The organism is Anoxybacillus tepidamans PS2 (assembly GCF_000620165.1).
GTDB classification, from domain to species: Bacteria; Bacillota; Bacilli; order Bacillales; family Anoxybacillaceae; genus Anoxybacteroides; species Anoxybacteroides tepidamans_A.
The window spans coordinates 286,433-401,775 of the sequence record NZ_JHVN01000001.1; the positions used below are offsets into that span (position 1 = coordinate 286,433).

The window sequence follows — 115,343 nt, forward strand, 5'->3', positions numbered from 1 at the left end:
AGTTGTTTGCTACTGCATACAATGTCGTCATGCGCAAGCGCGCACGCGTATTGGCATCGCCAAGGCGCGCCGTTTCTTCATTCCATTCGCCTTTTTCTTTGAGCTGTTTTTCGATTTCGCTAAACAGCGTTTGATGTGTTTCTGTTAAATCAATGATTAAATGTTTGATTCCGCAGCTTTCTACTACTTTTAAGGCGTCTTCTTTATCTTTCGGATTGCTTTTGCACGGCATAATTAATCCTAGCGATTGGTCTGGAAACGCCCGCTTAATTAAATGAGCAACAACAGCTGAATCAATTCCCCCGCTAATCCCGACAATCGCTCCATTTAATCCGGCTTTGTGCACCTGTTCACGAAGCCACTCAATCAATTTGGAAATTTTTTCTTCCATCCTAATCTGACTCCTTTTACACGAAAAATGACATATACGCTATCTTATCATACTCATGATTTTTTGCACAAACTGTTTGCGATATTCCAAATCAGAAATGGAAAAACGTTTGGCCGAACGCATGAAAAACCGACATTCCCGCATTACATCAGCCGGAAACACAAGAGATATTAAAAACCACCGTTGCTCAAGCAGCGGTTGAAACAACTCCCTCTCCTCTAAATAGGCCAACGTCCAGTCTACATGTGGCAACACGCGGCTAGCATATTGCAAATAATCAATGCTCGAAGAAGCAACTGCCATTAAATCATAATCGATTAAATATATATCTCCTCGCTCTGTGCGCAAAAAATTATGAGAAGCAACATCTCCATGAATAATCGTCGCTCTTTCCCGAGAAAAGGAGTAGGAACATTTCGGGTACTGCTCGAAAAAATAGTTAGCGCATTGCAATATAAATGAAAGTTCCTCACGCTTCATCATTCGTTCCCACAGCGGCAAGTGATAAAGGAAAAAAGCGTACCGCTGCCGCCATTTTTCGTAAAGATTATAATGGGGCAGCATTGTTCGAAAAAAGGGGTTGTCCAACAACTGCCGTGAAAAGAAGTGGTACTCGCTAAGCAGCTCGAGGCCGCTATTTCGATCTGCTTCATCCTTGAATGTTAACGGTTTCGCTTTAGAAATGTATGTTTGCACCGTCCAGTAGCTACTATCAAACGAAATGATGCCATCAATGGAAGGTGCCGCTTGAAACCCCGCTTTCTTTAATAGACGCATAAACATCATCTGCCGAGAAGCTTCGAAAAAGGAGTTGTATTTTTTGAATACCCACTTGCCTTGATTCGTATCAATGATCCATACGTGCGGCTTTACGGCTATAAAATCTTTCACGCACAACCCATATCCCGCTTTCAGAAAAAGAAAGAGACGATGTTGCTCGTCTCTCCATTCTTTATTCTTCACGTTCGCTGCTCTCCCCGTATTCCGGCATCATAAAGAATTGTTGCGGTCTTGGCGGAAAAGAGGATGGCTGTGCGGCTGGGCCATACATCGGCTGCATTTGTGCCGGCGAATAGGTTGGCGCACCTGCCTGATAACCTGGATACCCCAACGGCTGTTGCTGGTACATTGGCGAGTACGGAGCAGCTGTCGTGTAAGGCTGTGGATACGTCTGCGGTTGCCATCCGTAACTTGGCGTCATCGGCGCCGCATAATACGATCCCGGCCCTTGCATCGGTGCAGTCGGCATAGTTTGCGGCTGTGGCGAGGCAGGTATCGTTTGCGACATCGGCGGTTGCGGCGGCGTCCACTCATGAGATTCGCCACTTTCATGAATTCCTGGGAATTGGTGTGAGCTGCTTTCCCCGTGAAGCGGTGGCGGCGACATCATTGGGGAAGCCATCGGCGCAATCGGTGCCATCGGAACTGGCGGATAGTAAAACCCGTACCCAGGCATAAGGGGCGTAACAGGGATGCATTGCTGCTCTTGCAGAGGCGGTTGTGCTGGTGCTGTGTACATAGGCATTTGTTGCTGCGGCGCAACTGGAACGTACGGAATCGTCGGGAGTTCCGGCGGCAAATCCGCTTGCACATTGTTTTCCGGGCTTTCATGATGCTCGACATCCGCGTTCATAATGTTTGGCAAAATATTCGCCGGCTTTGGCGGAATCGGTGGCATGGTTGGCATTTGATTCGGGAAATTCGCTTTTGTCTGCGGTGAAACAGGCGGAATGTTATGTCCCCAATCCTTTTCTGGTGATTTATTCATTTCTGCTGGATTAGGCTTCGGTCCTTCATATGCTGGAGTTTTCGGCGCTTCTTTTGGAATTTCTTTTGGAACATTCGCTATTGGAGCTTTCGGCATTTCTTTTGGAACTTCAACTGTTGGCGCTTTTGGCAGTTCTTTCGGTGTTTCTTGAATCGGCGCTTTCGGCAGCTCTTGTTTAGGCGGATTGACATTCACGTTTGGAGTGATTTCCGCTTCCATGTTGAATGAAACGAACGGTTTTTCGTTCGCAAATGGATGCTGTTGAATAGGCTGTTCTTTTTTGGGAGCGAAATTGATTTTTGCTTCCTTTTTCGGCGCCTCTTTTTTCACTGGGACACCGGCTGTCGGAATTTTAATTTTCATTCCCGGCATAATGTCATCTGGATTACTTAATTGACCGTTTATCTTTTTTAATTGCTCAAAATCGACCCCGTATTTTTGCGCAATTTTCCAAAGCGTATCTCCCTTTTGGACAATATGGATTTTCACTCCGTTCCCCTCCTAACACTCAAACAATTAACATTCTATTTCATCCCATCGTTGTCGCCATCATCCTTCAACATAAATTATGAGAAGAATGGCAAATTTATGATAAAAAAATATGAAATGCTCCTTCGAATTCAAAGATCAACAACACGATGTATGCGAAAAATAAACACATTGCAAATAGGCCACTGCTTGTACAAATCAAGCTTTTGCGAAGGGGGAAAATCCCTTGGTCAATGAGGCCGATTTTTCGTTTATGAAAAAATAAGGAAAGAGACCATTTAGAAAAACAAAAGGCTGGCCCAAAAGGTCGATTGAATCACCTTTTGAGACAGCCTCGTTTTACGCAAGCGCCAGCATTCGCTCGAGCGCCTGCACCGCATCCTTCGCAATCGAAGCAGGAACAGTAATTTGGTTAATAATTTTTCCTTGCTCTAATGATTCTAGCGCCCATAAGAAGTGCGGCAAATCGATGCGGTTCATTGTTAAACATGGGCACATGTATGGATTGAGCGAAACAATTTCTTTATCTTGGTGTTTTTGGATTAAACGGTTCACCAGGTTCATTTCCGTTCCAATGGCCCATTTGCTTCCCGCTGGAGCGTTTTCGATTGTTTCAATAATGTATTTCGTTGAGCCAGCGTCATCCGATTTTTGCACCACTTCCCAACTGCACTCCGGATGAACAATAATTTTCATATCCGGCTTTGTTTGGCGGATATATTCGATATGTTTCACCGTAAAATTCTCATGCACCGAGCAATGCCCTTTCCAAAGAATCACTTTCACGCGGCTCACATCGCCTTCATATTCAAGCGAATCGGTGAGCGGATTCCAGACCGCCATTTCATCAAGGGCGATTCCAAGTTTATAAGCCGTATTTCTTCCTAAATGTTGATCTGGCAAGAAAAAGATTCGCTCTTTTTGCTTGAGCGCCCAAGCGACCATTTTCTCAGCATTGGAAGATGTCACAGTCGCCCCGCCGTTTCGGCCAACAAACGCTTTGATCGCCGCTGTCGAGTTAACATATGTCAACGGCAAAATCGTATCGCCGAACAGTTCCTGCAAGATCGGCCATGCCCGTTCGACTTGAGCCAAATCCGCCATATCAGCCATCGAACAGCCTGCGCGCATATCCGGCAAAATCACTTTTTGCTGTTCTGACGTTAAAATATCAGCTGTTTCCGCCATGAAATGAACGCCGCAAAAAACGATATATTCCGCCTGCTTATTCTTTGCCGCCACCTGCGCGAGCTGCAGCGAATCACCCGTCGCATCGGCAAACTGAATCACTTCGTCTTTTTGATAATGATGACCAGGAACAAACAACCGATCGCCCAGTTTTTCTTTAATTGCCCGTACGCGCGCTTCCATCTCTTCGACGCTCATCGTTTTGTATATTTCCGGCATATTGTCTTGCTTTTGCATCATTTCCAACACGTTCATTGTTTTTCCCCCTATTTCCATCCTTCGATATTAAAACTAATATCTAACGCTTTTGCGGAATGAGTTAGAAAACCTAATGAAATATAATCGACGCCCGTATCGCCGTACTGTGCGAGGTTATCGAGCGTAATGCCGCCTGATGCCTCCGTAATAATGGATGACGGCACAAGTTGGACAAACTCTGTCACTTCAGCCGGCGTGCGATTGTCAAACATAATGACATCCGCGCCTGCTTCTACCGCTTCCATGACTTGTTCTTTCGTTTCCGTCTCCACTTCGATTTTCACCATATGGCCTAGCTTGCTGCGCACCGCCTCGATCGCTTTTGTAATGGAACCGCAAAACGCAATGTGATTATCTTTAATCATCACCGCATCATAAAGCCCGAAGCGATGGTTGTACCCGCCGCCGCACGTTACCGCATACTTTTCAAGCATTCTGAGCCCCGGCGTTGTTTTGCGTGTATCGCAAATGCGCGTATGTTCGCTGTTTAAAATCGTCACCGCCCGATGGGTCAATGTGGCAATGCCGCTCATGCGCTGAAGCAAGTTCAAAATGACTCGTTCGCCTGTCAATAAAGGAGCGATAGGACCAGAGACGGACGCGATAATGTCCCCTTTTTTTACTTGTTCGCCGTCTTGTTTGTAAACGGTTACTTCAATCAAAGGATTAAGTAAGCGATAAGCGGTCGTAATGATATCCGCACCTGAAAAAACGCCGTCTTCCTTTACGAGAAATGACCCAGATGCGATGTTGTTGTTCGGAAAAATCGTTTCACTTGTCACGTCGCGCTCACCAATGTCTTCTAAAAAAAACTGCTGCAGCATTTGTTCCAGCTTAATCTTATTCATCGTCTTCCTCCTATCTTCGCCACAAGTTCATCCTTTCTCCGCTCAAGCCGCCGCTTTCTCCACTGCTCAACTTCATGCGGATGGTCGAGGCGGTAATGCCCCCCACGGCTTTCAGTTCGTTCGAGCGCAGAAGTCGTAATTAACCAACCGGTAATGAGCATGCAGACGATCGTCATTTCTTCTTCATCTAAGGAACCTAAATCCGCGTTTACGAGTTCCGCGATAGAAAATTGCTCAAACCATTCTTTAGCCGTTGTTAAACTTTGCTCATCACGCACAATCCCGACGTGTTGCATCATCATTGTTTGAATTTCTTCTTTAGTCGGCAGCGGTTTTTCAAATGGATTCGTGTTCAATTCTTTCGCTCCATCCGCCGCGAAAGCAGTTTGCCCTTCATTGCGCAGCGCTTCGGCTACCCGCGCGCCGAATACAATTCCTTCAAGCAAGGAATTGCTCGCTAAACGATTAGCACCGTGAACGCCTGTACAAGCCGCTTCACCGACCGCATACAAACCTGGCACCGTCGTTTCTCCCCACAAATCGACGACAATGCCGCCCATAAGAAAATGCGCACCCGGCACGACTGGAAGCTTTCCGTTTTCAATGCACACACCGTAAGACTCGCACATTCCCGCAATCGTCGGGAAACGCTCCGCAAAGTTGGGGATCATTGAAATGTCCAAATAAATGCGATGGCCTTTGACGATTTCGCCATGAATCGCCCGCGCTACGACATCACGCGGCGCTAAGTCTTGCTGCGGATGCACATGCTCCATCAATCTTTTTCCGTCTTCCGTTATCAGTACCGCCCCTTCTCCACGCACCGCTTCGGAAATGAGTCCTACCGCTTTGCCATTAACATAAAGCATCGTCGGATGGAATTGAATAAACTCCATATCGGTAACCGCTGCCCCCGCCCGATAAGCTAAGGCGATGCCGTCGCCGGTCACCGTCGGCGCATTCGATGAAAAAGAATACAATGTTCCGCAGCCCCCTGTCGACAAAACGACAGCATTAGCATAGTAAGCGCTCTTTTTAGTTCGAACCCCTACACATCGTCCGTGATGAACAATTAAATCCGTGATTCTTTCATTTTCAATAATCGTCACTCGCCCGCGCAGTTTCTCCAGCAAAAAGGAAACGATCGCCTTTCCAGTTTGATCGCCCCCCGCATGTAAAATTCGTCTTTGGCCATGCGCCCCTTCCTTTCCGAGATGAAATCGACCGGACTCATCCGCGTCGAAGCGCAATCCAGCTTCAATCAATTGTAAAAGCCGTTTCGGTCCTTCCTGAACGAGAACTTCTACTGCCAATTCATCGTTATGATATGCTCCTGCGACAAGTGTATCTTCGTAATGATAGCTCCAATGATCTTGCTCGGATAAAGCTGCTGCTACTCCTCCTTGAGCAAGCCACGAATTACTTTCCTCAGGTTTTGTTTTTGTGAAAATTATCACATTTTTATGCTCGTGTAAACAATAGGCTGTCATAAGCGATGCAAGACCGCCACCAACAATGATGACATCCGCTTGTGGCATGAATAAGCCCCCTGTTATTATTTACTGTCTTGACACCTATATTGACATATAATTAAACTGATGACAAGACTTTTATTTTTCCAAATGTGAGGGAATGAGCAAGATGATTTATCTCGACTACGCAGCAACAACTCCGATGAGCGAAGAAGCGTTAGCCGCTTATATAGAAGCGGCCAAATTATATTTTGGCAACTCCAGCAGCCTGCATGACATCGGAAGCGACGCGGCCCGCCTGCTTTCCATTTGCCGCAAACAGCTTGCCGAGTTGATTGGTGGCGATGAACGCGGCATTTATTTCACAAGCGGCGGCACCGAATCGAACGTCCTTGCTGTTCGCTCGATCATTGCAGCGCATCGGCATAAAGGAAATCACCTTATCACGACAGCGACCGAACATGCTTCTTTGCACCATTTGTTTCAACAGCTTGAAACAGAAGGATACGAAGTCACCTATATACCGGTGGACCGCTTCGGGCTTATCGATGTGGAGGCAGTTGAACAAGCGGTAACAGAGCGCACGATTTTCGCCTCGATTCACCACGCCAATTCGGAAATTGGCACCGTGCAGCCGATCGCAGAAATCAGCAACCGTTTGCACAAATATGGCGTCATTGTTCATAGCGATTGCGTGCAAACATTTGGTAAAATACAAGTGGATCTGCAAACGCTTGGAGTGGACAGCCTTTCCATCTCCGCCCATAAAATTTACGGCCCAAAAGGCGTCGGAGCCGTCTATATCGACCCTCGCATCAAATGGACGCCTTGCTTCCTCAATGCGACGCACGAATCCGGCTTCCGCCCGGGAACAGTCAACGTGCCGGGCATCGCCTCCTTTGTCACCGCTGCGCAGCACGCTTGCAAACATCGGGCGGACGAGCATGCGCGGCTTGAGCAGCTGCGGCACTATGCAATTTCGCAAATTCATGAGAAAAAGCTGCCGATTGCTGTTGAAGGACATCCCGACGCGCACTTGCCAAACATTCTCGGCCTTTCGGTGCACGGCATTGAGGGGCAATATACGATGTTAGAGTGCAACCGTTACGGCATTGCCATTTCCACAGGCAGCGCGTGCCAAGTGGGAAAACAGGCTCCGTCGCGGACGATGATTGCGATTGGCAAAGAGGATGATGAAGCGAAACAATTTGTTCGCGTATCATTTGGCAAAACGACGACGAAAGCAGATATTGACCGCCTCGTATCCGTATTCGAAACGATTTGTCAGCATAGAAAGGAGTAGAAGCGGATGAAAGAAGAGAAGAAAATTTTAGGAGAACAGCGGCGAACGCTCATTTTAGAGTGGCTGAAGGAAAGCAAGCGGCCGCTAACCGGCGCGGAACTCGCGGCCAAAGCGAACGTCAGCCGCCAAGTGATCGTGCAAGATATTTCGCTGTTAAAAGCGCGCAATGAACCGATTATTGCTACAAGCCAAGGCTATTTATATTTGCAAGCACCAACGCAAAACGAAACGTACACGCGCATCGTCGCATGCTTTCACACTCCGGAACAAACAAAGGAAGAACTGTACTTGATCGTCGACCACGGCGTCACCGTCAAAGATGTCAAAATTGAACACCCTGTCTACGGCGACTTAACCGCTTCGGTCATGGTCAGCAACCGCCAGGAAGTCGACCAGTTCATTCAAAAAATTGAGGACACCAAATCTTCATACTTGCTTCAGCTGACAGACGGCACGCATCTTCACACGCTCGAAGCCGATTCGCTGGCGAAGCTTGACGCCGCTTGCTGCGCACTGCAAAAAGCGGGGTTTTTAATTGAATGATAAAGAAAAAAGCTGGCTCTAAAAATGCTAAATGAATGTTTTTGGAGCCAGCTTCGTTCATATATGATTTTCTTTTTAGTGTGCCAATGAACCTCTCCCACCTACACTTCGTTTAGAGGTGGGAGACTTCTCGGTGGATATGTTAAAAATAGATAATATATATCAAACACGCTAATGCGATTCGGTAGACTGCAAAAGGAATCAACCGAATCCGATTAATTAATTTAAGAAAAAACTTGATGGAAATTAACGCGAAAATAAAAGCGCTAATAAAACCTACTATAAAAAATGGAATCACATCTACGGTAAAATACTTCCATTTGCTTACAAGCGACAAAAAGCTAGCCCCTGCCATAATAGGAACCGCCATAATAAACGTAAAATCCGCCGCTGCCCGGTGGCTCATTCCAAGCAGCACACCGCCCGATATCGTCGAGCCGGAACGAGAAAATCCAGGCCACAACGATAAACATTGAATAAGCCCAATGGAAAAGGCCTGCTTATATGTGATCTGATCCACTGTCTCAACGGTTTGTTTGCGTCCACCGAATAAATCAGCCGCAATCATTAATAGTGCGCCAATGACAAGTCCAATTAAAACAGTCTTTGTTGAAAATAAATGTTCATCGATATAGTCTTCAAATAAAATCCCCAAAATTCCCGCAGGCAATAATCCAACAATCACGTGGGTTAAACGCAGTCTGCGGCCGCTTGTCCCTTTTTTCAACCCTAATAACTCAATAAATCGATTTCGGAAAACAACGACCACTGCAAGAATGGAACCGAGCTGAATAACAACTTTGAATGTATTCGCTACTTTTTCGTTTAAAAAATCTTGAGAGCGAAGCCACATATCATCCACAATAATCATATGGCCAGTAGAAGAAACGGGCGCAAATTCTGTTAATCCTTCTACAGCACCTAAAATAAGTCCGACAAGTAATTCCCATATGTTCATGAATCTAATCCCCTTACATTTATTTTGCTCGTTTATTAGCCTTTGATTTTTTTATAAAGAGCGCTATCCACCAATTTGTAAATAAAGAACAAGCCTATAAATCCAACGCCGTATGCTAAAAATGTATAGGCCCCTACAAGCCAAGGTAGGCTAAAAAAGCTCGCATGAAGCAAAAGCAACACCACACTCCCTAAAATCGCCAGAAACGCATAGCCCCCCAAATAGTAATGAGCATGCAAATTAAAAACAAGCGTATTTTTCGATAAAGAAGAAAACTCCTTTACTTTAAACTGGTTGATCGCTTCTCTTGCTGCTTCCTCTTTGCTTTTTCCTTGGTTTACTTGGCCCGTTACGTAGTCTTCTAAATAAGCTTGAAGCTCCAATTTTTCTTCATGACTTAATGCCAATTGTTCCAAAAATGCTGGAATACCATTATTTTTTTGATACATTACATTAATGCGAAGATGGCCAATATAATTAAAGGCAGCCCAAAGGGTTGCTATAAGGAAAGCCAGTCCATATCCCGCCAAAGCAGCTTTCTGAACGAATGATGGATTATAATAAAGATCTAAATAGAACGTTGCTGCAAAACTAATAAAAGATACGAGCAGAATCCAAGCATACTTAATATCATTTAAACTAAAGGCTTTTTTTATTAGATGATGCATGTTTCTTCCCCCTAAATGAATCGCTCCACAATGCTAGACATGTGCCTCCAATCTTCGATAAACTTCCGCAATAATGTTTTCCCCTCCTCTGTGATAGCATAATACTTTCTTCTTCCGCCGTGGCTCTCTTCACCCCAATAGGCAGATATCGCTTTTTGCTTTTCCAACCTTTTGAGGGACAAATAAAGGGTCGCTTCCTGTATCTCAAAAGCTCCTTCTGTTCTTGCCTTTATGGCTTTTGAGATCTCATATCCGTAACTATCCATTTCGTTCAGAATCGAGAGAATTAAAAGGTCAATGGTCCCTTTCAGCATTTCTTTGTTCACATTTTTGACCTCCAAAATTACCTTAAATAATTAAGTACTCAACAATTAAAAATAGTAAACTATTTTACTTAATAATGCAAGGTAATATTTAAAATTTCCTTTCAAAATCCCAAAGAAAAAACCCACCAGCGGGGTGGTGAGGTTTTACACTGCTAAATATCGACCTAATGCAAGGGTTAAAGAGCATATTTACTATTTCCTTATTTTCAAAATCGAATTTTTGTAAACCTTTAGAAAATTATTTGAATTTTATTGATTTTTTTGTAAAATCTAGAAAAGGAGTGTGAACATATATGAAAAAAATGATTCTTCTTGTTCTTTTGCTCGTTCATTTGGCATTTATAGCATATTACTTAACATACATTGCATTCCCATTTAATATGTTATCGCTAATATCGCCTATTTTTTTCATCTTTAGCATCATACTATCTATCGCATTTTTGCTTCGTTATCGAACAGAAGCAAATACCGTTCTCTTTTTATCGATCGCTGTTCTATTAAGCAGCCTTAGTTCTCTAGGTGTTTGGGGATTCCATTATTATTTGGCACGCGTTATGGGGGGATAAGCATGTAAAAAAGAAAGAGTTCTTAAACGTGCAGATTTTTAACAGATTATATTATACAGAAATAGAACGATTATTCGATATCGTACCAAAACCGAAGAAAGAGCAATCGCGTGTATCCAGTTACCACTTGCGGAATAGCAATAAATACATCCCCCCGATTATAAAACTGAATCCCAATAAAAATAGGAATGCTCTTCTTAAAATCGTCGGCAAAAGTCTGTAAATAATCATAAATAAAAACTCTAACAAATCCGTTGGGATTCCGGGACCAAATTCTCTTATTTCTCTCTTATTACCGAAAATAGCTATCCACATTATAAATAATCCAAGCAAAATAAGAATAATGAAACATACGGTTAACCACATCTTTCCGACTCCCTTGTTCATCTCTCAAACAGATATGCCAACTAGATTTTAACATATCTACCGATAAGTCTCCCACCTCTTAACGAAGTGTAAATCATTAAACAACATAGGAACTTGTAATGAGCCACTGGATAGTATAATCCATTTTCTTTACCGTAATAACCCTCTGCATAATGATAATTGGACGCTACTATCTTGCAGTTTTTGGATAGAATGCTATCCTGGACATCGTACTGATCTTCTGCTGCGACGTTTCTGCCTGTACTAGGTTAATGCGGTAACATTCACTTGCCCATTGAACAACGTTTTCTGTAAAATCATCTAAATGACACGTAAAGCCCGTGCCTGCGACTGCTTCTTTATTTAAATTTTCTAAAGGAGGCAAACCACTTTCCATGTCCCACTCGTATTGCTATTCGCATCTTATCGAAGGTTTCTCGCCTCGTCATAAGTAAATCCTTCGAACTCAATGGTTGCATCAAAGATAAAGAAGTAGAATCAAAAAGAAATAATTGAAAATAATCCCCCAGATGACAAATTCTGTACCTTTATATTACAATATGCTTATGTCTATATTGATACATATTGGGGGATTTACTGATGGTATATAAAAGCAATCCGCTTAAAGAAATTTTTCAGCCCAAAATTGCGTTTGCCCAGCTTAGAGAAGCGGAACGGTTAAAAAATGTAGCAGTTGTCGCCTTAATCCTCTTATTTTTTAACGTTGTTCTTTCGTTGCTGCGGGGGTATTTTGGCATTGATGCGGAGGATTTGACAAAACATCTTGACCGATACACAGATGAGCAATTTGCTTTTTTACAACTTTTATTCGTTTTAGGCCATGTTTTCGGAGGCATATGTATCCCGCTATTATTTTTGTTTGTTTCCTCTATCATTTTTTATTTGCTTTTTGATATCTGTTTTGTGAAACTATTAACAATTCAACTAGCAATCTTATTTATTTTCTTACTTGAAGATATAATTCTCTTTCCATTTCAACTATTTCTCGGGGTAAAGAATCTCTTTTCCCCATTTTCCCTTGGCGTGTGGGGACCTTACATAACGAAACACACCTTTATATGGGCATTGTTGCGCACCGTTTCCGTCTTTTCGATCTGGGCCATAGCAGTACAAATCATCGCTCTTCGCTCCTTGACGGAAAAACCGGTCCAACGTGTTGCGATGATTGTGATCGCCGTCTACCTCTTTTTTGGCGTTATTATTAGTAGCTTATACAAACTTTCTATTTAGTGAACTGTAATGAAAGGCAGGGGGAACGGATGAAACGATGGCGACGATATATACTTATCGTCCTCGCGCTATGTATAAGTGCAAACTTTTATCTTTTGTTTCATAGTCATAGTAAAATTCCAAAATCCAGCTATGTGAACGAGCGCATCAAACCAACCAAAACAAATATAAAAGAAACTGTTCATACTATCGGCATCACCGCACCAGCCGAACGAAAATTCATTTACAATAATCCGCAGCTTGGTGCAATTGATGAAATCCTTGTCACAAAAGGGCAAGAAGTACAAGCAGGTACACCGCTGATCCGCTACGCCAATGAAGAAATCGACTGGAAGTTGCAGCGCATCGCAGGCCAAAAAGAGCAACTTAGCACACAAATCGAGCAGCTTTCGGAAGATGTTGATTATTATACAACTATGTCTTCTTCGGCTAAGGAAGAGAGCCCTGAGAAAGCACAATGGGAGGAAAAAGCGCGGGAAGCGGAGCAGGAAAAAGCATTGCTCGAATCGCAAATGCGGGAATACGAGGCAGAGGAGAATGAACTAACAGAGAAAAAAGATGAACTCATTGTCAAAAGCGAAACAGCCGGTGTCGTTGAAGAAATCAGCTATGATCATTCCAAGCCGCTGATCACCATCGCTTCCCCTTCTGCGGTCATCCGCGGAAAAATGAAAGAGGAGACAATCGGAAAGCTCGCCGTTGGACAGACAGTGATGGTCCGTGTTCCAAACGCAAAAAAATCATTCACTGGCGCGATTGCCGATATCGGCAAATTTCCAGTCAAGGAAACAAGCTTTCAAGAAAAAAGCGAATACCCGTTTACCGTGCAACTGAACGAACAGCCAAAACAGCTTCCTTTCGGATATCACGTCAACATTACAGTCGTGACAAAGGAAAAAAACGGAGCGATCACTGTTCCTGCCGAGGCGGTGTGGCACGAAAAAACGAAATCGTTTGTCTATGTCATTCATCGCGGCAAACTCGAAAAACGAAATGTCACGCTAGGAATCTCGCATGGTAAGAAACAAGAAATCGAGCACGGTCTTCGCCAAAACGAATATATTGTGTCCCATCCAACGAAACAGATGAAAGACGGAATGAGCGTCATCGTGCCGCTTGAAGTGAAACGGCCAAAAAAAGAAACGATCAAGCAATTATCTAAATGGGACATGGCGAAGCACTTCCTCGATGGATTTTTTCGTACCTTTTATTGATATGGATTTCTAAAAAACAACTGGCCTTTCCCCAAATCAACAATAGGAAAGGCCCATTTTTCTTCCTTCGCAATAAAAATCATCCTATCGGGAAACCTTCTCCCTAATATACTGTCATTGTAAAAAATGCCTTATTGCCGTTGGTGATGGAACTGCCATCAACACCATAACGGTAGAGAAAGGAATGCGAAACTTCCCTACATCCTATTTAGAAATGAACGACTTATCATAAATATAAAAACCCCCAGCCGCGTTTCACACAGCTAGAGGGATTCCACATGATATTTGACAAGTGACAGGTACACGTTCCAAATCCAATATACTCGCTACTGTTATATCAAAAATCTGCCTGTGTAAGAGTTTTGATTACCCGCAATTTCTTCCGGTGTTCCTTCGGCAATCACCGTCCCCCCATCGTTTCCTCCTTCTGGTCCTAAATCAATCACCCAATCGGAGGCACGAATAATTTCACTATTATGTTCCACAACGATGACGGTGTTTCCCGCATCAACGAGCTTATTGAGCAAAACAAGCAACTTTTGTACATCGGTTGGGTGCAATCCGACGGACGGCTCGTCCAATAAAAAAAGCGTCCTGTTATTTGTTTGATTTTTTAGTTCTTTTGCTAGTTTCAAACGCTGCCCTTCTCCCCCGGACAACGTTGTGAGCGATTGCCCCCATTTTAAATAACCGAGACCAATTTCACATAATAATTCAATAACCGGTGAGATTTTTTCATGATCTTCGAATATAGGCAAGCTCTCTTCAATCGATAAGTCGAGAATGTCAGAAATCGAATATCCTTTATACTTTACTTTTAACACGTTTTCCTCAAACCTTTTACCGCGACAAACCGGACACTCCACTTCTTGTTCTGGAAGAAAATGCATGAATAAAGAAACCGTCCCCATTCCCTGGCAATTCTCACAACGGCCCCCTGGAGTATTAAAGGAGAAGTCCTTTGCGCTTAGGTGATTGTTTTTGGCTTCCGGCAAATTCGCATAAAGGTTGCGAATATGTGTAAATACTTCTGTGTATGTGGCAATATTTGAACGTTTCATTCTACTTAACGGCGATTGGCCGACAGTAATAACTTTATCAATTGCCTCAACACCGGTAATTTTTTCACACCCTTGATGAACACCGCTTTCCCCTTCCGCCAGAACATCAAAAACGAGCGTCGACTTGCCTGACCCGGAAACCCCGGTTACACTAACAAGGCAGCCTAACGGAAAAGACACAGTAATATTTTTTAAATTATGTTTATGGGCCTGATAGACGGTCAAACACTTTCCAATCCCTTTCCTTCGTTGAAGCTGATGTTCTGGTCGATTTCGTAAAAAGGCACCGGTAACCGATGGTTCCTGCTCCATTAATTCAAGTAAAGTCCCCTCTCCGACTACCATTCCTCCAAGATGCCCCGCACCAGGCCCCATATCAATAATGTAATCCGCTTCCTTCATGACATCCACATCGTGCTCGATGACAAGAAGCGTATTCCCTAAGTCTCTCAGCTGTTTCATAACTTGAACGAGGCCTTTTGTATCTCTTGGATGAAGTCCTGCAGTCGGTTCATCTAAAATGTAAAGTACACCGGTTAGGGCTGAGCCAATAATGGTCGCCAGTCTTAGGCGCTGCGCTTCCCCTCCGGAAAGGGTGATGGTTTGCCTATCGAGTGAGAGATACCCTAAGCCGACATTGATGATCCTCTCAAGTTTTACAATTAAACTGTGTAGAAACGATTCAACAATTTCCAGCTTATTACTAGATAACGATGTCTGTAATGATTGGACCCACGATAACAACTCCTCCAGCGAAATATTAGCAAGATCCGTAATCGGAACGCCCGCTACTACTACTTCCCTACTCTCTTTTTTCAAACGCTTTCCCTCGCAATCGGGACATTGTTGTGAATAAAAAAAGTGTGCTTCCCCCGAGTTGCCTTCTTTCTCATTGTATCTCCTTCTCATCCCGGTAAGCACCCCCTCAAATTTTCCTCCTGCCACTGTCTTAGGAGGCTTTTTATCAGGAAAATAAGCTGTAAATTCCTTGCTTTCGACGCCATAAAACAATAGAGCTCTCTGTTCATCGCTGAAATGCTTTAGCGGCAGATCTTCATCGATCTGGATCCCGTAATAGTCGCAAGCGGCTTTAAATACTTGCTTCTGATATTCACCGTAAGTGCTATTCCATATTCGCACGCATTGTTCCTTTAAGCTTGCCCCCTCATCAAACACTAAATCGACCCGAATGTCATTTACTTTTCCTAATCCATCACAAGTCGGACAAGCACCTTGGGGAGTGTTGAAAGAGAAATGGGAAATGGTGAATTTATCCAATTGTCTGTGGCAGCTAGGACAAGTGACATGTTGTAATGCTTCGTCTACATTGGCTTCATTTTCTATAATCGGTAATATGATTGTTTCGCAATTGGGGCATTTGCGTTCTCCTAGTTTTTCATAGATCAACCGCAAATAAGTGTACATGCCGGTCACTGTTCCTACTGTTGAGCGGGGGTTCCGATTCGTTACTTGCTGACTGATACTTATGGATGGGGATAATCCAACCATAAAGTCCACTTTAGGCTTTTTAATAAAATCAACGGTCATGCCTAAAGATTCCATATATTGTCTTTGGCATTCCTGATTCAGCGTTTCCATCGCCAGCGACGACTTCCCTGAACCCGACGGCCCCGTCAAAACTACTAATTTGTTCTTGGGGATGTTTACAGAGATGTTTTTTAAATTATTTTCTTTCGCACCTTTAATAATAATATGGTCGTTCACATCAATACCTCCCTTAATTTAGGCGATTCACCCCCATTATATAACATTGATGCAAGTCCTAAAGTTTGATAAATTAACCATTGAAATAATAAGGTTTATTTCACAAAAAGCCGTCATCCATAGTTTAATGTTTTTTTATAAACTTTCTATCGATGTGCATAAAAGAAGGAGAGATCCAAATGATTCGCCCAATTGACATTGCCCGCAAATTAAATATTAGTACGAGCGCTCTTCGACATTATGAATCATGGGGGCTTGTCCCTCCCCCTGAGAGGAAAGCAAATGGTTATAGAATCTACACGGAAACACATGTCGCCTATTTCGAATGCATTCGCGCGATGTATCCAGGATTTGGCATGGAACTAATAAGAAAAATCATGCCCCTTTTACATGAAAACAAAATTACCGAAGCTCTATGGCTTGTCAACGAAGCACAAGCGAATTTATACCATGAAAAACAACGGGCTGAACAAGTTTTGAAAGCATTAAAAATGGGTGACAGCGATGAATTTTTACCAAAGAAAAAACAAGCTTGGTTTACCATCGGGGAGGTGGCTAAGGTGGTTGGAGTGCCTAGCTCCACACTAAGGCATTGGGAAAAGGAAGGAATGGTCATCCCGAAGCGGGACAAGGAGAACGGATACAGAAAATATAGCCGTGCCGATATCCGCAAATTATTGATTATTCGCACGCTACGCGCAGCCGTTTACTCACTCGATACGGTCAAAGAAATGATCGCTGAATTTGACAATAACAATATTGCTCAGGCTGAAAAAATTGCGAAAGACTCCCTTTTATATATGGATCACTTAATTACGGAACAGCTGCGCGGAATTTATTATTTGTACAAACTGTGTGCGAAAATTGATTATGATAAAAGGCGGCCATTTCTAAACAATACACCGTCAAATAGAGAACAGATAACATCATTGTTCAACCTTTTCAATGAATAACTAATCGTAATTTTTATCACTCCGTTTTTGACAGTTCTACTGTTCATGTCGACAAATCTTATTTCGATACAAATGCTATACGGGAGGCGACTGTTTTTGCTCTGCCTATCTTCTTGTTTTCAGATAACATTTCTAAAAAAACAACCTAAGCCCTTACGAATGTAGAACCTAGGTTGTTGTGTCGCTTAATGAGAGAGGGGATTGATTTACTCTAGTTGCCTGCTGATTACTTTTCGTCTTCCTCAATCATACTCCACTTTTCTGCTTCAATCGGCTGGAGCTATCGTTCGTTTCCGTTCTCATTCAACAAGTGACAGGCACACGTTCTAAGAGCGCGATGCACCGGTACTTGTCCCTAATTCGCTTACAATAGTTTTTCTAATACTGCTAAAAATATAAACATTAGGAAAAAAGAAAGTAAAAAAGACAATATAGATGCTATTATTCTTCTTTTAAATGAAATAGTATTATATCGCTTATACACATACACTAAAAACAAGAGCGCTAGCGCATCAATGAAATACGACATGAAAAATGACCATATTGAATTTAAATGAAATAATGATCCATTGTAAATTCTTAATATTGCTTCAACTATTAGTAGAACGCTAAACAAAATCGTTTGATAAAAAATTAATAATGGTGGCATTAAAGGAACTCTCCTTAATTAGATATTACTGGCCGCACACTTTTTATAAATGACTAAAAGGAAAGCAAGCAAAAAGATTGTATATTTCGTCATCGTAACGAGGCAGCCCGATGCGTCCAATGTATAATCTGCTACAATGTTGGCATTTGTTTCATCCAATAAACCAAGTGATAGATAATCATCCTATAAACCCCCCCAACCACATTTCAAGCTGCTGAAGGGATTCTGCATAACATTCAATAAGTGACAGGTACTCGTCCCACAAATAGTATTCCGCATATCCTAGTGACTGTCCAGCAACAGCTGTATCTTCGGAGACAGACAAGACTTTCCCCCCACGGGTCATAGCTGTAATTGGCGACTGTCGCTCCATTTTCATCGACAATCCGCACGACATCACCGCGATAGTTGGTAACGTAGTAGAACGTATCGCTATTCGCATTCGTGACCGTATTCGGTTTCCCGTTTGTCCATGTGAATGTCCATACGGTTTGGCTGTTGTCGTTGATAATGCGGATTAAGTCCGAGCCGTCATAGTGATAATGATACGTAACGCCATTGACCGTTTTCGTTTCTCTGAGTCCATCTGGGCGATACGTGAAGCTGGCGATTGTGTTGCCTTTTAAGTCTTTGACTGAAAGAAGACACCCTTCTCCGTCCCACGTATATTGGTAACGGTCGTCTTGCAGAAGGTTGCCGACGTCATCATACGTAAACACTTCGATTTTTTCAACACGTGCCTGGCACCTAATCTAGTCTATTCGCTAGTTGTACTTGGGATAGTTGAGTTCTAAGTCTCAACTATCATCATGGTGCTAAATAAAAGATAACATTGGATAGGAATACGCCCCATATAGTCATTGTAAAAAGAAACCTTGAAAGGCATATAGCCAATCAAGGTTTTATTCTTACTCGCTATGAACTTCAAAGCAAAAATATCCAAAAGCTAAATCCTCGTCTTTTAATTGCATTGTTCTTTTAGCAATATCAAATAACTTCGGTAAAAGCGTATCCAAATAATCAAGATATGTTGCTAATACTTGCTTAAAACGCTCCACATCATTGTGTTGGCATAATGGATAAAGGATTTTTCCCATCTCAAATTGCTCAGCAGTCACAATTTGATCGTCTGTATCCAGACAGTCTAAAATATGTTCTTCTTGTTCTTTTTCATCGAACTGTTCCCTGCATTCTAAATAAAACATATATTCATCAAATTCGATTTGCATATCAACCTTTCCATTTCTATAGAACGGATTAATTCTTAAATATTCTGTCGTTGTATTGGATTCAATAATTTTTTCTAACATAATTTTCAAATGTGTAATTGTTGGATAAAGTCTATATTTTCCGCTGTGATATGTGGTATATTCATAGACTATCTCGTTAATTTTGCCATTTTTTTTTACAGTCACTGTATCACCACCTATTTCGAAAATTTAGGATCAAATACCCAGTATGGGTCATTCAAATCGGAAACCTGTATTACCTTTCCTGTACCATCATCTACTGCTACATAATGTCTCTTATCTTTATAGTAAACAGTTACTGAGTTTCCTGTATATTTGTTTACCGCTTTAGTTATTTTGTACGGATTGTTTATTGTTTTGGCTATGCTTTCTTTAGTCCATCCACGTTTAGCAACTTGATTTTTATATTTTGACTTTTTAAATTTATCGCTAAAAACAATATCTTTCGCACTTACTTTCCGTGTCCCCTTAACCAAAAGTTTCCCTACAAATTTTCCCGCCTTCCCTACCGTTTTCTGAACAAAGGTTTTTACTACTATACCTGATTCAATAATTGCTACTGTAACAAATGTGACAGCAGTAAAGAGGGCTTGATACATCCTTTTTAATGGATTATTTCCGTCTGGATCAACTAACATCACAGGATTGTCTAAAGCGTAAATATAGGCATTTTGAGTTAATGGTAAATTTTCACTTCCTGGATCTGCATCCCTCGAAACAAATCTCGCCGTCTCTGGATCATAGTACCGTGCCTGTAGGTAGTACAGTTTTGTTTCTCTATCGTAATAGTATCCCGCATATCCTAACGGTTGTCCAGCTACTGCCGCATTTTCCGAAACCGAAAGCACTTTGCCCCACAGGTCGTAGCTGTAATTCGCAACCGTCGCACCGTTCTCATCAACAATGCGGACGATATCACCGCGGTAGTTCGTGACGTAGTAGAACGTATCGCCATTCGCATTCGTCACCGTATTCGGTTTGCCATTCGCCCATGTGAATGCCCATACGGTTTGGCCGCTGTCATCTGTGATGCGGATTAAGTTCGTGCCGTCATAGTGATAATGGTACGTAACGCCATGGACCGTTTTCGTTTCTCTGAGTCCGTCTGGACGATACGTGAAGCTGGCGATCGTGTTGCCGTTTAAGTCTTTGACCGAAAGCAGCCGTCCTTCTCCGTCCCACGTATATTGGTAACGGTCGTCTTGTAGAAGGTTGCCAGCGTCATCGTACGTAAACCCTTCGACTTCGTTGGCCGCGTTAAACGTCAGCGTCTTGCCGTGCGGATTTTTTAAGTTTCCCGCCGCGTCGTAGTCGTATTGAACCGTATTACCTTGATACGTCCATGACTTCAAACGGTTGGCAAAATCGTACGTAAACGTATGCGTGTTCACGCCGTCAAAGTACGTCACGATATTGCCATCCGCATCGTATCCGTACGTCAAATCCAACGCGTCGCCGATGACACGCTAACCAGTTAATCTTCCCTTATGTTGTGATCAATCGACACGTGCTTATCTAATAAAAATAACACTTGCAAATATTAACTTTAAAAACGTTGTGGCAAATTATTCTCAAAGACGTATCCGCACTCCCAAGTACCAACTAGCAAATATTGATCATCGTTGCTAAATTCAGCAAAACTCGCATATGGGACACTCTCAATCCATATCGTTTTTAAATCTTCATATCTTAGAATCACAACACTTTCACTATAAGTCAGTACAATAAACCTTCCATCTTGGGATTGATGAAGGTGTCGGAAAAAACCAATTTGTCTCTCGGTGAAACGATTACCAACAATGTGTACTTTCTTTAAAACTGATTTACAGTCAGAATCCATTAATATGACTTCATAGTCGTTTACTAAAATATAAACATCGTGAACAGGGTCGAAAACGACAGAATCCCAGATAGGAACTTCCGAATGACTTTTTAACTCAATGGGCTGTTTATTAATAGGTTCCTTTAATTTAACAATTCTATTCTCTCTATAATCCATTTCATTTACATAACTTAATGTAAACAAATGTTCATTCCGATCTCTTACAAATTGATGATAGTAAATAAGTGTATCGTCATTCTTAAATTTTGTAAGAACCATATACTCCCCTGTATGAATATGAATCGCTCCAATTTGTCGCCCATTATTGGTTTCTACAGCTGAAAGAATCAAGGGATGGTCTTTAGTGAAATTCACATCTCCTTCCACTAACTTAAAAGATTTTTTGGATTGTACTTTTCTAACTAATTGAAAATCTGCCGTACGATAAACACATATAGTACCTGTCGTACTTTTAATTAACAAATAGTTATTGTCTAAGGAAAATCTTATATCTTGTGGATAATTCGGTTTGTTCAGTTCGGCAACCTTTTCCCAAGTTGTTATATCGTAAACGATTGTCTTATTATTCATGTTATGACATAAAAATCGTTTGTCTCCCGATAGTCTTATGCTATAGGAGGTTTTTAGCTTTTTTATTAATTTCATTTGAAACATATTTTGTTTACTCCTTCAATGAGAAATTTAAGTGGATGTTTATGTAAATTTTCAAATTCGTTATAATGTTTATCTAAACAATAAAGGACATAGAGATTAACATAGAGCAATGGTTTCGTTTTACTGACACTTTTCCCCTGTTTATAGTCATACTCACTCTCTATGTTAATCCCCATTTACACATCCATGCTTAAGAATCCGTGGTTAACGATGTCCTAAAAAGTTATTTTAAATTTATAATTTAGAATGGTGAGAGGAAACTCTGCACTTCTAACCATGTTCTAATTGCTTCAAGAGCAGCGACAACTCTCTTTCGGTTCACTTTTCGGCCATATTTTGTATTATAAACAGAACCTATAATGGTATTAACTGCTTGGTAATATTTTGTTGTATGCAGCCTTCTATGCAGCCCGGTTTTGATCCTAACTAAGTTTTCTTTATCATTTACGCCGATTCCAACTTTCTCCAATATCCGTCGAGCTGGTTCTGCTTTTCCAGCCTTTTGTGCAACTATATGGTGTAATTCAGTTTTAGATTTATACTTCGGCCTTTTCTTTACTCTAGCAAAACTTTGTTCAATTAGTTTCGATACAGCATCAAGTGTCTGAACCGCATAATAAACTAATCCAACACCTAGAACCGCTAATGCGGCAGCATAAATTACAGGAATGGCAACAGCAAAATATCCATTAGGATCCATCATCATTACTGGATTATCATTCGCATACGTATACGCATTTTGAGTGATCGGATCGTCTTGGTCCCCCGGATCTGGATCTCTTGAGATAAACCGCGCCGTCTCTGGATCGTAATAACGTGCCTGTAGGTAGTACAATTTTGTTTCTCTATCGTAATAGTATCCCGCATATCCTAACGGTTGTCCAGCTACTGATGCATTTTCCGAAACCGAAAGCACTTTGCCCCACGGGTCGTAGCTGTAATTCGCAACCGTCGCACCGTTCTCATCAACAATGCGGACGATATCACCGCGGTAGTTCGTGACGTAGTAGAACGTATCGCTGTTCTGATTCGTGACCGTATTTGGCTTGCCATTCGCCCATGTGAATGCCCATACGGTTTGGCCGCTGTCATCTGTGATGCGGATTAAGTTTGACCCGTCATAGTGATAATGGTACGTGACGCCATGGACTGTTTTCGTTTCTCTGAGTCCATCTGGGCGATACGTGAAGCTGGCGATCGTGTTGCCGTTTACGTCTTTGACTGAAAGAAGACGTCCTTCTCCGTCCCACGTATATTGGTAACGGTCGTCTTGCAGAAGGTTGCCGGCGTCATCATACGTAAACCCTTCGACTTCATTGGCCGCGTTAAATGTCAACGTCTTGCCATGCGGATTTTTCAAGTTCCCCGCCGCATCGTAGTCATATTGAACGGTGTTGCCTTGGTACGTCCATGACTTCAAGCGGTTGGCGAAATCGTACGTAAATATATGTGTATTGGTGCTGTCAATGCGGCGGACTTTACTTGTCACTATTCAAATGTGTAAGAGATCAAAACAAATATCCAAACATCCATTGAATGAATTAACCAATAACACGAACAAACAATCCCCAATTGTAAATCTTTAATTCAGCTTGTATAGATATCAAAACCCTAACCAACTTTTTGATAGCTGATTAGGGTTTTGATTATTTTCCTATTGCCACTTAGCTTTTAATTGCTCAACATTTCTTTTTTTTCCAGAAGTAAACGACAATTTATAATTTACTATTACCTCAGGCCATTTCTCATCACCGTACGTATGTCCCTCGAGCAAATCAATAATACCATCTTTCACAAAAAGCACGAACCCAACCCCATCGTTTATCCCTTCTATTTCTCCGCTTAAATCTCCGATGTAAAAAGATTTTTTGCCTTGTATTCTAGGAGCATGTTCAGGGATTAAATAGGATATATAGAAGCCTACACCTGTCAGTTCTATGTCTTTAATTGTCGCACAATTATATTGTAGGCGAAGGGTTTCTAAAACTGGATCATCCCCCTCTAGTATCTTTCCCATTACCTCTTCAACAAACTTATCAAAAAAACTATATCTCTCCATATATTCCCTCCTAAGGAATAAATGCTGTCCCTATTTTTACATCACCGTTTACTACATTCCCTCTTACTGTTATTCTTGTGCCGTACACATTGACAACTTCTTCAAATTTACCTTTGATCCCCTTAGATTTTACATGCCTCACTGTTGCCGAATAAATTGCACTATACGCCTTCTTTTCGTTCCCTCCATACTTTTTTAAAAATTTATCAAGCTTATGCTGAGGTTTTCCAAAAATATGTTTAAGTTTGTTGTTATCAATTTTAACTGTCTTAATGCCCTTTTTTACTCGCTTTTTCACATACTTCAAAGCTTGTTTCCTAATCTGCTTCTTAATCTGCTTCTTCGCATAGTAGATAATCACTTGACGACCGCCTATCATAAGAACCGCGACTAATAATGGGTGCTTACCATCCGGGTCTGTCAGTGTCACAGGATTGTCTAGCGTATAAGTGTAGGCGTTCTGGGTTAGTGGAAGGTCGTCTACGCCAGTCACCGGATCTCTTGACAGGAATCTCGCTGTTTCTGGATCATAATAGCGGGCTTGCAAGTAGTACAGCTTCATTTCCCTATCATAATAATATCCTGCATACCCCAACGGCTGTCCAGCTACTTCAACATTTTCGGAAACGGATAACACCTTCCCCCATGGGTCATAACTGTAATTCGCCACAGTCGTCCCGTTTTCATCCACGATTCGGACAACGTCTCCCCGATGATTGGTAATGTAAAAGAATGTTTCACCATTTTGGTTGGTGACACTAATCGGTTCCCCGTCATACCACGTAAACGCCCATACGGTTTGGCCACTATCATTCGTAATGCGGATTAAGTCCGAGCCGTCATAGTGATAGTGGTACGTAACGCCATGGACTGTTTTCGTTTCTCTGAGTCCGTCTGGACGATACGTGAAGCTGGCGATCGTGTTGCCGTTTAAGTCTTTGACCGAAAGCAGCCGTCCTTCTCCGTCCCACGTATATTGGTAACGGTCGTCTTGTAGAAGGTTGCCAGCGTCATCATACGTAAACCCTTCGACTTCATTGGCCGCGTTAAATGTCAGCGTCTTGCCATGCGGATTTTTCAAGTTTCCAGACGCGTCATAGTCGTATTGAACGGTGTTGCCTTGGTACGTCCATGATTTCAAGCGGTTGGCAAAATCGTACGTAAACGTATGCGTGTTCGCGCCGTCAAAGTACGTCACGATATTGCCATCCGCATCGTATCCGTATGTCAAATCCAATGCGTCGCCGCCGATAACACGCTGGGCGGCTAATCTCCCCCCATCATCATAGGATGAATAAACATTGAAGGAAGACATATTAGCACTATTTTTCAAACTTGTACGGATTGGCAGGCCTTTTTCATTGTAATAAAACTCGGTCGTTTGGCCCGTCGGCACTTGAATGGACGATAGGCGCTGTAAGACGTCGTATCCAAATGTCGTGGTATATGAATGGCCGCCAGTCGTTTCCACATAGGAACTGCGCAGCCCGTTCGATGAGCTGTTCTCATCTGTCACATAGTTGTTTTGCAGTTGATACCCGCTCGGTTCTTGAGACGTCTTCAAGCGGCTGTACGTGTCATACGTGAACGAATACGTTTGGCCGTTCGCGTCAATGCTCGTCACGTTTCCTGCATAATCGTACGTATACGAAGTGACTTTCTGGCCGTTGACCCATTTTTCAGTTAATTGGTTGTTGCTGTCGTATTTGAATTCTTGCTTGGCAAGAACCGTTGTATCTTTTCCTTGTTCGACCGACTTTAAGTTCCCGGCATTATCATAATCGTAGCGAATGAATTTGCCTAAGGGGTCTTGTTCCTGTGTCAATAGGTTGATCGCGTTATAATTAAACGTCGTGACGTTGTTTCTCGGATCGATCCGTGTTTTTAAGTTCCCTTGTGTATCGTACGTATACTGGGTCGTAATATTTTGCTGTCCTGATGGATCGACCATTGTCACAGATTTTAGTTGATCCAAATAAGTGTAAGTGTATGTCGTGTTTCGTCCAGCTGGTGTTGTACCCGATGTCTGGTTTCCATTCGCATCGTAACTGTACGATGTCGTTTGGTTTAGTACATTGGTCTCCGCTGTGACAAAATTGCCATCTGCACTATACGTCATGGTCGAAGTCGAAGCCCGTTCTTCAAGCTTCATATTGTCAAAATAGACCGTACCGGATTGGTTGTTATAAATTCCATAAATTTTTGCTTGATTAAAATCTTTGGCCGCCCGGAACGTTTTTTTCACAAACTGCCATTGGTCCGTCAATGTTTTATCGAACGGAATCGTAAACGTTCCCGTTGTTCCATCCGTATACGTGAACGTCAACTGCAATGCAAAAGTGCCTGTCGTATTTGGATTTTTCACATACGCCCAGCCGGACAATGTCAATGGATCGCCTTTTTTCCCACTGACGGAAACCTGTTGTCCGACATAACGGCTCGCACTGCTGACGCCATTAATTTTGACGGAATATTGTCCCGCTTTCTCTTGTTCAGTCGTCCGACCGTCTCCTGTGCCGAATGAGTTTAACGTCCAGTTGTCAAGCACAGCGCCGCTTCCTGCTTCCATACCGGCATTTTCGTTCGAAGCATATTCAGTGACAATCGATCCTTGATCCAACTGAATGCCATCGAAATACGCCGTTCCTGCTCCTGTAAAGATACATTCGATATGAATGTATGCCGTATTGCTTGGGGCCGTAAACGTATATGAAACCGGCAGCCAATCTCTTGTTCCTGTAACATAAGGGCTTCCATATACAATGGTATTTCCTGAATTGTCTTTAATATATTGGTTGTTACTGTCTTTAAAATAAATTTGGATTCGTGCTCCTGATCCCGTAACATTCGTTGTTTTAATATATCCAGAGATTGTATACGTCTTGTCTGCTAGCGTCGTGCTAATCGGTACATCTTGATAGTAATAACGCGACCCTTCGGTTCCCGTCAGGGTAATTTTCGCTGATTGAGTGCCAAATACATGGTCGGAGCTGATCGAATATTCACTGCCGGTGCGAATCGTCCAGCCTGTCGGCAAGTTATTCGTTCCAACAGATTCAAAGCTACTATTGACCACTGGATTGACCGCAAGCGACGATGAAGTCACCGACGACACAGTATTTCCATAACGATCATAGGTAAAGTAATCGGTTAAGCCTACATGGTTCGTCGAGAATAATAGATTGCTGACACTGTCGTATACGTTTTGCTCGGACAAACCAGAGCTTGTAGTTGAATCCGTTAAATTAGATTTGCTGTCATAATGATTGGTTACAGCCTCACCATCTGGTGCGACACTATTCGTTAAATTTCCTTTGTCATCATAGTCGGATGAGGTTGTTGGACCATTCGCTACTCCCGTGTCTTTGTTAGGTTCGATAATTTTTGTAATTTCATTATTTTTCCATTCGTATTGTGTCTCAGATGGATGCTGTCCTTGGTAATCTCCAATGATTTTTACAACATTGACAGTGGCCAAATCCTGATCAATGTTACTTTGGTAATACGTTTTACTGTTATTAGCATCGGTAAACACCGTTTCATTGACTGAAGGGTAGTCGAGCTGCGCAAAGATGGTATCGGAACGTGGATCAATAACTTTGCTCACTCGATTCTGATCATCATACTCAAATTTCCCTTTATTTCCGTTTCCGTCCGTAATCGCGATTAACTGATTGTTATTGTAATCAAACGTGACTGTTTTTCGCTCTGGCCTGTTTGCCGCGTACGTAATCGTTCGCAAACGGTTATGTCCATTCATGCTATCATACGTAAACGTTGTTTCCGTTCCTCGGAAATCCGTGATTTTTTGTAACAACCCTGTTGTTGGGTCGTACGCTAGAGAAAGGTCGCGCCCCGTCGTTTCCGAGCCGTACCGCTCACTAATTTTCGTGATTTGATTGGTCGTTCCATTAAATGTGTACAAAATCGTATTGCCTTTTTCGTCAACGACTTTCGTATTCCGGCCTTTCGAGTCAAAATAATAGAGCGTTTCGTCTGGTTCTTTGAGCGTGTATCCTCCATCCGCCGTGCTGTTAAATTCAAAGAATGTTCCTTCCGGCGCGGAGTACGCCGTGCCTGTATCGTACTGTTGTTTATTAAAATGATAATGTGTGCCGTTTTCATCAATATACTCCACAATCGTCTTGTCGCTGTTTGGAATCAGTTTCCGTTGCGCGCTGAACGTCCAGCGGTATCCATATACATCTTCAAAGTCCGAACGGCTGTTGTACACCATTTTTAAGTTGAAGGCATCCGTTCTTCCAGGAAGCGATAAAATCGGGATGTCATATACCATATTCCCGTTAATCACGTTCACAACGGCGGTTCCTTCACCGTTAAACAAGTCCGGTGTATACGTCCAGTAATCGGTAATCCCCAATAACTTCTTTGAACGATAAGCGATCACAAGTTTTGGTTTTCCGTATGGTGTTCCATCTGAACTATTCCATTCGGTGGAACGGAACAATTTTTGAGTGGCTGTCGCCTCCTGTGCATCATCCGTTTTTAAGACAACCCCATAGTTTGCATAGGTTCCGTCATACCAGCCTTTGACTAAGTCCGAAACGGTAAAATAGTTATACGCATTTTTCGTTTCCGATTTCGTATAGATCGGCGTTGGATCAAAGCTTGGTTGTGTGCCCCAAGTGAGGGTAGAGGTATTAAATGCACTTGTCACCCGATATATAGAAATAGCGGGACCGGATGGTGGTGAGCTGGAATCAGGACTATACTGATATACTCCGATACTAGCCGTTGTTACTTTGGCGTTTGGAATATTCGGCAACGTCGGCCATTTTAAATAGGTGCGCGTTTTTCTGAATACTGGATCGTTTCCCACCGACAAATAGTTTAGATTGCTGTAATTACTGGAAATAGTGGCGCTTGCCACAAAGGTATCTTGCGCTTGAAACACGTCAACCCAAGGATCAATAACAACTGGGTATACGCGCTTTGGATCTTTTAAATACGACTCATCTGCTGTGACAGTGAGAATAAATCCATCGTCGACAGGTGTCACCTCTTGCGTGACTTGTTCTGATACATTTCCGTCCTTTGACGAATCATACATATATGGACGTTGGATATAAAATAAAAATTTTCCTGTTTTCGCATCCGTAAATTCGATCATGCCAGAGGACTTTTTCTCTGCCTTCAACCCTTGGGCTTTAATATGGAAGGCAAAGCGATGATTCCCCTGATAAGAATCGAGAATAATATTTTCCTTGACTTTCGTTCCGTCTAAAGCATAATCAAATGTCACACCAGGATAGAGCTGCTTATATTGAACACGCTCCTTTTGAAAGGTTCCTGCTATATCCTTGATTCCCTTAAATTGTTTGGCTGCTGGAGCATCGTCATCCGATAGCTCTACCGCCACTTTATGTCCTGCGATTTCATACGTAAACAATCTCGCTTCACGATTTTGTTTCGGTTTTTTTGGAAATTTAACTTTAAATTGGTTCGCTTTGTTTTCGAATTCTTGTTGCGAGTTTTCAACCAATGTGTTGTCAATGTCTACCCATTGGCCGTTTTTCTTAAAATGGATAGGTTCAGTATACACTTCTGCGGTATACGTTCCATCAGAATTTTCATAGACCTTCGCTGTTTCCGTCCGAAGAGAGGGGATTTCCTTTTCTTTCGGATAAGGATCCTTAGAAGGGACGAGTTTTTCTTGGTCTGCCGCAGCGTTTGAAGGCGCTGATCCCGAAGTTTCTTTAGACTCTTCTGAAACAGAAGACGAATCCTTTTGTTCAACATCCGGGGATGAAGACGAATCGCCCTGTTTCTGTTCCATATTCGCGGAAGAAGACGAAGAGTTCTCATCATTAGCAGTCGATGCTGCACTGTCTCCTGTTGTTTCTGTTGAAGAAGCGTTCATCGCTGAAGGTGTGTTCTCCTCAGCCTTTGCCAAAGGAGTCAGTGTCGAAAATGTCATTGTAAAAGCGAGTAAATAAGAAATGAATGAATACCATTTAGCTTTTCTTTTCCTCATATGATGTCACCTCGCTAGTTACTAGAATCAAGTAGATTTATAGTTTGAATGAAATTCATATTCATACATATAATAACTTTCGCTCACCTTCCCTTCCTATTATGGTTAAACAGAGATTTTTTTCATATATCTGTATAATATATATAAATTATTTTCTTAATAGTCAATAACTTTTTGGTTTTAGAATTATATACATCATTTACTAATGATTAACACAAATGTAATTATTAATGGCATATTTTTATCTAGATAAAGCAGCTTAATAATTACTTTTCTGGAATAATTAAATAAAACAAGATTCTATCTCTTGAAAAGGTTGAAAAACTCCCGAAGGTCATCGGATAAAAAACTTCTCACAAATGACTGAGCGAACAACAACTTACCCATACTAACTAATGACTACAACATCAAAGGAGAGACTGCCCATGGGTGCGATTGAGAGAAATGGCTATCGGTTTGAGCCGGAGTTTAGCGTGATTAATCAAAATGGAGCGATCCACGTCTACCATAACGGTGAATTTATCGAAGAAATTCCATTTTCGTTTACTGGGGAATTCCCTTCTCCCAAGCAAATTGAAGAGATTGTTGAACAATACTGCGAGGAGCATCACATCTAGAGGCATAAAAAAGGTTCACCCCTTTGCGAGGAGTGAACCTTTTCCATTACGCGCTTTCTTTCATTTTTCGATGCTGGTCTGACAGTTTAATTTTGTGCATCACTAACGTCAACGCCGCTCCGCATAGAACAAACACAAGGCCGAATGTAAAGACGGAATGAAGCGAATCAACAAGAGATTGTTTTAAAATCGGCACAAGCGCGTCCTTTATTTGCGGCGGCATGCTTGCCATCGCCTTTGGACTCAACAATGCAGAATATAGTGATTGCGGGTTATCATGAATCATATGCGAGAACTGATCGACCATTCCTTTTGCCTGCGGCGGAAGCGATTTTAACATCGGCATCAAGCGGTCTTCCAACAGTTCCGTTGAGCGATGGTTCATAATCGCTCCTAAAATTGTCATCCCGAACGTTCCGCCAATCGAACGGAAAAACTGGCTCGAAGATGTCACAACCCCCATCTCCGATTTCGGGAAGGTTTCTTGTAAAGCCAATGTTAAGATCGGCATAACAAGCCCGACGCCAAGCCCTAATACAATCATATAAAGCGTCGCTGTCCATTTTGTCGTATGGATATCCATCGTACCAAGCAAGCCAAATCCGGACGCCATAATTAACATCCCGATGATTAATTGCGATTTTACACCAATTTTATAGACGACGCGTCCGCCAATAATACTTCCGATAATCATCGTAATCATCATCGGCGTCATGATCGTACCTGATTGCGTCGCACTTACGCCAACGACTCCTTGCATAAATAGCGGAACGAACATAATCGCCCCGAACATTCCGATGCTCATTAAAAAGCCAAGTCCGTTTAAAATGGTAAACGTGCGGTTTTTGAAGAAGCGCATCGGCAAAATAGGTTCTTCCGCTTTAATTTCCACAAATACAAAGAGCGTTAAAAAGATGATTGCCACAGCGAACAAACTAATAATTTGCCAAGATGTCCATTCATACTTGTCGCCGCCGAACGTCAATGCCAACAACAAGCTGACAACGCCGACCACCATTGTGAACATGCCGGCCATATCGAATTTCACAGGCCCTTTCGCCTGATGCTTATTCAATCCCATCGCGATAAAGATAGTTGCCAAAATACCGACAGGAAGGTTAATGTAAAACACCCATTCCCAGCTTAAATGGTCGACAATCCATCCGCCGACTTGCGGACCTAAGATCGAGGCAAGTCCGTATAATCCCCCGAACACCCCTTGCCATTTGGCACGTTCTTTTCCGGTAAACAAATCCCCGATGATAATCATCGCCATCGGCATCATAATTCCGCCGCCGATTCCTTGCATACCGCGGTAGATGATAAGCTGTGTCATATCATTTGCCATGCCGCAAAGAGCGGAACCGGCCATAAAAATGACCAAGCCGGATACGTAAACTACTCTTCGTCCTAATAAGTCAGCTAATTTTCCGGCAATAGGCACAACGGTTGTCGATGTAAGCATGTAGGCCGTCGTCAACCATGTCATCAAGTTGAGCCCGCCGAGTTCACCGACGATACGCGGCATCGCCGTTCCGACAATCGTTCCGTCAAGCGCACCGAATAACATCGCAATAATTAATCCCGTAATGAGCAAGTTACGGTGCCTAATGCTTGATGGCACTTGTAATGCAGCTGTTTCTGACATGTTATCGTCTCCTATCTATTATGGTTATTATGATGCGTCATATATTCATGCACCAGTTTGGTTAGCGAAGCAAGCGCTTCGGTTAGCCTTTGAATATGCAGGCTTTCAACGTATAATAAAATTCCTTTCACGACATATTCTCGCGGCGCGGATTGCTCATTCATAAACTCCGCTTCTAACGTATCCAGTGCGGAATGCAGCTGGTGATGTGTTTTTTTATCAAGTGAAAGCGCGGATACCGCTTCTTTTAGATTTGCGATCTGACCAATGATTTGCTGTTTCCGCTGGTGACGTTCCCGTTCTTCTATTTCCTTAAAATAGCGAATCGCCTCTTCTTTCAATAGCGGTTCTTCGTGCTCCTTGAAATGAGCAACAATCGCGTCGATCCGCCGGATAATAAACGGAGCAATATCCTCCGGCCGAAGCATTTCTTGATAAAACATCATATAAAAGACGTATTCTCGCAAAATACCGCTTAAAATAGCCGCTATGTCAAATACATGCTTTTTCACCTTGTCTCCGTATACATCAATGAGGCGCTGACAATACCAATTAAATATGCGCGATCTCTGCGCGAACATATAGCAGCGAAGATCCTCACTAATTTTCGGGAGCTGTTCAGCCATGATCATATGAAAAAAATCTCTTTGTGAACGGATGCCTTCTAGCTGAATTTGCAGTTGTTTAATAAACAGCTCCTTTTGCGATTCTCCTTGCTGTTTGGCATCAATAAACCGCGAAAACAATTTGTCCAAATGATGCTTCACAACAGAAAGTATCAACTCTTCTTTCGATGAAAAATGGTGATAAAACGCTCCTTTAGAAATGCCCCAAGCTTCCACAATATCTTGAATTGATGTGGCATGGTATCCTTTTTCGGCAAATAATTTCATTGCTGTTTCGATTAATTCCACTCTGCTCCGGTGCTTCGCCATTTCTTTTTTCATCTCCTAGATCAAGGACGTTTTATGAACAAATGGATACACTCTTGGCAAGGCTTGTTGATAAACGGACAATTTTGCGCGCGGTTTGACGAGCTCTGCGTGAACTCCGTGCTTTTCAAGCTTTTCGACGATTCGTTTAAACGACATGTTTTCTTTACATTTTTCCATTGGAAAGGCACCCCTATTCACATATTTCGAACTGACTGGACGGTCAAACATATTATAAACAATCATTTAATCATTATCAATAATTAAATTCAAATAAAAAATGACTAAATAGTCATATTTTATCGACAAAATTTGACCACCTAGTCAAAATTCCTTCCTTATGCATTTTTTGTTGAAAACTACCTCCGAACAAAAATGACCGCTTTGCTGCAAATTTAGCAACGTACGGTCATCTCTCTATTCTATTCGCCTAACGCTTGCTTCGCTAACGCCAGCGCTCCACAAATACCCGCGTTGTCTCCAAGACCAGGCAAAACAATATAATCATCGATATGGTGCAAAATCGCCTCATGCTGGACATACCCGTTCAAAAATTGGCGAACATGATGCCGCACATCCGGCAGCAATTGCGGCTGTTTCATCACTCCGCCGCCTGCGACCACTTTTTCGGGGGAGAGAATTAAAATATAATGCGCTATCGCTTGTCCTAAATAAAACGCTTCCAATGACCACACTTCTTTTTGCGCCGCTAATTCGGCTCCTTTTTTCCCCCAGCGCTTTTCAATCGCAGGACCCGATGCCATTCCTTCTAAGCAATCGCCATGGAACGGACAACTTCCCGCAAACGCATCATCCGGATGACGGCGCACGAGAATATGTCCCATTTCCGGGTGAAGCAATCCATGCAAGAGCCGCCCTTCGACAATCGCTCCGACGCCAATTCCCGTTCCGACAGTCATATATATGCAGTTATCGGTCCCTCGCGCCGCCCCCCATAATCGCTCGCCCAAAGCTGCGGCGTTCACATCTGTATCGAATCCGATCGGAACATGAAAATGTTTGCTGATTTCGCCGACAAAGTCAAAGTTGGCCCAATGCGGCTTCGGCGTGCTCGTAATATGACCATATGTCGCGCTGTTTTTGTTTAAGTCAATGGGGCCAAACGATCCGATGCCGATCGCTTTCAGTTCATACCGGCTGAAGAAATCGACTACATGACGCATCGTCTCTTGCGGCGTCGTCGTTGGGAATGTCGTTCTTTCATGTACCGTCCCATCGCCGCTGCCAACGGCACAAACAAATTTGGTCCCACCTGCTTCAATCGCTCCAAGATACATGATTTCCTCTCCCCTTCTTTGTATTTCTATATGTTTTATTTTACCATAATGCACCAATATACGGGGCGAAATAGGAGATTCATGGAGACTATTTCATGGAAAAAGATAGGGAGTCAATGTATAATAAGCATTATCGCCTATTTCTTCCATGGGACATCGATCAAACACCGACCCACGGCACCACCACAGATGAATCGCCTTTCTCATCAAATGCTGACCGAACGAGTCTTCAGCTAAACAATACAATATGGAGGGAGCCTGTTGCGGTTCGAACGAATCCATCATGTCGCTATTATTTGCGCCAATTATGAGCGATCTAAGCACTTTTACACTAACATCTTAGGATTTCGCATCATCCACGAACAATACCGGACGGAACGAAATTCGTACAAATTAGATTTGCAAGCAGGAGATATACAAATCGAACTGTTTTCGTTTGCAAATCCGCCAAAGCGGCCGAGCGAACCGGAAGCGTGCGGGCTTAGACATCTCGCCTTTGCTGTTAGAAACATCGATGATGCAGTTCGGTATTTACAGAAACATGGCATTGATGTCGAGCCGATTCGCGTTGATCCGGTCACGGGGAAACGGTTCACGTTTTTCCGCGACCCGGATGATTTGCCTTTAGAGCTATATGAAACATCCACAAGGGAGGAATAAAAATGATCCGATTAGCAACAATTGGAACAAATTGGATTACACAAGAATTTCTTCAAGCTGCTCAACCCATCTCCAATCTTGTGTTAACAGCCGTCTACTCACGGACAGAAGAGAAAGCAAAGGAATTTGCCGAAAAAACAGGGGCCAAGCGAATTTTTACAGACCTAGAAGAAATGGCAAAAAGCGATGAGATTGATGCGGTCTATATCGCCAGCCCGAACTCGCTTCATGCCGAGCAAGCCATTCTTCTTATGAATCACGGCAAACATGTGCTATGCGAAAAACCGCTCGCTTCTAACGTAAGAGAAGTGAACGCGATAATTGAAGCGGCGCAAAAAAATGGTGTCGTATTTATGGAAGCGATGAAAACAACATTGTTGCCAAATTTTCAAGCGATCCGTAAACATCTTCATAAAATCGGCAAGGTGCGCCGCTATTTCGCCGCTTATTGCCAATACTCATCGCGCTATGATGCATACAAACAAGGAACAATTTTAAATGCCTTTAATCCAGCCTTTTCGAACGGGGCGTTAATGGATCTCGGAATCTACTGTTTATACCCAATGGTCGTATTATTTGGGAAGCCGCAGTCGCTTAAAGCAAACAGCGTCATGTTGGAATCCGGCGTCGACGGTGAGGGAAGCATCGTTCTTAATTACGGCGATATGGATGCGGTCGTGATGTACTCGAAAATTACCAATTCCTATATTCCAGCAGAAATTCAAGGCGAAGAAGGAAGCATCGTGATCGATGCGATTCATACACCGACCAAAGTCGAAATTCGCTACCGCGATGGCCGCGTCGAAGACATCACAGAACCGCAGCCGCAGCATCCAATGTACTACGAGGCGCTCGAATGGGTCGAGCTCATTCTTAACGGAAAGCGCCAATCGGAAACAAATTCGCATACACACTCGCTCATCACCGCAGAAGTGATGGAAGAAGCGCGCAAACAGACAGGCCTCCGCTTTCCGGCTGACGATCAAACAACCCTCTGCCGATAATCGGCAGAGGGTTGTCCTATGAAGAAGCGTATAGACGCTTTCGCCATCTCAAGAGCGCCACGCAGCATAACGCAACCAATGCACCGCATGCATCAATGACAACATCAGAAAACAGCGCCGTCCGCCCCGGTTCAAACGACTGATGCCACTCATCCGTTGCCGCATAAAGCACCGCAAAACTCCAAGCACCTATATAAGCCCATCGATGGGGCCAAAGCGCCCGAAACACAAGCACTGCTAAAATCGCAAACGCCGATAAATGGGCGCACTTGCGAATGATAAAATTGAGCGGCGATACCGACTCGTCGGAATCGTCTTGCGCAAACGGCCAAAAATCAAACAAGCGGCTCAAAATGTGCGCCGTATTTTCTCCTGTAAAAAACGAAGATTCGCTAAAACTATAAATGACCGCACACCATACGGCGACCAAGCTCCACCAAAACCACTTCTTGTTGTTCATCGCTTTCTCCTATATTTTTATAATAAATCTAAATTTATATTGATTATAAAAATGAAGCTACTATAATAAAACTATACACAATCCGACTTGCCCCCAACACTTCAAAAAGGAGGAATAAAAGATATGAACAAGCTCATTTGCCCGCAATGCCAAAAGCCGGCCCGCCGCCTAAAGCATTCGATTTTGTGCGGCTGCGGTTTCAAAATTCGTACTAAACGATAGCTACTACTTGCTGCGGCGAATGCTTACCGTCGTAAACACGAATTTATCGTAGCGGTGTCTAGAAAAGGAATATTCAAACGGAACACCATTATTCAAAAATCCAACTTGCTCGACTTCTAAAATCGGGTCATCGGGAGCGCATTGCAAATACTTTTGATCTAGCTCCGTCGGCTTCGATGCCCGAATTTTCCGATGACACCCCGCAATCGTTAATCCAAGCGTATGCGTAATATGATTATAAATCGATGAATGAAGCACATCTTCATTCAACTGACGAATAAGTGAAGTTGGCATATATGTCCGCTCGATTACATAGGGCTCATTTTCCACGATCCGAAGACGAATGAGATGGTAAACGGGCGTCGTCAAATCAATGGATAATTGGGCGGCCACCTCTTCCGAAGGAAACGACACTTCGAACTTAATAATTTTACTCGTAATTTTTTTTCCTTTCAGCAAGTTCGTCAAGCCTAGATTCTCTTCGCTTGTAACATTGACCAAATCATTATGAGCCGCCGGCTTGACAATGAACGTGCCGTGTCCCCGCTTTCGATAAAGAAGCCCTTCTGTCACTAAAATATCGAGCGCTTTTTTCATGGTCATTCGGCTGCAAGAAAATTCGTCAGATAGCGACAATTCATCCGGAATCGGTTCATCAAGTGAATAGTATCCTTCCTTGATCCTCTTCCGTATCTCATTCGAAATTTGTTCATATTTAAACATCTCATCACCTAATTCTGTCATCGTTCGTGTTCATTGTAAAACGTTCTTTTATATGATTGCAATGATTTTCTTCCTTATTATTATTGGCCCGCAAAACAAAAAAGGCGGCCATAGACCACCTTTTTAGAACCCATTGTTTTCGGATACCGCCTTGAACCAGTATCCGCTTTTTTTGATCGTCCGCTCCCGATTTTTATTTAAGTTGACCGACACAAGGCCGTAGCGATTTTTATAAGCGTTCGTCCACGACCAGTTATCCATAAAGGTCCATAGATGATACCCTTTGACGTTGACTCCTTCTTGAATCGCCCGATGCACCCATTTTAAGTGCTCGCGGATAAATTCGATCCGATAATCGTCGTGGATCATGCCGGTTTCATCGCGAAAGCGTTCTTCACCCTCAACACCCATGCCGTTTTCCGAAATAAAGCATTCAATATTGCCGTAATTCTCTTTAATATTAATTAAAATATCGTAAATTCCTTTTTCATAAATTTCCCAGCCGCGGTACGGATTCATTTTCCGTCCCGGCATGACATAGTAATCAAAAAACCATTCCGGCATGAACGGTGCATGCGGGTTCGGCAAATGCTCTTTCGCTTTCACCCTCCTTGGCTGATAATAGTTAATTCCTAAAATATCAATGGTATTCTCTTTAATCAGTTCAACATCTCCTGCTTCCATCGTCGGCAAATATCCGTATTCCTTCAGCAAATCGACTAAATCTTGCGGGTATTCGCCTTTAATGGCCGGGTCTAAAAAGCTGCGGTTGAAAAATAAATCAGCGATATGCGCGGCTTTCACATCAGCCGGGTGCTGGCTTCTTGGGTAAGATGGGGTTAAATTTAAAATAATGCCGATTTTCCCGTCTTTAATCTTGCATTTTCGAAATTCCCGGATCGCTTTCGCATGGGCAATAATTGTATGATATGCCACCTGTACCGCCCGGCGGAAATCGACGATATTCGGATAATGAAAATCGTATAAGTAGCCGCCTTCAACAGGAACGATCGGTTCGTTATGGGTAAACCATTTCTTGATGCGATCGCCAAACCGTTCAAAACAAATTTTCGCATATCTCGCGTAAGCATCAACGACTTCGCGATTCTCCCAACCGCCGATGTGCTGCATCGAAAGCGGCATATCAAAATGGTATAAGTTCACAAACGGTTCGATCTCATTCGCTAGCAATTCATCGATCACATCGTTATAAAATCGAACCGCTTCCTCGTTCACCTCGCCTTTCCCGTCTGGAATGAGCCTTGACCACGAGATCGAGAATCGGAACGAGTTATGCCCAGTCTCTTTCATCAGCTGGATGTCTTCTTTATAACGATGGTAAAAATCCGATGTCACATCCGGCCCCACTCCATCAAAAAAGCGATTCGGCTCTTTTTCATACCAGTAATCCCATATATTCAGCCCTTTTCCGCCTTCCCGGCTGGCGCCTTCAATTTGCGTCGCTGACACCGCGCTTCCCCACCAAAAGCCTTGCGGAAAGCGGCATTGCAAATGCATTGTTGTTTCCTGCGCCGTTTTCATGTTATAAATCACCTTTCTTTTTTCATGATGCGGTTCTCGTCGATTCCCCGCTTCCTTCTTCCTTTTCTTTTTGCAAGTTCATCCGATCAATAAACTTTAAGAACGGAAACCAGATCACTAATACGATGGCAAAATTCACAAGCTGCAAAAATCCTCCGGCGAGCGAATTTGTCGCCATAATGCCGTTAATAAAGATCGGCACTGTCCAAGGAACAGCAACCCCTGTCGGCGGCGGCACCAGACCTGTGGACATAGCTACATAGGTTACTAACGTAACAGCCATCGGAGCGATAATCCAAGGGAATAAAATTAACGGATTCATTACAATCGGCAGCCCGAAAATCACTGGCTCGTTCACGTTGAAAATTCCCGGGCCGATCGCGAGCTTGCCGACTTGTTTCATTTGTTTGCTTTTCATAAAAAACATCATGGCCATCACAACAGCAAGAGTCATTCCGGTTCCGCCCATGCCGACCGTATAAATTTCCATAAACTGCTTGCTGATGATGTGCGGCACTTTTCCCGTGTCCATATATGAATTTAAGTTTTCAAGAGAGAGAGTATTCCAAATCGGGTCCATCACCGAGTTAATAATAATCTGGCCATGCAGCCCGAAAAACCATAAAATTTGCGTGACAAAAATCGCTATTAATGTCGGAATGATGCCGCTTCCTAAGCCGACGAGCGGGGCTTGAATCGCCTGGTAAATGACATCGTGCATGTTCGTCCTAAACACTTGAGTCACAACGATGTTAATAATAAGAAATACAGATAATGTAAAAAAGGCCGGAATTAATGCCGAGAACGACCGTGAAACAGCAGGCGGCACGCCGGCAGGCATTTTAATCGTAATATCCTTTTGCACGATGAATCGATAAATCTCTCCGGCCACAAACGCGACAATCATGCCTAAAAACATGCCTTTCGCGCCGAGACGGTCGAGCGGAATGACATTTTGCACCGCTTCTTTTCCTTCCGGCTGCAACACAAACGGCGTCAACATTAAAAATGATGCTAAAGCAATGGCTCCGCCGAAGATGGCCTCGACATCATAGTTTTTCGATAAATAATAACCGATGCCGAACACAACAAACACAGACATAATTCCCATTGTTGCTTGTGGAGCGACACCGAGCGCCGAACGAAACGCATTGAGCGCTCCCTCGCTCATTACTTTGTCGAGGAACGGCAGGTTGGCAAGAACAACGGCCACCGAACCGAAAATGGTTAGCGGAAACGCCAACATAAACGCATCGCGCAACACTTTTAAATAACGGTTATTATTGAGTTTGCCGGCGATTGGCACTAAAACGCGGCTCAACGTATCAAACCATGATTGCCCCATCGTCTCTCCCCCTCAACGTTTAAAAATTTCTCGTTTTAAACAACTCGAGCAATTCTTTCACGAGCTCTTTCATTGATAATGTGGACATGAGATGATCTTCCGCGTGCATCATCAGCAACGAAAATGCAGGCTGCTTGCCGTTCGCTTCCTCTTGCACGAGCTGAAAATGAATCTGATGCGCCACGCTTAAATCTTGTTCCGCTTCCTTAAGCAAACGTTCCGCCTCCTCGATCTGTCTTTCCCGATATTTACGAACCGATTCAATAATTTTGCTTCGCGCATTTCCGCTATGAAGAATAAGCTGAAAACTGATTTGCTCTTCTGTTAAACCTTCGAGTGATTGCTGTTCCATCATGAACGTTCCTCCATTAGTTTCAATGCTTGTTCATACACCTTTTGCCCATCGGCAAGCCCATATGCGACCATATCAATGACTTCGACAGGAATTCCGTATTTTTGCGCCTCCTTTTGCAGCTCGCTCTTTAAAAAGCTCATTTGCGGGCCGATTAAAACTACATCCGCTTTTTCCATCTCTTTTTTCGCCTGATCCTGCCCGACCGCCCAGATTTCTGCTTCTTCGTCCATTTGCTTGGCGTAAGCTTGCATCTTCGTCACTAGCAAACTAGTAGACATTCCCGAACTGCAAGCAAGTAAAATTTTTTTCATAATGATCCGGCTCCTTTCCTAAGTTTTTAAGCGCTTTCAATAATAATTATATATTTTTTGACCTAAATGTCTATACATTTAAGTCAAAAAATATCGACAAATCAGAAAAAGATGACGAAAAAAATGAGCTGCTGTTAGCGCAATCGTTGCTTTATCGTCACTTGCCTTGCTATTACTTTTTCTCAGTTGGGTATGCTGGTGCAGAGACAATGAGCTGTAGCGTTCCTTTTACTACAAATGGCTCAAGTGAATGAGGGATAATGAAATGATCTCCTTTGTTTAAAGCATACGAAGCCGTTTTCGTACCAATCTCGCCCGTTCCGGACAGCACGCTCGCCAACAAAAAATAATCAACTGGCTCCACCGTCCATTGCTTTTGAATGTCCCATTTTTGCACGGTAAAATAGTCATTTTCAATAAATGTGGCGATGTTCGCCCCATCTGTTTCTATTATTTTCGGCTCGCAAGTAGCGTCAGCATGGGGAACGGCGGTGACGTCAATGGCCTTTTCTAAGTGGAGTTCGCGCTTTCTTCCGTGTCCATCGACGCGGTCATAATCATATATTCGATACGTAGTATCAGAGTTTTGCTGGGTTTCTAGCACAAGCGTTCCTTCGCAAAGGGCATGGACCGTACCGCTTGGCACGTAGAAAAAGTCGCCGGGCTTAATGGGAATTTTGCGAAGCAGTTCTCCCCATTTTCCTTCCCGCATCATCTGCTGCAATTCTTCTTTCGTCCGGGCGCGGTGGCCATATACGAGTTCGGCTCCATCCTTGCAATCAATGATGTACCAGCATTCTGTCTTCCCGAATTCCCCGTTTTCATGCTCTTTGGCATATGCGTCATGCGGATGCACTTGCACTGACAAATCGGCGTTGGCATCTAAAATTTTTGTCAACAACGGGAATCGGTCAGAGGGGAAGCCGCCAAATAGCTCTCGGTGCTGCTGCCATAATTCGCCGAGCGTTTTGCCTTGGAATCGCCCATTTTTCACAACGGTCTGTCCGTGCGGATGCGCAGAAATCGCCCAACATTCCCCCGTCTGGTCGGAGGGGATTGGGTAACCAAAATGCTCCGCCAACCTCTTTCCTCCCCAAATTCGTTCGTGGAATACCGGCTCAAGAAAAAGCGGTTCTTTCTCCATCATTTCTCCTCCTATTCTGTTATTTATTGGTTTAAATGATTTGTGCAAACCATTGTACAACATCGTCTACTTTTCTTGCATCTAGTAAACGTTCACGAAAATCGTCATCCATTAATTTTCTGGATAAGAGTTGAAGAATTCGTAAATGTTCATTCCCTGCTTGTTCTGTAGGAACAGCAATCATAAAAATAAGTTTCGCTTTTTCCCCATCAAGACTGTCCCAATCCACACCACTTCTTTTTAATCCGAAAGCGATGCTTGTTCTCTTGACTGCCTCACTCTTTCCGTGCGGAATGGCAATGCCAAAGCCGATCCCGGTGCTTCCTTCCATTTCTCGCTCATATAAAGCTTTTTTATACATCTCTCTATCCTTTAAAGCCCCTGTCCGATTGAGCATATCAATCATTTCTTCCATCACTTCATCTTTTGTCGAACCCTGCAAATTCAAATTAATTAGTTCTTTCGTCACTAGTTCTGTCATATTCATCAATATTCGACTCCTTTTCTATAAACATTGATAGAAATCGCCAACAGTTGGTGATACGTTCAGTTTCTTCAGCGTATCTTCATCTTCTGACAAATTAGCAAGCTCATGAAATAATTTCTTAATCTGTTCGTTTTCTTGAAGTCGCTGGGCGATCATCAATACAAGGTTTACCTTTTCTCCGCCCCAATCAATGGGTGTACGCAACCTTGCGACAGCAATAACCGTCTCCTTGATTAATTGCATTTCGCCGTGGGGAATCGCCATTCCGCCGCCAATGTAAGTGGATGACACGCGCTCCCGGTTTTTAGCGCTTTGTTCATAGCCTTGTTCCACATAGCCGCGGTCATAAAGATTTTTTGCTAAATAGCTAATAACCTCAAATCGATCTGTTAGTGCTAAATCCAGAAAAATAAGATCCCGATCCATAAATTGTTTGATCGTCTCATATGGCTGGCCCGTTTTTTTCGGCCGTATTTGCATATGAAATAAAAAATCTTTAATGGCTTGCAGTTCATGCTGACGCATTAGCGGACTCACTGTAATGACGGGAACGGCCGTTTTAGTTATTGGTACGGTACTAATTAAAACATCTGGCTTTTGGGCCTCAATAACGCTGTTTAACTTGGAAACGGGGGCGACACCGACCACGTCCACATCTGGAAATACGGTCGAAATCTTTGCTTCGATTAACCTCGACGAGCCTGAACCGGTCGGACAAACAATCACGACTCGCTTCCGCCTATGTCGCTCATTTTGCAGCCGTTCTAACGCTGCTTGAATATGCAATACAATATAAGCTACTTCGTCCTCTGGAATAACGACACACGCTCTTCTTTCCATCTCGCCCACGAGAGAAAATACTAACTCAAATGTATAGCGGTACATCTGCTTAATCTCTTTAAGCATCGGATTTACGATTAAAAAGCCGTTGCGCAAGCGATTTAATGTTGCATGAAGGTGAAGCGTCAGCCCTAACAACAACTCTTTGTCCCTTCGTAGGCGCTCATCGGTCCTGTTACATATACTTTCAATTAGAACACTTGCGAGATTTAACGCTTCCTGATCGACTTTATTTAAAAATTGCTCCGTTGCTTCCTTCGTTTGAATTTGATCATAGCGAACTCTTGCTCCTAACAAATGCAGCGTTATATATCCGATTTCTGCTTCCGGAATTTTCACCGCAAGCCATGTTGCGACCCGCCCTGCTAATTGTTCCGCTAGACGATATTCTTTTTTTGTTTGCAGTTCGTTCAATTCGTTACGATCCATTTGAATGCTGTAACCTTTTTTAATGCGCTTGACCGCAATCGCGATGTGTATCGTTAAACTAACAACTGCCTGGTCCGTTAACGGAAAATCGAGATGTTTTTCCATTTGACGGATTTCTTTTTCGATCAAGGCGACCTCATAAGGCTGCAAGACATCAGCGATCATATTTAATTGCTGTTCGTTTAAAATATAGTCTAAGCGGTTCACTAGCAGCTCAACTAACCGAGATAATGCCATGCGCCACTCTTTCTCTTTTCCTTGAATTTTTAATCCTAAATTCGGTTTGCGAATCAGTTTCAAGCCAAAATGGTTTAACCACTCCTCAATTTCTTCAAGATCATGATGAATCGTTGACTTACTAATATAAAACTGATCAGCTAGCTGCCGCATGGTGATCGGCCGATCGGCAGTCAATAACCACTTCAGCAAGTGCAACTGGCGATGATTGCTTGATAATCCTTCTTCGCTATCGTTTAACAGTTCACGAAAAAGCTGCTTTTTGCTTGCGTCATCCCCTTTTAAAAGCACCCCGATGCTCGGCTTTCTCTCGATGACTAAAGAAGGGTATGACCGCAGCCAATCATCTAACACCTTTAAGTCATTGCGCACCGTTTTTTCCGAACATTGCAAATCGTTGGCTAGTGAAGTGACAGATACATAATCATTTGTATTTAATAATCGTTTCAAAATTCTTTTATGCCTTGCCAGCATTCCTGTCACCACCATTGTGCAAATTGTGAAATAAGGGGGAGAAGCTGACACTTCCCCCTTTTTCTTAATTGTCGGCGTCTACCGGCTTCTTCAATATATTTACTAGTAAAGCAGTCACAATCATTCCGATGATAATCGAAACAAAAAACATCAAAACGTGATCGACGGCTTGGAATACAGCGACAATCGGACCCCCATGCGGCACATGATCGGCCACCCTGCTCAGCATGGCAATAACCGCACCGACCATCGAGCCGACCATAATGCTTGGAATCACCCGCAGCGGATCGCGTGCTGCAAATGGAATCGCGCCTTCGGTAATCCCGACTAATCCCATCGCAAGAGCCGCTTTCCCCGCTTCCCGTTCCTCGTTTGTAAATTTCTTTTTGCCTAACAGCGTCGCCAGACCGAGGCCGAGAGGAGGGATGCAGATGGCAACGGCAATCGGACCCATAATATCAGCATGCCCTTGTGCAATCATCGCAGAGCCGAATAAAAACGCGACTTTATTTACAGGCCCTCCCATATCAAAGGAAATCATCGCTCCTAAAATCATCGCTAATACAACTTTGCTGGCCCCTTGCATACTGTTGAGCCAGGAAGTGAGTCCTTCCATGATTCCGGCGATCGGCTGTCCGAGTATAAAAATAAAGATCGCAGCTACTAAAAGAGAGGAGCACAACGGAATGATTAAGATTGGCATAATCGGCTGAATCACTTGCGGCACGCGGATGCTTTTGATGGCTTTCACAATATAACCTGCTAAAAAGCCAGCAATGATTCCGCCAATAAACCCCGCACCCGCTTGGCTGCCGTAAAAGCTTCCATTCGCGGCAATATATCCGCCAACCATTCCGGGTGCAAGACCAGGCCGGTCGGCAATGCTTACCGCAATATATCCCGCTAAAATCGGAACCATAAACGTAAAACTTGCGGCCCCAACGTTGAAAATATGGTTCCAAATCGACTCTTTAGGGATCACTAATCCTTTAGCCGTCGGCTCCCCGCCAATCGCCAATGAAAGCGCAATTAACAGCCCGCCGATGACCACGAACGGAATCATGTAAGATACGCCGTTCATTAAATTGCGATAAACAGGATTTTGTTTTTGGCTACGCTCTTTCTTGACTTCCTCAACACTTTTTAGTTTCATAGCGGCCGTCTGTTCCATGTATACAGGGACTTCATTTTTTTCAAACTGCGCAATTAGCTCTTCAGGGCGCCGAATCCCATCGGTGACGGATACTTCTAAAAGGCGCTTCCCATGAAAGCGGCTTTTGTCCACTTGCTTATCCGCGGCAATAATCACACCGTCCGCATTCTTGATATCCTCCGTTGTGAGTTCGTTTTCCACTCCGATGGAGCCTTGCGTTTCCACTTTTATTGTATGCCCCATTTTCTCCGCCGTTTTTGCTAGCTTCTCTGCCGCCATATACGTATGAGCGATCCCATTCGGGCATGAGGTAATCGCAACAAGCTTCATCGCATCTCTCCCCCTTTATACACGTTGTAAACCTTTTCATCGGCTTCTGATTGTATCTTAACGTACGATTGTCCTTAAAATAGTACAAATCAATACCACAACTTGCGGTAAAAAATACATCAATGCCCGCCGTTTGCGGGATTAGCGTCAGCTGAAAATAAACTTTTTCCACACAGCTTTCTTTTCCTCCTGCCCAATTCGTGTTTATTTATAAAATGCAAGAGACCTCTGATCTCCCAATACCAATACCCGTTCACCTATCAAACCAGCAAAACCTTTCCATCTTTTATGTGGATGATTCACCTAGCTTCTTCATTTACAATTTCAAGCAGACGTTGCACCATTGACCTCGGAAAAGTGCCAACTTCTTTTTATTGCACAAAACCACCATTGAAATTTTTGCCAAAAATAAAACGCCCGGTCCAATCGACCGGACGTTTGCGTTTCTAGGATAACTGAAATCGTTTCATCCAAAAATGCACTGATAATAATCTCCACAAATGATATTTTCCAAACGGCTTGGCTGGATCGTTCAGCCAGTTTTTGAGCTGCTCCTTCTCAATCCATATATAAATCGGCGAGTCGTCTGATAATAATATCGATTTAATTTCTTTAAATTTTTCTCTATACCAGATGTCTTCCGGTGTAACAAACCCTTTCTTATCGATTCTTAAACGAACTTGGTCGTTCATAATTCCTTTCATCGCTTGTCTTAAAAATGGCTTCGTGTAGCCATCGTATACTTTATAGCCTCCCGGAATCGAAAGAAGCAATTCGACCAATCGGTAATCGAGATACGGGGTTCTTGCCTCAATGGAGAATGCCATCGAATTTCGATCTTCGTATCTCAATAAAGATTGCAGCGAGGTGAATATTTCTTGATATAAATATTGCTGGAAGTCTTTTGGTATCTCCCTTTTATTTATATTTTGATATTCTTGCTTTAAAAGCTCTTTAACATCGCTATCTCTTCGGATTTTCAACCCGGAAGCATGGTAGATAATTTTTAACAGCACTTTCCCGATCGATTCTGTGGCAGAAATCAATCCGGTTTGTTTTAATCTTTTCAACTCATCAATCGCTGTCTTTACATTGCCGGATTTGATTAAATTGGCTATATATACTGAGATATAAGGATGGTATCCGGCCATCGTTTCGTCCGCGCCTTGCCCATCTAGAAGCACGGTTACGTTGTTTTCTCTCGCAAGCCTCATGACGTTCCACTGCGCGTATATGGAGGTGGATTTGAACGGCTCATCTTGATGCCAAATTAAGTCTTCTATTTCATCGAATAGATGGTTCATGTCTGGGTATACACGATGACTATCTGCTTCTACTTGCTGGACGATCTTTTCAGCAAATTCCCATTCATCATACTTTTTGTTTAAAAAGCAGGACGTAAACGTTTTTACTTTATGCTGCGCTCCATCCTGCTTAAGAAGCTCATTCATCACAAGCACTAAAGACGAAGAATCCATTCCGCCACTGAGACATGAGCCGACCGGCACATCGCTTCGAAGACGCAGCCGCACCGAGTCGAATAGCAACTCTTTGAATCGGCTTTGATATTCCGCTAAGTGACCATCTCGCTTCATAGAGCGGTTCAACGGCGGATCATAATACTTCCAAATTTTTAAGCTCGATACGCCCTTGTCTAAGTTCATGCTCATCGCTTCACTCGGAAGAAGCTGGTTAACGCCTTCGAAAAACGTTTCCCTTTCGATATTGACTTCCCCAAATAAAAGGAATTTGGCCACTTGCTCGCGACGCGCTCTTCTACTGACAAAATCGTCGACAAGCAGCTGCTTGATTTCCGAGCCGAAAGCAATCGCTTCTCCTTTGACCGCATAATAAAAAGGTTTTACGCCAAACCGATCCCTAGCGGCAAATAGCCTTCTTTCCAACGTATCAACAATAATAAACGCCCACATTCCATTAAATTTATTTAAGCAGCCTTCACCCCATTCATCGTACGCTGCCATGATAACTTCAGTATCTGTCGTGGACATAAAGCGATGACCGCGTTGTTCCAACTCTTTTCTGATCTCGATATAGTTATAAACTTCCCCGTTAAATACGATCCAATATCTACCGTTTTTATAACTCATCGGTTGCGCCCCATTATCCGAAAGATCGACGATGGCCAACCGCCTGTGTCCTAGCCAAAGCTGCCCATTTAAAAACGATTGATGTCCTTCTCCATCGGGCCCTCTATGTTCAATAATGTCCGTCATTTTTTTTATGGTCGCAAACGGAATAGGATTTTTAGAAAATATAGCTGCTATGCCGCACATAACAACCTCCTGCACCCTTCATTAAAGTGTATTTAACTCTGCTATTAGCATATAGAGGGACAAGCGTTGTTGCATTAAAACTGTATAAAAAATTTAAGAGTGATTTCAAATCTTTGTATAATAATATTAACCTTTGTAAAGCCATGATGATTTATACATGTTCCCCCAAAAGCACATACGAATTAACAAGTATTTTCTAGAAGCCTTGAGAAACCATTTTATTTTCAAAAAGCAGCAGTGCCAATGTACATACAAAACATGTTAGCAGATCGAGAGGAGAAATGATGATGACTTCCCCATACGTTCACAAGCTTATACAACAGTTGCGCGCCCATCATAACCAAACCAACGCCGAATCAATGAAAAAATATATGCGTGATCAGTTTGAGTTTATCGGAATTAAGACACCAAAAAGAAGAGAGTTGCTGAAGGAGTTTATCACCGAGCATGGCTTGCCGCCGTTTGCCGAGCTGCCAGAAGTCGTTCGCGAACTTTGGGAGCTGCCGGAGCGCGAATTTCAATATATTGCGCTTACTTTTCTCGAAAAAGCAAGAAAAAAGCTGACAACAGATGATATTCCGTTCATCGAAGAACTAATCGTCAACAAATCATGGTGGGACACAGTCGATTTGCTTGCCGCCAACATCGTTGGCACCATTTTGCAAAACTATCAAGATTGCATTCCGGTTTATGCGGAAAAGTGGATACAATCGGATCATATATGGCTGCAACGGACGGCGCTTTTGTTTCAGCTGAAGTATAAGCACGAAACGGACGAGGAATTGCTGTATCATTTGATTCGCCAATGCCGACATTCGAAAGAATTTTTTATTCAAAAAGCAATTGGCTGGGCGCTGAGGGAATATTCAAAGACAAGCCCGGCAAGCGTCGAGCGATTTGTCGAAAGCGAGCATTTAGCACCATTAAGCAGACGCGAGGCGTTAAAAGTCATTCAACGGCAGGTGCAACGAGGATGACAGAAAGGGATGCAGCCATAAAAAAGAGCCTATCACTTACGGTGATAGACTTTTTTTATCTATTATGTCCGGAATGGTGATTTGAATGCTCCCACCATTGCATCGCTTCATCTGAGACAGGTTGCAAGCTAGGATGCGGTCTGCCTAGTAAATAGCCTTGGCCAAATGGGATGCCAAGCTGGTGAACGATACGTAGCTCTTCCAATGTTTCAATACCTTCTGCGATCATGTTGCAACCGATTTTTTGCGCAAATCCGGCAAGTGTCTCCAGTAAAATCGCCTTAATACGATCGCGGTCAATTTCTTTAATAATGGAACGATCTACCTTAATATAATCCGGGCGCAATTCGGCAATCGCTTGCAGCGAAGAATATCCTGCCCCGGCATCATCAATGGCGACCTGGTATCCTTGCTTACGGTAATGATCCAATGCCTTAGTGAAAGAGACATAATCCCCGATCGATTGACGTTCTGTAATTTCAAACACAATATTTTGCGGCTTCAATCCCCTTTCTTCAAGAAACGCCAATGTCTGCCCAGGCGTAAATTGCGGGTCGTGAACGACATTCGCATTGAGATTTATAAATAATTTCCAGTCTGGATTACTTGGCAAAAATCCCGCAATTGCTTGCTGTCGCGCAATTTTTTCAAGCGTATACACTAAGCGTTCTTTTTCGGCAAATTCCCACAAGCGGTCCGGCGTCGCAAAGTAACTCGTCCGCGGTCCTCGCGCTAATGCTTCGTATCCGTAAATAGAGCCATCGGAAAGCGAAACAATTGGCTGGTAATCCATCGTAATTTTACGCGCAGCCAAAATGTCACGAAACTCCGTCTGCAATTTTCTATACTGAAAATTTATTTGACCCTTCGCCTGACCCACCGCTTCCTTAACAGCGTTATATACTAAATGATCCATCGTTTTTCCGTCGCTAGAATCAAACAACGCGGTTCCTAAATGAAAATCAATCGGCTCATTCCACTCCGCCAGTTGATTTAACTGTCCGCGAAAAGCTATATAGATCTCTTGGGCCAAGCAAAGCAAGTCTGCCTTTCCCGCCCCTTTTTCCATGCGAACCAACAACAATGCATCATCGCCAAATACGCGCGTGGCGAACAAGCCGAACGCCCTTGACCGTTCCGCTTCCATAATCAAATTTTTCCACGATTCAATAAGTTTTTGACATGCCTTCTCACCGCACTGCCGCGCAATCTCTCCACAACCTTTAATATCTAAATACACTAATCCTACTGGATATTCATTGACGTATTGGACCACTTTATCTGCCAAATTTTCGCGGCTCAGGCTATCAGTAAGGAGCATAACAGACACAAGCTGTTCGACCATGCCAGAAACTCCTTTCAAAAAACAAAGCTACCGTATGCTGAACAGTATAGCATTTTCATATGATGAAATCGTAAAAGATTTGTAAATGTTTATTAATTTTTCAAGACGGCGACCTCGCATCTATACAATTAACAACCACCTCCCACGGCTGCCGTTAAAAAGAAAGGAGAAAACATTACTTTTTAATGTTTTCTCCTTCTGATGCTTAATTTCCTTTTACCAACTCTAACGGCACTGGAATAAATGATTCGACTTTTTCGCCTTTGGATACCTTTAGAGCGGTTTTCACGGCATTTTCCCCGATCAGCTCCGGTTTTTGTGCAACCGTTGCTGCCATTTTCCCTTCTTTCACCGCTTTGACCGCATCTTCTGTCGCATCAAATCCTACAACAATCACATCTTTCATTCCGTGTGCTTCAAGCGCTTGCAACGCTCCTAGCGCCATTTCATCGTTATGGGCAAACACCGCTTTAATATCTTTATGGCTTTGCAAAATGTTTTCCATGACAGATAATCCTTTGGCACGGTCAAAATCTGCCGCTTGTTTCGCTATCACTTTTATATTAGTAGCTTTGTCAATCACTTGGTGAAAGCCTTCCCCTCGTTCCCGGGCTGCGGATGAACCTGGAATTCCTTCTAATTCCACTACATTGCCGCCATCTTTTAATCTTTCAACTAAAAACTCTCCTGCCATTTTTCCGCCGGCCACATTATCCGAAGCAATATGTGAAACTACTTTTCCACCTTCGGCACTGCGGTCCACTGTAATAACAGGAATGTTTGCCTTATTCGCTGATTCAATGGCTGATGAAACGGCACTCGAATCTGTCGGATTAAGTAAAATGACATCGACACCTTGTTGAATTAAATCTTCAATATCATTAATCTGTTTTGCCGAGTCATTTTGCGCATCGACCACTGTCAAGGACACATTCGCCTCTTTCGCTGCTTTTTCAGCTCCCTCTTTCAATGAAACGAAGAACGGATTGTTTAATGTCGAAATGGACAAGCCGATTTTCATGCCATCCCCTTTTTTGCTCCCTGCATTTTTGCCGCTCGTTGTGCTGCTTTCTAAAGAACAACCTACTAATACTCCCGTTATCAATAATAGTAAAGACAGCATGCTTAATAGTTTCTTCATAATTCCCCCACTCCTTTGTTTCCTTAATGTATATATCAAACTTCTTTGCGGCGGTCTAAAATGACCGCAAGAAGAATGACAGCCCCTTTAACTACTTGCTGGTAAAAAGATGAAACATCCAGCAAATTCAACCCGTTATTTAGCACACCAATCATAAGAGCGCCGACCAATGTTCCAAAAATCCAGCCACGGCCGCCAGATAAACTCGTTCCCCCAAGTACGACCGCGGCAATCGCGTCTAGTTCATAGGATGTTCCGGCAGTCGGCTGGGCGGAATTTAAACGCGATGTTAAAATCAGCCCCGCAAGTGCAGACAGTCCGCCAGTTAATGAGTAAATCCAAATTTTCAAACGATCGACATGGATGCCGGATAGGCGAGTCGCCTCTTCATTTCCACCGATCGCATAAGTATGTCGGCCAAACGTTGTTTTTCTTAACACAAAGTACAAAAGCGCATAAATGACGAGCATGAAAATAATCGGAACAGGAATACCAAGGAAATAGCCTCGCCCGATCATTTGAAACGAAAGATCATTCGAAAAGCCTGTAATCGGACGGCCTTCTGTATAGACTAAAGTAGCGCCGCGGAAAACCGTCATCGTAGCCAACGTAGCGATAAATGGAGCGACGCGCCCTTTTGTAATAATGACGCCGTTCAGCGCCCCCATCATTAACCCAGCAACAATTCCAGCGGCCATCGCAACAAATCCGCTCGCCCCATCGGCCATTAACCCCGCAGCAATGGCACTCGATAACGCCAATGTCGAACCAACCGATAAATCGATGCCGCCTGTTAAAATGACGAACGTCATTCCGAATGCAATAAGAGCATTAATCGATACTTGACGCAAAATATTCAACCAGTTGTCGACCGTAAAAAAGTCATTGCTTAGTAGCGTCAGCACAATACATAACAATATCAAACCAATTAACGGTCCAAGCTTCTTCACATCGAAACGCCAAGCAGCACTTATATCCTTCTTTTGGACATTGATACCTGGACTTTGCATTACGCCTCTCCTCCCGTCGCCGCGCGCATAATCGTTTCTTGATCCACACCGTTATTATCTAAAATCGCGGTAACCTTTCCTTCATGGACAACCATAATACGGTCACTCATTCCTAATATTTCTGGAAGCTCAGATGAAACCATGATGATCGCTACACCTTGAGCCGTCAGTTCATTCATAATCTCGTAAATCTCTTTTTTCGCACCGACATCGACCCCGCGCGTCGGTTCGTCCAAAATAAGAATTCTCGGATTCATGGCGAGCCATTTGCCAAACACGACTTTTTGCTGATTGCCTCCGCTCAACGCCTTTACTGGCAACGCCGGGGAAGCCGTTTTAATATTGAGCCGGTTGATGAGCGCTTGAACAAGCTCTGATTCTTTGTTTTGACGAATAACACCGGCGGAAGCGAGCTCCTTTGATTTCGGCAGCGTCAAGTTTTCGCGCACATTCATATGTAAAACAAGCCCTTTCATTTTCCGGTCCTCAGTAATAAAAGCCATGCCGTGCTTAATAGCCTGCCGTGGCGACGTGATCTTTACCGGACGGTTCTCAATATAAATCGTTCCTTCATCCATTTTTCGAACGCCAAACAACGCTTCCATAATTTCTGTGCGTCCCGCTCCCATCAATCCGGCCACACCTAAAACTTCTCCAGATCTTACTGAAAATGAAACGTTCTCGAATACACCTTTTTGCGTCATTTGTTCGACCCGAAGCACTTCCTCGCCAATATGGGCTTGCCTTTTTGGGAAACGCTCGCCGATTTGTCTTCCGACCATCATATGGACAATTTCATCAAAAGTCGTTTCTGCGACCTGTTTTGTTCCGATAAACCGTCCGTCACGCAACACGGAAATTCGATCACAAATTTTAAAAATCTCCTCCATCCGATGCGAAATATAAATAATCGCAACCCCTTGCCGCTTGAGTGTTTCAATCACCTCAAACAATGTTTGAATTTCCCGGTCTGTCAGCGCCGCGGTCGGTTCATCCATAATCAAACATTTCGCGTCTTTCGATAATGCTCTAGCAATCTCTATAATTTGCTGTTTTCCAACTGATAGCTTTCCCGCCATTTCGCTGGGCGATATTTCAATCCCGAGCTTTCTTAAATAGATGGCTGCTTCCTCTTCCATCCTCTTGCGTCGAATAATTCCCGTCCGCCCTATCGTTTGTTCCCGTCCTAAAAAGATATTTTCTGCTACGGTCAGTGTCGGGATCATACTCAATTCTTGATGGATAAAAACAATTCCGTCCCTCTCTGCTTCCTTTGGATGGCGATAATGCGCTTCCTGCCCGTTAATGCTAATCGTGCCTGCGTCCCTCTCATACATCCCGGTTAAAATTTTCATTAACGTCGATTTTCCGGCACCGTTTTCTCCCATCAGCGCATGCACTTCGCCCGCACACACTTCCAAATCAACCCCGTCTAGCACTATATGATGATGGAACGACTTTTTTATCCCGCTCATTTTGATAAAAGGTATGTTCACGTCCCTCTCCCCTTTTTAACGGCGATTGCATTTAAAAATTGACACCTGAATGAAGAATAATGTTGGCGTAAGGAGTGGCCTCCCCCGTACGAATGACGGCTTTCGCCGATCGCATGATCTCTTTGAAATGTTCATGGGGAACGAAATGTTTAGGTGTTTTTTCAAACCGCTTTTGAACTTCTTCGTACATTTGTACATTATGAATCTTCATTTCTTCAGCCATCGTTACTGCTTCGACTTCTAACTCTTCCAAAATGGGGTCGAGCACGAATAAAAATGATGGATTCCCCTTTACAATCGATAAATCAATACGAACCGCTTCGTCTGGAATCGGCAAGCCGCAATCGGCGATCACGATGGTATCGGTATGGCCGAGAGCAGCCAAAATCGTATTTAAGTCTTTATTTAAAATACCGGCTTTTTTCATTTTGTTCCCCCTTTCTCCGCTTCAATCAATGCCAAAACCTCAGCTTCCGTCGGCATCCCGGTTTGCGCTCCAAGCTTCGTTACCGCTAAAGCGGCGGCGGCATTTCCGAAGCGGCATGCGTCTTCCAATGCCATCCCTTTACTTAACGCCACAGCAAGAGCGCCATTGAATGTGTCTCCCGCTCCCGTCGTATCAACAACTGGGACACGAAAACCCGGAATGACCACCGGTTGCCCGTCCTTTACTATGGAAACGCCGCGCGCTCCTTCCGTTACAACGAGTTTGTGCGCAAACTTGACAGCGTCTAACTCTTTTAAGATGATGTCGCGCTCGTGCTCGTTCGGTGTAAGAATATCGACTTGCTCAAGGAGCGAGGCAGGGAGCGGCTGCGCCGGTGCCGGATTTAAAATGACGAGAACACCATGCTTTTTCGCAAGTGACGCCGCTTTTTCCACAGCAGGGAGCGGAATTTCCAGTTGCAACAAGCAAACATCGCTTTTGGCAATCACTTCTTCGCACTGCTCGATATCCTCCGGGCGCAAGGCGTGGTTAGCGCCAGGAATCACAATAATTCGATTATCGCCCTCAGAAACGACAATCATGGCGACGCCCGTTCCGGTATCTGTAACCGGTTTCACATTATCGATAAAAATTCTTTCCCTTTCAAGATGTTGGATAAGCTCTGTCCCAAACGCATCTGCACCGACAGCCCCAATCATATGAACCTCCGCTCCGAGGCGGGCAGCGGCCACCGCTTGATTCGCCCCCTTGCCTCCAGGGATTAAATGAAACGTCTCGCCTAATATCGTCTCTCCCTGCTCTGGAACGCGCTTTGCCGTGGCCACTAAATCCATGTTGATGCTCCCGATCACCGTAATCACAGGTTTTTTCATCTCTTTTCCCTCCTCGTCGATTGTCTCTCTATCAATTCGACAGGCAGCATATAGTGAATTTGTTCTAACGGTTTTCCTTCAATTTGCTTAACCAAAATTCTCGCAGCAATCGCTCCCATCTCATAAATCGGCTGCGAAATGGTCGATAGCTCCGGCGTTGTCATCTCTGTTAACGGGATACCGTCATACCCGATAATCGCCACATCTTCCGGCACCCTTAGCCCAAGCTGCTGCACCGCCTTCAACGCTCCAACAGCCATGGCGTCATTCCCGGCAAAAATGCCATCGACCTGATATTCTTTTAGCGCTTGCAGCGTCGCTTCTTTCGCCTGCTTCAGTTGGTAGTTTCCTTGAATGATAAGATTCTCATCCCACAATCCCAATGATTGCATCTCATCGCGATAGCCGCTAAAACGCTGCATCGCATTTACAACGTGCGGCGGCCCTTGGATGTGGGCAATTTTCCGGCAGCCAATGTCATATAAATGTCGCGTCGCCAAGCGCGCCCCACCATAATTATCGGCAACGACAGACGGAAAAGCAGGCATGGATGGCCGATCAAGGATGACAACCGGCACATCAAGTTCTAATACTTCTTCCATGGCTAATTCAGTTGTCGTCAAAATAATGCCATCGACGTATTTTTGTTTCAGCACCTCGATATACTGCTTTTCTTTTTCATTTTTTTCGTCTGAGTTGCACAAAATGACCGTGTAATCATAAATATTCATCACATCTTCAACAGCTCGAACAAGCTCCGGAAAAAATGGGTTTGAAATATCCGGTACAATCAATCCAATCGTTTTTGATGTCTTTTTAAATAATGTTCGAGCGACTTCGTTTGGTTTATAATTCAGCTGCTCGATCGCCTTTCTTACCCGTTTCTCCGTATCTTCATTAACATAGCCATTTTGGTTCAACACTCGCGAAACGGTCGCGACCGATACACCTGCCAATTTAGCAACATCACGAATCGTTGCCATGCTGATTCTCCACCTTTGTTTTGTGTAACCGGTTACAGATAATATAGCAAAATTCCCTTGAAGGAATCAAGAGGGAATTTTGTAACTGCTACCTCTGTAAATGTGGACAGGCTGTTCTAAATCATACCTATAAAAAGAGACGCCTACAACCTATGCGCCTGACTCTTTGCAAACGGCGTGGTCAATCGCTGTAATACGGCTTATGTCTCATTGGGAGAAGGTGTTTGCGAGTGCCGGAAGCATTTTCGCTTACGACACTCGTCCATTTTCATCACACCAATTGAAGTCTTCGATTAATCAACTTCATATCAAACTCTTGATAGCCTTGATACATGCCCCAATTCCGCATATGTTGGTACTCCGGATGAGTAGGGTCGCTCACAATTTGCAAAAATTGCTTATATCCGCTCTCTCCTCCTACATCTTCTGGGGGCGCGCTCCCTTCTCCATCTAGGCATACAGCATAAGGGCAGTCGTAATGATCGATCATGTTTTCGACTTCAATGATATGCTCCCAGCTATCGCCAAAATCATAATGATACATAAACTTTGCTGGAAAGTAGTCGGAAAGCTTCGCATCTTTCCCTAGTTTCATAGGGACGCCCGTCTGGTAGTCAAATGCTTCTTCGTCACAAACGAGATGAGCGATCGGCTTTTCCGTTTCCTCGTTATACACATAAAACTCATGCAAGTGATAGTCCTGCCAGCTGAATGCAATTTGCAGTACTTTATGTAATTGCAAAAAGGTCATATCCAGCGGAACGACTAATTTCCGCCATACCCGATAATGATGAAGTTGTAACGTCACCTTGATCTCCGCCGCTTCTAAACGGAAAATCGGCTTTCCAAGCCACGTCTGTAAATCGCGGTACATTTCCTCTTGTGGCTTTGAAAAATCGTTGTTCCCGTTCCCGACTAAAAGACGGTTCACTTTTAAGCTCGCCTCCGTCTGCACAATCGATGAAAGGGTCAATGCATCGGAAAATAAATACACATTCTCACAAGATTTGTTTAGCCTAGCAATGAGAGATTTGTTGTTTGTCTTCGTGAAAATCGGCTCCTTTAATTGTTGGATATATTGCTCCACCACTTCATCGGCGATTCTCTCTGCGGTCAACACCTCCCGAATCGCTTGAATGATGAGCTCGCTTAGATGATTCCAATCCTTTGCCTTCAAGCCATGGAGCACAATCGTATAGCGATTTTGATTATTCATTAAGACGAGCGTCTTCCTCCGATGAATCGTCAGCAAATTCGCATGCCAAGAAAAAAGAGGCTCTTCTCCTACAGGCTCGCTTGGCTTCACTTTCAGTTCATCTAACAGCTTCTTTGTGCATTGAATGAGCATCATTTTGTCCCCTTTTCCTAAACGGTCTTCTCTTATCCATTTTATCAAAATCGTTGACATATAAACTCTTGAGACAAGAATTTGGGAAGTAACAAGCACCAAACCTAACGAGCAACATGACAGACAGCCGAATAAGAGGTATAATATAGACAAAAATAAGTGGGGATGGAAACATGGCAGGCGGGATTTCATACCATGCGAAGGACATTTTATTCAAGTCGCTGAGCAGGTTGTACCAAAACCAAGCGCTCGATGTGTACGGGCTGCATGGACTGCCGCGAATTAAAGCGCTGTTGCCTAACGAATTTCCAGCCGTACGAGCAGACGAAAAACGCGCCGACACTGTATTTCTTCTTGAAGACGATTCAATTCTCCTTCTCGAATACGAAAGCAACGAACGATTTATTGACAACCACTTAAAGTACCTCGATTATGCGTACCGGATTTTACACACATACTATAAACAAGAAAAACAGATTCGACCGATTCGGATCGTCGTCATTTACACGAGCGATGTCACCAATGCATGTGAGCAGCTACACGCTGGGGATGTGCTCATTTCGTCGAAAGCAGTGCTGCTTAGCGAATTCAATGGAGACGCGATCTTCCACACCATCGAAGGAAAAGTCCTCAACGGTGAACCACTCACCCCGGAGGAAACGATGAAACTCATCCTTGTTCCACTCATGCACAGCCGCTTCGACCGGCAAACGATGATCGAAAAAACGATCGAATTAGCGAAAGACATACGCAACGAACGAACGCAGCTGCACATCGTTGCTGGGGTCCTCACCGCAACCGATAAGTTTATTGACAGGTCATATGCCGAAAAAGTAAAGGAGTGGATCAAAATGAACAAAGTCATGCGACTGCTCGTAGAAGAGCTCGAGCAGGAAAAAGAAGAAGCTGTGAAACAGGCAGAAAAACAAAAGGCGATTCAAATCGCCAAAAACCTCCTCGATGTCCTGCCGATCCACGAAGTAGCCAAGCGTACCGGATTAACCGTTGCTGAGGTAGCCGATTTAGCGAAAGAAATGGACAAATAACCAATCACACATCCGACAGCGTGAAAGAGCCGCGATCTAGGCGGCTCTTTTCATTGACTGACATCTCCTCGCCATTCATAAATGTAAACCTTCCGCCAAACGAAGCAACGACGACAAAGCCACAGCGTCCACTAGATTCAGCTGACTATTCTCTAAGCCTCATCAAACTCTACCTTTCTCCTTACTCTCCGTAAATTTTTTGCGACGAGGCAACAAGTCGCACCGGGTCGCCTGGGCGGCGGGCGGTGTATTCAATGAAGGCTTTACGGCCAGTTACTTTTTCGCACGTTTCGATCACTTCTAGCCTAAGCCGTTGCCTAGGTTATAAATGGAAATTTTCTTTCCTGTTTTTTCAGGTTCATCAGCTATTTCTATGTACTTACAACTCTGCGATGAATACCGTATCCCTTCTTTATCATAGATTTGCGAACATACACGCAAAAGCCCCCATTCACTTTAACTGCGATTGGATGGCATTGCGCAAATGTCCGTTATGCGCGTCGAGCACTTCATAAACTTTTTCGCCTGTTAAACCGGTAATAAGAGAGAATACGGCTGCTTTTGTAGACTGATAGGTTTTAAGTGCTTTCTCCGCTTCTGTTTCACTTGCGCCTGTTATTTCCATAACGATATTCTTTGCCCGCTGTATAAGCTTTTGATTTGTAGGGACGACATCTACCATCAAATTGCTGTAGACTTTGCCGATGCGAATCATTGAAGCGGTTGTGAGCATATTTAAGACTAGCTTTTGAGCTGTACCGGCTTTCATTCTTGTCGATCCTGTCACAACTTCAGGACCCGTTAGGACGACAATCGCATAATCCGCTTCTTTTTCCATCTCTGAATCTCTCGTACATGTAATCGCCGCAACCGTTGCACCGACTGACTTCGCATATTTCATGGCAGCCAATGTATAAGGGGTTCTTCCGCTCGCAGCAATGCCAACGACCACATCTTTTTTATTAACATTAATTTTTTTCATATCCTCTATCGCTAGCTCAATATTATCTTCCGCTCCTTCCATAGCGTATTGCAGTGCTTTTTCACCGCCCGCAATCACTCCTATCACTTGTTCTGATGAGGCTCCGTATGTTGGCGGGCATTCGGATGCATCAAGCACTCCTAAGCGTCCGCTTGTACCGGCCCCGACATAGATGAGTCGGCCGCCATTGTTAAACGCCGCGACAATTCGGTCAACAACGTCTGCAATCGCTGGCAATGCTGCCTCAACAGCTTGCGGAACAACCTTGTCTTCTTCGTTAATTTTTTTCACAATGTCCAGACTTGATAATGTATCAATATCCATCGTATTGGGGTTTCTTTTTTCCGTATCAATCTTGTGAAGATCCATTATGTCCTCTTCCTTTCTTGTCCTTGAACCTCGACCTTTCATAAAGCGGCTCTATGTGGGACTGCCTTTCATCGATCTGTTTTCGAAAAACTGTCTTCATTTCATTGAACTTTTTATATCACGATAAGCTTAAATTTTTGCCCTGGACCGATGCAATGAATAAGGGGGATGTCTGCCTCAATAATTCTCCCTAATACGTTGACCCGTTCATCCTTTGGCAAGTTTCGCTTGGTGATTTGAAGTTCGCCTGCATATCGGCCATATTGAATATTGTCAACTGTAACAGAACCAATCGGCCGGTCACCTGTTGATGAAGGTTTCAGCTTTATACCATTGCTTTTAGCGTAATGTCTAGAATCTTGCGACCGAATTACATCCCTTGCCGGATCGTGACGATTTGTATGAATCCCTTCAATCAGGGCGCGAATCTTTTCGCCATCCTGATTCAATGCAACCCTTAAAGGAATGATTTGCTCGGATAGAAGCGACAACAACGATAATGTGTCTTTCTTTACGGAAACATCACCGATGAACACTTTAGCAACGTGATATTTTACTAAAAGCTCTGCGCACGCTATATGCGGCTTCATACCGCGGTGTTTTTCCAACGTTGGAAGCCCTGCATAAATCGGTCCCCGCAGTTCATTGTCCCCGGGTATAAATGCCATTGTCGCAATCCCGTATTTTCTAAACATCTGATTCCGTTCAGCTAGAAAACGGGCATCAAGCCCCGTTTCGGGACGTGGGTAAAAATTGTGCCAAGCCTCTGCATTTTCAATGTCTAACCCTAATTGAATCCAGCGCTGAACAGTTGCTTCATTTACGGTACTAGCATTTAACCCAACCTTCATTTGCTTAGATAACTCCACGACTTCCTCATCTACATAGCCGTAATCTAGGCGGATGCCGGTCACCCCCCAATCGAGCAGCTCCTTTGGCTCGTTAATACCTAAATAGAAAAACGATTGAGGCGACACATCTACAAATAATTGCATCCCATATTTTTGAGCAAGCAAGCCTAATCGCTTTAATTGCTCCGCATATATCGCTGGATGATCCTCGGGAATATGAAGGGAGGTAAAAATAGAACAAAATTTATATTTTTTTGTCACGGCAATCCACCGCTCCATATCAAAGTCTTGCTTTCCTAAGTAAACTGATATGCCGAGCATGTTTCCACCTTCTCTATGAAACTAGAAGAAGCTGTCCCATAAAAGAATCACCCCAAGCGCATTTCACAATACATATATCAAATATGATGTCCTATATATTGTGTTGCAGAGTCTGATCCTTTGCTTTTTGAGACAGCTTTCGGTTTTCAAATGTGCTTGATTAAACGTTTGTCATAACATTCGTTTCCGTATTTTTTCCGATTTCCTTTGTCATTTCTTCATTAAATCCAAAAAGGTAGGTGAAAATAAATCCAGATACGTAGGCAATGAATAAACCAATGAGATAATAAACGATCTGGTGAGCATTGACTAAAAATGTCAATGGTAAACCAGAAACACCAATGGCAATCGTCGCAACATTAAAATACGCCTGGAATGCACCACCAACCGCCGCTCCTAGGCAGGCTGTAATGAAAGGCCTCCCTAAAGGCAAGGTGACACCGAAAATGAGTGGTTCCCCGATTCCTAAAATCCCGACAGGAAGCCCTCCTTTAATGACTTTGCGAAGCTGCGCGTTTTTTGTTTTTAAATAGATGGCAAATGCCGCTCCCACTTGACCCGCTCCTCCCATTGCCAAAATCGGCAATAAAGGGTCATCACCGATGGAATTGATCAGTTCCATATGGACCGGCGTTAACCCTTGGTGGAGTCCTGTTACGACAAGAGGCAAAAATGTTCCAGCAAGAATCATTCCCGATAAAACACCACCAGTATCAATTAAACTTAATAACCCTTTTGTAATCAGATCAGAAATCCAACCGCCGACAGGCTGCAGAACGATTAATGTCGCTATACCTGTAATGAGAACAGAAATGGCAGGTGTGATGATAATATCGACAGCGGCTGGAACGAAACGACGAACCTTCTTCTCAATCCACGCCATAAAAATTGCTGCTAACATGACGCCCACAAGACCGCCGCGTCCAGGTACAAGCTTTTCACCAAACAGCGTGATGTTTGCGAGCGCAGGGTTAATAATTAAAATTCCGGCAATCCCTCCAAGAGCGGGAGTCCCACCAAATTCTTTTGCCGCATTAATTCCGACAAAAATTCCAAGATAACTGAACAGCCCCCAGCCGATAAAGTTTAAAATCGATATAACTGTCGATTCCGGGTTAGCCCCTACCCTGATAATGACATTGGTAATCCCGGCAATTAAACCAGATGCGACAATCGCCGGAATGAGCGGAATGAAAATGCTTGCGATTTTCCTTAGAAAAAGCTTAAATGGTGTGGCGTTCTTCTTTTTCAAATCGGCTTTCGTTTGTTCGGCAAGACTCGTCAGCTCATTGACGTTCAAGCTTTCAATATCGACTCCGCTTAATTTTGAAACTTCTTCCGCTACTCTTGTCACAATTCCCGGTCCCAAAATAATCTGCAGCGTTTCTTGTTCGACAACACCTAGAACACCGTCAATCTTTTTCAGTCCATCGATATCCACTTTGCTCTCGTCAACCGGTGTGACTCTTAATCTTGTCATACAATGTGTCAAACCTTTAATGTTCTGATAACCGCCCAACTTTTCGACAATCTCACTTGCCAACCGTGCATTCTTCCCCATCGTTCTCCCCCTTGTTATCGTGAAGATACCAAATCAGAAAACGCTTTCACCACATGGTATTAACATCATTAGAAGTGTTTACATGCCATCATTCCGTTTGGACATTTTTACTGCTTCTCTTGTTCGTTCTAAAGCAGCAATACTTTCATCATAATTTTGGCTCATCATGCCAACGTATAGAATATCGATAACATTGAGCTGGGCAATTCGCGAACTCATCGCTCCGCTGCGAATGCTTTTTTCTAACGAGCTCGTATATAACGAAATATCAGCAAGCTCAGAAACGGGGTTGGATCCGAATTTTGTTAAAGAAATAATCGTCGCTCCGTTTTCCTTCGCCAATGTTAAAGAACGAATAATATCTTCTGTTTGACCGGAGTAAGAAATCCCAAAAGCAACGTCATCCTTTGTCAGGTTGGCACTGATCATTCCTTGTGTATCATAATCAAATCCTGTTTCGCACCAACGGTTAATCCTTGTCAATTTTTGCTTAAAATCTTGCGCGATCAATGCCGAAGCACCAATTCCGTAAACCGCAATCTTGCGCGCTTTACTTAAAGTGCGAATTGCTTTTTCCACTTCATCCTTTGATAACACCGATAACGTATCCTGAATGGATTGAATATTGTTGTTCGATACCGATGTGATGACCGAATCAACGGAACCGTTTATCGGCACTTCTTGGTAGGACTGGTTCTGTTCGTTCCGATTGGCAAGGTCCCCGGCAATCCGCAGCTTCAGTTCTTGAAAACCTTTACAATTTATCGTCCGCGACAAGCGAATAATCGTGGCTTCGCTGACATTGGTTCGCTGCGACAGCTTTTGAATCGACAGTTTTACAACTTCATCAGGATGCTTTAAAATATACTCCGCAGCTTTCCTTTCAGACGGTTTTAACGAATCAAGCGACTCCTGAATACTAATTAACCCCCCTTTCAACACTTCCCCCTCCTTTCTCGTCATGGTAGTTATCATTTTTATATTCAGCATCTAAAGTTTTATTACATGAACCAGTTATTTTTTTGTAGTTTTGTTTCGTGAGCAAATAACAGTTGTTTCATGCAGGCAATCTAAGGTATTCGAATGTTAGTGTCATAAAAGGTGATAAAATTCTCAATAACAACGGTTTGAAATTCCACCAAAATAACAAAACAACATCTTAGACGGAGTGAAGAAACAGCGCTGAAGCTTGGGAGTTTTTTATGATTCGGGAGTTATATTAGAAAAGCTGGAATTAAGTAGTGATTGATTCAGGAAACGGAATTTAATTAGAAAGTACTTCCGTCAGTATTTAAGGAAGGAGGAAATTCGCATACTGTGGAAAAAAGAGCGAATGATCTGGGACAACGCTCTTCGTTCTCGTGGCACAGTGGTTCGTTTTGCGATGGGGCTATCTTAGCAGAGATGTCGCGACCATGCATGGTCAAAACGAACGAACTTCTAACTTTTATCCATCAATTCCCTCAACCTTCAACATTGTACTCTTTTTAAAAAATTTTTATAATCAAATCTAAGATGTTAGATTATAGCAAAAAGGAAGATGTCTATGAGAAAAAATAAGCGAAAAAAGAAAAAGTGGCCGAAAATTATTGGAACCATCGTTGTATTTTTGTTGTTAGGCATTGGCATATACACATATTCCGTTTATTATCATATTCAACAAACTGCAAAAGAAATGCACGAACCAGTTAAGCGCACAACGTCTGAGAAACGAACCGTGCCATTATCGTTAAAAAAGCGAACTCCGATTTCAATTTTACTAATAGGGGTCGATGAGCGAAACAGGGATCGAGGCCGTGCTGATTCGCTAATTGTAATCACTGTTAATCCTAATAAACAATCGCTGGAAATGCTCAGTATTCCTCGAGATACGAGAACAGAGATCATTGGAAAAGGAACAGAAGATAAAATCAACCACTCTTACGCTTTTGGCGGTGTAGAAATGACAATGTCGACTGTAGAACATTTCTTAGATATCCCAATCGATTACTATATTAAGGTTAATATGGAAAGTTTCAGAGACATTGTCAATGCTGTCGGCGGCGTCACAGTAAACAACCCATTCCCATTCACATACGGAGGAGTGACATTTGCGAAAGGCGACATTACATTAAATGGTGATCAGGCGCTCAAATATGCGCGTATGCGTCATGAGGATCCGCGTGGCGATTTTGGCCGTCAAGATCGACAAAAGCAAATCATCGAAGCAATTATCGAAAAAGGAGCAAGCTTCTCTTCTTTGACAAATTACAATGACATCCTAACAGCTATTGGGAAAAATATAAAAACAAACTTAACGTTCGAGCAGATGAAGGAGATTCAGGCAAATTACAAGGAAGCGAGACGACATATTGAACAGCTTCATATTACTGGGGAAGGAACAAAAATCAATGGAATTTATTATTTGATTGTACCCGAACAAGAACGTTTAGCGATCTCCCGTAAGTTGCGAGAACATTTAGAGTTGCCAGCTTCACCTTAAAAATAAATAAATTAAAGTGCCTAGAACCATACATTGTTCTGAATGAATATATCCGTTCATTGATTTCTAAATAAAGTAAATTAAATGATTGATAAACGTCTGTTCATAAAAACCCCGCCTCAACTTTTTGAAGCGGGGTTTTTGCTTATTCGTCCTTATTGTCTTTATCTCTGTCATCTTTAGAGTCTTCAATAGGATCTTCTGGGTCTGGAACGCGGTCTTTTTCGTCATCTCCCGGTCCGTTGTTCGTGTCGTTTCCAGGAGCTAGGTTATTGTTGTTATTATTGTTTGGCGTTATTTTACCATTGTTGTTTGGTGTCACATTGCCATTGTTGTTGTCCGGCACCATGTCGCGGTTGTTGTTATTGTTCACGTCCGGGACGATGTTGCGGTTTTTCGCATCGTCTTTTTGGTTGATGTCATCTGCCGGATTCATATCCCGATCGTTTAAGTTTTGGTTTTGTGTCGGAGGCGGCGGGTTTTGGTTATCGTTGTCGCGATTAACGTTGCACCCTGTTGCTAGCAACATAGCGACAAACACGCCAAACAATCTTATAAATAGCGCTTTTTTCTTCATTCGTCTTCTCCTTTCTGTTCATAATATGGGCCTATGTAAGACCGGTCTTCTTTTATAGTGTCCCAGAAGACGTTTTTCATGCATAAAAAATCCTCTTCCCTTGAACACAATGTGTTTTACGGGAAGAGGATGATGTTAGGCGTCCTGTTTATCTCCAAGAGCAAACATGATTTCCGTTTCGCAGACGAGTTCTCCGTCCACCGTAGCGATTCCCTTTCCTTTACCGACAGAACCTTTGGCGCGGATGATTTCCACCTCTAAACGAAGCTGATCGCCTGGTTTCACTTGCTTTTTAAAACGGCAGTTGTCAATGCCGGCAAAAAAAGCAAGACGGCCGCGGTTTTCTTCCTTCATAAGCATCGCCACCGCTCCAACCTGAGCTAACGCTTCAATAATTAACACTCCTGGCATCACTGGATATTCAGGGAAGTGGCCAGCAAAAAACTGTTCGTTCACAGTAACGTTTTTAATTCCGACAGCCCGTTTTCCTTCCTCGATTTCTAAAATGCGATCAACTAATAAAAATGGATAACGGTGCGGGATAATGCTTTGAATTTGTTGAACATCAAGCATATGTATTGGCCTCCTTTTGTTTATGTATAAAGAGGAAGGACAGCTCCTTCCTTTGTCTTAATGACCATTTGTATTTTTCTCGACAATATCAATAATATGCTGCCACGTCGATGGCTTTAACGCATCAAGCGGTTTGCCGTCACCGAGAACGCTGTAGCCGACCATCGCCCCGATCACCGTGCTTACAACTATGAGCGCAGCTACAATGACAAGGCGAAGCCAAATCGGAAGCAGGCGGTTCGATTGCCGCCTCCAGCGCCGCTTGGTCTTCTGTTCTTCTTGGCGTTGTTCATTCATTTTATGCTCTCCCTCATTACGAACGAATTCCGTTAATCAGTCCGAGCATTTGGTCAGAAATCGTGATGGATTTGGCGTTCATCTGGTACGAACGCTGTGTAATCATCAGATCGGTCATTTCTGTCCCTAGATCGACATTCGACTGTTCCAACGCTCCTTGCTGGAGGCTGATTTGCGACCGCAAATTGCCCGTCATGTTCACGGCAACATCCGCCTGAGTTACGCCTAGCGCTGCTAAATTAGGAAATGCAAACAAGTTGTCGCCGACTGATTGCAACAGTTCTGGACGCAACACATTCGTGACGCCAAGATCAAGCGTCTCGGTCACGTTCCCGTTCGGCCCAATCACTTGTAACGTGCCGGTAGCTGAAATGGTGATGTCTTTAAATCCATCTTGGACCGTGATCGGGTTGTTGTTGCTGTCAAGGACTGGATCACCATTTTCATTGACGAGCATAAGTTCATTCGGATTCGCTTCAGACGGGGTTAAATAGAAGGCGCCGTCTCTTGTATAACGGATCGCGCTTGTGCCATTTTCGCCTCTTTCAAGAACGCGGAAAAATTGTCCTTCCTTAGTGAAGGCGACATCAAGCGGACGGCCCGTCTGCATGATTGGCCCTTGCTTCAAGACAAGATTCGTCTCGGCCAGTTTAGCCCCTACCCCGCGACGGACGCCGTTCGGAGTAAGGCGAGCCCCTTGGTCATTCGGTAAGTTATTAAATTGCTGAACCAACAGTTCTCCGAAATTCGTCTCACGTTTTTTAAAACCTGTCGTGTTTGTATTGGCAATGTTATTGCTGATGACGTCAAGCTGCTGCTGGAGCTGATTCATCGTATTGGCAGCAGTAATCATTGAACGCAACATAGGTCAAGTCTCCCTTCCCCGCAGCTATTTGAGGCGGCCGATTTCGTTGACGGCCTTGTCCATGCTTCGATCATATGCTTGCAAGATTTTTTGATTCGCTTCAAAGGCGCGATACGCGGAAAGCATCTCCGTCATGGAACGCGCGATATCGACGTTCGAACGCTCAAGAAACCGTTGTTTGAGCTCATATGTGACATTTGGATTGCCTAAGGCGCTCGGAAGCGGACCATTTTCGCTACGGAAGAGACCGTTCCCTTCTTTTACGACCGTATTGGGATTAGCGGCAAACGCAATATTCAAACGGGCGATTCGAACATTATTTTCGGTGATCGTACCATCAGGAGCGACCGTAAAATCAGCGCTGTTGAGCCGAATGCGCCGATTGTTCTCATCGAGCACATAAAAGCCTTCGTTCGTTGTTAAATAGCCTTGCGCATCAAGGGTAAAATTGCCGTTTCTTGTATAGCGTATATCCCCGTTCCCATTTTGGACCACAAAAAAGAGCGCACCTTTTGTTCCGGTTTCCGCATCAATCGGAACGGTTCCATCGACTAAAGCAATGTCCGTCGGCTGCCCCGTTTCTTTTATATCGCCTTGCAAGAAATTTGGGATGAGTTCTTGCATATAGACGCCTGTATTAATAGGGCCAATCACCGTGCTGTTTAACAGTGTGCGAGATTCTTTTGTCGGAACGTTCGTTTCATTCATTCTTGAAAGCAACAACTCTGGAAACGAACGCAACGCTGCTTCGTCCGCTTTATAGCCTGGTGTGTTCGCATTGGCGATATTATTTGTTAACATTTCGACGCGGCGCTGCTCCGCTAACATACCGGCAGCCGCTGTGTAAAACCCCCGCAACAAAGGCTGTCACCTCGTTTCTTCATATATTGCTTATTTACTATTATAAGGCAAACAAACAAAAAAGCGAATAGGTACGTTGTGGGAACAACATCCATTCGCTTTTTTTCAAATTATACAAAGTTTCGTCCCGGTACCCGGTCAATGTTATCAAGCATGATACCCGTTCCAATCGCCACACAGTCCATCGGATTTTCAGCGACCAATACCGGAACTTTTAATTCTTCCGCTAACAGCTGATCGATCCCGTGCAAGAGCGCGCCCCCACCGGTCAAAATAACACCGCGGTCAATCACGTCAGCCGATAGCTCAGGAGGCGTTCGTTCTAATACCCCTTTGGCAGCTTGTACAATGACAGAAACCGACTCACGCAGCGCCTTCTCAATTTCAGCCGAACGAACGGTGATCGTGCGAGGCAATCCTGTCATAAGATCGCGGCCGCGAATATCGATCTCTTCGTCGCGTGCGCCTGGGAATACAGTTGCCACTTTGATTTTAATTTCTTCAGCGGTGCGCTCTCCGATTAATAACTTATATTCCCGCTTAATATAGTTCAAAATCTCCGCGTCAAACTTGTCCCCAGCCATTTTAATTGAAGAGGCGGTGACGATACCGCCCATCGACAAAATAGCAATGTCCGTCGTACCACCGCCAATATCGACAACCATATTGCCGGATGGTTGGAAAATGTCCATTCCGGCGCCGATCGCCGCTACTTTCGGTTCTTCTTCCAAGTAGACCTTTTTGCCCCCGCTCTTTTCTGCCGCCTCTTTAATCGCTTTTCGCTCTACAGACGTAATGTTCGTCGGACAGCAAATTAAAATGCGCGGTTTAGCAAAAAAGCCTTTTAAATTAAGCTTATTGAGAAAGTGTTTTAACATCGCCTCGGTAATATCAAAATCGGCGATCACCCCATCTTTGAGCGGCCGGATCGCAACGATATTCCCAGGGGTACGCCCTACCATTCGCCGCGCTTCTTCTCCGACAGCCAAGACTTTGTTCGTATTTGTATCAATGGCCACAACGGATGGCTCATTTAACACAATCCCTTTTCCTTTTACATAAATGAGTACGTTCGCTGTACCGAGATCGATACCAATATCTCTCGCAAACATGAATGTTCCTCCTTGCCTCGAATCCATCAAATTACTCCTAATTGATTATTTTATCATAGGAAGATAGGAATTCGATACTGTTTTTATGGAAAATATCAGGCAAGGAAGATAAAATTTTATTGAATCGTTTCCTTCTTGTATTTTTTCTTTGTCGCCTCTCCCCCCCGCAAATGGCGAATCGATTTATGGTAATCAAGAATCTCCTTGACTTCATTCGCAAGCTCCGGATTAATTTCGGGGAGCCGCTCTGTCAAGTCTTTATGAACCGTACTTTTGGAAACGCCAAATTCTTTCGCGATCACGCGAACGGTTTTCCTCGTCTCCACGATATACTTTCCAATCTTGATAGTACGCTCTTTGATGTAATCGTGCACACCACTCGCCCTCCCTAAGTTGGATGTGAGAAGTGTGAAATGAGACTCGCTACGTGGATGATCAAAAGCACTTCCTCTTGTTCAATTCGAAAGCATCTTGAGCTTTATTCTTGCTGTTATGGACGATCCCCACCTCAAACACTCCCATTAGTTGATAAGTTTGTAACATTTTATTAAGCAAATGGTACATATATGCTACTTTTTTTGTAACAATATGAAGAGTTCAGCGACTAATCCAACAGAAAGGGGAAAAGCAGATGAGGAAAAAGACAATAACTTCTTTACTTGTAGCCTTAATCGCAGCAGCTGTTGTGTGGAATTTCGCGGGCCTTTCATCAGCCGAAAAGCAGCTTTCACAGCGTCAGATGCATCCAATTGTTGCTGGCACCCTACAGCCGTCTTTAACGTATCAAAAACAAAATAAACGTTATACATTCACTTTCTCTGTGAAAAATCAAACGGAACGAGAACAGAAAGTGACGTTTACTAGCGGACAAAAGTATGATTATATACTGTACCGGAATGGCAAAAAACTAAAACAATTTAGCGAGGGAAAAATGTTCACTCAAATATACGAAGAACGCATTCTTAAACAAGGAGAAGAGCTATCGTTTACAGAGACATTCCCTCCGCTGCCAAAAGGCCAATATACACTTACGTGGTGGCTTGCCGATAAGAACTGGCCAAAAGCAAAAGCAACGATCACTTTTACCGTTCAATAACATATCATCCCCCGCCTTCTTTAGCGGGGGATGATGTATGTGGCCTAAACCTCTCCTACCTATACAGCGTTTAGAGGCGGAAATTTTCTCATATATAAAAAGCTGCCCATCTCCTTGGAAGGGATGGGCAGCTCGCTCCATTCATTACGTACGCGCCATTCCGATAGAGGAATCCGGCGTTTTGTATGAGGAGTCTTGATTTGTATTAGTATCATCTGTTTGTTGTTCGTCAGATTGAGACTGATCGCTTGGAGATTGAGTGCTTTGTTGGTCCGTTTGAGACTGATCACTTGGAGATTGAGTGCCTTGTTGGTCCGTTTGCGATTGGTTCGTTCCTTGATCGTTTGCTTTTTTTTCAGTGGCGTTGTCGGCGTTGGATTCCGTTAACGCTGTAACAGGTTTATCTACATAATCTAGCGGGTTCACTGGTTTTCCATCTTTACGGATCTCAAAATGGACATGGGTTCCAGCTTCTTGGTTGAATTGGCTTTGCCCTGCTTTTCCGATCACTTGGCCTTGTTTCACTGTGTCTCCCTCTTTCACTTGCAAGTCAGCAAGTGACTGATACACAGTAACGACGCCGTGATCGTGGTCAATTTCCACAACATATCCTAAAATCGGATCTTTTTTCGCCTTCGTAACCGTTCCGCTTAATGAAGCAGTCACATCAAATGCCTTCCCATCTTTCATCACAAGGTCAATGCCGCGGTTTGGATGATACGTATTATTATAAAAGACGAGAGCTGCTTCTTGTTCTTCTTTCGATGCGGCATAATCATAGAACGGTGTTTTGATTTCAACAGCATTCGGGTCAAGCACAGGCATCGTCACACGTTCGAGAGATTCGTTGACAGGAACTGATTCTTGATCTTTAGAAGAAGTACCCGGAATATCTTGACTGTACTCGTACTCATCTTTCTTCGAGTTCCCATCATGTTTGTTTTGGAACCAAAGCGCACCTGCTAGAATAATTGCAGCACTTGTTAAATACACAGCTGGAAATACCCAACGCTTTCTCAACGCACGTCTCAAACTTGGTTTCATCGGAGAAGGTTGTTTCTTTTCTTCCTCTCTCATTGTTCATCACCTCAGCAACCATTTTGAACAGAAAGAGAAAAATCTATACATCAAAAAACATTTTTTTCGTTTATTTTTTGAAAAAAATCGCGTTTTATACATAAAAAAGAGGCTCCTTCAAAAGAGCCTGCTCACTTTTTTGCCGTAAGCTTATTTAAAAAGGCAGTCGCAGAAGAAATGCTTACCCCACGGTAGTAATATTTGATAATTTCATCATACGTTTTCCCTGATTTCGCCATAAAATTGGCCCCGTATTGGCTCATTCCTACTCCGTGTCCGTACCCTTTCGTCGTAATGATGATCTCGTTCCCTTTGCGCGCCCATGTAAAGTCCGTCGACTTTAATCCTAGTCTTTCCCTTACTTCTCTTCCTTTTAATTTTTTTCCGTTAATCTCAACTACATCCACTCTTTTTCCTGGCGTTCGCGATAGTACTGCACCGACAGAACCGTCTGGCGGAAGTGTCACACCTAGCCTTTGCTCAAACTCGGCCACAGACATCACCGTTTGATGGTAAAATTTTGGCGATTCCTTATCCCAAGGACTAGCCACACTCTTTAAGTAAGGAAAATCATTTTCCCAATACGCTTCTGAGTTTTCGGTATAACCGTTGCTTGTGGAGAAAAATGACGCCTCGATCGGTACGTTGTTGTAGGTGATAATCTGCCCTTGAGTGACTTGAACAGCTTCTACAATCCGCTTCATTTTCCATTCATAATCGGCTCCCCATAGCCGCTTTAATTCGTCGTTGCTGTAGTAGACTTGGTGCATGACCGTATCCGTAACATTTGCCCCCTTCGGCAAATGAATCGGCTGATCATTCAACATTTGCTTGACGATGTACGTTCTCGCTGTCAACGCCTGCGCTTTCAATGCTTCCAACTCAAACTCAGCTGGCATCTCAGCCGCCACCACACCGATGACATACTGTTCAAGCGGAATGTGCTCGACCCTTTTTTCTTTACTTCGGTACACTGCTACCTCAACATTCGGACCTGCTTCTTGCTGTTTTGCCTGAACCGTGGGGACGGGTTGCTTGCGAAGCCCTTCCGTTAACATTCCGTCTGCTTTGTCGTTAAACGGAATGACGAGCAACGTCGGAATAAGCAGGACAACAACTAATAATAGGGAAGCTAGTACGATTAGTAGTTTTACACGTTTCATCTTTCCGAGCCCTCCAATATGCAATTTTCAAGCGCAAACATTTGCCTTTCGCATCATCGACAATATGATTTGCGTGCTCGTTATTACATAATGTATGGGCTTGGACAAGTATATATGACAATTTGTTTTTCACAAAAAAGATAGGAAAAATAACTTGTCTATTTTTGGCGAAAAAGCAAAAACGACCTTCCACTACGTGCGGTGTAGTTGACGGTCGTTTTTTCGTTGTTCATATATTTAAGTCTGTTACCTTTGCTTCTTCGAAGGCAGACTCTTTTTCACGAATGCGCTCGATATCAGCGCCAAGAGCCGCCAATTTCTCATGAAAGCGGACGTATCCACGGTCTAAATGCTTGAGTTCTGTTACGCGCGTATATCCTTCAGACGCTAATCCTGCTAAAATGAGCGCCGCTGCAGCGCGCAAATCAGTCGCCGCCACTTCCGCCCCTTGTAATTTACAAGGACCGTTAATAATGACCGAACGTCCTTCGATTTTAATATCGGCATTCATGCGTCGAAACTCTTCGACGTGCATAAAGCGGTTTTCAAATACCGTTTCTGTGATCATGCTTGTTCCTTCTGCCTTTAACAATAGCGCCATCATTTGCGATTGCATGTCGGTCGGAAATCCTGGATGCGGCATCGTTTTAATATCTGCAGCTTTCAATTTTTCCGGTCCGATCACACGAAGCCCGTTTTCCTCTTCAATGATGGTAACACCCATTTCTTCCATTTTCGCCACTAACGAACTTAAGTGTTCCGGAACCGCTCCCTGTACTAAAACATTGCCGCCTGTAATCGCTGCAGCAACCATAAACGTACCTGCCTCAATTCGGTCTGGAATCACTGTATGGACTGCACCACGAAGCTCGGATACACCTTCAATCCGAATAGTTCCTGTACCAGCACCCCGCACTTTTGCGCCCATGGCATTCAAAAAGTTCGCTAAATCGACGATTTCCGGTTCTTTTGCACAGTTTTCAATAATAGTCGTTCCTTCCGCCAACACAGCGGCCATCATAATGTTTTCTGTCGCTCCTACGCTTGGAAAATCTAAGTAAATTTTTGCACCGCGAAGCCGGCCTTTTACTTCCGCATCAATGAAGCCGTTCCCAACCTTCACGGAAGCGCCCATTGCTTCAAATCCTTTTAAATGCTGATCAATCGGCCGCGATCCAATCGCACAACCGCCCGGTAGCGCCACGCGAGCACGGCCAGTACGCGCAAGCAGCGGTCCCATTACAAGAACAGAAGCGCGCATTTTGCGGACATATTCAAACGGCGCCTCTATTTTGAGCTCTCGGGATGCATCTACAGTGACTTGATTTCCTTCCATCGCAACTTCTGCGTTTAAATAACGCAGCACCTCACTGATTGTATATACATCGGAGAGAGCAGGGACATCATGAATCACACTTTTTCCTTCACTTGCTAATAAGGTTGCGGCGATAACAGGCAAAACGGCATTTTTCGCTCCTTCCACTTTCACGGTGCCGCTTAACCGGTTTCCGCCACGGACGATGATTTTTTCCAAGGTATTCCCCTCCGCGTCCAATTTCTCTATATTAATATTCAATTGTAATAATAGGGGTTCCAACGACAACCGTCGTCTGACCGCCCAATCCTGTCTGTCTTAATGCTAGCTGGATATTCATTGGATGTGTTTTTGTCGGAAGAACGTTCTCCCACTGCCCAGTATATGCAGAAATGGAAACAAACGTCCCTTCCTGAAGCGCCTCAACGGGCTCCGCTCTAAATTCATGTAAAAGATGGTAAGCCTGTTTTAACAAAACACCTTCCATCTTACCATTCAATTCCCCTTTTACACAAGAGAAAAATGCAGGCTGTTTTACAAAGAGCAGTGATGACTTTTGTCTTATGTTTTTACCGATTTTTTTCTTTACTTTTTCGCTCCAACCAAATCCTTTTAATTCATAGAGGATATACGTTTGGGGCTTTTCATTTGCAACGGCAGTAACGAGTTGAATTTTTTCTTGTATTGAGGAGTGTTCATATAAGCCTGTCGCTTTCTGAACATGCTGGTCAGCTGCAACGGTCCAACGAAAATTTGGAAACGTCCGTTTCAGCTCATCCACTTTTTTCGCAAAGTCTGAATGATTTTTAATTGTTTGGGCATACTCCCTTGTGTAAATGGTCCATTGCTGGATCGATGCACCATTTTTCTGTAATACGTGAGCCATTGTCTGTATTTGTTCAAGCGGCTCATTCTCTTTTGCTTCACTGAATGAGTGATGGCCAATTAAAAACACAGTGAATAATAATGCAATGATTGTTATGTTCTTTCTCTTCATACCGGTTCACTTCCTCTCCTTAGCTGTTATTGTTGCCAGATTGGAAGCGAACATACACAAAAACAATCGACAAAATGAGCAAGAGATTTTTTCCTTTTTGACAAAAAACGTGGGGCTTATTCACCCCGGAAAAGAAACGGCAATTGCTTCGACCAGAGAAAATAATCTAGGAAAAAGTTACTAACAGTCGAACCAAGAGCAATCGTCAGCAAAATATAAAACAGACGCGCTTGAAACACACGATTGGGCTTTAACAGCTTTTCAATATGTACCGCTTGCAGCGTCCACCATGTAATGGCGATAAACACAAGATGGGAGATAATGCTTAGCAATGCTTGTTGTCCAACTCCCGCTATCATACCGATCACCCCTTTTCCGCCAAAAAAAGAAGGGGCCCCCCCCTCCTATTGTCATGTTAACGAAGAAAATCGCTGAAATGTTGAAATTGATCTAAGAAATTATATGCCAAACTCGGCGCGATTCCAAGTATAATCGTACCTAAAGCGCAAATAGCAACGACGAGCATCACTCCAAGCGGTACTTTGACCGATTCATGAGCGGCGACTGGCCGGAAGAACATTTGCGTAAACAGCCCGAAATAATAAACATATGAAACGACCGTCGTTGCAATCATTATAGAAGCCAATACGTAATGAGCCGGCTCTGTGGCAAACGCACCGATAAAAATATGCACTTTTCCAATAAACCCAGCGGTTCCTGGAATGCCAGCAAGCGATAGTACAAAAATCCCCATCAACACAGCTAAAAGCGGTTGGCGGCGATATAAACCAGCAAATTGGCTAATGTCTTCCGATCCTGACTGATCAGTGATCACTTGTAAAATGGCGAATGCCCCTAAGTTCATCAGCAAATATGCTGCTAAGTAAAACCACATGGAATCAATCATCACCCATGACATAACCGCAAAACCGACTAATAAATATCCGGCATGCGCAATGCTCGAATAAGCAAATAACCGCTTCACGTTGCGCTGCTTCAAGGCAATCGTATTCCCGATAATCATCGTCGCTCCCGCCAAAAACGCAATGTAATCTTGCATCGATAACAGCATCGATGAAGGTTCTTTTCCTTGCGATGGCACGGACGCAAACAGTGTAATAAACAAACGAAGTACAATAACAAATCCAGCCGTTTTCGAAACAACGCTTAAAAAAGCGGTGACTGGAGTTGGCGCGCCTTGATATACATCCGGCGCCCACATGTGAAATGGTGCAGATGCAAGTTTAAATGAAAGGCCAACAAACATGATCAAAAACGCAAGTGCCAGCACGTATTGTTGGCTGCTATCTTGCAGGGCGCTGAGTTGAATAGCGATTTTTTTCAAATTCGTCGAACCAGCAAACCCGAATACATAACTCATCCCAAACAGCGTAATCGCTGTAGAAATACCGCCATTGATGACATATTTCATTGCAGATTCATTCGATAGACGATGGGCTTTTCGCAGCCCAGCTAAAATATAAGAGGAAATAGATAACAGCTCTAATCCGACGAATAACGTGATCAAATCGCCGCTTGACGTCATAATCATGGCCCCAAGCAGCGCTGTTAAAAATAGATAATAAAACTCGCCGTAATACTTCATGTTTTCTTTCGGCTTATAATCCATCGAAAGCAGCAGAACAAGAGATGCTCCTACTAACAACAAGAATTTAAACGCTTTTCCGAACGCATCGAGACGAAATGTATCATTTAAAATGGATGTCCTATCGACAGAAAGCAATCCAATTAACGAAACAAGCGCTACGATGACCCCTGCCAGTGCAAACCAGCCGAGCGGGCGACGATCTTTATCATTCGGCATTAGCAGATCGATAAGGGAGAGAACAGTCGCTACACCGAGGATGACAAATTCCGGCGTCATCACTCCCCATTTATATTGCAATAATGTGTCCCAACTCATGTCTCTCACCCTCCTAGTCCGTTCATCATGATCTCAATCGTCGCCTTGAGCGGCTGCGCTAAAATGTGTGGATAGACGCCAATCAAAACGATACAGCCAAGCAATACGAGCACAGGAGCTAATTCGATTACATGGATGTCCTCTGCTTCCATTGCGCTGCGCTTTGCGGTTCCATACGTCATATTCAGCACCGCGCGCAATAGGTAGACAGCGGTCATAATAATTCCAAGCGTCCCCACCGCTGCAACGACAGGCGCCGCTTTAAACAAGCCTAAAAATGCCGTAAATTCGCTAATAAAACCGGACATTCCCGGCAGACCGAGCGAAGCCATTGCCCCCGCTAATAAAAATCCAGAGACAACAGGCATGGCCTTAGCAAGCCCTCCTAGATGCGCAAGCGTTGTCGTACCGACGCGCTCATACATAATGCTTACTAGCAAGAACAGCAGTGCCGAAATTAAACCGTGCGATACGACTTGAAAAATCGCCCCTTGAATGCCGGCTTCATTTAATGCACCTAATCCAATGAGCACAATTCCCATATGAGAAATACTAGAGTATGCCAAAACCATCTTGAAATCTTCCTGGATGAACGCTAAAAAAGCTCCATATAATAAGTTAACAACTCCGAGTATCGCGATCCACGTAGCTATGCGTTGAAATTGCTCCGGAAATAACCCCATTCCAAAACGAATCAAACCAAATGCCCCTATTTTCAATAAAACCCCTGAGTGCAACATAACAATCGACGGCGGTGCTTGAACGTGCACACGCAGCATCCAACTATGAAGCGGTACAATTGGCAACTTTACCCCAAAAGCAATAAGAAGAGCAATCAATAAACCGTAACGCAAGTCGTTAGAAATTGGTGCCAACATTTGTGCCGCTGCCTGTGGATCATGAAGCATTTCCTTTAATACGGCAATATTGGATGTGCCGGTGCGGGCAAATAAGATTAAAATCACCAGCAACAAAATGGCTGAACCAATTCCGTTATACAATAAATAACTATAGGCCGCTCTTTCCTTTTCGAAATAACCCCATTTTCCGATTAGGAAGAACATCGGAACTAGCGTCAGTTCAAAGAAAATAAAGAACAATATGAAGTTGCCCGCCGCAAATACGCCAAGCATGCCGATTTCTAAAAGAAGAAACAACATGAAATACCCTTTCCATTCCTTTTTAATATGAATGGAAGCGATGGCCGCAAGCGTCGCTAATAGAGCTGTCAATACAATCATCACAAGCGCAAAGCCGTCGACATTCAACTCATAGTCAACCGCAAACGTTGACTCCGTAAGAAATGAAAACTTTCCAAAATGAATCCATGCATGCTTTTCACTTAAACCTTTTAGGTCATACCCGCGCAAATATTGCGTAAAAGCAAATAACGCTAAAATAAGAGAAGGCAATGTCGCCAAAAAACCTAGTAATTTAATCGTCTGCTCTTGCGCTTTCGGAACAAACGCCAATAGCACAATGCCGAGGAGCGGGGAGAAGACAAGCAATGAAAGGAAATGTGTTTCATTCATTATAAATACCCCCCTGTGAAAGCAAGAATGACGACAAGGATCGTCAGGCCGATAAATGTGACCGCTCCATACATTTGAACTTGCCCGTTTTGCAATTTCGCACCAATCGCTCCAATGGCTCTCGTTAAAGCGGCAATCAAATGGGCGAGCCCTTCAACGATAAAACGATCCACATATTGCAAAAACACGCTTAACACTTTTGTACCATACCCGACCGTAACGGTATAGAACTCATCGACGTAATATTTGTTCAAGAGCATATTATATGTAATCGGTGCCCTTGAACTAAGCCAATCTCTTGCCAACGATTTTTTACCGTACATGAGCCACGCAAGACAAATGCCCGCTAGTGATACGGCTGTCGCAACAACCATAATCCATAGAGGCGCTTCTTCATGGGCGTGAGTGCCCTCACCCGCAAGAAAATCGCCAAGGAATGTGCCGAACCAAGGCGTATTCATGTAACCCGCCACGATCGACAACACACCAAGCACGACCATTGGGAATGTCATCACCGCTGGGGATTCATGAACATTTACCTCACTGCGCATCTCGCCGCCAAAGACAAGGAAAAAGAGCCGGAACATATAGAACGCTGTGAAGAAGGCAGCAATAACAGCAAGCCAAAACAATACAATATGCCCGTGAGTCCATGCCGCTACTAAAATCTCGTCCTTGCTGAAAAATCCAGAAAGAAGCGGAAATCCGCTAATGGCTAACGTTCCGATGAGAAACAATGGTGCCGTCAGCGGCATTTTTCGCCAAAGTCCACCCATCTTTTCAATGTCCTGTGTATGAACAGCATGAATGACGCTCCCGGCTGCTAAAAACAGCAACGCTTTAAAAAACGCATGAGTTGTTAAATGGAAAACCCCTGCGACATATCCGCCCGAACCAAGCGCAAGCATCATATAACCGAGCTGACTGACCGTCGAGTATGCCAGCACTCGTTTAATATCTGTCTGTACAAGGCCGATAGAAGCAGCAAAAATGGCTGTAATGCCTCCGACAATGGCAACCGTGAGCATCGCTGTGCTGCTCGCTTCATAGAGCGGAAAGAGCGAAGCCACTAGGTACACACCAGCTGCAACCATTGTCGCCGCATGGATCAGCGCTGACACAGGCGTTGGGCCTTCCATTGCGTCCGGAAGCCATGTGTGAAGCGGAAACTGCCCTGATTTTCCGATCGCGCCGATAAAGATAAGAATAGCGCATAATGTTACCATCGTTCCTGATATATTTCCCGCTTTCACAGCGGCAAAAATATCTCCATATTGAAAGCTGCCAGCTTGCCAAAATAATAAAATCATGCCGATCAACAGCCCCACATCGCCAATGCGTGTCATAATAAACGCTTTTTTAGCAGCTGCTTTTGCTTCTTCTTTGTAAAAATAAAAACCAATAAGTAAAAATGAACCAAGACCAACAAGTTCCCAAAAAATGTACGTCTGCAGCAAATTGGCTGAAATGACAAGACCGAGCATCGCGAATGTAAACAAGCCTAAATACGCATAAAACACTGAAAATCGTTCGTCCCCATGCATATATCCTTTAGAGTACATATGTACGAGAAAACTGACAAGCGAAACAACAACAAGCATAAGCGCATTTAGCGGGTTAATTTCAAACCCAGCTGTGATGTTCATCTTGCCAATTGTTAGCCACGTATACGTTGCTTGATACGTCGGTTCATTCAACCGTTCTATAAGCACCGCGACTGCTCCGACGAAAGAAAGAAATGTGGCGATGATGCCAACATAGGCGCTCGTTTCCTTCATTCGTTTTCCAACGACAAGCAAGATAAGGAATGAAAATAGCGGGAAAAGCGGTATGATCCAAGCGTTTTCCATCATTGTATCACAATCCCCTTTTATCAAAGAGCTGATCGCCCTTTTCTTTTTCAACATGCAAGCGTAGTTATATCGATTGGCACTCCACGATTTTTGGATATCTCACTTATTTCCCTTCATCAATGTTTCATAGAGTCCATTTCATCAATATGAACGGTTCTTCGGTTGCGGTACAACGCCATTAAAATAGCTAGCCCTACAGCCGCTTCCGCTGCCGCTACTGTAATAGTAAACAGGGAAAAAATTTGCCCCGTAATGCTCGGATTCGCTCCATATTTGCTGAAAGCGACTAGATTAATATTGACTGCGTTCAACATTAATTCGATACAGATAAGCACAATGACCGCATTGCGCTTCGTCAAGGCCCCATATAACCCGATGCAAAACAAGATTAACGCAAGCACAAGGTAGGCTGACAATGGAACAGTGCTCATGATCCTACCTCCTCGTCTTCTTTTTTCGCTAAAACAATCGCTCCGACAAGCGCTACTAACAAAATGACTGACGTAATTTCAAACGGAATCATGTATTTTGAATAAAGCGCCACACCTATTTGTTCCGTGTTTTTCTCGTGAAGATGCGTGGCTTGACCGCCGAAGTCTAAGTGGTAAATCCCCCTATACACGACGGCGCCGAACGCAAATACCGCAAGCGCTGTCAGCCACTTACGCCACGCGCTTTTGGCCCCTTCTTTTTCCTCGTCCTGATGACGCGTTAACATGATACCAAACAACATGATAATGGTGATCGCTCCAGAATAAATGAGCACCTGAACAGCTGCGACAAATTCCGCCGATAAAAGAACATACAAGCCGGCAATGCTGATAAACGTAAACACGAGGGCAACAAACATATGCATGACTTTCGTGACGTTCAACATAAGTACACCGCCGGCAATAGCAACAAGTGCGAGCCCTAAAAACGCGAGATATTCTCCGCTCACGGCTTATTCCCCTTTCGCACATTCGTATCATTTTCATCAAGCCACTCTAAATTTTTAAAAAGGGCGTCCCGACTGTATTCGGCCAACTCGAAGTTGTTTGTCATTACAATCGCTTCCGTTGGGCACACTTCCGTACAAAGATCGCATAAAATGCAAATTTCAAAATTAATGTCATACGTATCGATAATTTTTCCTTTCTTCGTCGGATCAGGATGTTTTTTTCCCGTCAACTGAATACAGTCAGTTGGACAAATCGCCGCACACTGATTGCAGACGATGCATTTTTCTGGATAAAACTTTTGGATGCCGCGAAAGCGATCCGGAAGCGCCAGCGGCTCGTTTGGATAATCATATGTCACTTTTTGCTTCGTTAAATTTTTTAGGGTATACGCTAAACCTTTCGCTAAACCCAGCATGATGCCACACCCCTTTTATGAAAAGAATACACTTTTAATAAGCGCAGTAATAAAAATATTGGCCAACGCTACTGGAAGCAGTACTTTCCAGCCAAATTCCATCAATTGATCGGCCCGCAAACGCGGAAATGTCGAACGGAACCAAATTAAAATAAACACGATTATACTAAACTTTAACGAAAACCAAACAGCACCTGGAATGAATCCTAAAAACGCCACTGGCTGCCAGCCGCCCAAAAACAAGATCGTTGTGAGTGCTGCCATCGCGAAAAAATAAACATACTCAGCGAGCATAAAGAACGCCCAACGGAAACCGGAATATTCAACATGGAACCCCGCGACAAGCTCCGATTCAGCTTCCGGCAGGTCAAACGGTGTGCGGTTCAACTCAGCAACCGAGGCGATTAAAAAGACGAGAAATCCAATCGGCTGGATAAAAATGTACCACACATGCTTTTGCGCCTCGACAATATCGTTGAGGTTCAAACTTCCGGTTAGCAAAATCACACCGAGAACCGACATGACGAGCGGAATCTCATATGAAATCATTTGCGCTGCTGCCCGCATGCCTCCAAGGAGCGCATATTTATTATTCGATGCCCATGCCCCTGTCAAAACACCGACCGTCGTTAACCCTGACACAGCAATATAATAAAGCAAGCCAACCCCGATATCCGCAAATTGAAGGGAATCGGTAAACGGCAGCGTTGCCAGAACCATGAATGCGGGAGCAAAGGCGATCACAGGCGCTATAATAAACAACGGTTTATCAGCCGCTTTTGGAATCGTATCTTCCTTAATCAGAAGCTTTAATACGTCTGCAACCGTCTGCAACAGCCCCCATCGTCCCCCTACTTGATTGGGGCCGATTCGTCCTTGCATAAAGCCCATGACTTTTCGCTCTGCTAAAATTCCGTATGTTACAAAGCCTAATACAACAAGCAATAACAGGGTGCCAAGCCCAAAAAAGATCAGGAAATTCGTCCAACTGGGCGCAGAATGCAATAATTGTTCCATTAACCGTCAACCTCCCCGAGCACAATATCAATCGCACCAAGAATCGCAATTAAATTTGCTATATTTTCGCCTTTTAATAATTTCGGGAGGATTTGCAAGTTATAAAACGATGGACGACGGAATTTAAGGCGATACGGTTCTTTTTTTCCATCGCTTGCGATATAGCAGCCGATCTCGCCGCGCGGGGACTCGATGCGAACGAATGCCTCCCCTGGCGGCGTTTTGATAATGCGCGGCACTTTCGCCATAATTTCTCCATCTTTCGGAAATTGCTCGCAAGCTTGTTCGATAATTTTGAGCGACTCTCCTATCTCAGCGAGCCGGCATTCATAACGGGCAAAACAATCGCCTTCTTCACGGACCGGAATGTCAAAATCAAAGCGGTCATAAATGGAATAAGGTTCATTTTTGCGCAAGTCCCACTTGACGCCTGTGCAACGAAGATTGACTCCGCTTAGCGAATAACTAAGCGCTTCTTCTTTTGTGTATTTGCCGACACCGATGACACGGTGGCGGAAAATTTCATTACCTGTTACTAATTCGTGATATCCCTCAAGCTGCTTTCGCATATACGGAACGAACTCTTTCACTTTCTCGATCCAGCCGTCCGGTGCATCCCATTTCACGCCTCCGACGCGCATATAGTTGAACGTCAAGCGTGCACCCGATAATTCATTCAATAGATTAATAATCATTTCGCGCTCACGAAAAGCGTATAAAAACGGGCTAATAGCGCCGATATCTAATAGATACGTTCCCCACCAAACAAGATGGCTTGCAATTCTCCCAAGCTCCATCGCGAGCACACGCAAATATTCAGCGCGCTCCGGGACTTCAATTCCCATCATCGTTTCTACTGCATGACAAATGACGTAGTTATTCGTCATCGCTGATAAATAATCCATCCGGTCCGTATACGGAATGATTTGCGTATATTGCAAATTTTCCGCTAATTTTTCCGTTCCTCGATGAAGGTAACCGATTACCGGTGTAGCTTCTTGAATAATTTCCCCATCGATTTTCAACACAAGACGAAACACGCCGTGTGTGCTCGGATGTTGCGGTCCTACGTTAAGAAGCATCTCTTCCGTTCGAAACATCAGCTACACCTCCACGTCATACGGCTCATAGTCTTTGCGAAGCGGATAACCAACCCAATCTTCTCCTAAAAAGATCCGAATTAAATTTGGATGCCCCTTAAATCGAATACCTAGTAAATCATATGCCTCGCACTCCGGCCAATTTGCCCCTTGCCAAAGCGGGACGAGGGAATCAATTTCCGGTTGTTCTCGGTCAATTTTTACTTTTAAAGCGACTGGTTGGTTATTTTTATAAGAGTATAAATGCACGTACACTTCCATATGTGTTTGGAAATCCGTTCCATGCAGTTCAGATAAATAATCAAAACCGAGCTGTTCATTGTATTTTAAAAACTGCGCTACTTTATAATAAGTGTCTTTTTTCGCTACAAGCGTCGGCACATCTTTAGAGAGGCGGTTAATGTAAGCATCCTCTAATACGTCTGTGCCAAGATGTTCTTGAATGACCTTGATATATTTATCAAGCAACGGCTGGTTTGGCGATGGCGCTTCATCCTTTTGCGGCGCGTCTGCCCCGCCTGCAGCGGCGGCTTTTGCCTTCGCAGCCGCGGCTGCTTTGGCTTTCGCAGCGGCAATTGCTTTTGCCTTTGCCCGGGCAATATCATCTTCGCCTGCGGACATGTCGCTGCCTTCTTGCCCTTGTTGCTTCGCCAGCGCTGCAGCTTTTGCTTTCGCTGCTGCAGCTGCTTTTGCCTTCGCGGCAGCTATTGCTTTTTGTTTTTCTAGCTCTTTGCTATCAGCAGATTCTACCGTTTCGTCTTGTCCTGCTTCTTGCGCCTTTTGCTTCGCCAGCGCTGCGGCCTTTGCCTTTGCAGCGGCTGCGGCTTTTGCTTTCGCGGCGGCAATCGCTTTTTGTTTGGCTAGCTCATCGCTATCAGCAGAGCCTGCTGTTTCGCTTTGTTCTGCCGCTTGCGCCTTTTGCTTCGCTAGCGCTGCGGCCTTTGCCTTCGCTGCTGCAGCCGCTTTCTTTTTCGCTAGTTCAATGTCATCTTCCACTGCCCCTTTAGCTTGCTCTAATTCTTGTTTCGTAAGATCGGGGCCGTTAGCTTCGGCTTCTTCTGCTGCTTTTGCTTCCTGCGCTTTTTGCTTCGCCAGCGCCGCAGCTTTCGCTTTGGCAGCGGCAGCAGCCTTTGCTTTTGCTAATGCTAATTCGTCTGTTTCTCCTTCTTGTTTTTCTGCGGCCTGCGTTTCGAGCGTCTGTTCAGTTTGTGCTTCGGCCTGTTTTGCCGCCATTCGCTCGCGGGCCAACTGCTTCGCCCGCTCTGCCGCTTCTTTTTTTAGCTGCTGCAAATCTTTTTCATCGCTCATCGATTACAGCACCTTCTTCCCCGTTTTCGCTTCATAACGAATTTTTTCTTTTAATTTATTAATTCCGTAAATGAGTGCTGCTGGGTTCGGAGGACAGCCGGGAATATATACATCGACCGGAACAATTTGATCGACTCCTTTCACGACGCAATACGATTTCACGTATGGTCCGCCCGCTGTAGCACAGGAGCCCATGGCAATCACCCATTTTGGTTCGGGCATTTGGTCGTACAATCGGCGAACAATCGGCGCCATTTTCTTTGTTACCGTTCCCGATACAATCATCACATCCGATTGGCGAGGAGAAGTACGAAAAAAGGAACCGAAACGGTCTAAGTCGTAATGAGAAGAGCCGACTCCCATCATTTCGATTGCACAGCAAGCAAGCCCGAACGTCAACGGCCACAGCGAGTTGCTTCTCGCCCAAGCCTTCAATTGTTCGAGCGTTGTTAAAAAGACGTTGCGTCGCAATTCTTCCATCTCTTCTTCCGGAACATTAAGTAGTTTCACATCCATTTTAACACCTTCTTTTTCCAAGCATACACAAGTCCAATGACAAGCATGACAACAAAAATAAACATTTCAATAAGCGCAAACAAACCGAGACGGTCGTAGGCAACAGCCCATGGATAGAGAAAAACGGTTTCAACATCAAAAATAACAAATAGCAGGGCAAAAATGTAATAACGCACATTAAACTGAACGCGCGAATCATGAAACGGTTCGATTCCGCTCTCATATGTTGTCTCTTTTGCCGCATTTGGTGCATGTGGACGCAAAAGGCGTCCCGCCGTCAAAGCGACGACCGGAAGTAAAATTCCTAGACATAAAAATACAAAAACGATTAAATAGTTATTCAAATATACATTGAGCAAATTCCCGTCCGCCTCCTTGTCATATAGACTATTACAATTGTTTAAAATATCAAATAATTAAGAATTGTAATCGATATCATTATAACATTTATATCCAGAAGTGTCGACAGACCGACCAGTTTTACCAAGAGGAAATATTTTTATTTTTCAAACAAATAAAAAACAGGGGAAAATCCCCTGTTTTTTATCGTTTTTCCGCTATCTCTAATCGGTTGATGGCACGTCTTAAGGCAAGTTCGGCACGTTTGAAATCAATGTTGTCTTGCTTAGCCTGCAAGCGTTTTTCCGCACGTTCTTTCGCCGCCTTAGCGCGAACGACATCAATGTCTTCTGCTCTTTCCGCTGCCTGCGCTAGCACGGTTACTTTATCCGGACGAACTTCTAGAAAACCGCCGCTTACAGCAACAAATTCCGTTTTGCCGTCCTTTTTCAGACGCACAGATCCGATTTCAAGCGGAGCAACAAGCGGAATATGCCCTGGCAAAATACCAAGTTCACCGCTTTTTGCTTTCGTGCTAACCATTTCCACGTCCGCTTCATACACCGGGCCATCAGGAGTAACTACACTGACTTTAATCGTCTTCATCACAAAAGCCTCCCATGTCCCTTAATTAAACTTCTACGCCCATTTGTCTCGCTTTTTCAACCACTTCTTCGATGCGGCCCACTAAGCGGAATGCATCCTCTGGAAGATGGTCGTATTTTCCTTCCAAAATTTCTTTAAAGCCGCGGACTGTTTCTTTTACAGGCACGTAAGAACCTGGCTGACCTGTAAATTGCTCCGCAACGTGGAAGTTTTGCGATAAGAAGAACTGAATACGGCGAGCGCGATGAACGACAAGTTTATCTTCATCAGAAAGCTCGTCCATACCAAGAATTGCGATAATATCTTGCAACTCTTTATAGCGCTGCAACGTTTGTTGCACTTTACGCGCCACTTGATAGTGCTCTTCGCCAACGATCTCAGGCGCAAGCGCGCGAGATGTCGATGCAAGCGGGTCTACCGCAGGGTAAATACCCATCTCTGATAATTTACGCTCTAGGTTCGTTGTCGCATCTAAGTGCGCGAACGTTGTTGCTGGAGCTGGGTCTGTATAGTCGTCCGCTGGTACGTAAATCGCTTGAATCGATGTTACCGAACCAACAGCTGTTGATGTAATCCGCTCTTGTAATTGACCCATTTCCGTCGCAAGCGTTGGCTGATAACCTACCGCAGAAGGCATGCGTCCTAATAGGGCAGAAACTTCAGAACCTGCTTGCGTGAAACGGAAGATGTTGTCGATGAAGAACAACACGTCTTGTCCTTGCTCATCACGGAAATATTCCGCCATTGTAAGACCTGTCAACGCTACGCGCATACGCGCACCAGGCGGCTCGTTCATTTGTCCGAACACCATCGCTGTTTTGTTAATAACGCCAGAGTCTTTCATTTCATGGTAAAGGTCGTTACCTTCACGAGTGCGTTCACCAACGCCCGCAAATACGGAAATACCGCCGTGCTCTTGCGCGATGTTGTTGATGAGCTCTTGGATTAATACCGTTTTACCTACACCCGCACCACCGAACAGACCGATTTTTCCACCTTTGATATATGGTGCAAGAAGGTCTACAACCTTGATACCTGTTTCAAGGATCTCGACTTGTGTTGAGAGTTGTTCAAATTTTGGCGCTTGTTTGTGGATCGAATCACGGCGTGCATCTGCTGGAATTTCGCCATCTAGATCAATCGGCTCACCTAATACGTTAAATACGCGGCCGAGTGTTACATCCCCAACTGGAACAGAAATTGGTGCCCCTGTATCGATGACTTCCATGCCACGAATCAAACCGTCTGTAGAAGCCATCGCAATCGTACGAACAGTGTCGTCACCAAGGTGAAGGGCCACTTCTAGTGTTAAGTCAACGTCGACTTCGTTTTCGTTGCGCGCTTTATGTTGAATTTTAAGGGCGTTGTAAATCGCAGGAAGATGTCCGTTTTCGAACTTTACGTCTACAACTGGACCCATAACTTGAAGAACGCGTCCTTTTGTCATCGTTTTCCCTCCTAACTTGCTACTTGAACGTCTCTATGATGCATGCGCCGATGCTTTTTTATTGCAATGCATTGGCTCCTGCCACGATCTCCGTAATTTCTTGCGTAATCGCTGCTTGACGGGCGCGGTTGTATGAAAGCGTAAGCGTGCGAATAAGCTCTTTGGCATTGTCCGTTGCATTTTTCATCGCTGTCATGCGCGCTGCATGCTCACTCGCTTTCGCATCTAACAATGCGCCATAAATTAAGCTTTCTGCGTATTGTGGTAAAAGCACTTCTAAAATTTCTTCTTGCGAAGGCTCAAATTCATACGATGTTAATTTCTTTTCTGCAACCAGATCAGTCAGCGGCAGTAGTTTCTTTTCCGTCACATCTTGTTGAATCGCGCTGACGAAATGGTTGTAGTACATGTACAACTCGTCGAATGTGCCGTCAGCAAACATGCCTACCGTTTGGCTAGCAATGCGCTTAATATCAGCAAATGATGGCTGGTCCGGGAGCCCAGTAATATTTAAAGCAACGGGAATGTTTCGTTTTTGGAAGAAGTTTAATCCCATCCGGCCAATCGCAATGATCGCATACTCATCTGTCGATTTGTGGCGCTGTTGAATGGTTTGGTACACCGTACGAAGAATGTTACTATTGTAAGCGCCAGCTAGCCCTCTGTCAGATGTGATGACTAAATATCCCGTCTTTTTTACAGGGCGCTTTACAAGCATCGGATGGTTGCTTGAACTGCCTAATGCGATGTTCGCAACAACTTCTTGAATTTTCTCCATATATGGAACAAACGATTTTGCATTGGTTTCAGCGCGGTGCAATTTTGAAGCAGAAACCATCTCCATCGCTTTTGTAATTTGACTCGTTTTCTTCGTTGAGTTAATTCGTGTCTTAATGTCGCGTAATGATGCCAAAGGTTTTCACCACCTTTTTTGCGCTGAATCTATTGATAGAGATAAGGAACAGAAGCGCAACGTTCCTTCTGTTCCGCTTGTTTATTACTCGGAAACAACAAATGTTTTCTTGAAGTCTTCGATCGCTTTGTTGAAATCTTCTTCGCTCGGAAGATCTTTCGTCGTACGGATATGGTCAAGAATATGTTGACCATTTTGATCAAGCCATGCGAACAATTCTTTCTCAAAGCGGCGGATATCTTCAACTGGAATGTCATCTAAGAATCCGCGTGTTAACGCGTAAATAATCGCTACTTGCTTTTCTACTGGAATCGGCTCGTGCAATCCTTGTTTCAATACCTCAACTGTACGCGCACCGCGAGCAAGTTTTGCTTGTGTCGCTTTATCAAGGTCTGAACCGAACTGCGCGAATGCCTCAAGTTCACGATACGCTGCTAAGTCAAGACGAAGCGTACCTGATACTTTCTTCATCGCTTTAATTTGCGCAGCACCACCTACGCGCGATACGGAAAGACCCGCGTTGATCGCTGGACGCACGCCAGAGAAGAATAAGTCAGACTGCAAGAAAATTTGTCCGTCTGTGATTGAAATTACGTTCGTTGGGATGTAAGCGGAGATGTCCCCTGCTTGTGTTTCAACGAACGGCAATGCTGTCAATGAACCCGCGCCTTTGGCGTCGCTTAATTTCGCTGCGCGCTCTAAAAGGCGAGAGTGCAAGTAGAATACGTCCCCTGGATATGCTTCGCGGCCTGGCGGACGGCGTAATAATAGCGAAAGCTCACGGTAAGCAGCCGCTTGCTTCGATAAGTCATCATATACAACAAGCACGTGCTTGCCTTTGTACATGAAGTACTCACCCATTGATACCCCGGCATATGGAGCTAGGAATAGCAATGGAGCTGGTTGAGAAGCAGATGCTGTCACCACGATTGTGTAATCTAATGCGCCATGTTTACGCAATGTTTCAACGACGTTACGAACAGTCGATTCTTTTTGACCGATTGCAACATAGATACAAATCATGTCTTGATCTTTTTGATTCAAGATTGTATCGATCGCAACCGCCGTTTTACCTGTTTGACGGTCTCCGATGATGAGCTCACGCTGACCGCGGCCGATTGGCACAAGCGCGTCAATCGCTTTAATACCTGTTTGCAGTGGCTCATGTACCGATTTACGATCCATAACCCCAGGAGCTGGGCTTTCAATCGGACGAGTCTCTGTCGTTTCAACCGGGCCTAATCCATCAACTGGCTGACCTAATGGGTTGACGACACGACCGATCAATGCTTCGCCGACCGGAACCTCCATGATGCGGCCTGTACGTCTAACTTCGTCCCCTTCTTTAATGCCTGTATATGGTCCTAAAATAACGATACCAACGTTATTTTCTTCAAGGTTCAGCGCCATTCCCATGACACCGTTTGCAAACTCAACGAGCTCCCCTGACATGACATTGTCAAGGCCATGTGCGCGCGCGATACCGTCACCGACTTGGATTACCGTACCTACATCGCTCACTTTAATTTCGGACTGATAGTTTTCGATTTGCTTTTTTATCAGCGCGCTAATTTCTTCAGCTCTGATGCTCATGCATTTCACCCCTATCTACGAATCTTTAGCCAATAAGCTGGCGTTGTAGTCGTTCTAATTTTCCGCTGACGCTGCCGTCATAAATGCGGTTGCCGATGCGAAGCTTCACACCGCCAATTAAGCTTGGATCAATAACGTTATGAATACGAAGCGATGCCTTGCCCACTTTTGCTGCAAACACTTGAGAGAGCGCCTGTTTTTCGTCTTCTGTCAACGCCCGGACAGAATAAACTGTCGCCTCTGCAACGCCGCGCGCTTCGTTCACAAGAGCGATAAACTCTTCTGCAAGCTGTGCGACGATATCGATGCGATGGCGGTCAAGCAATAGCATCAGCGTATTTTGCAAAGTCGTTGACAATGCTGCAAACGTTTCTTTAATTAACGACTTTTTCTTTTCTAGTGATAACTTTGGATGAGTCAATACCGATAGAAACTCAGATTGTTCCGCAAATACTTGCTGGACCACGCGGATTTCTTCTTCGAACTGATCAAGGAGCTGCTGTTCTTTCGCGATTTGAAAAAGAGCTAACGCATAACGCTTTGCTACGACTTCTTTGTTCATCGCCCTTCTCCTACCTCTTGAATGTACTCATTGATCAGCTTCGCTTGATCTTGCTCGCTCAATTCTTTTTCAATCACTTTTGATGCAATCAATACAGATAAGGAAGCCACTTGTTCACGCAACGCAGCAACCGCTTGCTCTTTTTCGCGTTCGATTTCCTTCTTCGCTGCTTCTTTCAAGCGTTCAGCTTCAGAACGAGCCGCAGCAATAATTTGTTCTTTTTGCTCTTCGCCAAGCTTGCGCGCATTTTCAATGAGCGCTTGCGCTTCTTGACGCGATTGTTTTATAAGAGCTCGCTGCTCTTCAGCAAGCTTTTTCGCTTCTTGGTGATGCTTCTCTGCTTGTTCTATTTCGTTAGCAATATGCTCTTCGCGTTGTTTCATAATGCCCATTAATGGACCGAACGCATATTTACGGAGCAATGCTAATAAGATAATAAACATTAGTAATTGGAAAATAATATCGCCTGTATTGATGCCTGTATGATGCTCGGCAGCACCTAATAAAAACGTGTTCATACTTATTAACACCGCTTTTCACTCCCTTCAGCCGCTAAACTTTGAATAAAAAGGCAGGGTTTACATACACATAAAGGAATGGCGAAGGTGATCGTCTGCACGAACTTCGCCATCACAAATGAAATATTGATTATCGGTTCATAACGATGAATGAAATAACGACGCCGATGATCGGTAACGCTTCGACTAACGCTACCCCGATAAACATTGTTGTTTGAAGTGTAGGACGTAATTCTGGTTGACGAGCAATTCCTTCTACTGTACGACCAACGATTAAACCGTTACCAATACCAGCACCAAGTGCTGCTAAACCTACCGCAATGGCAGCTGCAATTAAATTCATTGTAAATATCCTCCTTCTATTTATACATGTATTTTTTGATAGAAAAGTTTATTTTTAATGGTCTTGGCTCACTTTATGTGCCATATAAACCATTGTTAACATTGTAAAAATAAACGCTTGGATACAGCCAACGAAAATACTGAATCCTTGCCATACGATCGTCGGAATCGCAGCGCCAAGCGCGCCGAATACTCCGCCGTTTGTAGCAAGACCCGCCAATAGCCCTAGCAAAATCTCGCCGGCAAAAATGTTACCGTAAAGACGCAAGCCCAACGTTAACGTGTTGGAAAATTCTTCAATAATTTTCAATGGGAATAAAAAGGCCATTGGTCTAAAGTAATCACGGCTATACTCTTTAACACCTTTAAGTTTGATGCCATAATAATGCGTCAAACCAACAATCATGACTGCGAGAGTCAACGTAATTGTTGGATCGGCTGTCGGAGATTTCCACCATAGGGTGTCCCCCATGCGGATGGAAAACGGAAGTCCTAACATGTTAGCCACAAAAATATACATGATGAGCGTAACACCTAATGTCAAAAAGCGGCCACCTGTTTGCCAATCCATCGTGCTGTTGATGATTCCCTTCACAAAATCAAACACCCACTCTAAGAAGTTTTGCATTCCCCGAGGGCGAAGCTGAAGGGATCTCGTTGCCGCAATGGCGATGATTAACACAATCAAACTTGTCACCGTTGTCATTAAGACGTTGGACAAGTTGAACGTTAATCCAAACAATTCATAAATCGGCGCTTTATGTTCCAACCGTTCTTCACCTCTCTTTCATGGATGTTGTTTATTTTTGCACAAAAGAAAATCTATTATAATGACAGTATAGGATGTCATTAATCCTATCACAACAGGAATAATGGAGAAGTATTGTGGGTATTCGACGGCGATAGCGGCTGCAAGGACAGCTGCTGCCAAGCGCGAAAATGTTCCGATGGAACGGACTTTTTTTCCTTGAGCGACCGCTCGTCCGAATTTTTCGACTTTCCGAGCCAGGTTCCACGAAAGGAAGAGGCTAATCACTGTGCCAAGAATCAGGCTCAAAAAGAAGGTTTTGTAGCTAGTGAATCCCCAGCCTAATGTGTAGAGAGACAACAGGTAAAATACGTATTTTTGTTGTCTTTGAAACATTTGCTGCATGTCATTACTCCTCTGGGAAATATTGACGGATTGAGCGAAGCATGGCGTATACGCCTGCGGCCAGTCCAACAAATAGGCCTATGATGAGAAAAATCGGGTCGGTGCCGAATTTTTCGTCAATCCATTTCCCACCAAAAATCCCTATTAAAATGGATCCAACTAATTGAGATACGATTGCGGACATTAAGCCGATCGCTTGGAGAGGATGACGCTGTTTAGGGCGCATACACATACATCCCTGCATAAAAGTTTTTTCACATAAGCCTCATGAAAACCTTATCATCATATCCCCTGTAAGCATACAATAGGGACAAGTCAATGTCAACGTGTTTAGCCAATAAATTCAAACAAATTATTAATATTTTGTGACATTTATTCATTTATTTTTTATATAATTATTGTATAATATAATATTTATTTTTTTCATTATTTATTTTTTCCCACTACATAAAAACGCCAAACATCCATAAAGGATGCTCAGCGTTTGAATAGCATATTATTTAGTTCCAAATAGGCGATCCCCCGCATCGCCGAGTCCCGGAACAATATAACCATGATCGTTCAGTTTTTCATCAAGTGCAGCAATATAGATGTCGACATCTGGATGTGCTTTTCTTACCGCTTCTACTCCTTCAGGCGCAGCGATAAGACACATGAATTTAATATTTTTTGCCCCGCGTTTTTTCAATGAATTGATCGCTTCAACCGCAGAGCCGCCCGTCGCTAACATCGGGTCGACCACAATGAAATCACGTTCCTCTACATCCGTTGGCAACTTGACATAATACTCAACCGGTTTTAACGTTTCCGGGTCGCGATACAGACCGATATGACCGACTTTTGCCGCTGGGATCAATTTCAAAATGCCATCTACCATTCCGATTCCTGCACGCAAAATCGGAATGATTCCTAGCTTTTTCCCCGCAATCACTTTTGACTTTGCTTTGCTGACTGGCGTTTCAATTTCTACTTCCTCAAGCGGAAGATCGCGCGTAATTTCAAACGCCATTAGCGTTGCAACTTCTTCGACTAGTTCACGAAATTCTTTTGTCCCCGTTTGTTTGTCGCGAATGTATGTAAGTTTATGCTGAATAAGTGGATGGTCAAATACATATACTTTGCTCATTATGTCTTCTCCTTTTTACTCAGGTTGCATTTCTTTACATTTTACCGAAAAAGTGACCTACGTTCAATAACGGCACCGGATGTGAGTGAAACGAATTTCACTGGATTCGTAACGTTTATCTTTTCATCAGAAGGTGCGTGACTTAGCAAACCTGTTCATTTACCAACTCTGTAGTGTTGCAAGGTGACATCAATGCGAACCAATTCATTTTACAACCAAAAAACAGCCCCGTATCTCTCATGCGATACGGGACGTTTGTGCTTATGCATATAGCGGGAATTTTTCAGTTAAAGCAGCAACGCGACGGCGCGCTTCTTCGAGTTTTTCTTCGTTATCAGCATTTTTAAGCGCAAGAGCAATGATGCTTGCAATTTCATCCATTTCTTCAAGACCGAAACCGCGGCTAGTAACCGCTGCTGTACCGATGCGGATGCCGCTTGTAACAAACGGGCTTTCTGGGTCGTAAGGAATCGTGTTTTTATTCACTGTAACTCCGATATCATCAAGCACTTTTTCCGCTACTTTACCCGTTAAGTTTAGCGAGCGCACATCAACAAGCAACAAATGATTGTCCGTACCGCCCGATACGAGCGTAAATCCTTCCTTAATTAACGCTTCAGCCAGACGCTTTGCGTTGTTGATAATGTTTTGCGCGTATGTTTTGAAGCTGTCATCCAGCGCTTCGCCTAATGCAACAGCTTTTGCTGCGATCACATGCATTAAAGGTCCGCCTTGAATACCTGGGAAAATTGATTTATCAATTTGTTTTGCAAATTCTTCCTTGCAAAGAATCATGCCGCCGCGCGGACCGCGCAACGTTTTATGTGTTGTTGTCGTTACAAAATGCGCATAAGGCACCGGATTTGGATGAAGACCTGCCGCAACAAGACCTGCAATATGCGCCATATCGACCATCAAATAGGCACCTACTTCATCGGCGATTTCACGGAATCGTGCAAAATCAATGACACGCGGGTAAGCGCTCGCTCCAGCAACAATGAGCTTTGGCTTATGTAAGCGCGCTTTTTCTAATACATCATCATAGTTAATGAGATGTGTTTCCGGATCTACACCGTACTCTACGAAGTTGTATTGAATGCCGCTGAAGTTGACCGGGCTTCCGTGCGTCAAGTGACCACCGTGCGACAAGTTCATCCCAAGAACTGTATCACCATGTTGTAAAACCGTAAAATAAACAGCCATGTTCGCTTGAGCGCCGGAATGCGGCTGAACATTCACATGTTCCGCACCAAATAGCTGTTTTGCCCGTTCGCGAGCCAAATCCTCAACAACATCAACGTATTCGCAGCCCCCATAATAACGACGGCCAGGATATCCTTCTGCGTATTTGTTTGTTAATACGGATCCTTGCGCCTCCATTACAGCACGGCTGACAAAATTTTCTGACGCAATCAGCTCGATTTTCGTTTGCTGTCTTTTTAATTCGTCTTGAATTGCTTGAAACACTTGCGGATCTTGTTGTGGCAAGTAGTTCATCACGTGCTCCCCCTTCTTTCGAGATATGAAAATATTCCTCTTTATTTTAACAACTTTTTAGTACATGATTCAAAGAAAAAATGAACAAAATCATTAAGATGTGCAAGAAGCATTCGGTTTTTCCTTTGAATACACGGCCCGAGCCCCGCCAATTAACTTCGGTCTCGTTTTCGCTAATGTCACATGGGCATGCCCGATTTCTCGAATCGATGTACGCACAGGCACAGCAACATGCTTCAAATGCATGCCAATGAGCGTATCACCAATATCGATACCCGCGTCCGCTTTAATAAATTCAACCACGACTGGATCGTCCATATGCTCATATGCATATTCTGCCATCGCTCCTCCTGCCGAGCGCACCGGAATGACTGAAACAATTTCTAAATTTTTAGCAATGGCTGTTTTCCTTTCAACAACGAGAGCTCGGTTTAAATGCTCGCAGCATTGAAACGCAAGCTGAACACCGGTTTGATTTTGCCATGCTTTTAGTTCCGCGAAAATCATTTCCGCAACTTCCGTGGTGCCCGCGGTACCGATCTTTTTTCCGGTCACTTCGCTCGTGCTGCAGCCAATGACAAGAAGATGCTCAGAAGCAAGGGGGACTTGCTGTTGAAATTCTGCTAAAATCGTTTGCCACTGCTGCTTCCATTGCGAAAGCATTTTTCATTCTCCCCCTTTTTATAGACGTTCTTGTTCATATTTCTCAATTTTATTGACTCGATTAGCATGGCGGCCGCCTGCAAATTCTGTCGTGAGCCAAACTTTGGCAATCTCTCGCGCCAAACCAGGGCCAATGACGCGCTCCCCCATTGCTAATACGTTACTGTCATTATGTTCGCGCGTCATTCTAGCGCTGTAGAGGTCATGAACAAGCGCACAACGCACTCCCTTCACTTTATTGGCAGCGATCGACATACCAATTCCTGTACCGCAAATTAAAATGCCGCGATCGACTTCCCCGCTGGCTACCTTTTCAGCAACCGGAACTGCATAATCTGGGTAGTCGACCGACCCTTCGCACTCACAGCCTAAATCGATATACTCAATCCCCATTTCCTCCATAAGTTTTTTAATTTCTTGACGAATGTTCATTCCGCCATGATCAGATGCAATCGCTACTTTCACCGTGTTTTCCTCCTTACTTTGTTTTGCCGGCGGTGATAAAAAAGCCGCCCTTGTTTTTCATTTTAGCGACAAAAGGCGACTTTTTCATTAACTTATTATGTTCCTTTATCTTACACAAAAACGCTCAATCGTATTTTTTAAATTTTGCGCTTGTTCAGCAAGCTCCCCTACTAGTTTATTGACATGGTGGATTACCGTTGCCTGTTCTTGTGTCGCAGCCGTCACTTCAAGAGCCCCTGCCGACGTTTCCTCAGCGATCGCAGCCACTTCCTGTGACTGAATCGATGTTTTTTCAATATGTTTCATTTGTGCTTTCACTAGTTCGGCAATTTGGTGAACGGCATTAGCAACTTCATGAATAGAGTTCGTCATCTCTGTAATCGCTTGATTCGTATCATTTCCTTTTTCCGCCTCTTCATTTGCGGCCTTTACTTGCTCATTAATTTGGGCCACGACATGGACGACTTCCTTTTGGATATTTTTAATCAATTCAGAGATCCCTTGCACAGCCCGGGCGCTTTCGTCAGCTAATTTCCTCACTTCCTCAGCGACAACAGCGAAGCCTTTCCCATGCTCGCCAGCGCGGGCAGCCTCGATTGAAGCGTTAAGCGCTAATAAATTCGTTTGGCCGGCGATATCGCCAACAAGCGAAATAATATTTTCTACTTCTTTTGCATGTTGCTCAAGACGATGCACAGCACTTAAAGAAGCTTGATTATTGCGCGCTAAAAGTTGAATGCCGTTAACAAGCGAATGGATGACTTCCTTGCTCGTATGAAGAGTATCTACCATCTCGATCGCAAGCTGCTCTGATTGTTCCGCTTTTTTCTGAACCTCGTTCGCAATTTTTAATACATCTTCTACAGATTCAGCTGTCGTCTGCATTGAAACAGCAGAATCGGTTGCCCCTTTAGAGATTTCCTCAATCGTTCGGGTAATACTTTCCGAGCGCTCGACAGCAACACTGGAAGCATTCGTAATTTCAACTACTTTTTCGTTCGTATGAGCAAAATTCTCTTCAATATTTTGTACCATCATTCGCAAATTTCTTAACATTTCATTAAAAGCAAGCCCTAATGCGCGAATCTCGTCATCAGATTTCGCTACCGGCACATCTTGATCAATTTTTCCGTTTGCTGCTTTGATCGCTGCCTGCTTAAGCTGATGCAGCGGTCGCGTAATAAAACCAGAAGCTACATAAGCAAGAACCCCGGACCAGAAAATTCCAAGCAGCAATACCACGATAGTGAATACGCTTTTATTAAATGCACTGAAAAGAAAATCGTATAATACATAAATGAATACCGCGCTTGTAGAATAAGTAATGATCGCTAAAATCGTCGTAAACACAACCAACTTTAGCCGCAAGCTAAACCGATACTTCTTTTTATCATCCATTATCTATATCCCCCTTATATCCCACTATAGCTTTTGAACGAGTTGTTCGATTAGCTGTTCCAGCTCCTCCCTCGTTTGGCGATACATTTCGACGGAACCGCCAAACGGATCGACTACATCCCCCTCTTGTCCAGAAACAAATTCTTTAAACGTAAACGTTTTGCCCTTTGCTTCCGGAAACCGCTCAATAACATGCTGCTTATGACCGGTCGTCATGGTTAAAATATAAGTAGCCCAATCAACATCTCCCTTTTTTAAGAAAGAGGAACGGTGGACGATTTTAATCCCCTTCTCTACAAGGACTGTTTTTGCATGTTCAGAAGCATCGCTTCCTTCATTGGCAAATACACCTGCAGATTTGACTTCTACATGCGAAAGCTGCCTACTTTTCAGCAACGCTTCTGCCATTGGACTGCGGCATGTGTTTCCTGTACAGACAAATAGAATCCGAATCGACATAATAACCCCCTTATCGCTAAGAACTTTATAACATTATTATAATAGAGTCCGTTTTTTAAAGTATATCACAAAAAAAGGCAGCAAATAGCTGCCTTCCTAAAGAGGAAACATTAACTTTAATCCAAACACTAAGAGAATAGCGCCTCCTAGTACCTCGCTATAAACACCGAGCCAATGTTGAAAACGATGCCCTAACAATAACCCGGCCCAAGTAAGAAGCATGCTAAAAAAGCCAAATAGAAAAATTGTCAATAATGTGCGCGCGCCGTAAATTCCGAGGCTCAACCCAACAGAAAAACTATCTAGGCTGACGCTAAGGGCAAAAAAAATTAAACCAAGCCCAACTGGTGAAATAAGGGGACCGCTATCCTGTTTAAAAGAAGCGATGATCATTTGCAGACCTAATAAAAGCAGGAGTGCACCACCGATGTATGATGCGATGCTGCCAAATCGCTCGGATAAAAACCGTCCAACAAAAATACCTAATAAAGGCATCACAATATGGAAAATTCCAATGGTGAATCCTATATAAAACATTTGCTTTAAACGCAAACGAAAAAAACCCATCCCTAATCCTACAGAAAACGCGTCCATGCCTAATGCAAATGCCACCATGCATAATGTTATAAGTTCCCCCACTACTGCATGCATTTTGTTCCCTCCCCGGACTTGCCTCATTGGTAACATATGCAAGTCCTAGAGGGTTTAGAATGGTTATTTTTCACGAATCAACTGATAACCCGCTGCTTTATTCAGCCGGTTCATAATCGCTGTGCCAATTCCCTCTTGAGGAAATCGTTCGCTATAGATGACCTCTACATCCGTTTCATCGAACGCTCGAAGCGCTCCGTATAAACAGCTCGCCACTGTATACAAATCCGCCCTTTTTCCGCACGCAAGCACGACATCAGCTTTGTAAAAATGCTCGTGTTCTTCGGTCGTTAATACCCCTACTTTCTTTCCAAGGGCGCGCTGTTGATCGACAAGCTGCTGCAAAAAAGACGGACTGCCGTCCACGATAATTAACGGCGATTTCGGTGCATAATGCGTATACTTCATTCCCGGTGATTTTGGAACCTTGTCTCCGGCGAATAAGGCGGCATCCATGTTCACATGTCCAATTATTTTTTCTAGTTCCTCTTTTGTGACGCCTCCCGGACGCAAAATCGTCGGAATTTCAGCTGTGCAATCCAAAACGGTCGATTCCACTCCGATCCCTGTCACCCCGGCATCCACTACACCGGCAATTTTTCCGTTTAAATCGGTCAACACATGCATCGCACTTGTTGGACTTGGCCTTCCTGATAAATTGGCGCTCGGAGCCGCAAGAGGGAGACCGCTTTCTTGAATAAGAGCCAGAGCTACTGGATGGTCGGGCATACGGACTGCGATGGTCGAAAGTCCTGCTGTCACCTCGTCACAAATAACGTTTTCTCTCTTTTTTAAAATCAATGTCAAAGGTCCCGGCCAAAAATGCTCAATTAAAGTATTAGCAACCGGCGGGATATCAACAGCAATTTCTTCAAGCTGTTTGCGATCTGCAATATGGACAATCAGCGGATTGTCGCTCGGACGACCTTTCGCTTGGAAAATTTTTTTTACCGCTATTGTTGATGTGGCGTTCGCCCCTAATCCATAAACCGTTTCAGTAGGAAAAGCAACCACTTCATTCTCTCGAAGCAGCGTGGCAGCTTGTGAAATTTGTGAGTAACTGCCTTTTTTGTCCACAGCATTGTCCACAATCCAAACTTTCGTTTCCACTCTACTCACCACCATGATTAATATCATTACGCGTAAAGAAATCTACTCTTCTATCAATATTTCTGCAGATACAATCATCATAAATAAGAAAAAAGAACGGCACTGCCGCTAAATTTTATCCACAATTTGTGAATAACTTATTGTTTTTTGTTTATAACTTTGTGGATATTATTATGTTTTTTTGCACATATACCTTACTTATCCACAATCATGCTAAGGCAAAATCTTCTCCAACAACTCAGCAAAGAAAGATTTGACTTCCACTTTTTCTTCCTTTTCGTTTACGACAAAATCGGAAGAAGACATCATATCACTAGATGGTCCGGACGTACTAAGCGCTGGCGGGTTTTTTTCTTTCTCCGATTTTGGCGCCGCTGTTTCATTTTCTCTTTTTTCCTTTGTCTCTTTCTTCGTTGCCTGTACTGCGTCACTATTTGAAAAATCTAGAAAACATAGAGGCGGAAACAGCACACACCACCAGTTCGCCCCTTTTCCCTCGCCAAGGGTAATTAAAACTGCTTCATACTCACCTGCTGGATAAATGTAATTTCCGTAAATTTTTGTTGGAAAATGAACATTTCCAAATTGAACATGGTAAGCTTGATCGCTATGCTCCTCTTGCAATACCTTTGCCACCGTTTGTTCGATATCAGGCAAATGCGATTTAATGACTTGCTTCGCTTGATCGAAAGAGCTTAAATCCGCCACCCACTTATTAATCTGAGCATTGACTGCATCGCGAACCTTTCGCTTTAACGCTTGATCTTTATCGGAATCGCTGTTAGCTAAAATGCGAAGCCGAATCGCCTCATTCGGAATCATCACTTGCGCGTTCGCTCCGGCTTCCGTTTGCTGGCCATATACGTTGACAAGCACACCAATCATCAATAGAAATATATATAAAATAATTGCAATTTTTCTCATTTGTTTGCACCGTCCTTTCATTCATCATTTTGGACAGCACAAACTATTTTTAAACTATGAATCTAAAAAAATGCAAAAATAAATTCTAAAATATCATTTTCTTTATTTGCTAGCAGCGTGGCAGCTCATATAAAAAAGAAAAATAGCCCCCTCGCTCTTTGCTCCTTTCATTCGTTGGAGGGCTATAGGTGCTATTTTCATTCATCATTGCTCTATTTCCGCACAAACAATCCGGTCTTTTCCATTAATATCAAAAACAACATCAACTCTTGCTTGTGGGAATGTTTGTTTTAGCAGCTCAGCTACCGCTTTTCCCTGCCCCGCACCGATTTCAAATGCAACAAGAGCACGTTTTTTTAAGACAAGCGGCAATTCATTCATAAAACGGCGATAAAAATCAAGACCGTCTTTTCCTCCAACAAGCGCCCTTAGTGGTTCATGGTTTTTCACAACAGGCGAAAGGCAAGCAATGTCACCTTCGGGAATATAAGGGGGATTGGAGACGACGACATCAACTTTGCGTTCCGCCTGAATGAGCGGCTGCAACAAATCCCCTTGTAAAAAATCGATTTCCGCCCCGAAGCGGTCAGCATTTTCCTTCGCCACCCGCAATGATTCACGGGAAATATCGATCGCGCTTACAAGCAAAGCCCGATTTTCTAGCGCAATAGTTATCGCAATGGCTCCGCTGCCCGTTCCGACATCGACCACATCAATTGCTTCTTGTTGCGGAAAAAACCGCTCGATCCGTTTCAACACTTCGTCAACGAGCTCTTCTGTTTCCGGCCTTGGAATTAGAATTTCCCGATTGACAAGAAACTTGCGTCCATAAAATTCTTCTGAACCAATAATGTATTGTACCGGTATATGCTCATAGACATGTTTTTGTACATCTTGAATGAACACTTGCTTAACACGTTCATTCATCTCTTCCCGCAAGCACGCGAACAGTTGTGCCCGCGTTATTCCTAAATGATGAAGCATTAATAGCTCCGCTACCCGCGCTTCTTTTCCGTTCTCTGTTAAAAAAGAAGAAGCCCAATGAAGGACTTCGTAAATTTTGTTATGATTCATGGTTCGCCTGCTCCAGCTTCTTCGACTGGTCGTCTAAAATTAGTGCATCAATGATCTCATCAAGCTTGCCTTCTAATATTTGATCGAGTTTTTGCAATGTTAGACCGATACGATGATCGGTTACGCGGTTTTGCGGAAAATTGTAAGTTCGAATACGCTCAGAGCGATCTCCCGTTCCCACCGCCTGCTTGCGCGTTTGGTCGTACTCAGCGCGCGCTTCTTGTTGATATTTATCGTAAATGCGAGCGCGCAATACCTTCATCGCTTTTTCTTTGTTTTTAATCTGCGATTTCTCATCTTGGCAAGAAACAACGATTCCTGTTGGAATGTGCGTTAAGCGCACCGCTGACATTGTCGTATTGACACTTTGCCCACCTGGACCGCTCGAAGCGAAGGTGTCGACGCGAATGTCTTTTTCGTTAATTTCAATTTCGATCTCTTCCATTTCCGGCAAACAAGCCACCGTGGCTGTCGATGTATGAATGCGACCGCCTGATTCCGTTTCCGGTACACGCTGAACACGATGGGCGCCGTTTTCAAACTTTAATTTAGAATAAGCTCCTTTTCCGTTAATCATAAAGATAATTTCTTTATAACCGCCCAATCCGGTTGGACTTGCTTCGATCACTTCCGTTTTCCAACCTTGCGACTCAGCATAGCGCGTATACATACGGTACAAATCGCCGGCAAACAACGCGGCTTCTTCACCACCAGCCGCACCGCGAATTTCCATAATAACGTTCTTATCGTCGTTCGGGTCTTTTGGCAACAGTAATACCTTTAACCTTTCGACAAGCGCTTCTTCGCGCTCCTCGAGTTCACTAATTTCCTCTTTCACCATTTCGCGCATTTCAGGATCCAATTTTTCTTCTAACATCGCTTTTGCATCTGCAAGCTGCTCGCGAACTGATTTATACTCCCGATAGGTATGCACCGTTTCCTCTAAGTCAGCTTGTTCTTTTGAATAATCGCGGAGCTTTTTCGGATCATTGATTACTTCTGGATCCATTAATAGTTGATTCAATCGTTCATAGCGCTCTTCTACCGCTTGAAGACGTTCAAACACGTGATTCACCTCTGCCTTTGTCCATAACACAGTCTAATTTATAATTATACTACTGTTTTCTAAATAAAAAAAGCCCTACTAAAGGGCATTATAGTCAATCTATGCGAACACGCATGTTATAATTTGGAATTGATTTAGTAAGCAGTTTGTATAGGCGGGCTTGTTCTTTTTCTCTTTGGCTATCGGACATATTGCGGCGGGTATGGACGGTGACCCACATGTCGTTACCGTTGATCCATACCGATCCCGGTTCATAATTTGTATATTTTCTAACAACCTGCACCGCCTTGCGAACATCGGCACGATTTGTTTCGCTTCCATGCGTTATGCCGATAAAATTCGGATTTTGATTGGTCTTCTCCGGATCGTCAAAGTGATTATATATCCGATCATAATTAGGCTTTGCTTCGTTTCCTGTCATTAACTTTCTTCCATTTTTATCTTCGTTCTGAGCGTGATATTGTGAATCCGTTGGGTTTATCGTACACGCTGAAAGAACGATAGCGAAAAGTAACGGCAGTACATATTTCATCATTCGTCGCCTCCCTGCCGTTATCTTTTCCAATCATTGAAGAAATATTGATGGAGGAATGTTCCATCATCGAGCAATACGCTCATTTGCTGTTTCGTGATGATGCTGCATTTCCGGCTTGTCAGGCACTTCATGATGATGACGGCAGCGCGGCTCGTATGATTCGCTTGCGCCGACTAAAATGATAGGATCGTGATAAGAAGCCGGTCTGCCATTAATTAATCGCTGCGTGCGGCTTGCTGGGGAACCGCATACAGTACAAACTGCCTGAAGCTTCGTAACCGATTCAGCAATGGCCATAAGAGTCGGCACCGGACCAAACGGCTCGCCGCGAAAATCTTGGTCAAGTCCAGCCGCAATAACACGATAGCCCCGATCAGCTAACTTTTGCACAATTTCGACAATTTCTTCATCGAAAAATTGGACTTCGTCAATTGCGATGACATCTGTCTGGTCTGAAATATATTTCGATATTTCGCGTGCTGAGGCAACAGGAGTCGCGATCACCGATGTGCCATTATGCGATACAACCGCTTCTTCGCTATAACGGTTATCGATCATCGGTTTAAATACTTTTACTTCTTGTTTCGCGAACGTTGCACGGCGGATGCGGCGAATCAATTCTTCTGATTTGCCTGAAAACATGCTGCCGCAAATCACCTCAAGCCAGCCTGACTGTTTCATTACATACATCGGGGCTTCCCCTTTCTTTTCCAACCTTTACGAAAAAACAGGCAAGTGAAAAATTTTCGCTTGCCTGTTTTTTGTGTTTATTAATGGACGGTCATTATTAGCGCAGCGTAAATCAATTATGCTGCCTTCGATTTTTTATTTAAGGCCGTATTTTTTGTTGAATTTATCAACACGTCCTGCAGCAGAAGCGAATTTTTGACGTCCTGTGTAGAATGGATGGCACTCAGAGCAAATCTCTACTCGCACTTCATCTTTCACAGAACCGCTTTCGAATTCGTTTCCGCAAGCACATTTTACCATGACTTTTTTGTACTCAGGATGAATTCCTGCTTTCATTTCTTTTCATCTCCTTCCGCCCTGAATCATTTCGAAACAGAGTTTCTCTATCGTTGTGAGTCATTTCTCACCGTTTAACAAAACACACATGACAAAATTATAGCAAGGGTGCCTTTGTTTTGCAACTGGTTATTTTTTTATTCCCACAGTTTTCCATTCCTCATCTAACATGCTGAAAAATTCCTCGTTTGTCTTTGTTTGGCGAAGCTTATTTAAGAAACGGTCAGTAAAGTCCGGTGTGTCTGACATCGTTTTTCGAATAGTCCACAACTTTTCTAAATGTTCTTTTGGAATAAGCAATTCTTCCTTGCGCGTACCGGAGCGGCGAATATCAATAGCTGGGAAGATTCGCCGTTCAGCAAGCGAACGGTCTAAATGCAATTCCATGTTTCCAGTTCCTTTGAATTCTTCATAAATGACATCGTCCATGCGCGATCCGGTATCGACAAGTGCTGTTGCTAAAATCGTTAAGCTGCCGCCTTCTTCAATATTGCGTGCTGCTCCAAAAAATCGTTTCGGTCGGTGGAACGCGGCTGGGTCGATTCCCCCGGAAAGCGTGCGTCCACTAGGCGGAATGACTAAGTTGTAGGCGCGTGCAAGGCGGGTAATGCTGTCCATCAAAATAACAACATCACGCTTATGTTCGACGAGACGCATAGCGCGCTCTAATACAAGCTCAGCCACCTTAATATGGTTCTCCGGCACCTCATCAAATGTAGAACTTACAACGTCCCCCGCAACTGAACGCTCGATATCTGTAACCTCCTCAGGACGTTCATCAATAAGAAGAACGATAAGCTCCACATCCGGATGATTCGTCGTAATGCTGTTAGCAATTTCTTTCAAGAGCATTGTTTTTCCTGCTTTTGGAGGGGCGACAATCAGTCCGCGCTGTCCAAAACCAACTGGGGCGATCAAATCCATAATTCGCGTCGATAATTTATCGGATGTGGTTTCTAATTTCATTTGGCGGTTCGGATAAAGAGGAGTTAGTGCAGGAAAATGAACGCGTTCTTTGGCAATTTCCGGGTCTTCCCCGTTGACCGCTTCAACATGAAGAAGTCCGTAATAGCGCTCATTTTCCTTTGGAGGACGAACCTTTCCAGAAACTTTATCCCCATTTCTTAAATCAAAGCGGCGAATTTGCGATGCAGAAATGTAAATATCTTCCGAGCTCGGTGAATAGTTGATTGGACGCAAAAACCCAAAGCCTTCTGATTGAATGATTTCGAGCACGCCTTCCATAAACAATAGTCCATCTTGTTCTGCCTGTGCTTTTAAAATAGCGAAAATAAGCTCTTTTTTTGTGAGTTTGCTGTAGTAAGAAATTTTATATTGCCGAGCCAGTTCATACAGCTCTTTTAGTTTCATATTTTCTAATACCGAAATTGTTAAGTCCATTTCGACACCACACTTTTACTATTTTTCGTTTTCTCCCATGTATACCAAAAAGGGTTTATGAAATAAGTTATGGATGGGATGAAAGAAGGTCATGAAGGTTTACAGTTTAAGAAGCAAAAATCGCAGAGCTTATTTTATGTACACACAGCATGACTATTTTACCCTTTTTCCTGTTTTTTAATCAACACATTTTTATTTTATTGCTCTATATTAAGAAAGAAGCGAGGGAGATATTGCATCTGCGCCTCGCTTACATCGTTTATGGTTTGATGACTAAGTTAGGTTTTTTCTTCAAGCTATGGCGTCCATCTATAAAACGAACCGTTCCTGATTTAGCTCGCATGACAACTGAATGAGTCTCCCCGTAAGATCCTTTAAATTGCACTCCTCGTAGCAACTCACCATCAGTAACTCCCGTTGCAGCAAAAATCGCATCATCACCTTTTACTAAATCTTCCATGCGCAATACTTTGTTGACGTCGAGCCCCATTTTTTTGCAACGTTCTAATTCGGCATCATTCTGCGGTAACAGCTTTCCTTGAATTTCGCCGCCTAAACATTTGAGTGCAACGGCCGCCAGCACTCCCTCCGGCGCACCGCCCGAACCAAACAAGATGTCAACACCAGTATGATCAAATGCTGTATTAATCGCTGCTGCAACGTCTCCATCATTAATAAGTTTAATGCGAGCACCAGCCTCACGCAATTGGGCAATAATATGTTCATGGCGCGGACGGTTTAGCACGATAGCCACTACATCTTCAATATCTTTGTTTTTTGCTTTAGCAACCGCTTTCAAATTATCAATAATTGGTGCATTAATATCAATCATGCCAACAGCTTCCGGTCCAACCGCAATTTTATCCATATACATATCAGGGGCGTGAAGCAGGTTTCCATGATCAGCTACAGCTACTACAGCTAACGCATTCCATCCTCCCGAAGCGACAATGTTTGTTCCTTCAAGCGGATCCACAGCTACATCGACACGCGGTCCATAGCCGTTTCCAAGCTTCTCACCAATATATAACATCGGTGCTTCATCCATTTCCCCTTCCCCGATGACGACAGTCCCTTTCATCGGGATCGTATCGAACACATCGCGCATAGCCGATGTAGCCGCGCCATCCGCTTCGTCCTTTTTCCCCCGCCCCATCCAGCGGGCAGCAGCTAATGCAGCTGCCTCAGTCACACGAACAAGTTCCATTGATAAACTTCTTTCCATTGTAACTTCTCCCTCTCCCCTTAGTTGTCTAAGAATTTTGCATTTGTTCGATTTCTTGATCAGTCATTTTTTCCCGCCAAATTGTTGCTCCTAACCCTGTCAGTTTCTCGACAAGACGGCTATATCCGCGGTCAATATGATCAATGCCAGTGATTTCCGTTAATCCTTCCGCCATTAAACCAGCAATGACAAGCGATGCACCAGCCCGCAAGTCACTTGCCTTCACTTTCGCTCCTTGCAACGATACAGGGCCTGTCACAATCGCCGAGCGTCCTTCAACCTTAATGTTAGCATTCATTCTGCGCAATTCGTCAATATGCTTAAAGCGCGCATTGTAAATCGTGTCAGTAACGACGCTCGTCCCATTTGCTTTTGTTAATAGAGACGTAAATGGCTGCTGCAAGTCGGTTGGAAATCCAGGGTAAACAAGCGTTTTGATATCTACCGCTTTCATTTGGGACGCACCCATTACCAATATTTGATCATCATTTGTTTCCACATGTACGCCCATTTCGCGCAATTTCGCTGTCAGCGACTCCAGATGTTGAGGAATAACATTATCAATAATCACTTCTTTGCCCATCGCTGCTGAGGCGATCATAAAAGTTCCAGCCTCGATTCGGTCAGGAATAATAGAATGACGGCATCCAGATAATCGCTCTACTCCGTCGATGCGAATGATATCTGTTCCAGCACCTTTAATTTTTGCACCCATATTCGACAAGAGTGTTGCGACATCAATAATTTCTGGTTCTTTAGCGGCATTTTCAATAATAGTGCGTCCTTTGGCGAGCACAGCTGCCAGCATAATGTTAATGGTCGCCCCTACGCTCACCACGTCTAGATAAATGCGGGCGCCGTGCAATTCATCCGCACGCAGGTAAATAGCCCCTTGCTCATTTGTCACCTTAACTCCTAATGCTTCAAATCCTTTAATATGTTGATCAATTGGGCGCGGGCCTAAATGGCAGCCACCGGGCAAGCCGATGACCGCCTTTTTAAATCGCCCGATCATTGCCCCCATCAAATAGTAGGAAGCGCGTAGCTTTTTTACTCTCCCGTTTGGAAGAGGCATCGACACAATATTTGTCGGATCAATTGTCGCTTCCTTGCCGTTAAAATGAAACGTGCCGCCAATTTCTTCAATTAATTCTCCCAATACACGAACATCTGAAATATCCGGCAACCCTTCAATTGTCACTGGCGAGTCAGCGAGAATCGTCGCTGGAATTAATGCAACAGCACTATTTTTTGCCCCGCTTACCCTCACCGTTCCTTGCAAAGGGTCGCCTCCGATGATTTTTAACTTTTCCATTATAGTCTCCCTTCCAGCGAAGATGCCTTGCACTTGCGCGAATTTTAAAGGAAACATTTACAGTTTAGACAAAAATGGACGATTTCTATCGTTGTTTTTGCTGATTCCAGTCAGCTAAAAATTTTTCGATTCCTTGATCGGTAAGCGGATGCTGGAACAATTGCATTAACACTTTGTAAGGAACGGTCGCAATATGCGCGCCTCTTAATGCAGCTTCCGTCACATGAAGCGGGTGGCGGATCGAAGCGGCGATAATTTCCGTATCGATGCCGTGAATATCAAAGATGTTGGCAATCGTTGAAATGAGCTCTAAGCCATTATGACCGATATCGTCGAGGCGGCCAAGAAACGGCGATACGTATGTTGCTCCTGCACGTGCTGCTAACAACGCTTGGTTTGCTGTAAAAATAAGTGTAACGTTCGTTTTAATTCCTTTTTCACTAAACACTTTAACTGCTTTAAGCCCTTCTGGTGTCATCGGCACCTTAATTGTAATATTCGGGGCAATTTTCGCTAACTCTTCCCCTTCCTCGATCATTCCTTTTGCGTCTGTGGAAATAACTTCAGCGCTCACTGATCCCGATACAATAGCAGTGATTTCACGAAGGCGGTCATGAAAAGAAATATTTTCTTTCGCCACAAGGCTCGGGTTTGTCGTTACTCCCGCCAAAACCCCTAATTCATTCGCTTTTTTAATCTCTTCTAAATTAGCCGTATCAATAAAAAACTTCATCGACTTATCCTCCCAAATGACATTGTAAGGAAATGAAACAAAACCGCTCGTTTCAGCGCGCGGCCAAAACGATGCGGCTATGCGATTACAACGCTTTTCCTGAAGAACCGAACTCGCGCATTTTGCCGATAACCGTTGCTTTAATCGCGTCGCGTCCCGGACCGATATATTTGCGCGGATCGTATACTTTTTCGTCTTTTGCCAATATTTCACGAACGACCTTTGTGAAAGCTATTTGGTTTTCTGTATTGACGTTAATTTTTGAAGTGCCAAGCGAAATAGCACGTTGAATTTGTTCTGTCGGAATGCCAGTGCCGCCATGTAATACAAGCGGAACATTCGTTAAGTCACGAATAATTTCCATTTCTTTAAAACCTAATTTTGGTTCTCCCTTGTAAGGGCCGTGAACAGAACCGAGGGCAGGCGCTAAGCAATCAATGTCTGTACGTTTCACAAGCTCTTCGCACTCTTTCGGGTCAGCATAGATAATACCGTCAGCAACAACATCATCCTCTTGTCCACCGACTGTACCAAGTTCTGCCTCTACCGATACGCCACGTGCATGAGCATATTCGACAACTTGTGAAGTAATTTGGACATTTTCTTCAAATGGATGATGAGAGGCGTCAATCATAACAGATGTAAAACCAGCATCAATAGCGGCTTTACACTTTTCAAAGCTAGAGCCATGGTCGAGGTGAATCGCAACAGGAACAGAAATATTCATATCTTCCATTAAACCTTTGACCATGTTGACAACTGTTTTAAAGCCGCCCATGTAGCGAGCCGCTCCTTCTGATACGCCGAGAATAACTGGAGACTTCTCTTCTTCAGCAGCAGCTAAAATGGCTTGTGTCCATTCCAAATTGTTAATATTAAACTGCCCCACCGCATATTTTTCCGCCAACGCTTTGTTTAGCATTTCTTTCATTGACACTAAAGGCATGATAAGATCCTCCTTACTCATTAGACTTCGCCCTTCACAAAAAGGGAGGCTATGCGTAGCATCGCCGAAATGAGCCAAAATATGTATAAAAGAAAGGCGTGCTTCGTTCTTACGTTATAAGCATACCAACTTACGAACGAAACAGCAACATTATGGGCCTGTTCGAATTTTAAAAAAGTTTGTTGAAGTTATGCTGAAATATATTTTTTGACCGCCTCGCGCAGCTCATCAATATCAAACGGTTTGGCAAAATGCATAATCGCCCCTAGTTCCTTTGTTTCTTGGATCATATCAAGCTCGCCGTATGCTGTCATGATAATCACCTTAATGTATTGATTCATCGCTTTAATTCGTTTTAATATTTCAATGCCGTCCATGCCAGGAATTTTCATATCTAACAATACTAAATCCGGTTGGTGCTTTTGAACAATTTCTAACGCTTGTACTCCATTGGCTGCCTGAAAAGTTGTATAACCTTCCCTTTGAAACACTTCATTTAATAAAATTCGGATTCCATATTGATCGTCAACAATTAAAAGCTTGTTCCCCATCTGTTATGCACCTCTATTCTTTGTTTTCCTATCTGTAATAAATTCGCATTTTGTTTTATTTTTCCTTCCTTTTCTTATACGATTATCAATAAATAACATACAGTAAAATGGTTGTTTTCCTAAACAAATGAAGTATACTGTAATCGTTAGAAGGAAGGTGAAACAATGAAGATTTTTATGACACAATTAAACGGCTATTTAAAAAAACTGGCTGAAGAAGAAGACATAGCTATCGAAGATGGAGCTCGGTTGCTTTCTCAAGCGATTATGGGTGCTGGACGCATACTTATCCACGGGTTTGATGAGATGGAAGCAGTCGTCCTTGAAGCAATAAAAGGAAAAGAAACATTGCCAAAAGTAGAGAGATTAATGGAAAATGGACAAGTTCGCACTGACATCGACCACACGGACCGCGTTCTCCTTATTACACGTTTTTCAAATGATGAACGGGCCATTGCATTGGCCGAGCAATTACAAACACTAGGAGTTGCCACTGTAGGTATTTCGGCCGCTATCAATGGAGAAGAACAGTCCCTTGTTGACGCAGTCGACATACATATCGACAGCAAACTCACAAAACCGCTCATCCCGAAAGACGATGGTACACGGTTCGGCTTTCCAGCTGTTATGACGGCACTGTTTGCTTATTATTGCTTATTTTTTACAATTATTGAGATTTTGGATGAGTATAATCAATAAGGAAAGGACGGTCTCGGGTCGAAGCGAGACCGTCCTTTCTTTCTATTAGCGCTGTAGCGATGCCTTAACAAACTCACGGAACAGCGGCTGTGGTCTTGTCGGGCGCGATGTAAATTCCGGATGGAATTGCGCTGCCACAAACCAAGGATGATCTTTCAACTCAATAATTTCAACTAATCGGCCGTCTGGACTTGTACCAGAGAAAACAAATCCATGCTGCTCCATGATTTGGCGGTATTGATTGTTAAATTCATATCGATGGCGGTGGCGTTCATAAATCACTTCATCCTGATATGCCTCATAAGCGAGAGTACCTTCTAATAACTTACACGGATACAATCCTAAGCGAAGCGTTCCGCCTAAATCTTCAATATCTTTTTGCTCTGGCAATAAATCAATCACCGGATGAGACGTATTTGGGTTAATTTCCGATGAATGAGCATCTTCTAATCCAACAACATGGCGGGCAAACTCAATCGATGCTAACTGCATGCCAAGACAAATTCCGAGAAACGGTACACGACGCTCACGCGCATAGCGGATTGCCTCGATTTTCCCTTCAATTCCACGGTCGCCAAAGCCGCCTGGAACAAGAATGCCATCCGCATCCTTTAATAATTCCTCTACATTTTCGCGGTGAACATGCTCGGAATTAATCCATTTAATTTCCACTTCCGTGTCAAAAGCGTATCCAGCGTGGCGAAGCGCTTCAACCACTGAAATATAAGCATCTTGTAATTCGACATATTTTCCGACAAGCGCAATTTTTGTTTTATGTGAAAGGTTGCGTACTTTCTCAACAAGTGCTTTCCATTCAGTCATATCTGCTTCTTGGCAGGTAAGTTTTAAATGCTCGCAAACGATTTGATCCAGTTTTTGTTCTTGAAGCATTAATGGAACAGCGTATAGCGTATCAGCGTCACGAGCCTCGATGACCGCTTTTGGATCAATATCGCAAAACAGAGCAATTTTATCTTTCATCTCCTGTGACATTGGCATTTCAGTGCGAACGACAATGACATTTGGCTGAATGCCTAAGCTGCGAAGTTCCTTCACACTATGTTGCGTCGGTTTTGTCTTCATTTCGCCAGCTGCTTTAATATATGGGACGAGCGTACAATGAATATACATGACATTTTCTCGTCCAATATCGCTTTTAATTTGGCGGATTGCTTCTAAAAATGGTAGCGATTCAATATCACCAACTGTTCCGCCTATCTCAGTAATAACGACATCCGCGTTCGTTTCCTTTCCAGCCCGGAACACCCGCTCTTTAATTTCATTTGTAATATGTGGGATGACTTGTACTGTACCCCCTAAATAATCACCACGGCGTTCTTTTTTTAATACAGTAGAATAAATTTTTCCAGTTGTCACATTGCTATACTTGTTCAAATTAATGTCAATAAAGCGCTCATAGTGACCTAAATCCAAATCCGTTTCTGCCCCATCATCCGTAACGAATACTTCCCCATGTTGATATGGGCTCATGGTCCCTGGATCGACGTTGATGTATGGATCGAACTTTTGAATCGTTACATTCAATCCGCGGTTTTTCAACAAACGACCTAATGATGCCGCTGTAATACCTTTCCCTAATGATGAAACGACGCCGCCTGTTACAAAAATGTACTTTGTCATTTTGTTTCCCCCTTGCCGATATATATAACACTTAAAGTGTGCTCAAAGCTTTAAAATAAAAAACGCTCCACTTACATCTGTAAGGGAGCGATATGATTTATACATTATTTTTAAAAGAGCCCAAATAAGATTCTACATAGTTCATCATATAAAGTCAAGGGGATTGTCACTCTTCCTCTTCCTCTGCTTCATCCATTTCTAAAAGTTCATCGTCTAACTCTTCATCCCCTAAATCGAACTCATCGTCATCAATTAGTTCATCGTCAAATGTATCTGCCTCGTCAAGATCGAATTCGTCTTCATCAAGAAGTTCATCATCGAGATCGACATCTTCCTCGTCTTCATAATCATCGAGATCATCATAATCCAACTCTTCGTCATCGATGATTTCATCGTAGTCATCGTACTCATCAACCGCTTTTTTCTTTTTCTTCGGCTTAATCGTTGCGGTGACGTTTTCATCTTCCGTTTGATCATATGGGTACCAAGCACGCAAGCCCCAGCGGTTTTCCCCGATACAAATAAAGCGTCCATCAATATTCAAATCTGTATAAAATTGCGCAAGGCGCGTCTGTACTTCTTCTTCTGTTAAATTTGCTAGAGCAGCAATTTCATGGACAAGCTGTTGAAACGGCAACGCTTCCTTTTTCTCTGTCATAATAAGATAAGCGATTTCAACGAGCGACATTTCTTGTAATTCCTCGCGAGAGTATTGCTGCAAACTCAAATCCGGCACTCCCTTTCTATGTAATAAACTTCATCACCCAAAAAAATAAATAATTGCACTTAGAATAACATACCATTCATTATAAACAAATTCCTTTTGTTTATGCTAGTTCTGAATCAATAGTTTCTAAAATTTTTTCAGCGAAAAAGGGGCTGATCCAACACAAATGGATCAGCCTGCGATCGTTTGATTACATGTTGCGGCGATATTGACCGCCCACTTCATATAATGCTTTTGTAATTTGCCCAAGGCTTGCAACTTTGACCGTTTCCATCAATTCTTCAAAAATATTGCCGCCACTTACCGCTACATGTTTTAAACGCTTGAGGGCTTCCTCTATTTTGTCTTTATTGCGTTCCTGGAATGCTCGTAAATTCGCAATTTGCAATTCTTTTTCTTCGTACGAAGCGCGCGCCAGTTGAATGTTGTTGAGTTCTTCTTCCGATGGCGGATTCGGATTCAAATACGTATTGACGCCGATGATTGGCAGTTCTCCGCTATGTTTTTTCATTTCATAGTACATTGATTCATCTTGAATTTTACCGCGTTGATATTGCATTTCCA

At 43.6% G+C, this 115,343-nt stretch carries 115 protein-coding genes and 1 pseudogene (2 of these 116 running past the window's edge); 15 read left to right on the forward strand and 101 right to left on the reverse strand.

The genetic code is table 11. The annotated features are described in order from the left end of the window. The 6 genes from nadE to nadB all read right to left on the reverse strand — a co-directional run. Nucleotides 1-391 carry the 5' portion of an NAD(+) synthase gene (nadE, locus tag N667_RS0101620; protein ID WP_027407941.1) on the reverse strand. Its footprint begins 350 nt before the window's first position, so 391 of the gene's 741 nt are visible here — the first part of the coding sequence; it begins with the start codon at nucleotides 389-391; the stop codon falls past the left edge of the window. Between the two features lie 39 nt (nucleotides 392-430). After that, entirely contained in the window at nucleotides 431-1,354 is a 924-nt protein-coding gene (locus N667_RS0101625; RefSeq protein ID WP_027407942.1) for a phosphotransferase, read from the reverse strand. Then, nucleotides 1,344-2,648: a SafA/ExsA family spore coat assembly protein gene (safA, locus tag N667_RS0101630; protein WP_027407943.1), complete on the reverse strand. Its 1,305-nt coding sequence runs from the start codon at nucleotides 2,646-2,648 to the stop codon at nucleotides 1,344-1,346. The genes N667_RS0101625 and safA overlap by 11 nt, the downstream gene beginning before the upstream one ends. Before the next feature lie 339 nt (nucleotides 2,649-2,987). Further along, nucleotides 2,988-4,091, reverse strand: a complete 1,104-nt coding sequence (gene nadA, locus N667_RS0101635; RefSeq protein WP_027407944.1) for a quinolinate synthase NadA — start codon at nucleotides 4,089-4,091, stop codon at nucleotides 2,988-2,990. Nucleotides 4,092-4,102: 11 nt separating this feature from the next. Next, entirely contained in the window at nucleotides 4,103-4,942 is an 840-nt protein-coding gene (nadC, locus tag N667_RS0101640) for a carboxylating nicotinate-nucleotide diphosphorylase (RefSeq protein WP_027407945.1), read from the reverse strand. After that, nucleotides 4,939-6,480, reverse strand: coding sequence for an L-aspartate oxidase (gene nadB, locus N667_RS0101645; protein ID WP_027407946.1), 1,542 nt, complete (start codon nucleotides 6,478-6,480; stop codon nucleotides 4,939-4,941). The genes nadC and nadB overlap by 4 nt, the downstream gene beginning before the upstream one ends. A gap of 103 nt (nucleotides 6,481-6,583) precedes the next feature. On the opposite strand from nadB, the gene N667_RS0101650 reads away from it, so the two are divergent. Both N667_RS0101650 and N667_RS0101655 read left to right on the forward strand, forming a co-directional pair. Next, the gene (locus N667_RS0101650; RefSeq protein WP_027407947.1) at nucleotides 6,584-7,717 is read left to right on the forward strand and encodes an IscS subfamily cysteine desulfurase; all 1,134 of its coding nucleotides are present in this window, start codon (nucleotides 6,584-6,586) and stop codon (nucleotides 7,715-7,717) included. 6 nt (nucleotides 7,718-7,723) lie between these two features. Continuing rightward, nucleotides 7,724-8,260 (forward strand): transcription repressor NadR, encoded by a 537-nt coding sequence (locus N667_RS0101655; RefSeq protein ID WP_027407948.1) that lies wholly within the window; start codon nucleotides 7,724-7,726, stop codon nucleotides 8,258-8,260. 142 nt (nucleotides 8,261-8,402) lie between these two features. Here N667_RS0101655 and N667_RS0101660 read toward each other — a convergent pair whose 3' ends face one another. From N667_RS0101660 to N667_RS0101670, 3 genes are read right to left on the reverse strand one after another with little or no spacing between them, the layout of a single operon-like run. Beyond that, nucleotides 8,403-9,218: an undecaprenyl-diphosphate phosphatase gene (locus tag N667_RS0101660; RefSeq protein WP_027407949.1), complete on the reverse strand. Its 816-nt coding sequence runs from the start codon at nucleotides 9,216-9,218 to the stop codon at nucleotides 8,403-8,405. 35 nt (nucleotides 9,219-9,253) lie between these two features. After that, nucleotides 9,254-9,886 carry a hypothetical protein gene (locus N667_RS0101665; RefSeq protein WP_027407950.1) on the reverse strand — a complete coding sequence of 211 codons (633 nt, stop codon included), beginning with the start codon at nucleotides 9,884-9,886 and terminating at the stop codon, nucleotides 9,254-9,256. Between the two features lie 11 nt (nucleotides 9,887-9,897). Then, complete coding sequence (locus N667_RS0101670) at nucleotides 9,898-10,212, reverse strand: PadR family transcriptional regulator (RefSeq protein WP_027407951.1); 315 nt, start codon at nucleotides 10,210-10,212, stop codon at nucleotides 9,898-9,900. Nucleotides 10,213-10,505: 293 nt separating this feature from the next. Between N667_RS0101670 and N667_RS0101675 the strand changes: the two genes are divergently transcribed. The 3 genes from N667_RS0101675 to N667_RS0101690 all read left to right on the forward strand — a co-directional run bounded on the left by N667_RS0101675 (nucleotide 10,506) and on the right by N667_RS0101690 (nucleotide 13,609). Continuing rightward, entirely contained in the window at nucleotides 10,506-10,778 is a 273-nt protein-coding gene (locus N667_RS0101675; protein WP_027407952.1) for a hypothetical protein, read from the forward strand. 966 nt (nucleotides 10,779-11,744) lie between these two features. Further along, nucleotides 11,745-12,395: a hypothetical protein gene (locus N667_RS18160; RefSeq protein WP_232223870.1), complete on the forward strand. Its 651-nt coding sequence runs from the start codon at nucleotides 11,745-11,747 to the stop codon at nucleotides 12,393-12,395. A gap of 29 nt (nucleotides 12,396-12,424) precedes the next feature. Beyond that, a complete protein-coding gene (locus tag N667_RS0101690) occupies nucleotides 12,425-13,609 on the forward strand; it encodes an efflux RND transporter periplasmic adaptor subunit (RefSeq protein WP_027407954.1) in 1,185 nt (394 codons plus the stop codon). Between the two features lie 332 nt (nucleotides 13,610-13,941). Here the strand turns inward: N667_RS0101690 and uvrA are convergent, their stop codons facing one another. Further along, nucleotides 13,942-16,395, reverse strand: coding sequence for an excinuclease ABC subunit UvrA (gene uvrA, locus N667_RS0101700; RefSeq protein ID WP_027407955.1), 2,454 nt, complete (start codon nucleotides 16,393-16,395; stop codon nucleotides 13,942-13,944). 179 nt (nucleotides 16,396-16,574) lie between these two features. On the opposite strand from uvrA, the gene N667_RS18165 reads away from it, so the two are divergent. Beyond that, the gene (locus N667_RS18165) at nucleotides 16,575-17,348 is read left to right on the forward strand and encodes a MerR family transcriptional regulator (RefSeq protein ID WP_084278803.1); all 774 of its coding nucleotides are present in this window, start codon (nucleotides 16,575-16,577) and stop codon (nucleotides 17,346-17,348) included. Between the two features lie 885 nt (nucleotides 17,349-18,233). Here N667_RS18165 and N667_RS19695 read toward each other — a convergent pair. The 7 genes from N667_RS19695 to N667_RS0101750 form a co-directional block, all read right to left on the reverse strand. Further along, entirely contained in the window at nucleotides 18,234-18,716 is a 483-nt protein-coding gene (locus tag N667_RS19695) for a hypothetical protein (RefSeq protein ID WP_156936074.1), read from the reverse strand. 189 nt (nucleotides 18,717-18,905) lie between these two features. Beyond that, on the reverse strand, nucleotides 18,906-19,412 hold the full coding sequence (locus tag N667_RS0101720) for a hypothetical protein (protein ID WP_027407957.1): 507 nt from the start codon (nucleotides 19,410-19,412) through the stop codon (nucleotides 18,906-18,908). A gap of 11 nt (nucleotides 19,413-19,423) precedes the next feature. Then, a complete protein-coding gene (locus tag N667_RS19030; protein WP_198020503.1) occupies nucleotides 19,424-20,689 on the reverse strand; it encodes an RHS repeat-associated core domain-containing protein in 1,266 nt (421 codons plus the stop codon). Between the two features lie 104 nt (nucleotides 20,690-20,793). Further along, nucleotides 20,794-21,744, reverse strand: coding sequence for a hypothetical protein (locus N667_RS0101730; protein WP_027407958.1), 951 nt, complete (start codon nucleotides 21,742-21,744; stop codon nucleotides 20,794-20,796). Nucleotides 21,745-21,985: 241 nt separating this feature from the next. Beyond that, the gene (locus tag N667_RS19035) at nucleotides 21,986-23,233 is read right to left on the reverse strand and encodes an RHS repeat-associated core domain-containing protein (RefSeq protein ID WP_051529922.1); all 1,248 of its coding nucleotides are present in this window, start codon (nucleotides 23,231-23,233) and stop codon (nucleotides 21,986-21,988) included. Between the two features lie 165 nt (nucleotides 23,234-23,398). Further along, nucleotides 23,399-23,803, reverse strand: a complete 405-nt coding sequence (locus N667_RS0101745; RefSeq protein WP_027407960.1) for a hypothetical protein — start codon at nucleotides 23,801-23,803, stop codon at nucleotides 23,399-23,401. Nucleotides 23,804-23,813: 10 nt separating this feature from the next. Next, on the reverse strand, nucleotides 23,814-29,798 hold the full coding sequence (locus N667_RS0101750; protein WP_027407961.1) for a DNRLRE domain-containing protein: 5,985 nt from the start codon (nucleotides 29,796-29,798) through the stop codon (nucleotides 23,814-23,816). Between the two features lie 425 nt (nucleotides 29,799-30,223). Between N667_RS0101750 and N667_RS0101755 the strand changes: the two genes are divergently transcribed. Next, on the forward strand, nucleotides 30,224-30,415 hold the full coding sequence (locus N667_RS0101755) for a YbxH family protein (RefSeq protein WP_027407962.1): 192 nt from the start codon (nucleotides 30,224-30,226) through the stop codon (nucleotides 30,413-30,415). Between the two features lie 46 nt (nucleotides 30,416-30,461). Here the strand turns inward: N667_RS0101755 and N667_RS0101760 are convergent, their stop codons facing one another. From N667_RS0101760 to N667_RS0101775, 4 genes are all read right to left on the reverse strand, one after another. Next, nucleotides 30,462-32,063 (reverse strand): MDR family MFS transporter, encoded by a 1,602-nt coding sequence (locus N667_RS0101760; RefSeq protein ID WP_027407963.1) that lies wholly within the window; start codon nucleotides 32,061-32,063, stop codon nucleotides 30,462-30,464. Between the two features lie 11 nt (nucleotides 32,064-32,074). Continuing rightward, nucleotides 32,075-32,998, reverse strand: a complete 924-nt coding sequence (locus N667_RS0101765; protein WP_027407964.1) for a TetR/AcrR family transcriptional regulator — start codon at nucleotides 32,996-32,998, stop codon at nucleotides 32,075-32,077. 15 nt (nucleotides 32,999-33,013) lie between these two features. Next, nucleotides 33,014-33,175, reverse strand: coding sequence for a hypothetical protein (locus N667_RS19700; protein WP_156936075.1), 162 nt, complete (start codon nucleotides 33,173-33,175; stop codon nucleotides 33,014-33,016). 242 nt (nucleotides 33,176-33,417) lie between these two features. Beyond that, on the reverse strand, nucleotides 33,418-34,293 hold the full coding sequence (locus tag N667_RS0101775; protein WP_027407965.1) for an ROK family protein: 876 nt from the start codon (nucleotides 34,291-34,293) through the stop codon (nucleotides 33,418-33,420). A gap of 95 nt (nucleotides 34,294-34,388) precedes the next feature. Between N667_RS0101775 and N667_RS19705 the strand changes: the two genes are divergently transcribed. The 3 genes from N667_RS19705 to N667_RS0101785 are packed head-to-tail and all read left to right on the forward strand — an operon-like array spanning nucleotide 34,389 to nucleotide 35,957. Beyond that, complete coding sequence (locus N667_RS19705; protein WP_156936076.1) at nucleotides 34,389-34,604, forward strand: hypothetical protein; 216 nt, start codon at nucleotides 34,389-34,391, stop codon at nucleotides 34,602-34,604. Further along, nucleotides 34,555-34,953: a VOC family protein gene (locus tag N667_RS0101780; protein WP_027407966.1), complete on the forward strand. Its 399-nt coding sequence runs from the start codon at nucleotides 34,555-34,557 to the stop codon at nucleotides 34,951-34,953. Before N667_RS19705 ends, N667_RS0101780 begins: the two co-directional genes overlap by 50 nt. Before the next feature lie 2 nt (nucleotides 34,954-34,955). After that, nucleotides 34,956-35,957: a Gfo/Idh/MocA family protein gene (locus N667_RS0101785; RefSeq protein WP_027407967.1), complete on the forward strand. Its 1,002-nt coding sequence runs from the start codon at nucleotides 34,956-34,958 to the stop codon at nucleotides 35,955-35,957. A gap of 16 nt (nucleotides 35,958-35,973) precedes the next feature. On the opposite strand, the gene N667_RS0101790 is transcribed toward N667_RS0101785, so the two are convergent. From N667_RS0101790 to asnB, 11 genes are all read right to left on the reverse strand, one after another. Further along, nucleotides 35,974-36,417: a VanZ family protein gene (locus N667_RS0101790; RefSeq protein WP_027407968.1), complete on the reverse strand. Its 444-nt coding sequence runs from the start codon at nucleotides 36,415-36,417 to the stop codon at nucleotides 35,974-35,976. 225 nt (nucleotides 36,418-36,642) lie between these two features. After that, a complete protein-coding gene (locus N667_RS0101800; RefSeq protein ID WP_027407969.1) occupies nucleotides 36,643-37,362 on the reverse strand; it encodes a GntR family transcriptional regulator in 720 nt (239 codons plus the stop codon). A gap of 123 nt (nucleotides 37,363-37,485) precedes the next feature. After that, nucleotides 37,486-38,880, reverse strand: coding sequence for a glycoside hydrolase family 1 protein (locus N667_RS0101805; protein WP_027407970.1), 1,395 nt, complete (start codon nucleotides 38,878-38,880; stop codon nucleotides 37,486-37,488). A 46-nt stretch (nucleotides 38,881-38,926) separates the two neighbouring features. Beyond that, nucleotides 38,927-40,249, reverse strand: a complete 1,323-nt coding sequence (celB, locus tag N667_RS0101810) for a PTS cellobiose transporter subunit IIC (protein WP_027407971.1) — start codon at nucleotides 40,247-40,249, stop codon at nucleotides 38,927-38,929. A 19-nt stretch (nucleotides 40,250-40,268) separates the two neighbouring features. After that, entirely contained in the window at nucleotides 40,269-40,601 is a 333-nt protein-coding gene (locus N667_RS0101815; RefSeq protein WP_027407972.1) for a PTS lactose/cellobiose transporter subunit IIA, read from the reverse strand. Then, nucleotides 40,601-40,915, reverse strand: a complete 315-nt coding sequence (locus N667_RS0101820) for a PTS sugar transporter subunit IIB (protein WP_027407973.1) — start codon at nucleotides 40,913-40,915, stop codon at nucleotides 40,601-40,603. The genes N667_RS0101815 and N667_RS0101820 overlap by 1 nt, the downstream gene beginning before the upstream one ends. Before the next feature lie 172 nt (nucleotides 40,916-41,087). Next, nucleotides 41,088-42,059 (reverse strand): mannose-6-phosphate isomerase, class I, encoded by a 972-nt coding sequence (gene manA / locus N667_RS0101825; protein WP_027407974.1) that lies wholly within the window; start codon nucleotides 42,057-42,059, stop codon nucleotides 41,088-41,090. Between the two features lie 31 nt (nucleotides 42,060-42,090). Further along, nucleotides 42,091-42,546, reverse strand: coding sequence for a fructose PTS transporter subunit IIA (locus N667_RS0101830; protein ID WP_027407975.1), 456 nt, complete (start codon nucleotides 42,544-42,546; stop codon nucleotides 42,091-42,093). Between the two features lie 18 nt (nucleotides 42,547-42,564). After that, nucleotides 42,565-44,526, reverse strand: a complete 1,962-nt coding sequence (locus tag N667_RS0101835) for a BglG family transcription antiterminator (RefSeq protein WP_035097829.1) — start codon at nucleotides 44,524-44,526, stop codon at nucleotides 42,565-42,567. A 64-nt stretch (nucleotides 44,527-44,590) separates the two neighbouring features. Then, nucleotides 44,591-46,009, reverse strand: coding sequence for a PTS fructose transporter subunit IIC (locus N667_RS0101840; RefSeq protein ID WP_027407977.1), 1,419 nt, complete (start codon nucleotides 46,007-46,009; stop codon nucleotides 44,591-44,593). Nucleotides 46,010-46,455: 446 nt separating this feature from the next. Beyond that, nucleotides 46,456-48,303 (reverse strand): asparagine synthase (glutamine-hydrolyzing), encoded by a 1,848-nt coding sequence (gene asnB, locus N667_RS0101845; protein ID WP_027407978.1) that lies wholly within the window; start codon nucleotides 48,301-48,303, stop codon nucleotides 46,456-46,458. 287 nt (nucleotides 48,304-48,590) lie between these two features. Between asnB and N667_RS0101850 the strand changes: the two genes are divergently transcribed. After that, on the forward strand, nucleotides 48,591-49,280 hold the full coding sequence (locus N667_RS0101850; protein WP_035097766.1) for a DNA alkylation repair protein: 690 nt from the start codon (nucleotides 48,591-48,593) through the stop codon (nucleotides 49,278-49,280). Between the two features lie 55 nt (nucleotides 49,281-49,335). On the opposite strand, the gene N667_RS0101855 is transcribed toward N667_RS0101850, so the two are convergent. The 8 genes from N667_RS0101855 to N667_RS0101890 form a co-directional block, all read right to left on the reverse strand. Continuing rightward, the gene (locus N667_RS0101855) at nucleotides 49,336-50,625 is read right to left on the reverse strand and encodes an EAL domain-containing protein (RefSeq protein ID WP_027407980.1); all 1,290 of its coding nucleotides are present in this window, start codon (nucleotides 50,623-50,625) and stop codon (nucleotides 49,336-49,338) included. Between the two features lie 205 nt (nucleotides 50,626-50,830). Next, nucleotides 50,831-51,766, reverse strand: coding sequence for a ribose ABC transporter substrate-binding protein RbsB (gene rbsB / locus N667_RS0101860; protein WP_027407981.1), 936 nt, complete (start codon nucleotides 51,764-51,766; stop codon nucleotides 50,831-50,833). 35 nt (nucleotides 51,767-51,801) lie between these two features. Further along, entirely contained in the window at nucleotides 51,802-52,776 is a 975-nt protein-coding gene (gene rbsC / locus N667_RS0101865; protein ID WP_051529923.1) for a ribose ABC transporter permease, read from the reverse strand. After that, a complete protein-coding gene (locus tag N667_RS0101870) occupies nucleotides 52,776-54,251 on the reverse strand; it encodes a sugar ABC transporter ATP-binding protein (RefSeq protein ID WP_035097832.1) in 1,476 nt (491 codons plus the stop codon). Before N667_RS0101870 ends, rbsC begins: the two co-directional genes overlap by 1 nt. Before the next feature lie 52 nt (nucleotides 54,252-54,303). Continuing rightward, nucleotides 54,304-54,699 carry a D-ribose pyranase gene (rbsD, locus tag N667_RS0101875; RefSeq protein ID WP_027407984.1) on the reverse strand — a complete coding sequence of 132 codons (396 nt, stop codon included), beginning with the start codon at nucleotides 54,697-54,699 and terminating at the stop codon, nucleotides 54,304-54,306. Further along, a complete protein-coding gene (gene rbsK / locus N667_RS0101880; RefSeq protein WP_027407985.1) occupies nucleotides 54,696-55,592 on the reverse strand; it encodes a ribokinase in 897 nt (298 codons plus the stop codon). Before rbsK ends, rbsD begins: the two co-directional genes overlap by 4 nt. Then, on the reverse strand, nucleotides 55,589-56,575 hold the full coding sequence (locus N667_RS0101885; protein ID WP_027407986.1) for a LacI family DNA-binding transcriptional regulator: 987 nt from the start codon (nucleotides 56,573-56,575) through the stop codon (nucleotides 55,589-55,591). The genes rbsK and N667_RS0101885 overlap by 4 nt, the downstream gene beginning before the upstream one ends. Nucleotides 56,576-56,846: 271 nt before the next feature. Then, nucleotides 56,847-57,923, reverse strand: coding sequence for a plasmid pRiA4b ORF-3 family protein (locus tag N667_RS0101890; protein ID WP_027407987.1), 1,077 nt, complete (start codon nucleotides 57,921-57,923; stop codon nucleotides 56,847-56,849). 173 nt (nucleotides 57,924-58,096) lie between these two features. Here N667_RS0101890 and N667_RS0101895 point away from each other — a divergent pair, with 173 nt between their 5' ends. After that, the gene (locus N667_RS0101895; RefSeq protein ID WP_027407988.1) at nucleotides 58,097-58,969 is read left to right on the forward strand and encodes a hypothetical protein; all 873 of its coding nucleotides are present in this window, start codon (nucleotides 58,097-58,099) and stop codon (nucleotides 58,967-58,969) included. Nucleotides 58,970-59,153: 184 nt separating this feature from the next. Here the strand turns inward: N667_RS0101895 and N667_RS20105 are convergent. The 5 genes and pseudogenes from N667_RS20105 to N667_RS0101915 all read right to left on the reverse strand — a co-directional run. Next, a pseudogene (locus tag N667_RS20105) lies at nucleotides 59,154-59,311 on the reverse strand (UDP-glucose 4-epimerase GalE); the annotation flags it as partial. A 109-nt stretch (nucleotides 59,312-59,420) separates the two neighbouring features. Next, nucleotides 59,421-60,320 carry an N-acetylmuramic acid 6-phosphate etherase gene (gene murQ / locus N667_RS0101900; protein ID WP_027407989.1) on the reverse strand — a complete coding sequence of 300 codons (900 nt, stop codon included), beginning with the start codon at nucleotides 60,318-60,320 and terminating at the stop codon, nucleotides 59,421-59,423. Nucleotides 60,321-60,433: 113 nt separating this feature from the next. Next, entirely contained in the window at nucleotides 60,434-61,492 is a 1,059-nt protein-coding gene (locus N667_RS0101905; protein WP_027407990.1) for a DUF871 domain-containing protein, read from the reverse strand. A gap of 160 nt (nucleotides 61,493-61,652) precedes the next feature. Beyond that, nucleotides 61,653-63,053, reverse strand: coding sequence for a PTS transporter subunit EIIC (locus N667_RS18180; protein ID WP_051529924.1), 1,401 nt, complete (start codon nucleotides 63,051-63,053; stop codon nucleotides 61,653-61,655). Nucleotides 63,054-63,131: 78 nt separating this feature from the next. Then, nucleotides 63,132-64,016, reverse strand: coding sequence for a MurR/RpiR family transcriptional regulator (locus N667_RS0101915; protein WP_051529925.1), 885 nt, complete (start codon nucleotides 64,014-64,016; stop codon nucleotides 63,132-63,134). Nucleotides 64,017-64,599: 583 nt separating this feature from the next. On the opposite strand from N667_RS0101915, the gene N667_RS0101920 reads away from it, so the two are divergent. Then, a complete protein-coding gene (locus N667_RS0101920; RefSeq protein WP_027407992.1) occupies nucleotides 64,600-65,535 on the forward strand; it encodes a LytR family transcriptional regulator in 936 nt (311 codons plus the stop codon). Between the two features lie 145 nt (nucleotides 65,536-65,680). On the opposite strand, the gene N667_RS0101925 is transcribed toward N667_RS0101920, so the two are convergent. The 7 genes from N667_RS0101925 to spoIIID form a co-directional block, all read right to left on the reverse strand. Continuing rightward, entirely contained in the window at nucleotides 65,681-66,112 is a 432-nt protein-coding gene (locus tag N667_RS0101925; protein WP_027407993.1) for a hypothetical protein, read from the reverse strand. A gap of 135 nt (nucleotides 66,113-66,247) precedes the next feature. Continuing rightward, nucleotides 66,248-66,685, reverse strand: coding sequence for a 3-hydroxyacyl-ACP dehydratase FabZ (gene fabZ, locus N667_RS0101935; protein WP_027407994.1), 438 nt, complete (start codon nucleotides 66,683-66,685; stop codon nucleotides 66,248-66,250). 57 nt (nucleotides 66,686-66,742) lie between these two features. Continuing rightward, nucleotides 66,743-66,982, reverse strand: a complete 240-nt coding sequence (locus N667_RS0101940; RefSeq protein WP_027407995.1) for a DNA-directed RNA polymerase subunit beta — start codon at nucleotides 66,980-66,982, stop codon at nucleotides 66,743-66,745. A 16-nt stretch (nucleotides 66,983-66,998) separates the two neighbouring features. Then, nucleotides 66,999-67,847, reverse strand: a complete 849-nt coding sequence (locus N667_RS0101945; RefSeq protein WP_027407996.1) for a flagellar hook-basal body protein — start codon at nucleotides 67,845-67,847, stop codon at nucleotides 66,999-67,001. Between the two features lie 24 nt (nucleotides 67,848-67,871). Further along, entirely contained in the window at nucleotides 67,872-68,708 is an 837-nt protein-coding gene (locus N667_RS0101950) for a flagellar hook-basal body protein (protein WP_027407997.1), read from the reverse strand. Nucleotides 68,709-68,818: 110 nt separating this feature from the next. After that, nucleotides 68,819-69,820, reverse strand: coding sequence for a rod shape-determining protein (locus N667_RS0101955; protein WP_027407998.1), 1,002 nt, complete (start codon nucleotides 69,818-69,820; stop codon nucleotides 68,819-68,821). A gap of 116 nt (nucleotides 69,821-69,936) precedes the next feature. Continuing rightward, a complete protein-coding gene (gene spoIIID / locus N667_RS0101960; protein WP_027407999.1) occupies nucleotides 69,937-70,194 on the reverse strand; it encodes a sporulation transcriptional regulator SpoIIID in 258 nt (85 codons plus the stop codon). A 257-nt stretch (nucleotides 70,195-70,451) separates the two neighbouring features. Between spoIIID and N667_RS0101965 the strand changes: the two genes are divergently transcribed. After that, complete coding sequence (locus tag N667_RS0101965; protein ID WP_027408000.1) at nucleotides 70,452-70,916, forward strand: BsuPI-related putative proteinase inhibitor; 465 nt, start codon at nucleotides 70,452-70,454, stop codon at nucleotides 70,914-70,916. Nucleotides 70,917-71,060: 144 nt separating this feature from the next. Here N667_RS0101965 and N667_RS0101970 read toward each other — a convergent pair whose 3' ends face one another. From N667_RS0101970 to N667_RS0102195, 46 genes are all read right to left on the reverse strand, one after another. Continuing rightward, nucleotides 71,061-71,993: a M23 family metallopeptidase gene (locus N667_RS0101970; protein WP_027408001.1), complete on the reverse strand. Its 933-nt coding sequence runs from the start codon at nucleotides 71,991-71,993 to the stop codon at nucleotides 71,061-71,063. 131 nt (nucleotides 71,994-72,124) lie between these two features. Beyond that, on the reverse strand, nucleotides 72,125-73,156 hold the full coding sequence (gene spoIID, locus N667_RS0101975) for a stage II sporulation protein D (RefSeq protein ID WP_027408002.1): 1,032 nt from the start codon (nucleotides 73,154-73,156) through the stop codon (nucleotides 72,125-72,127). Between the two features lie 229 nt (nucleotides 73,157-73,385). Then, the gene (gene murA, locus N667_RS0101980) at nucleotides 73,386-74,690 is read right to left on the reverse strand and encodes a UDP-N-acetylglucosamine 1-carboxyvinyltransferase (RefSeq protein WP_027408003.1); all 1,305 of its coding nucleotides are present in this window, start codon (nucleotides 74,688-74,690) and stop codon (nucleotides 73,386-73,388) included. Between the two features lie 31 nt (nucleotides 74,691-74,721). Then, nucleotides 74,722-75,468 (reverse strand): YwmB family TATA-box binding protein, encoded by a 747-nt coding sequence (locus N667_RS0101985; protein WP_027408004.1) that lies wholly within the window; start codon nucleotides 75,466-75,468, stop codon nucleotides 74,722-74,724. Between the two features lie 116 nt (nucleotides 75,469-75,584). Continuing rightward, the gene (locus N667_RS0101990; RefSeq protein WP_027408005.1) at nucleotides 75,585-75,827 is read right to left on the reverse strand and encodes a DUF1146 family protein; all 243 of its coding nucleotides are present in this window, start codon (nucleotides 75,825-75,827) and stop codon (nucleotides 75,585-75,587) included. Between the two features lie 56 nt (nucleotides 75,828-75,883). Further along, the gene (gene nuoN, locus N667_RS0101995) at nucleotides 75,884-77,392 is read right to left on the reverse strand and encodes an NADH-quinone oxidoreductase subunit NuoN (protein WP_027408006.1); all 1,509 of its coding nucleotides are present in this window, start codon (nucleotides 77,390-77,392) and stop codon (nucleotides 75,884-75,886) included. 5 nt (nucleotides 77,393-77,397) lie between these two features. Continuing rightward, a complete protein-coding gene (locus tag N667_RS0102000) occupies nucleotides 77,398-78,924 on the reverse strand; it encodes an NADH-quinone oxidoreductase subunit M (RefSeq protein WP_027408007.1) in 1,527 nt (508 codons plus the stop codon). Then, entirely contained in the window at nucleotides 78,924-80,777 is a 1,854-nt protein-coding gene (gene nuoL, locus N667_RS0102005) for an NADH-quinone oxidoreductase subunit L (RefSeq protein ID WP_027408008.1), read from the reverse strand. The genes N667_RS0102000 and nuoL overlap by 1 nt, the downstream gene beginning before the upstream one ends. A gap of 116 nt (nucleotides 80,778-80,893) precedes the next feature. Next, on the reverse strand, nucleotides 80,894-81,208 hold the full coding sequence (gene nuoK, locus N667_RS0102010) for an NADH-quinone oxidoreductase subunit NuoK (protein WP_027408009.1): 315 nt from the start codon (nucleotides 81,206-81,208) through the stop codon (nucleotides 80,894-80,896). Beyond that, nucleotides 81,205-81,717, reverse strand: coding sequence for an NADH-quinone oxidoreductase subunit J (locus tag N667_RS0102015; protein ID WP_027408010.1), 513 nt, complete (start codon nucleotides 81,715-81,717; stop codon nucleotides 81,205-81,207). The genes nuoK and N667_RS0102015 overlap by 4 nt, the downstream gene beginning before the upstream one ends. Then, entirely contained in the window at nucleotides 81,714-82,133 is a 420-nt protein-coding gene (nuoI, locus tag N667_RS0102020) for an NADH-quinone oxidoreductase subunit NuoI (RefSeq protein WP_027408011.1), read from the reverse strand. The genes N667_RS0102015 and nuoI overlap by 4 nt, the downstream gene beginning before the upstream one ends. Nucleotides 82,134-82,148: 15 nt before the next feature. After that, nucleotides 82,149-83,150 carry an NADH-quinone oxidoreductase subunit NuoH gene (gene nuoH / locus N667_RS0102025; RefSeq protein WP_027408012.1) on the reverse strand — a complete coding sequence of 334 codons (1,002 nt, stop codon included), beginning with the start codon at nucleotides 83,148-83,150 and terminating at the stop codon, nucleotides 82,149-82,151. Further along, nucleotides 83,150-84,250 carry an NADH-quinone oxidoreductase subunit D gene (locus N667_RS0102030; RefSeq protein ID WP_027408013.1) on the reverse strand — a complete coding sequence of 367 codons (1,101 nt, stop codon included), beginning with the start codon at nucleotides 84,248-84,250 and terminating at the stop codon, nucleotides 83,150-83,152. Before N667_RS0102030 ends, nuoH begins: the two co-directional genes overlap by 1 nt. A 3-nt stretch (nucleotides 84,251-84,253) precedes the next feature. Beyond that, nucleotides 84,254-85,558 (reverse strand): NADH-quinone oxidoreductase subunit C, encoded by a 1,305-nt coding sequence (locus N667_RS0102035; RefSeq protein WP_027408014.1) that lies wholly within the window; start codon nucleotides 85,556-85,558, stop codon nucleotides 84,254-84,256. Nucleotides 85,559-85,561: 3 nt separating this feature from the next. Further along, a complete protein-coding gene (locus tag N667_RS0102040) occupies nucleotides 85,562-86,074 on the reverse strand; it encodes a NuoB/complex I 20 kDa subunit family protein (protein ID WP_027408015.1) in 513 nt (170 codons plus the stop codon). Next, on the reverse strand, nucleotides 86,065-86,433 hold the full coding sequence (locus N667_RS0102045) for an NADH-quinone oxidoreductase subunit A (RefSeq protein WP_027408016.1): 369 nt from the start codon (nucleotides 86,431-86,433) through the stop codon (nucleotides 86,065-86,067). Before N667_RS0102045 ends, N667_RS0102040 begins: the two co-directional genes overlap by 10 nt. A 184-nt stretch (nucleotides 86,434-86,617) precedes the next feature. Continuing rightward, nucleotides 86,618-87,019 (reverse strand): F0F1 ATP synthase subunit epsilon, encoded by a 402-nt coding sequence (locus tag N667_RS0102050; protein WP_027408017.1) that lies wholly within the window; start codon nucleotides 87,017-87,019, stop codon nucleotides 86,618-86,620. Between the two features lie 25 nt (nucleotides 87,020-87,044). Next, complete coding sequence (gene atpD / locus N667_RS0102055) at nucleotides 87,045-88,466, reverse strand: F0F1 ATP synthase subunit beta (protein WP_027408018.1); 1,422 nt, start codon at nucleotides 88,464-88,466, stop codon at nucleotides 87,045-87,047. A 58-nt stretch (nucleotides 88,467-88,524) separates the two neighbouring features. Beyond that, on the reverse strand, nucleotides 88,525-89,379 hold the full coding sequence (locus tag N667_RS0102060) for a F0F1 ATP synthase subunit gamma (RefSeq protein ID WP_027408019.1): 855 nt from the start codon (nucleotides 89,377-89,379) through the stop codon (nucleotides 88,525-88,527). A gap of 84 nt (nucleotides 89,380-89,463) precedes the next feature. Beyond that, nucleotides 89,464-90,972: a F0F1 ATP synthase subunit alpha gene (gene atpA / locus N667_RS0102065; protein ID WP_027408020.1), complete on the reverse strand. Its 1,509-nt coding sequence runs from the start codon at nucleotides 90,970-90,972 to the stop codon at nucleotides 89,464-89,466. Nucleotides 90,973-90,997: 25 nt separating this feature from the next. Then, nucleotides 90,998-91,534 carry a F0F1 ATP synthase subunit delta gene (locus tag N667_RS0102070; RefSeq protein ID WP_027408021.1) on the reverse strand — a complete coding sequence of 179 codons (537 nt, stop codon included), beginning with the start codon at nucleotides 91,532-91,534 and terminating at the stop codon, nucleotides 90,998-91,000. Then, nucleotides 91,531-92,052 carry a F0F1 ATP synthase subunit B gene (atpF, locus tag N667_RS0102075; protein ID WP_035097770.1) on the reverse strand — a complete coding sequence of 174 codons (522 nt, stop codon included), beginning with the start codon at nucleotides 92,050-92,052 and terminating at the stop codon, nucleotides 91,531-91,533. Before atpF ends, N667_RS0102070 begins: the two co-directional genes overlap by 4 nt. Nucleotides 92,053-92,182: 130 nt before the next feature. Continuing rightward, nucleotides 92,183-92,395, reverse strand: a complete 213-nt coding sequence (gene atpE / locus N667_RS0102080) for a F0F1 ATP synthase subunit C (RefSeq protein WP_027408023.1) — start codon at nucleotides 92,393-92,395, stop codon at nucleotides 92,183-92,185. Between the two features lie 54 nt (nucleotides 92,396-92,449). Next, entirely contained in the window at nucleotides 92,450-93,163 is a 714-nt protein-coding gene (gene atpB / locus N667_RS0102085; protein ID WP_027408024.1) for a F0F1 ATP synthase subunit A, read from the reverse strand. Nucleotides 93,164-93,181: 18 nt separating this feature from the next. After that, nucleotides 93,182-93,547 carry an ATP synthase subunit I gene (locus N667_RS0102090; protein ID WP_035097773.1) on the reverse strand — a complete coding sequence of 122 codons (366 nt, stop codon included), beginning with the start codon at nucleotides 93,545-93,547 and terminating at the stop codon, nucleotides 93,182-93,184. Nucleotides 93,548-93,551: 4 nt separating this feature from the next. Next, nucleotides 93,552-93,773 (reverse strand): AtpZ/AtpI family protein, encoded by a 222-nt coding sequence (locus tag N667_RS0102095; RefSeq protein ID WP_027408026.1) that lies wholly within the window; start codon nucleotides 93,771-93,773, stop codon nucleotides 93,552-93,554. A gap of 270 nt (nucleotides 93,774-94,043) precedes the next feature. Beyond that, nucleotides 94,044-94,673, reverse strand: coding sequence for a uracil phosphoribosyltransferase (gene upp, locus N667_RS0102100; RefSeq protein ID WP_027408027.1), 630 nt, complete (start codon nucleotides 94,671-94,673; stop codon nucleotides 94,044-94,046). Nucleotides 94,674-94,934: 261 nt separating this feature from the next. After that, nucleotides 94,935-96,170 (reverse strand): serine hydroxymethyltransferase, encoded by a 1,236-nt coding sequence (gene glyA, locus N667_RS0102105; protein WP_027408028.1) that lies wholly within the window; start codon nucleotides 96,168-96,170, stop codon nucleotides 94,935-94,937. Nucleotides 96,171-96,263: 93 nt separating this feature from the next. Continuing rightward, complete coding sequence (locus tag N667_RS0102110; protein WP_027408029.1) at nucleotides 96,264-96,833, reverse strand: TIGR01440 family protein; 570 nt, start codon at nucleotides 96,831-96,833, stop codon at nucleotides 96,264-96,266. Nucleotides 96,834-96,851: 18 nt separating this feature from the next. After that, complete coding sequence (rpiB, locus tag N667_RS0102115) at nucleotides 96,852-97,298, reverse strand: ribose 5-phosphate isomerase B (RefSeq protein WP_027408030.1); 447 nt, start codon at nucleotides 97,296-97,298, stop codon at nucleotides 96,852-96,854. Nucleotides 97,299-97,403: 105 nt separating this feature from the next. Beyond that, nucleotides 97,404-98,696 carry a methyl-accepting chemotaxis protein gene (locus tag N667_RS0102120; protein ID WP_027408031.1) on the reverse strand — a complete coding sequence of 431 codons (1,293 nt, stop codon included), beginning with the start codon at nucleotides 98,694-98,696 and terminating at the stop codon, nucleotides 97,404-97,406. Between the two features lie 24 nt (nucleotides 98,697-98,720). Further along, nucleotides 98,721-99,155: a low molecular weight protein arginine phosphatase gene (locus N667_RS0102125; protein ID WP_027408032.1), complete on the reverse strand. Its 435-nt coding sequence runs from the start codon at nucleotides 99,153-99,155 to the stop codon at nucleotides 98,721-98,723. Between the two features lie 96 nt (nucleotides 99,156-99,251). After that, nucleotides 99,252-99,806, reverse strand: a complete 555-nt coding sequence (locus tag N667_RS0102130; RefSeq protein ID WP_027408033.1) for a manganese efflux pump MntP family protein — start codon at nucleotides 99,804-99,806, stop codon at nucleotides 99,252-99,254. 63 nt (nucleotides 99,807-99,869) lie between these two features. Then, nucleotides 99,870-100,916, reverse strand: coding sequence for an L-threonylcarbamoyladenylate synthase (locus tag N667_RS0102135; RefSeq protein ID WP_027408034.1), 1,047 nt, complete (start codon nucleotides 100,914-100,916; stop codon nucleotides 99,870-99,872). Nucleotides 100,917-101,129: 213 nt separating this feature from the next. Next, on the reverse strand, nucleotides 101,130-101,840 hold the full coding sequence (gene spoIIR, locus N667_RS0102140) for a stage II sporulation protein R (protein ID WP_027408035.1): 711 nt from the start codon (nucleotides 101,838-101,840) through the stop codon (nucleotides 101,130-101,132). Nucleotides 101,841-102,044: 204 nt separating this feature from the next. After that, nucleotides 102,045-102,914: a peptide chain release factor N(5)-glutamine methyltransferase gene (gene prmC, locus N667_RS0102145; RefSeq protein ID WP_027408036.1), complete on the reverse strand. Its 870-nt coding sequence runs from the start codon at nucleotides 102,912-102,914 to the stop codon at nucleotides 102,045-102,047. Then, the gene (gene prfA / locus N667_RS0102150; protein WP_027408037.1) at nucleotides 102,904-103,980 is read right to left on the reverse strand and encodes a peptide chain release factor 1; all 1,077 of its coding nucleotides are present in this window, start codon (nucleotides 103,978-103,980) and stop codon (nucleotides 102,904-102,906) included. Before prfA ends, prmC begins: the two co-directional genes overlap by 11 nt. A 94-nt stretch (nucleotides 103,981-104,074) precedes the next feature. Continuing rightward, a complete protein-coding gene (locus N667_RS0102155; protein ID WP_232223871.1) occupies nucleotides 104,075-104,515 on the reverse strand; it encodes a hypothetical protein in 441 nt (146 codons plus the stop codon). A 63-nt stretch (nucleotides 104,516-104,578) separates the two neighbouring features. After that, nucleotides 104,579-105,205, reverse strand: a complete 627-nt coding sequence (locus tag N667_RS0102160; protein WP_027408039.1) for a thymidine kinase — start codon at nucleotides 105,203-105,205, stop codon at nucleotides 104,579-104,581. A 135-nt stretch (nucleotides 105,206-105,340) separates the two neighbouring features. Then, on the reverse strand, nucleotides 105,341-105,541 hold the full coding sequence (gene rpmE / locus N667_RS0102165; protein WP_027408040.1) for a 50S ribosomal protein L31: 201 nt from the start codon (nucleotides 105,539-105,541) through the stop codon (nucleotides 105,341-105,343). Between the two features lie 129 nt (nucleotides 105,542-105,670). Further along, complete coding sequence (gene rho, locus N667_RS0102170) at nucleotides 105,671-106,942, reverse strand: transcription termination factor Rho (RefSeq protein WP_027408041.1); 1,272 nt, start codon at nucleotides 106,940-106,942, stop codon at nucleotides 105,671-105,673. Between the two features lie 259 nt (nucleotides 106,943-107,201). Further along, the gene (gene glpX / locus N667_RS0102175) at nucleotides 107,202-108,167 is read right to left on the reverse strand and encodes a class II fructose-bisphosphatase (RefSeq protein WP_027408042.1); all 966 of its coding nucleotides are present in this window, start codon (nucleotides 108,165-108,167) and stop codon (nucleotides 107,202-107,204) included. Nucleotides 108,168-108,195: 28 nt separating this feature from the next. Further along, complete coding sequence (locus N667_RS0102180) at nucleotides 108,196-109,482, reverse strand: UDP-N-acetylglucosamine 1-carboxyvinyltransferase (protein WP_027408043.1); 1,287 nt, start codon at nucleotides 109,480-109,482, stop codon at nucleotides 108,196-108,198. A gap of 85 nt (nucleotides 109,483-109,567) precedes the next feature. Beyond that, on the reverse strand, nucleotides 109,568-110,215 hold the full coding sequence (fsa, locus tag N667_RS0102185; protein WP_027408044.1) for a fructose-6-phosphate aldolase: 648 nt from the start codon (nucleotides 110,213-110,215) through the stop codon (nucleotides 109,568-109,570). 85 nt (nucleotides 110,216-110,300) lie between these two features. Continuing rightward, nucleotides 110,301-111,161 (reverse strand): class II fructose-bisphosphate aldolase, encoded by an 861-nt coding sequence (locus N667_RS0102190; RefSeq protein ID WP_027408045.1) that lies wholly within the window; start codon nucleotides 111,159-111,161, stop codon nucleotides 110,301-110,303. A 188-nt stretch (nucleotides 111,162-111,349) separates the two neighbouring features. Continuing rightward, the gene (locus tag N667_RS0102195) at nucleotides 111,350-111,712 is read right to left on the reverse strand and encodes a response regulator (RefSeq protein WP_027408046.1); all 363 of its coding nucleotides are present in this window, start codon (nucleotides 111,710-111,712) and stop codon (nucleotides 111,350-111,352) included. 165 nt (nucleotides 111,713-111,877) lie between these two features. Between N667_RS0102195 and N667_RS0102200 the strand changes: the two genes are divergently transcribed. After that, entirely contained in the window at nucleotides 111,878-112,411 is a 534-nt protein-coding gene (locus N667_RS0102200) for a DUF2529 domain-containing protein (protein WP_027408047.1), read from the forward strand. Nucleotides 112,412-112,456: 45 nt separating this feature from the next. Here N667_RS0102200 and N667_RS0102205 read toward each other — a convergent pair whose 3' ends face one another. The 3 genes from N667_RS0102205 to icmF all read right to left on the reverse strand — a co-directional run. Further along, nucleotides 112,457-114,052, reverse strand: coding sequence for a CTP synthase (locus tag N667_RS0102205; RefSeq protein ID WP_027408048.1), 1,596 nt, complete (start codon nucleotides 114,050-114,052; stop codon nucleotides 112,457-112,459). Nucleotides 114,053-114,218: 166 nt separating this feature from the next. Beyond that, complete coding sequence (gene rpoE, locus N667_RS0102210; protein WP_027408049.1) at nucleotides 114,219-114,779, reverse strand: DNA-directed RNA polymerase subunit delta; 561 nt, start codon at nucleotides 114,777-114,779, stop codon at nucleotides 114,219-114,221. A 190-nt stretch (nucleotides 114,780-114,969) separates the two neighbouring features. Continuing rightward, a protein-coding gene (gene icmF, locus N667_RS0102215; RefSeq protein ID WP_027408050.1) for a fused isobutyryl-CoA mutase/GTPase IcmF crosses the window boundary here: on the reverse strand, nucleotides 114,970-115,343 show its end. It continues 2,884 nt past the right edge of the window; 374 of the gene's 3,258 nt are visible here — the last part of the coding sequence; its start codon lies off the right edge, out of view — the gene reads right to left on this strand; its stop codon occupies nucleotides 114,970-114,972.

Excerpts from the sequence above, each read along its gene's own strand:
- N667_RS0102095 (WP_027408026.1), bottom strand. The coding sequence starts at position 93,773 with ATGCGCCCTAAACAGCGTCATCCTCTCCAAGCGATCGGCTTAATGTCC.
- N667_RS19705 (WP_156936076.1), top strand. The coding sequence starts at position 34,389 with ATGGAAAAAGATAGGGAGTCAATGTATAATAAGCATTATCGCCTATTT.
- N667_RS0101755 (WP_027407962.1), top strand. The coding sequence starts at position 30,224 with ATGGGTGCGATTGAGAGAAATGGCTATCGGTTTGAGCCGGAGTTTAGC.
- atpA (WP_027408020.1), bottom strand. The coding sequence starts at position 90,972 with ATGAGCATCAGAGCTGAAGAAATTAGCGCGCTGATAAAAAAGCAAATC.
- atpE (WP_027408023.1), bottom strand. The coding sequence starts at position 92,395 with ATGAATTTAATTGCAGCTGCCATTGCGGTAGGTTTAGCAGCACTTGGT.
- N667_RS0101775 (WP_027407965.1), bottom strand. The coding sequence starts at position 34,293 with ATGTATCTTGGAGCGATTGAAGCAGGTGGGACCAAATTTGTTTGTGCC.
- N667_RS0102130 (WP_027408033.1), bottom strand. The coding sequence starts at position 99,806 with ATGCATGCAGTAGTGGGGGAACTTATAACATTATGCATGGTGGCATTT.
- N667_RS0102035 (WP_027408014.1), bottom strand. The coding sequence starts at position 85,558 with ATGAGCGATGAAAAAGATTTGCAGCAGCTAAAAAAAGAAGCGGCAGAG.
- N667_RS0101890 (WP_027407987.1), bottom strand. The coding sequence starts at position 57,923 with ATGCTCATTCAATGCACAAAGAAGCTGTTAGATGAACTGAAAGTGAAG.
- N667_RS0102120 (WP_027408031.1), bottom strand. The coding sequence starts at position 98,696 with ATGGATGATAAAAAGAAGTATCGGTTTAGCTTGCGGCTAAAGTTGGTT.
- nuoN (WP_027408006.1), bottom strand. The coding sequence starts at position 77,392 with ATGAGTTGGGACACATTATTGCAATATAAATGGGGAGTGATGACGCCG.
- N667_RS0101905 (WP_027407990.1), bottom strand. The coding sequence starts at position 61,492 with ATGCTCGGCATATCAGTTTACTTAGGAAAGCAAGACTTTGATATGGAG.
- N667_RS0101820 (WP_027407973.1), bottom strand. The coding sequence starts at position 40,915 with ATGAAAAAAATTTTACTTGCTTGCAGTTCGGGAATGTCTACTAGTTTG.
- N667_RS0102030 (WP_027408013.1), bottom strand. The coding sequence starts at position 84,250 with ATGTTTCGAACGGAAGAGATGCTTCTTAACGTAGGACCGCAACATCCG.
- rho (WP_027408041.1), bottom strand. The coding sequence starts at position 106,942 with ATGGACTTAACAATTTCGGTATTAGAAAATATGAAACTAAAAGAGCTG.
- N667_RS0101915 (WP_051529925.1), bottom strand. The coding sequence starts at position 64,016 with ATGACGAGAAAGGAGGGGGAAGTGTTGAAAGGGGGGTTAATTAGTATT.
- N667_RS0101805 (WP_027407970.1), bottom strand. The coding sequence starts at position 38,880 with ATGCATTTGCAATGCCGCTTTCCGCAAGGCTTTTGGTGGGGAAGCGCG.
- N667_RS0101990 (WP_027408005.1), bottom strand. The coding sequence starts at position 75,827 with ATGATAGCGGGAGTTGGACAACAAGCATTGCTAAGCATTATCTCCCAT.
- N667_RS0102000 (WP_027408007.1), bottom strand. The coding sequence starts at position 78,924 with ATGAATGAAACACATTTCCTTTCATTGCTTGTCTTCTCCCCGCTCCTC.
- N667_RS18180 (WP_051529924.1), bottom strand. The coding sequence starts at position 63,053 with ATGGGGAAGAATGCACGGTTGGCAAGTGAGATTGTCGAAAAGTTGGGC.
- murQ (WP_027407989.1), bottom strand. The coding sequence starts at position 60,320 with ATGGATCTTCACAAGATTGATACGGAAAAAAGAAACCCCAATACGATG.
- N667_RS0101765 (WP_027407964.1), bottom strand. The coding sequence starts at position 32,998 with ATGGCGAAGCACCGGAGCAGAGTGGAATTAATCGAAACAGCAATGAAA.
- fabZ (WP_027407994.1), bottom strand. The coding sequence starts at position 66,685 with ATGCTTGATGTTCAACAAATTCAAAGCATTATCCCGCACCGTTATCCA.
- nadC (WP_027407945.1), bottom strand. The coding sequence starts at position 4,942 with ATGAATAAGATTAAGCTGGAACAAATGCTGCAGCAGTTTTTTTTAGAA.
- N667_RS0101760 (WP_027407963.1), bottom strand. The coding sequence starts at position 32,063 with ATGTCAGAAACAGCTGCATTACAAGTGCCATCAAGCATTAGGCACCGT.
- rbsB (WP_027407981.1), bottom strand. The coding sequence starts at position 51,766 with ATGAAGAAACTATTAAGCATGCTGTCTTTACTATTATTGATAACGGGA.
- spoIID (WP_027408002.1), bottom strand. The coding sequence starts at position 73,156 with ATGAAACGTGTAAAACTACTAATCGTACTAGCTTCCCTATTATTAGTT.
- atpF (WP_035097770.1), bottom strand. The coding sequence starts at position 92,052 with ATGAACACGTTTTTATTAGGTGCTGCCGAGCATCATACAGGCATCAAT.
- N667_RS0101790 (WP_027407968.1), bottom strand. The coding sequence starts at position 36,417 with ATGAACAACAAGAAGTGGTTTTGGTGGAGCTTGGTCGCCGTATGGTGT.
- nadA (WP_027407944.1), bottom strand. The coding sequence starts at position 4,091 with ATGAACGTGTTGGAAATGATGCAAAAGCAAGACAATATGCCGGAAATA.
- N667_RS0102205 (WP_027408048.1), bottom strand. The coding sequence starts at position 114,052 with ATGACAAAGTACATTTTTGTAACAGGCGGCGTCGTTTCATCATTAGGG.
- N667_RS0102050 (WP_027408017.1), bottom strand. The coding sequence starts at position 87,019 with ATGAAGACGATTAAAGTCAGTGTAGTTACTCCTGATGGCCCGGTGTAT.
- N667_RS0101840 (WP_027407977.1), bottom strand. The coding sequence starts at position 46,009 with ATGAAGCTTGTTGCGATTACCTCATGCCCGAATGGGATCGCTCATACG.
- prmC (WP_027408036.1), bottom strand. The coding sequence starts at position 102,914 with ATGAATCATAACAAAATTTACGAAGTCCTTCATTGGGCTTCTTCTTTT.
- rpmE (WP_027408040.1), bottom strand. The coding sequence starts at position 105,541 with ATGAAAGCAGGAATTCATCCTGAGTACAAAAAAGTCATGGTAAAATGT.
- N667_RS0101920 (WP_027407992.1), top strand. The coding sequence starts at position 64,600 with ATGAGAAAAAATAAGCGAAAAAAGAAAAAGTGGCCGAAAATTATTGGA.
- N667_RS0101660 (WP_027407949.1), bottom strand. The coding sequence starts at position 9,218 with ATGAACATATGGGAATTACTTGTCGGACTTATTTTAGGTGCTGTAGAA.
- N667_RS0101855 (WP_027407980.1), bottom strand. The coding sequence starts at position 50,625 with ATGGTCGAACAGCTTGTGTCTGTTATGCTCCTTACTGATAGCCTGAGC.
- spoIIR (WP_027408035.1), bottom strand. The coding sequence starts at position 101,840 with ATGAGAAAAATTGCAATTATTTTATATATATTTCTATTGATGATTGGT.
- N667_RS0101945 (WP_027407996.1), bottom strand. The coding sequence starts at position 67,847 with ATGTTGCGTTCAATGATTACTGCTGCCAATACGATGAATCAGCTCCAG.
- glpX (WP_027408042.1), bottom strand. The coding sequence starts at position 108,167 with ATGGAAAGAAGTTTATCAATGGAACTTGTTCGTGTGACTGAGGCAGCT.
- celB (WP_027407971.1), bottom strand. The coding sequence starts at position 40,249 with ATGGGGCAATCATGGTTTGATACGTTGAGCCGCGTTTTAGTGCCAATC.
- N667_RS0101870 (WP_035097832.1), bottom strand. The coding sequence starts at position 54,251 with ATGAGCGGGATAAAAAAGTCGTTCCATCATCATATAGTGCTAGACGGG.
- N667_RS0101970 (WP_027408001.1), bottom strand. The coding sequence starts at position 71,993 with ATGAGAGAGGAAGAAAAGAAACAACCTTCTCCGATGAAACCAAGTTTG.
- N667_RS0101785 (WP_027407967.1), top strand. The coding sequence starts at position 34,956 with ATGATCCGATTAGCAACAATTGGAACAAATTGGATTACACAAGAATTT.
- fsa (WP_027408044.1), bottom strand. The coding sequence starts at position 110,215 with ATGAAGTTTTTTATTGATACGGCTAATTTAGAAGAGATTAAAAAAGCG.
- nuoK (WP_027408009.1), bottom strand. The coding sequence starts at position 81,208 with ATGAGCACTGTTCCATTGTCAGCCTACCTTGTGCTTGCGTTAATCTTG.
- asnB (WP_027407978.1), bottom strand. The coding sequence starts at position 48,303 with ATGTGCGGCATAGCAGCTATATTTTCTAAAAATCCTATTCCGTTTGCG.
- N667_RS18165 (WP_084278803.1), top strand. The coding sequence starts at position 16,575 with ATGATTCGCCCAATTGACATTGCCCGCAAATTAAATATTAGTACGAGC.
- N667_RS0101925 (WP_027407993.1), bottom strand. The coding sequence starts at position 66,112 with ATGAAGAAAAAAGCGCTATTTATAAGATTGTTTGGCGTGTTTGTCGCT.
- rbsK (WP_027407985.1), bottom strand. The coding sequence starts at position 55,592 with ATGAAAAAACCTGTGATTACGGTGATCGGGAGCATCAACATGGATTTA.
- N667_RS0101835 (WP_035097829.1), bottom strand. The coding sequence starts at position 44,526 with ATGCTGGCAAGGCATAAAAGAATTTTGAAACGATTATTAAATACAAAT.
- N667_RS0102200 (WP_027408047.1), top strand. The coding sequence starts at position 111,878 with ATGAAGATTTTTATGACACAATTAAACGGCTATTTAAAAAAACTGGCT.
- N667_RS0101895 (WP_027407988.1), top strand. The coding sequence starts at position 58,097 with ATGGCAGGCGGGATTTCATACCATGCGAAGGACATTTTATTCAAGTCG.
- N667_RS0101690 (WP_027407954.1), top strand. The coding sequence starts at position 12,425 with ATGAAACGATGGCGACGATATATACTTATCGTCCTCGCGCTATGTATA.
- N667_RS0101940 (WP_027407995.1), bottom strand. The coding sequence starts at position 66,982 with ATGAATGAACAACGCCAAGAAGAACAGAAGACCAAGCGGCGCTGGAGG.
- nuoH (WP_027408012.1), bottom strand. The coding sequence starts at position 83,150 with ATGGAACAATTATTGCATTCTGCGCCCAGTTGGACGAATTTCCTGATC.
- rbsC (WP_051529923.1), bottom strand. The coding sequence starts at position 52,776 with ATGCAAAGTCCAGGTATCAATGTCCAAAAGAAGGATATAAGTGCTGCT.
- N667_RS0101750 (WP_027407961.1), bottom strand. The coding sequence starts at position 29,798 with ATGAGGAAAAGAAAAGCTAAATGGTATTCATTCATTTCTTATTTACTC.
- N667_RS0102090 (WP_035097773.1), bottom strand. The coding sequence starts at position 93,547 with ATGCAGCAAATGTTTCAAAGACAACAAAAATACGTATTTTACCTGTTG.
- N667_RS0101675 (WP_027407952.1), top strand. The coding sequence starts at position 10,506 with ATGAAAAAAATGATTCTTCTTGTTCTTTTGCTCGTTCATTTGGCATTT.
- nuoI (WP_027408011.1), bottom strand. The coding sequence starts at position 82,133 with ATGCTGGGTTTAGCGAAAGGTTTAGCGTATACCCTAAAAAATTTAACG.
- N667_RS0102180 (WP_027408043.1), bottom strand. The coding sequence starts at position 109,482 with ATGGAAAAGTTAAAAATCATCGGAGGCGACCCTTTGCAAGGAACGGTG.
- N667_RS0101655 (WP_027407948.1), top strand. The coding sequence starts at position 7,724 with ATGAAAGAAGAGAAGAAAATTTTAGGAGAACAGCGGCGAACGCTCATT.
- N667_RS0102125 (WP_027408032.1), bottom strand. The coding sequence starts at position 99,155 with ATGTCGATTCGGATTCTATTTGTCTGTACAGGAAACACATGCCGCAGT.
- N667_RS0102155 (WP_232223871.1), bottom strand. The coding sequence starts at position 104,515 with ATGATGAAATATGTACTGCCGTTACTTTTCGCTATCGTTCTTTCAGCG.
- N667_RS0101815 (WP_027407972.1), bottom strand. The coding sequence starts at position 40,601 with ATGGAACAGCAATCACTCGAAGGTTTAACAGAAGAGCAAATCAGTTTT.
- nadB (WP_027407946.1), bottom strand. The coding sequence starts at position 6,480 with ATGCCACAAGCGGATGTCATCATTGTTGGTGGCGGTCTTGCATCGCTT.
- N667_RS0101800 (WP_027407969.1), bottom strand. The coding sequence starts at position 37,362 with ATGTTTAAATATGAACAAATTTCGAATGAGATACGGAAGAGGATCAAG.
- N667_RS0102195 (WP_027408046.1), bottom strand. The coding sequence starts at position 111,712 with ATGGGGAACAAGCTTTTAATTGTTGACGATCAATATGGAATCCGAATT.
- N667_RS0101745 (WP_027407960.1), bottom strand. The coding sequence starts at position 23,803 with ATGGAGAGATATAGTTTTTTTGATAAGTTTGTTGAAGAGGTAATGGGA.
- N667_RS0101885 (WP_027407986.1), bottom strand. The coding sequence starts at position 56,575 with ATGGCAACGATTCGTGATGTTGCTAAATTGGCAGGTGTATCGGTCGCG.
- upp (WP_027408027.1), bottom strand. The coding sequence starts at position 94,673 with ATGAGCAAAGTATATGTATTTGACCATCCACTTATTCAGCATAAACTT.
- N667_RS0101650 (WP_027407947.1), top strand. The coding sequence starts at position 6,584 with ATGATTTATCTCGACTACGCAGCAACAACTCCGATGAGCGAAGAAGCG.
- N667_RS0102040 (WP_027408015.1), bottom strand. The coding sequence starts at position 86,074 with ATGGATGTGAAACTACTTAATGTTCCGGAAGAAGAGATGGAAGAATTG.
- N667_RS0101730 (WP_027407958.1), bottom strand. The coding sequence starts at position 21,744 with ATGTTTCAAATGAAATTAATAAAAAAGCTAAAAACCTCCTATAGCATA.
- N667_RS0102110 (WP_027408029.1), bottom strand. The coding sequence starts at position 96,833 with ATGCTTTCGCAATGGAAGCAGCAGTGGCAAACGATTTTAGCAGAATTT.
- N667_RS0102190 (WP_027408045.1), bottom strand. The coding sequence starts at position 111,161 with ATGCCTTTAGTGTCAATGAAAGAAATGCTAAACAAAGCGTTGGCGGAA.
- N667_RS0101850 (WP_035097766.1), top strand. The coding sequence starts at position 48,591 with ATGACTTCCCCATACGTTCACAAGCTTATACAACAGTTGCGCGCCCAT.
- N667_RS0101665 (WP_027407950.1), bottom strand. The coding sequence starts at position 9,886 with ATGCATCATCTAATAAAAAAAGCCTTTAGTTTAAATGATATTAAGTAT.
- N667_RS0101955 (WP_027407998.1), bottom strand. The coding sequence starts at position 69,820 with ATGTTTGCGAGAGATATTGGTATCGATCTCGGTACAGCGAACGTACTC.
- N667_RS0101985 (WP_027408004.1), bottom strand. The coding sequence starts at position 75,468 with ATGAAGAGAAAGAACATAACAATCATTGCATTATTATTCACTGTGTTT.
- glyA (WP_027408028.1), bottom strand. The coding sequence starts at position 96,170 with ATGAACTACTTGCCACAACAAGATCCGCAAGTGTTTCAAGCAATTCAA.
- N667_RS19700 (WP_156936075.1), bottom strand. The coding sequence starts at position 33,175 with ATGGAAAAATGTAAAGAAAACATGTCGTTTAAACGAATCGTCGAAAAG.
- N667_RS0102160 (WP_027408039.1), bottom strand. The coding sequence starts at position 105,205 with ATGTATGTAATGAAACAGTCAGGCTGGCTTGAGGTGATTTGCGGCAGC.
- manA (WP_027407974.1), bottom strand. The coding sequence starts at position 42,059 with ATGGAGAAAGAACCGCTTTTTCTTGAGCCGGTATTCCACGAACGAATT.
- nuoL (WP_027408008.1), bottom strand. The coding sequence starts at position 80,777 with ATGATGGAAAACGCTTGGATCATACCGCTTTTCCCGCTATTTTCATTC.
- N667_RS18160 (WP_232223870.1), top strand. The coding sequence starts at position 11,745 with ATGGTATATAAAAGCAATCCGCTTAAAGAAATTTTTCAGCCCAAAATT.
- atpD (WP_027408018.1), bottom strand. The coding sequence starts at position 88,466 with ATGACAAAAGGACGCGTTCTTCAAGTTATGGGTCCAGTTGTAGACGTA.
- N667_RS0101830 (WP_027407975.1), bottom strand. The coding sequence starts at position 42,546 with ATGAATATGACAGAACTAGTGACGAAAGAACTAATTAATTTGAATTTG.
- N667_RS0102070 (WP_027408021.1), bottom strand. The coding sequence starts at position 91,534 with ATGAACAAAGAAGTCGTAGCAAAGCGTTATGCGTTAGCTCTTTTTCAA.
- rbsD (WP_027407984.1), bottom strand. The coding sequence starts at position 54,699 with ATGAAAAAAGCCGGTATTTTAAATAAAGACTTAAATACGATTTTGGCT.
- N667_RS0101965 (WP_027408000.1), top strand. The coding sequence starts at position 70,452 with ATGAGGAAAAAGACAATAACTTCTTTACTTGTAGCCTTAATCGCAGCA.